This is a genomic window from Variovorax sp. OV700 (assembly GCF_900099805.1).
Lineage (GTDB): Bacteria > Pseudomonadota > Gammaproteobacteria > Burkholderiales > Burkholderiaceae_C > Variovorax.
This window is the reverse complement of sequence record NZ_FNDR01000008.1, coordinates 53,874-169,216: the sequence shown is the minus strand read 5'-3', so window position 1 is coordinate 169,216 and position 115,343 is coordinate 53,874. Positions and strand designations below refer to the sequence as shown.

The 115,343-nt window shown below is 66.1% G+C and carries 95 protein-coding genes (2 of these 95 cut by a window edge); 38 read left to right on the top strand and 57 right to left on the bottom strand.

Translation table 11 applies throughout. The features are described from left to right. A protein-coding gene (locus BLR24_RS19495) for an alpha/beta fold hydrolase (protein ID WP_093019875.1) crosses the window boundary here: on the top strand, positions 1-349 show its end. The gene continues 563 nt to the left of window position 1, outside the view; 349 of the gene's 912 nt are visible here — the last part of the coding sequence; its start codon lies off the left edge, out of view; it ends in the stop codon at positions 347-349. Positions 350-368: 19 nt separating this feature from the next. On the opposite strand, the gene BLR24_RS19490 is transcribed toward BLR24_RS19495, so the two are convergent. Beyond that, a complete protein-coding gene (locus BLR24_RS19490; protein WP_093019873.1) occupies positions 369-1,253 on the bottom strand; it encodes an LpxL/LpxP family acyltransferase in 885 nt (294 codons plus the stop codon). After that, entirely contained in the window at positions 1,250-2,146 is an 897-nt protein-coding gene (locus BLR24_RS19485) for a lysophospholipid acyltransferase family protein (RefSeq protein WP_093019871.1), read from the bottom strand. The genes BLR24_RS19490 and BLR24_RS19485 overlap by 4 nt, the downstream gene beginning before the upstream one ends. 220 nt (positions 2,147-2,366) lie before the next feature. Between BLR24_RS19485 and metK the strand changes: the two genes are divergently transcribed. Further along, complete coding sequence (gene metK, locus BLR24_RS19480; protein WP_093019869.1) at positions 2,367-3,548, top strand: methionine adenosyltransferase; 1,182 nt, start codon at positions 2,367-2,369, stop codon at positions 3,546-3,548. A gap of 73 nt (positions 3,549-3,621) precedes the next feature. Here metK and BLR24_RS19475 read toward each other — a convergent pair whose 3' ends face one another. The 3 genes from BLR24_RS19475 to BLR24_RS19465 are packed head-to-tail and all read right to left on the bottom strand — an operon-like array spanning position 3,622 to position 7,112. After that, positions 3,622-3,801: a hypothetical protein gene (locus BLR24_RS19475; RefSeq protein WP_093019867.1), complete on the bottom strand. Its 180-nt coding sequence runs from the start codon at positions 3,799-3,801 to the stop codon at positions 3,622-3,624. Further along, entirely contained in the window at positions 3,798-4,979 is a 1,182-nt protein-coding gene (locus tag BLR24_RS19470) for a PepSY-associated TM helix domain-containing protein (RefSeq protein ID WP_093019865.1), read from the bottom strand. The genes BLR24_RS19475 and BLR24_RS19470 overlap by 4 nt, the downstream gene beginning before the upstream one ends. A 30-nt stretch (positions 4,980-5,009) precedes the next feature. Then, positions 5,010-7,112: a TonB-dependent siderophore receptor gene (locus BLR24_RS19465; protein WP_093019863.1), complete on the bottom strand. Its 2,103-nt coding sequence runs from the start codon at positions 7,110-7,112 to the stop codon at positions 5,010-5,012. On the opposite strand from BLR24_RS19465, the gene BLR24_RS30765 reads away from it, so the two are divergent. The 4 genes from BLR24_RS30765 (at position 7,060) to BLR24_RS19450 (ending at position 11,893) form a co-directional block, all read left to right on the top strand. Then, positions 7,060-7,281: a hypothetical protein gene (locus BLR24_RS30765; RefSeq protein WP_175543305.1), complete on the top strand. Its 222-nt coding sequence runs from the start codon at positions 7,060-7,062 to the stop codon at positions 7,279-7,281. The two genes, BLR24_RS19465 and BLR24_RS30765, sit on opposite strands and share 53 nt — an antisense overlap. Before the next feature lie 5 nt (positions 7,282-7,286). Further along, on the top strand, positions 7,287-8,894 hold the full coding sequence (locus BLR24_RS19460; RefSeq protein ID WP_093019861.1) for a phospholipase D family protein: 1,608 nt from the start codon (positions 7,287-7,289) through the stop codon (positions 8,892-8,894). A 106-nt stretch (positions 8,895-9,000) separates the two neighbouring features. Further along, positions 9,001-11,109, top strand: coding sequence for a TonB-dependent siderophore receptor (locus tag BLR24_RS19455; protein ID WP_093019859.1), 2,109 nt, complete (start codon positions 9,001-9,003; stop codon positions 11,107-11,109). A gap of 37 nt (positions 11,110-11,146) precedes the next feature. Beyond that, positions 11,147-11,893 (top strand): DUF4198 domain-containing protein, encoded by a 747-nt coding sequence (locus BLR24_RS19450; RefSeq protein ID WP_093019857.1) that lies wholly within the window; start codon positions 11,147-11,149, stop codon positions 11,891-11,893. Between the two features lie 16 nt (positions 11,894-11,909). Here BLR24_RS19450 and BLR24_RS19445 read toward each other — a convergent pair whose 3' ends face one another. Both BLR24_RS19445 and BLR24_RS19440 read right to left on the bottom strand, forming a co-directional pair. Beyond that, the gene (locus BLR24_RS19445) at positions 11,910-13,568 is read right to left on the bottom strand and encodes a ShlB/FhaC/HecB family hemolysin secretion/activation protein (RefSeq protein WP_093019855.1); all 1,659 of its coding nucleotides are present in this window, start codon (positions 13,566-13,568) and stop codon (positions 11,910-11,912) included. Beyond that, positions 13,541-18,787 carry a GLUG motif-containing protein gene (locus BLR24_RS19440; RefSeq protein ID WP_093019853.1) on the bottom strand — a complete coding sequence of 1,749 codons (5,247 nt, stop codon included), beginning with the start codon at positions 18,785-18,787 and terminating at the stop codon, positions 13,541-13,543. The genes BLR24_RS19445 and BLR24_RS19440 overlap by 28 nt, the downstream gene beginning before the upstream one ends. A gap of 117 nt (positions 18,788-18,904) precedes the next feature. On the opposite strand from BLR24_RS19440, the gene BLR24_RS19435 reads away from it, so the two are divergent. From BLR24_RS19435 to groL, 6 genes are all read left to right on the top strand, one after another. Further along, entirely contained in the window at positions 18,905-19,513 is a 609-nt protein-coding gene (locus tag BLR24_RS19435) for a response regulator (RefSeq protein WP_093019851.1), read from the top strand. Positions 19,514-19,654: 141 nt separating this feature from the next. Beyond that, positions 19,655-21,361: an ATP-binding response regulator gene (locus tag BLR24_RS19430; protein WP_254787455.1), complete on the top strand. Its 1,707-nt coding sequence runs from the start codon at positions 19,655-19,657 to the stop codon at positions 21,359-21,361. A 631-nt stretch (positions 21,362-21,992) separates the two neighbouring features. After that, complete coding sequence (locus BLR24_RS19425; protein WP_093019847.1) at positions 21,993-22,697, top strand: glutathione S-transferase family protein; 705 nt, start codon at positions 21,993-21,995, stop codon at positions 22,695-22,697. Between the two features lie 157 nt (positions 22,698-22,854). After that, on the top strand, positions 22,855-23,418 hold the full coding sequence (locus BLR24_RS19420) for a TetR/AcrR family transcriptional regulator (protein WP_093020182.1): 564 nt from the start codon (positions 22,855-22,857) through the stop codon (positions 23,416-23,418). Positions 23,419-23,870: 452 nt separating this feature from the next. Next, positions 23,871-24,161: a co-chaperone GroES gene (locus tag BLR24_RS19415; protein ID WP_021005834.1), complete on the top strand. Its 291-nt coding sequence runs from the start codon at positions 23,871-23,873 to the stop codon at positions 24,159-24,161. A 30-nt stretch (positions 24,162-24,191) separates the two neighbouring features. Further along, positions 24,192-25,844 (top strand): chaperonin GroEL, encoded by a 1,653-nt coding sequence (groL, locus tag BLR24_RS19410; protein ID WP_055802291.1) that lies wholly within the window; start codon positions 24,192-24,194, stop codon positions 25,842-25,844. Positions 25,845-25,912: 68 nt separating this feature from the next. Here groL and xylB read toward each other — a convergent pair whose 3' ends face one another. The 13 genes from xylB to tal all read right to left on the bottom strand — a co-directional run bounded on the left by xylB (position 25,913) and on the right by tal (position 39,941). Next, positions 25,913-27,385 (bottom strand): xylulokinase, encoded by a 1,473-nt coding sequence (gene xylB / locus BLR24_RS19405; protein ID WP_093019845.1) that lies wholly within the window; start codon positions 27,383-27,385, stop codon positions 25,913-25,915. Between the two features lie 42 nt (positions 27,386-27,427). After that, positions 27,428-28,366 carry an AraC family transcriptional regulator gene (locus tag BLR24_RS19400; protein ID WP_093019843.1) on the bottom strand — a complete coding sequence of 313 codons (939 nt, stop codon included), beginning with the start codon at positions 28,364-28,366 and terminating at the stop codon, positions 27,428-27,430. Positions 28,367-28,378: 12 nt separating this feature from the next. After that, positions 28,379-29,347 (bottom strand): carbohydrate kinase family protein, encoded by a 969-nt coding sequence (locus BLR24_RS19395; RefSeq protein ID WP_093019841.1) that lies wholly within the window; start codon positions 29,345-29,347, stop codon positions 28,379-28,381. A 20-nt stretch (positions 29,348-29,367) separates the two neighbouring features. Next, positions 29,368-30,039: a transaldolase family protein gene (locus tag BLR24_RS19390; protein ID WP_093019839.1), complete on the bottom strand. Its 672-nt coding sequence runs from the start codon at positions 30,037-30,039 to the stop codon at positions 29,368-29,370. Between the two features lie 215 nt (positions 30,040-30,254). Then, positions 30,255-31,043 carry an L-iditol 2-dehydrogenase gene (locus tag BLR24_RS19385; protein ID WP_093019837.1) on the bottom strand — a complete coding sequence of 263 codons (789 nt, stop codon included), beginning with the start codon at positions 31,041-31,043 and terminating at the stop codon, positions 30,255-30,257. Next, positions 31,040-32,428 (bottom strand): D-arabinitol 4-dehydrogenase, encoded by a 1,389-nt coding sequence (dalD, locus tag BLR24_RS19380; protein ID WP_093019835.1) that lies wholly within the window; start codon positions 32,426-32,428, stop codon positions 31,040-31,042. The genes BLR24_RS19385 and dalD overlap by 4 nt, the downstream gene beginning before the upstream one ends. An 87-nt stretch (positions 32,429-32,515) precedes the next feature. Further along, positions 32,516-33,553, bottom strand: coding sequence for an ABC transporter ATP-binding protein (locus BLR24_RS19375; RefSeq protein WP_093019833.1), 1,038 nt, complete (start codon positions 33,551-33,553; stop codon positions 32,516-32,518). Positions 33,554-33,570: 17 nt separating this feature from the next. Further along, on the bottom strand, positions 33,571-34,395 hold the full coding sequence (locus BLR24_RS19370) for a carbohydrate ABC transporter permease (RefSeq protein ID WP_093019831.1): 825 nt from the start codon (positions 34,393-34,395) through the stop codon (positions 33,571-33,573). Between the two features lie 10 nt (positions 34,396-34,405). Next, positions 34,406-35,263: a carbohydrate ABC transporter permease gene (locus BLR24_RS19365; protein WP_093019829.1), complete on the bottom strand. Its 858-nt coding sequence runs from the start codon at positions 35,261-35,263 to the stop codon at positions 34,406-34,408. Between the two features lie 150 nt (positions 35,264-35,413). Beyond that, positions 35,414-36,724: an ABC transporter substrate-binding protein gene (locus BLR24_RS19360; RefSeq protein WP_093019827.1), complete on the bottom strand. Its 1,311-nt coding sequence runs from the start codon at positions 36,722-36,724 to the stop codon at positions 35,414-35,416. 237 nt (positions 36,725-36,961) lie between these two features. After that, positions 36,962-37,291 (bottom strand): DUF805 domain-containing protein, encoded by a 330-nt coding sequence (locus tag BLR24_RS19355; RefSeq protein ID WP_093019825.1) that lies wholly within the window; start codon positions 37,289-37,291, stop codon positions 36,962-36,964. Positions 37,292-37,416: 125 nt separating this feature from the next. Continuing rightward, positions 37,417-38,979, bottom strand: coding sequence for a glucose-6-phosphate isomerase (gene pgi, locus BLR24_RS19350; protein WP_093019823.1), 1,563 nt, complete (start codon positions 38,977-38,979; stop codon positions 37,417-37,419). Between the two features lie 2 nt (positions 38,980-38,981). Then, complete coding sequence (gene tal / locus BLR24_RS19345) at positions 38,982-39,941, bottom strand: transaldolase (RefSeq protein WP_093019821.1); 960 nt, start codon at positions 39,939-39,941, stop codon at positions 38,982-38,984. Between the two features lie 241 nt (positions 39,942-40,182). Between tal and BLR24_RS19340 the strand changes: the two genes are divergently transcribed. After that, on the top strand, positions 40,183-40,863 hold the full coding sequence (locus BLR24_RS19340) for a lipocalin family protein (RefSeq protein WP_093019819.1): 681 nt from the start codon (positions 40,183-40,185) through the stop codon (positions 40,861-40,863). Here BLR24_RS19340 and BLR24_RS19335 read toward each other — a convergent pair. The 4 genes from BLR24_RS19335 to BLR24_RS19320 are packed head-to-tail and all read right to left on the bottom strand — an operon-like array spanning position 40,850 to position 45,847. After that, the gene (locus tag BLR24_RS19335; protein WP_093019817.1) at positions 40,850-41,491 is read right to left on the bottom strand and encodes an HAD family hydrolase; all 642 of its coding nucleotides are present in this window, start codon (positions 41,489-41,491) and stop codon (positions 40,850-40,852) included. The genes BLR24_RS19340 and BLR24_RS19335 overlap by 14 nt on opposite strands. Positions 41,492-41,503: 12 nt before the next feature. Beyond that, positions 41,504-42,556: an ABC transporter ATP-binding protein gene (locus tag BLR24_RS19330; protein ID WP_093019815.1), complete on the bottom strand. Its 1,053-nt coding sequence runs from the start codon at positions 42,554-42,556 to the stop codon at positions 41,504-41,506. Positions 42,557-42,571: 15 nt separating this feature from the next. Next, on the bottom strand, positions 42,572-44,809 hold the full coding sequence (locus BLR24_RS19325) for an ABC transporter permease (protein WP_175543313.1): 2,238 nt from the start codon (positions 44,807-44,809) through the stop codon (positions 42,572-42,574). Between the two features lie 24 nt (positions 44,810-44,833). Then, a complete protein-coding gene (locus tag BLR24_RS19320; protein WP_093019811.1) occupies positions 44,834-45,847 on the bottom strand; it encodes an ABC transporter substrate-binding protein in 1,014 nt (337 codons plus the stop codon). Positions 45,848-45,989: 142 nt separating this feature from the next. On the opposite strand from BLR24_RS19320, the gene zwf reads away from it, so the two are divergent. Continuing rightward, positions 45,990-47,453, top strand: a complete 1,464-nt coding sequence (gene zwf / locus BLR24_RS19315) for a glucose-6-phosphate dehydrogenase (RefSeq protein WP_093019809.1) — start codon at positions 45,990-45,992, stop codon at positions 47,451-47,453. A 4-nt stretch (positions 47,454-47,457) separates the two neighbouring features. Here the strand turns inward: zwf and ygiD are convergent, their stop codons facing one another. The 8 genes from ygiD to BLR24_RS19275 form a co-directional block, all read right to left on the bottom strand. After that, positions 47,458-48,393: a 4,5-DOPA-extradiol-dioxygenase gene (ygiD, locus tag BLR24_RS19310; protein WP_368086196.1), complete on the bottom strand. Its 936-nt coding sequence runs from the start codon at positions 48,391-48,393 to the stop codon at positions 47,458-47,460. Positions 48,394-48,455: 62 nt separating this feature from the next. Further along, positions 48,456-49,487, bottom strand: a complete 1,032-nt coding sequence (locus tag BLR24_RS19305) for an ABC transporter ATP-binding protein (protein WP_093019807.1) — start codon at positions 49,485-49,487, stop codon at positions 48,456-48,458. Next, the gene (locus tag BLR24_RS19300) at positions 49,484-50,554 is read right to left on the bottom strand and encodes an ABC transporter ATP-binding protein (protein ID WP_093019805.1); all 1,071 of its coding nucleotides are present in this window, start codon (positions 50,552-50,554) and stop codon (positions 49,484-49,486) included. Before BLR24_RS19300 ends, BLR24_RS19305 begins: the two co-directional genes overlap by 4 nt. Before the next feature lie 21 nt (positions 50,555-50,575). After that, positions 50,576-51,487 carry an ABC transporter permease gene (locus BLR24_RS19295; protein WP_055802303.1) on the bottom strand — a complete coding sequence of 304 codons (912 nt, stop codon included), beginning with the start codon at positions 51,485-51,487 and terminating at the stop codon, positions 50,576-50,578. 82 nt (positions 51,488-51,569) lie between these two features. After that, on the bottom strand, positions 51,570-53,159 hold the full coding sequence (locus BLR24_RS19290) for an ABC transporter substrate-binding protein (protein WP_093019803.1): 1,590 nt from the start codon (positions 53,157-53,159) through the stop codon (positions 51,570-51,572). Positions 53,160-53,193: 34 nt separating this feature from the next. Beyond that, positions 53,194-54,462 (bottom strand): M20 aminoacylase family protein, encoded by a 1,269-nt coding sequence (locus BLR24_RS19285; protein WP_093019801.1) that lies wholly within the window; start codon positions 54,460-54,462, stop codon positions 53,194-53,196. Between the two features lies 1 nt (position 54,463). Beyond that, the gene (locus tag BLR24_RS19280; RefSeq protein ID WP_028259794.1) at positions 54,464-55,444 is read right to left on the bottom strand and encodes an ABC transporter permease; all 981 of its coding nucleotides are present in this window, start codon (positions 55,442-55,444) and stop codon (positions 54,464-54,466) included. A gap of 194 nt (positions 55,445-55,638) precedes the next feature. After that, entirely contained in the window at positions 55,639-56,883 is a 1,245-nt protein-coding gene (locus BLR24_RS19275) for a porin (RefSeq protein WP_093019799.1), read from the bottom strand. 282 nt (positions 56,884-57,165) lie between these two features. Here BLR24_RS19275 and coq7 point away from each other — a divergent pair, with 282 nt between their 5' ends. Further along, entirely contained in the window at positions 57,166-57,795 is a 630-nt protein-coding gene (coq7, locus tag BLR24_RS19270) for a 2-polyprenyl-3-methyl-6-methoxy-1,4-benzoquinone monooxygenase (protein ID WP_093019797.1), read from the top strand. Between the two features lie 14 nt (positions 57,796-57,809). Here the strand turns inward: coq7 and BLR24_RS19265 are convergent, their stop codons facing one another. Further along, a complete protein-coding gene (locus BLR24_RS19265) occupies positions 57,810-58,259 on the bottom strand; it encodes an OsmC family protein (protein WP_093019795.1) in 450 nt (149 codons plus the stop codon). A gap of 276 nt (positions 58,260-58,535) precedes the next feature. On the opposite strand from BLR24_RS19265, the gene ilvA reads away from it, so the two are divergent. Beyond that, on the top strand, positions 58,536-60,149 hold the full coding sequence (gene ilvA, locus BLR24_RS19260) for a threonine ammonia-lyase, biosynthetic (protein ID WP_093019793.1): 1,614 nt from the start codon (positions 58,536-58,538) through the stop codon (positions 60,147-60,149). Between the two features lie 27 nt (positions 60,150-60,176). On the opposite strand, the gene BLR24_RS19255 is transcribed toward ilvA, so the two are convergent. Continuing rightward, positions 60,177-60,803, bottom strand: coding sequence for a type II secretion system protein N (locus BLR24_RS19255; protein WP_093019791.1), 627 nt, complete (start codon positions 60,801-60,803; stop codon positions 60,177-60,179). 49 nt (positions 60,804-60,852) lie between these two features. Here BLR24_RS19255 and gspG point away from each other — a divergent pair, with 49 nt between their 5' ends. From gspG to BLR24_RS19185, 14 genes are all read left to right on the top strand, one after another. Beyond that, on the top strand, positions 60,853-61,293 hold the full coding sequence (gene gspG, locus BLR24_RS19250) for a type II secretion system major pseudopilin GspG (protein ID WP_093019789.1): 441 nt from the start codon (positions 60,853-60,855) through the stop codon (positions 61,291-61,293). Next, positions 61,268-61,732 (top strand): GspH/FimT family pseudopilin, encoded by a 465-nt coding sequence (locus BLR24_RS19245; protein ID WP_093019787.1) that lies wholly within the window; start codon positions 61,268-61,270, stop codon positions 61,730-61,732. The genes gspG and BLR24_RS19245 overlap by 26 nt, the downstream gene beginning before the upstream one ends. Continuing rightward, positions 61,729-62,106, top strand: a complete 378-nt coding sequence (gspI, locus tag BLR24_RS19240; RefSeq protein ID WP_093019785.1) for a type II secretion system minor pseudopilin GspI — start codon at positions 61,729-61,731, stop codon at positions 62,104-62,106. The genes BLR24_RS19245 and gspI overlap by 4 nt, the downstream gene beginning before the upstream one ends. Continuing rightward, positions 62,106-62,789: a PulJ/GspJ family protein gene (locus BLR24_RS19235; RefSeq protein ID WP_093019782.1), complete on the top strand. Its 684-nt coding sequence runs from the start codon at positions 62,106-62,108 to the stop codon at positions 62,787-62,789. Before gspI ends, BLR24_RS19235 begins: the two co-directional genes overlap by 1 nt. Further along, positions 62,786-63,799, top strand: a complete 1,014-nt coding sequence (gene gspK, locus BLR24_RS19230; RefSeq protein WP_093019780.1) for a type II secretion system minor pseudopilin GspK — start codon at positions 62,786-62,788, stop codon at positions 63,797-63,799. Before BLR24_RS19235 ends, gspK begins: the two co-directional genes overlap by 4 nt. 135 nt (positions 63,800-63,934) lie before the next feature. After that, positions 63,935-65,146 (top strand): type II secretion system protein GspL, encoded by a 1,212-nt coding sequence (gene gspL, locus BLR24_RS19225; protein ID WP_093019778.1) that lies wholly within the window; start codon positions 63,935-63,937, stop codon positions 65,144-65,146. Continuing rightward, positions 65,143-65,679, top strand: coding sequence for a type II secretion system protein GspM (gene gspM / locus BLR24_RS19220; RefSeq protein WP_093019776.1), 537 nt, complete (start codon positions 65,143-65,145; stop codon positions 65,677-65,679). Before gspL ends, gspM begins: the two co-directional genes overlap by 4 nt. Positions 65,680-65,690: 11 nt before the next feature. Next, the gene (gspN, locus tag BLR24_RS19215; protein WP_093020178.1) at positions 65,691-66,491 is read left to right on the top strand and encodes a type II secretion system protein N; all 801 of its coding nucleotides are present in this window, start codon (positions 65,691-65,693) and stop codon (positions 66,489-66,491) included. 2 nt (positions 66,492-66,493) lie between these two features. Continuing rightward, positions 66,494-68,824 carry a type II secretion system secretin GspD gene (gene gspD, locus BLR24_RS19210; RefSeq protein WP_093019774.1) on the top strand — a complete coding sequence of 777 codons (2,331 nt, stop codon included), beginning with the start codon at positions 66,494-66,496 and terminating at the stop codon, positions 68,822-68,824. Between the two features lie 7 nt (positions 68,825-68,831). Further along, positions 68,832-70,223 (top strand): GspE/PulE family protein, encoded by a 1,392-nt coding sequence (locus BLR24_RS19205; protein WP_093019772.1) that lies wholly within the window; start codon positions 68,832-68,834, stop codon positions 70,221-70,223. A 19-nt stretch (positions 70,224-70,242) separates the two neighbouring features. After that, the gene (gene gspF, locus BLR24_RS19200; RefSeq protein ID WP_093019769.1) at positions 70,243-71,484 is read left to right on the top strand and encodes a type II secretion system inner membrane protein GspF; all 1,242 of its coding nucleotides are present in this window, start codon (positions 70,243-70,245) and stop codon (positions 71,482-71,484) included. A gap of 27 nt (positions 71,485-71,511) precedes the next feature. Then, complete coding sequence (locus tag BLR24_RS19195; RefSeq protein ID WP_093019767.1) at positions 71,512-72,411, top strand: 5'-nucleotidase; 900 nt, start codon at positions 71,512-71,514, stop codon at positions 72,409-72,411. Between the two features lie 192 nt (positions 72,412-72,603). Then, the gene (locus BLR24_RS19190; RefSeq protein WP_093020176.1) at positions 72,604-72,798 is read left to right on the top strand and encodes a hypothetical protein; all 195 of its coding nucleotides are present in this window, start codon (positions 72,604-72,606) and stop codon (positions 72,796-72,798) included. Positions 72,799-72,824: 26 nt separating this feature from the next. Next, positions 72,825-75,011, top strand: coding sequence for a phosphocholine-specific phospholipase C (locus BLR24_RS19185; protein WP_093019765.1), 2,187 nt, complete (start codon positions 72,825-72,827; stop codon positions 75,009-75,011). A 5-nt stretch (positions 75,012-75,016) separates the two neighbouring features. Here the strand turns inward: BLR24_RS19185 and BLR24_RS19180 are convergent, their stop codons facing one another. Continuing rightward, entirely contained in the window at positions 75,017-76,273 is a 1,257-nt protein-coding gene (locus BLR24_RS19180; protein ID WP_175543307.1) for an MFS transporter, read from the bottom strand. Positions 76,274-76,723: 450 nt separating this feature from the next. Here BLR24_RS19180 and BLR24_RS19175 point away from each other — a divergent pair, with 450 nt between their 5' ends. Further along, positions 76,724-78,511: an ABC transporter ATP-binding protein/permease gene (locus tag BLR24_RS19175; protein WP_093019761.1), complete on the top strand. Its 1,788-nt coding sequence runs from the start codon at positions 76,724-76,726 to the stop codon at positions 78,509-78,511. Here the strand turns inward: BLR24_RS19175 and queC are convergent. From queC to BLR24_RS19160, 3 genes are all read right to left on the bottom strand, one after another. Continuing rightward, entirely contained in the window at positions 78,508-79,212 is a 705-nt protein-coding gene (gene queC, locus BLR24_RS19170) for a 7-cyano-7-deazaguanine synthase QueC (RefSeq protein ID WP_093019759.1), read from the bottom strand. The genes BLR24_RS19175 and queC overlap by 4 nt on opposite strands. A gap of 101 nt (positions 79,213-79,313) precedes the next feature. Then, positions 79,314-79,802: a cyanophycin metabolism-associated DUF1854 family protein gene (locus BLR24_RS19165; protein ID WP_175543306.1), complete on the bottom strand. Its 489-nt coding sequence runs from the start codon at positions 79,800-79,802 to the stop codon at positions 79,314-79,316. Beyond that, the gene (locus tag BLR24_RS19160; RefSeq protein WP_093019757.1) at positions 79,802-82,081 is read right to left on the bottom strand and encodes a cyanophycin metabolism-associated ABC transporter; all 2,280 of its coding nucleotides are present in this window, start codon (positions 82,079-82,081) and stop codon (positions 79,802-79,804) included. Before BLR24_RS19160 ends, BLR24_RS19165 begins: the two co-directional genes overlap by 1 nt. Before the next feature lie 139 nt (positions 82,082-82,220). On the opposite strand from BLR24_RS19160, the gene cphA (BLR24_RS19155) reads away from it, so the two are divergent. The 5 genes from cphA (BLR24_RS19155) to BLR24_RS19135 all read left to right on the top strand — a co-directional run bounded on the left by cphA (BLR24_RS19155) (position 82,221) and on the right by BLR24_RS19135 (position 88,653). Further along, the gene (cphA, locus tag BLR24_RS19155) at positions 82,221-84,464 is read left to right on the top strand and encodes a cyanophycin synthetase (protein WP_254787452.1); all 2,244 of its coding nucleotides are present in this window, start codon (positions 82,221-82,223) and stop codon (positions 84,462-84,464) included. A gap of 13 nt (positions 84,465-84,477) precedes the next feature. Beyond that, on the top strand, positions 84,478-87,045 hold the full coding sequence (gene cphA / locus BLR24_RS19150) for a cyanophycin synthetase (RefSeq protein ID WP_093019753.1): 2,568 nt from the start codon (positions 84,478-84,480) through the stop codon (positions 87,043-87,045). A gap of 170 nt (positions 87,046-87,215) precedes the next feature. Beyond that, entirely contained in the window at positions 87,216-87,617 is a 402-nt protein-coding gene (locus BLR24_RS19145; RefSeq protein ID WP_093019751.1) for a hypothetical protein, read from the top strand. An 83-nt stretch (positions 87,618-87,700) separates the two neighbouring features. After that, a complete protein-coding gene (locus BLR24_RS19140) occupies positions 87,701-88,222 on the top strand; it encodes a hypothetical protein (RefSeq protein WP_093019749.1) in 522 nt (173 codons plus the stop codon). A 176-nt stretch (positions 88,223-88,398) separates the two neighbouring features. Next, entirely contained in the window at positions 88,399-88,653 is a 255-nt protein-coding gene (locus tag BLR24_RS19135; RefSeq protein WP_093019747.1) for a hypothetical protein, read from the top strand. A gap of 33 nt (positions 88,654-88,686) precedes the next feature. Here the strand turns inward: BLR24_RS19135 and BLR24_RS19130 are convergent, their stop codons facing one another. From BLR24_RS19130 to BLR24_RS19085, 10 genes are all read right to left on the bottom strand, one after another. Beyond that, a complete protein-coding gene (locus BLR24_RS19130; RefSeq protein ID WP_093019745.1) occupies positions 88,687-89,604 on the bottom strand; it encodes a dihydrodipicolinate synthase family protein in 918 nt (305 codons plus the stop codon). 6 nt (positions 89,605-89,610) lie between these two features. Then, positions 89,611-91,362, bottom strand: coding sequence for an IlvD/Edd family dehydratase (locus BLR24_RS19125; RefSeq protein ID WP_093019743.1), 1,752 nt, complete (start codon positions 91,360-91,362; stop codon positions 89,611-89,613). 44 nt (positions 91,363-91,406) lie between these two features. Next, positions 91,407-92,435, bottom strand: a complete 1,029-nt coding sequence (gene yjfF, locus BLR24_RS19120) for a galactofuranose ABC transporter, permease protein YjfF (RefSeq protein ID WP_093019741.1) — start codon at positions 92,433-92,435, stop codon at positions 91,407-91,409. 61 nt (positions 92,436-92,496) lie between these two features. Next, entirely contained in the window at positions 92,497-93,531 is a 1,035-nt protein-coding gene (locus tag BLR24_RS19115) for an ABC transporter permease (RefSeq protein WP_093019739.1), read from the bottom strand. Between the two features lie 145 nt (positions 93,532-93,676). Then, entirely contained in the window at positions 93,677-95,197 is a 1,521-nt protein-coding gene (locus BLR24_RS19110; protein ID WP_093019737.1) for a sugar ABC transporter ATP-binding protein, read from the bottom strand. A gap of 4 nt (positions 95,198-95,201) precedes the next feature. Next, positions 95,202-96,428: a multiple monosaccharide ABC transporter permease gene (mmsB, locus tag BLR24_RS19105; protein ID WP_093019735.1), complete on the bottom strand. Its 1,227-nt coding sequence runs from the start codon at positions 96,426-96,428 to the stop codon at positions 95,202-95,204. Next, positions 96,415-97,971 (bottom strand): multiple monosaccharide ABC transporter ATP-binding protein, encoded by a 1,557-nt coding sequence (gene mmsA / locus BLR24_RS19100; protein WP_093019733.1) that lies wholly within the window; start codon positions 97,969-97,971, stop codon positions 96,415-96,417. Before mmsA ends, mmsB begins: the two co-directional genes overlap by 14 nt. 8 nt (positions 97,972-97,979) lie before the next feature. Further along, positions 97,980-99,050 carry a multiple monosaccharide ABC transporter substrate-binding protein gene (gene chvE, locus BLR24_RS19095; RefSeq protein WP_093019731.1) on the bottom strand — a complete coding sequence of 357 codons (1,071 nt, stop codon included), beginning with the start codon at positions 99,048-99,050 and terminating at the stop codon, positions 97,980-97,982. A gap of 30 nt (positions 99,051-99,080) precedes the next feature. Beyond that, on the bottom strand, positions 99,081-100,046 hold the full coding sequence (locus tag BLR24_RS19090; RefSeq protein ID WP_093019729.1) for an ABC transporter substrate-binding protein: 966 nt from the start codon (positions 100,044-100,046) through the stop codon (positions 99,081-99,083). Positions 100,047-100,100: 54 nt separating this feature from the next. Further along, on the bottom strand, positions 100,101-101,552 hold the full coding sequence (locus BLR24_RS19085; protein WP_093019727.1) for an aldehyde dehydrogenase family protein: 1,452 nt from the start codon (positions 101,550-101,552) through the stop codon (positions 100,101-100,103). A 152-nt stretch (positions 101,553-101,704) separates the two neighbouring features. Here BLR24_RS19085 and BLR24_RS19080 point away from each other — a divergent pair, with 152 nt between their 5' ends. Then, positions 101,705-102,664, top strand: a complete 960-nt coding sequence (locus BLR24_RS19080) for a LysR family transcriptional regulator (protein WP_055801935.1) — start codon at positions 101,705-101,707, stop codon at positions 102,662-102,664. Here BLR24_RS19080 and BLR24_RS19075 read toward each other — a convergent pair whose 3' ends face one another. After that, positions 102,665-103,441 carry an SDR family NAD(P)-dependent oxidoreductase gene (locus BLR24_RS19075; RefSeq protein WP_093019725.1) on the bottom strand — a complete coding sequence of 259 codons (777 nt, stop codon included), beginning with the start codon at positions 103,439-103,441 and terminating at the stop codon, positions 102,665-102,667. A 136-nt stretch (positions 103,442-103,577) separates the two neighbouring features. On the opposite strand from BLR24_RS19075, the gene BLR24_RS19070 reads away from it, so the two are divergent. Beyond that, positions 103,578-104,531, top strand: a complete 954-nt coding sequence (locus tag BLR24_RS19070) for an SMP-30/gluconolactonase/LRE family protein (protein WP_093019723.1) — start codon at positions 103,578-103,580, stop codon at positions 104,529-104,531. Here the strand turns inward: BLR24_RS19070 and BLR24_RS19065 are convergent. The 8 genes from BLR24_RS19065 to BLR24_RS19030 form a co-directional block, all read right to left on the bottom strand. Next, positions 104,528-105,622 (bottom strand): aldose epimerase family protein, encoded by a 1,095-nt coding sequence (locus BLR24_RS19065; RefSeq protein WP_093019721.1) that lies wholly within the window; start codon positions 105,620-105,622, stop codon positions 104,528-104,530. The genes BLR24_RS19070 and BLR24_RS19065 overlap by 4 nt on opposite strands. A gap of 22 nt (positions 105,623-105,644) precedes the next feature. Beyond that, positions 105,645-106,619 carry an alpha/beta hydrolase gene (locus tag BLR24_RS19060; protein ID WP_254787449.1) on the bottom strand — a complete coding sequence of 325 codons (975 nt, stop codon included), beginning with the start codon at positions 106,617-106,619 and terminating at the stop codon, positions 105,645-105,647. Beyond that, a complete protein-coding gene (locus BLR24_RS19055) occupies positions 106,616-109,864 on the bottom strand; it encodes a CapA family protein (RefSeq protein WP_093019719.1) in 3,249 nt (1,082 codons plus the stop codon). The genes BLR24_RS19060 and BLR24_RS19055 overlap by 4 nt, the downstream gene beginning before the upstream one ends. Positions 109,865-109,934: 70 nt before the next feature. Continuing rightward, positions 109,935-110,471 (bottom strand): GNAT family N-acetyltransferase, encoded by a 537-nt coding sequence (locus BLR24_RS19050; RefSeq protein ID WP_093019717.1) that lies wholly within the window; start codon positions 110,469-110,471, stop codon positions 109,935-109,937. 1 nt (position 110,472) lies between these two features. Further along, the gene (locus tag BLR24_RS19045) at positions 110,473-111,060 is read right to left on the bottom strand and encodes a helix-turn-helix domain-containing protein (protein ID WP_093019715.1); all 588 of its coding nucleotides are present in this window, start codon (positions 111,058-111,060) and stop codon (positions 110,473-110,475) included. 46 nt (positions 111,061-111,106) lie between these two features. Next, entirely contained in the window at positions 111,107-112,765 is a 1,659-nt protein-coding gene (locus BLR24_RS19040) for an alpha/beta fold hydrolase (protein ID WP_093019713.1), read from the bottom strand. Positions 112,766-112,804: 39 nt separating this feature from the next. Beyond that, positions 112,805-114,067 carry a putative Na+/H+ antiporter gene (locus BLR24_RS19035; protein ID WP_093019711.1) on the bottom strand — a complete coding sequence of 421 codons (1,263 nt, stop codon included), beginning with the start codon at positions 114,065-114,067 and terminating at the stop codon, positions 112,805-112,807. Between the two features lie 120 nt (positions 114,068-114,187). Beyond that, on the bottom strand, positions 114,188-115,343 hold the 3' portion of the coding sequence (locus BLR24_RS19030; RefSeq protein WP_093019709.1) for a lytic murein transglycosylase. It continues 176 nt past the right edge of the window; only the last 1,156 of its 1,332 coding nucleotides appear in the window; the start codon falls outside the window, past its right edge; the stop codon is at positions 114,188-114,190.

The following is a 115,343-nucleotide window of genomic DNA, read 5'->3' as shown; positions in this document are numbered from 1 at the left end:
TTTCGGCTGGCTCACGGAAAAGGTGAAGCAGCAGTACCGCGAAGTCTGGAGTGCGGGCCTCACGGGCGCCTGCAATCTCTATCGCGTCACGCCGATGAAGCCGCCGTTGCCGGGCCAGGGCATCGAGGGCATTCCAGTGCTGCCGCACGAACGGCTCACCGTGAACGTTCCCACTTTCGTCTTCTGGGCGCTGGACGATGCCGCGCTGCTGCCCGGCCTGCTCGAAGGCCTGGAAGAGTACGTGCCCCAGCTCGAGGTCAAGAAGGTGCCCAACGCCACCCACTGGATCGTGCACGAGCAGCCGCAGCTCGTCGCGCGCGAAATCGAAGGCTTCCTGCAGCGGAACTGAGGCGCCCTCCCCGGCCGCCTCAGTAGATGGGCGGCTCGCCTTCGGGACGCGTCTTGAAGCGGCGGTGCACCCAGTAGTACTGCGACGGCATGGTGTCGATGTAGCCCTGCAGCCGCTGGTTCATGAGCGCCGTGTCGGCTTCGACGTCGTCGGTCGGAAAGTTCTGCCAGGCCGGCAGCACTTCGATCTGGTAGCCCTCCGGCGTGAGCTTGGAGACCACCGGCACCACCTTGGCCTTGCCCAGCCGCGCAAAGCGCGACAGCGAGGGTACGGTCGCGGCCTGCACGCCATAGAACGGCACGAAGATGGTCTGGTCGCGGCCGAAGTCCATGTCCGGCAGCAGGTACAGGAGGCCGCCCTTGCGCAGGCCTCCGAGCACCGGCTTGATGCCATCGACGCGGTTCAGCGCCGCCACGTTGCCGAAGCGCGTGCGGCCTTCGCGAATCCACTCGTCGACCATCGGATCGCGCTGGGTCGTGTAAATGGTGGCCGAGGGCCGCGGGGTGTGCATGGTCAATGCCGTGGCCGCAGCATCGAGGCCGTAGAAATGCGGCGCGAACAGGATCATCGGCTCGTCGCCATTGGCGATCTCATCGATCTCCTGGGCCGCGCCCACCACCTTGAGCCGGCCGGCCACCACCTTTTCGGGCGCATGCCAGAGCCAGCTGCGGTCGAGCCACGACTGCGCCACATAGACAAAGGTCTCGCGCGCGATGCGGCGGCGTTCAGCTTCGGATTTGTGGGGAAAGCACACCGCAAGATTGGTGTCGACCACGCGGCGGCGCGGCACGGCGATGGTGTGGAGCACGCGCCCCAGCAGCGCGCCGAATCCGCGGATCAATGGCAGGGGCAACGGGGCGATCGTGCGCATGAAGCCGATGCCAAGGCGGGAACCGAAACTCATCGTGCCCGCTCCCCGCTCGGGGCGGCCACCACGGTTTCACCGCGCGGCTCCTTGTAGCGCGCGTAGTCCCACACATACTGTCCCGGAAGGCTGTGAATCAGGCGTCCGATGGCATCGTTCATGGCGGCAGCCGCGGCTTCGATGGGCGCGGCCGGATCGGTGAGCGGCGTGCCTACGATGGGCTCGAATCGAATCACGTAGCCCGCACCGTGCGGCAGTCTTTCGCACACGCTAAGGAAGCAGGCGGCGCCGGTCTGCTGGGCGAGGCGCGGCAGCAGCGTCATGGTGTAGGCCGGCCGGCCGAGGAAAGGGGCCCAGACGCCCTGCCCCAGCGGCGGCACCTGGTCGGGCAGGATGCCGGTGTAGCCGCCGCCCCGCAGCGTGCGGATGAGGCCGCGCACGCCGGTGTTGTTGGTTGGCAGGGTTTGCAGGCCGGGCCGGTCGCGCGAGCCCGCGGCAATCAGTTCGGCCATCCATTTTTTGCGCGCGGGACGGAACAGCGCCGTGATCGGGCCGTAGGTTTCGAGAAAGCGCTCGCCGATGGCCTGGCCGCACATCTCCCAGCTGCCCAGGTGCGGCGCCACCAGGATCACGCCCTTCTTCGCCTGCATGGCGGCCTCGAAGGCCTCGACGCCTTCCCATCGCACCACGCGGCGCAGCACGCTTTCGCCTTGCGGGCGCAGCCAGAGCCAGGGCAGCTCGGCGGCCATCTGGCCAGCCGCTGCGATGGCTGGGCGGTACTGCTCGGGGGTGACGCCCGCGCTCTCGGCATTGGACTTGAAGCGGCGGCGGTAGTCCGGTGCGCACCACCATACGATCCACCCAAGCAACGCGCCGAGCCGATGCATCAACGGCATCGGTACGCGGGCAAGCAGGCGGAACAAGGTGACCATGGGCTGACAGGGAGTGTGAATACCAGGACGCGCGCGCACGGGATTGGCGCGGCTCGAATAGAATGCAAATTGTCGCCGAGTTACGGAACAACTTGCAGGGCGACAAACACAAGCGCAAATGCGATTGTGCCCCGCCGATTCATCGGCATCTGCTAAAGCGTTCGCCAGGGCTCCGCAGAGTTGGCAACGCGCCAAGTCACTTCAAGGAGCTTTGAACAAAATGGCGAACGACTTCCTCTTCACTTCCGAATCCGTTTCCGAAGGCCACCCCGACAAGGTCGCCGACCAGATCTCGGACGCCATCCTGGACGCGATCTTCGAGCAGGACCCGCGCAGCCGCGTGGCCGCCGAGACGCTGACCAACACCGGCCTCGTGGTGCTCGCCGGCGAGATCACCACCAATGCGCACGTCGACTACATCCAGGTGGCGCGCGACACCATCAAGCGCATCGGCTACGACAACACCGAGTACGGCATCGACTACAAGGGCTGCGCCGTGATGGTCTGCTACGACAAGCAGTCCAACGACATCGCCCAGGGCGTGGACCACGCGAGCGACGACCATCTGAACACCGGCGCCGGCGACCAGGGCCTGATGTTCGGCTACGCCTGCGACGAAACGCCCGAGCTGATGCCCGCGCCCATCTACTACGCGCACCGACTCGTCGAGCGCCAGGCCCAGCTGCGCAAGGACGGCCGCCTGCCCTTCCTGCGGCCGGACGCCAAGAGCCAGGTGACGATGCGCTACGTCGACGGCAAGCCGCACAGCATCGACACCGTGGTGCTCTCCACCCAGCACAGCCCCGACCAGAGCGAGACGCCGACCAAGATGAAGGCCTCGTTCAACGAAGCCATCATCGAGGAGATCATCAAGCCCGTGCTGCCGAAGGAATGGCTCAAGGACACGCGCTACCTGATCAACCCGACCGGCCGCTTCGTCATCGGCGGTCCGCAGGGCGACTGCGGCCTCACGGGCCGCAAGATCATCGTCGACACCTACGGCGGCGCCTGCCCGCACGGCGGCGGCGCGTTCTCGGGCAAGGACCCGTCGAAGGTCGACCGCTCGGCCGCCTACGCCGCGCGCTATGTGGCCAAGAACATCGTGGCCGCCGGCCTGGCGCGCCAATGCCAGATCCAGGTCGCCTACGCCATCGGCGTGGCCCAGCCGATGAACATCACGGTCTACACCGAAGGCACCGGCGTGATCTCTGACAGCAAGATCGCCGAACTCGTGCGCGAGTTCTTCGACCTGCGTCCCAAGGGCATCATCCAGATGCTCGACCTGCTGCGCCCCATCTACCAGAAGACCGCGGCCTACGGCCACTTCGGCCGCGAAGAGCCCGAGTTCACCTGGGAAGCGACCACGCAAGCAGCCGCGCTGCGCGCCGCGGCGGGTCTGTAAAGCCCGGGGCTTCTTGCCCTTTCTGAAAAGCAAATGCCGGCCTCGCGCCGGCATTTGCACTTCTGGGCGTCCCTCAGGTCCTGCGCCAGCCGTACCAGGCGCACACGGCCACGGGCAGGCCCAATGCGAACCAGGCCAGCACGTCGCCCATCCCGCCGTTGCTGAACAATGCAGAAACCAGGCCGACGGCGGTCAGCACGCCCAGCGCGATCGGCCAGCCCCACATGCGCCGGAACGCGTGCCGGTGCTTCATGCCTGCACCTTCATGGCTGGGGCCGGGTCCGGCTGCTGGCCCTCATGCTGCGGCGCGCGCCCGGCGGCCGCCGGCGCCGGCACGGTGTTGCCGCGTTTGAGCCACAGGTAGAGCCCGCTCCCCAGCACGATGATGGTCGCGATGTCGAGCAGCGCCCAGATGATCTGCATCGGCATGCCGCCGTAGTCGCCGAAGTGCAGCGGCTGCGACACGAGCAGCCCCGTGAGGTACCAGGGCATCTTCGGCGAGGCGGTCACTTGCGCGGTCTTGGCATCGACCAGCACCGGTTGCAGCAGCTTCGAAGTGAAGGGCTCGTTGCCGCGCATGAAGAAGGTGACGTGGTGCGGGCTCGAGAACGAAGTGCCCGGGAACGCGATGAAGGACAGCTTCATGTCGGGCGCCTGCTGGAGGGCGACGTCCATCGAACGCTGCACCGATGCGCGCTGCGCCACGGGCACGGTCGGTTCGTTCTTGTAGGGGGCCAGCAGCGTGCTGAGCTGGTCGTACTGCCAATACTTGATGATCAGGTCGGCCCAGGTGTTGATCATGCCGGTGGAGCCGACCACGAACAGCCACACCAGTGTGACGATGCCCAGCAGGTTGTGCAGGTCGAGCCACTTGAGGCGCGGCCGCTTCTCGCGCCGGACGGTGCCGAAGTCGAGCTTGCGCATGAACGGCGCATAGAGCACCACGCCGGAGACGATGGCCACGAGCAGCAGCAAGCCCATGAAGCCCAGGAAGAGCTTGCCTGCGAGCCCCGCGAACAGGTCGATGTGCAGCTTGAACATCACATACATGAAGCCCTCGTCGAACTTCGGCTGCGCAAGGACGACACCCGTGCGCGCGTCGATGGCCACCGTCTTGAAATCTTCGGTGGGCTCGGGCGTGGGCGTGAGCGTGACGAGCCAGAGGCCATCGTCGTCCTCGGGCTGGGAGACGAACTGCACCACGCGGTCGGGATGCTTGGAGCGCGCCGTTTCGAGCACGCGGTCCAGGCTCACGCGCGGCGTGCTCGCGGGCATCTTGGGCGCCTCGACCTCGGTGCCCAGCAGATGCCCGATCTCGTGATGAAAGATCAGCGGCAAACCGGTGATGCACAGCAGCAGCATGAACACGGTGCACACGAGGCTGCTCCACTTGTGCACCCAGGCCCAGGTCTTGATCTTTCGGCTGTTCATGTCGTCTGTGCTCTCGTCGAAAGTGAATGATCAGAAGCGATAGGTCGCGCTGGCCACGACGTTGCGGCGCGCGCCGTACCAGCAGTCGCCACGCGAGAGACAGGTGCTCACGTACACCTTGTCCGTCACGTTGTTGATGTTGAGCGCATAGCGCCAGCGATCGGTCTCGTAGGCAAACACGAGGTCCGCCAGTGCGACGCCCGGCACGCGCGGGCCGACGCCGAATTGCAGGTCTTGGAACGAACTCATGAGGCGCACGCCCGCGCCGGCCGAGAAGCCGCTGACGCTGCCGATCGAGAAGCGGTATTTGGCCCAGACGCTCGCCTGGTGCTTGGGCAGGCCTTCGATCTTTTCGTCCGCGTCGATGTAGTTGTAGTGCGCCACCAGATCGAGGTTCGGACCGATCGAGCCCTTGGCTTCGAGCTCGACGCCCTGCGTCCTGGTCTTGCCAGCCTGTGCGTACACGTTCGGCGACGGCGAGGTGATCTGGTTCTTCTCGCGCAGGTCGTACACCGCGGCGCTGAACGCCAGTGCGCGGTCCTTCGGCTCGTACTTGATGCCGGCTTCCCACTGCTCGCCGCGCAGGGGCGTGAATATCCGTCCGTTGATCGGCGACTGCGGCGTGAACGATTCGCTGTAGCTCAGGTACGGCGACCAGCCCGAGGGCGATGCGTACATCAGGCCGAAGCGTTTGGTCGTTGCGCTGCTTTCCTCGGCCTCGCTGCCCGCCGCGCTCGACACGGCCTTGTCGTGGCGCAGGCCGGCTACGAAGATCCAGTTGTCCAGCTTGATCTGGTCCTGTAGGTAGAAGCCGTTCTGGCGCTGCCGGGTGCGCGGCAATGCGGTGCGCTCGGGCACATCGACGTGGCCATACACAGGCGCGTACACGTCGATGGTGTCGAACGTCGTTCCGCCCCAGACGTTCTCGCGCTGGCGCGCAAAGTCTGCCCCCGCGAGCAGCGTGTGCTTGAGCGCACCGGTCTGGAAATGCCCTTCGACGTGGTTGTCGAGCGTCTGCGTGCGGTTGCGCGTCAGGTAGCTGTCGTAGTAGCGGCCGAGCACGCGCTTGAAGATCGGATCGGTGGCATCCCAGCTTTCGGCGCCGCTGAACGCCGCGCCATAGTGGTAGCGGTTGTCGTTTTCGTTCTGCGCATAACGGAAGTTCTGCCGCAGGGTCCAGCTGTCGTTGAACTTGTGCTCGAACTGCCAGCCGAAGGTCTTGCGCTCGCTGTCGTAGTAATCGAAGCCCGGCTCACCGATGAAGCGACTGGTGGGCACGCGCCCGTTCGGGTTCGGCAGCAAGGTGCCCTCCCACGGCAGGAACTGCGAGCTGCTGCCGCTCTTGTCCTTCTGCCACAAGCCCTGCAAGGTGAGCGAGGTGGCTGCATTCGGCCGCCACGTCAGCGAAGGTGCGATGACGCTGCGGTCGTCGGGCACGTGGTCGACCTGCGTGTCCGACTTGCGCTGCAACGCGATCAGCCGATACGACAGGGTGCCGTCGGCGTTCAGCGGCCCGGTCAGGTCGGCCTGGATCTGCTTGCGGCCAAAGCTGCCGAACTGCACGCCCACTTCGCGCTGCGCCTCTTGCAGCGGCCGCTTGCTGACCATGTTGACCACGCCCGCGGCCGTGCCCGCGCCGAACAGCATGCCCGAGGGGCCGCGCAGCACTTCGAGCCGCTCCAGCGTGTAGGGCTCGGTACGCGTGGTGCTGGTGTAGTAGCCGTAGGCCTGGCGCAGTCCGTCGAGGTAGACGTCGGGCGTGGCGCCGCGCACGCGCACGGAATCGGTCCGCGAATCGAGGCCATAGGCATCGGAGCGCACACCGGCGGCGTAGTTGAGCGCGTCCTGCAGGTTGTAGGCGCCCTGATCGACCATCTGGTCGCGGGTGACGACGGTGACGGATTGGGGGGTTTCGGCCAGCGGCGTGTCGGTCTTGGTGGCGGTCGCGGCATTGCGGGCGCGGTAGCCGATCACGGGCGATGTCGCGGTTTCGGCTTCGGCGTTTGCATCGACCTTCACTTCGGGCAAAGCGCCGGGCGCCGTGGTCTGGGCCAGAACCTGGTGATGCAGGTAGATTGCCATGCAGCCTGCCAGCACCGATGCGGCCCTGCGCCGCGCCATGAAACCCTTCATTCCTTCTTCACTCCGAAACATTATTAAGAACGATTCGCATTCTAATAAATACAAAGTCTCATTTGTTTCGATTTCCCCGAATATGGAAGGGCCGTTCAAGCCTGAGCAGCCCGCCGTGGCTGCGGCGCAAAGCGGCTACGATCCGGCCGCACGTCTTGTGCGTCGGTAGGCCCCATGCTCAAGTTCATTGCTTCTTCGTTTCCCGCATCGCGTGGCCTGGCGCTGCGACTGGCGATTGCCGGAATTGCCCTGGTACTTGCAGGATGTGCCGGCCTGCCTCCGCGCGCGGCCGAGCCGCCAACGCTTTCGATTGCAGCCTCTCCCGTCACGACGCTGGGTCGCGCAGCGGGCGCCCTCGACGCCGGCGCGTCCCGCGACGGGCTCTCTAGCATCCGGCCGCTGATCGAAGCGTCGTTTGCGCTCGATGCGCGCTTCGAGCTGATGCGGCGGGCAGAGGCCTCGCTCGACGTCCAGACGTATCAGCTCGGCAACGACAAGACCGGGCGGTTGCTGCTGCGGGAACTGCGCAATGCCGCAAGGCGCGGGGTCCGGGTGCGCCTGCTGCTCGACGACTTCTATACCGCCGGCATGGACCGCCTGCTGCTCGGCCTGGCCGCGGAGCCCAATGCCGAGGTCCGGCTGTTCAACCCTTTCGTGAACGCCCGCGACCACTCGGCGACGCGGTGGCTCGAGTTCTTCGGCGATTTCCGCCGCCTCAACCATCGCATGCACAACAAGCTCTTCGTGGCTGATGGCGCCATGGCGATTGCCGGCGGCCGCAATCTGGCCGACGAGTACTTCCTGCGCAGCGAGGGCGCCAACTTCATCGATTTCGAATTGATCATGGCCGGGCCCGTGGTGCCGGAGGCGGCGCGCATCTTCGACACCTACTGGAACAGCGACGTCGTCTACCCGCTGCAACGGATTGCCGGCGCCAGCGGAACTCCGGAGGCGCTGAAGTCCGAATTCGAAGCCGCCACCTCGCCGGCCTACGCGCCGCCGCCCGCACCCGTCTCTGGCACCGACGTGATGGGCGACCCGCCGCTCGGCGCGCAGCTGGCCGACCTGGGCCGGGTCAAGTGGATGCGCGCCGACGCTCATGCCGCGGCGGACAGTCCCCACAAGGCCTTAGGCACCCTCGCCGCCCCTGGCGAATCGCTCGCGGCGCGCTTTCACGAAATGACCGCCAACGCGCGCTCCGACGTGGTGGTGATCTCGCCCTACTTCATTCCGGGCGAGGAAGGCATGGCGCGCATCCGGGAGGGCCGCGCGCGGGGCGTGCGCATCAGCGTGGTCACCAACTCGCTGGCCGACAGCGACGAGCCGCTGGTCAACATCAACTACAACCGGTACCGCGTCGACATGCTCAAGCTGGGGGTGAACCTGTACGAGGTCAGCACCGAGCAACTCAAGCGCAACCGCCAACTCCGCACCCTGCTCAAGAAAGCCCGCGGCCGGCTGCATGCCAAGCTGGCGCTGGTCGACCGCGAATGGGTGCTGCTCGGCTCCATGAATCTGGATCCCCGCTCGGCCCGGCTGAACACCGAATTCGGTGTTCGCGTGCGCAGCTTCGAGCTGGCCCAGGCGCTGCTGTATGCCTACCAGCTGGACGACATCGAGGGCGTCTACCGCGTGGTGCTCATGCCTGACGGCGAGAACGTGCAATGGATCGGGACCGGCGACGTGAACAACGAGGTGCTGGACAGTGAACCCGACTCCAGCCTGCTCACGCGGCTGCAACTGCTGCTGTTCTCCTGGTTCGTGCCGACAGACCAGTTGTAGCGTGCCGCGCCGCCAAGGGCGGCCCTTTGCGGCCATGGCGGCATCTACAATAGGGAATGAGATTTATTCTCAATAACTCTACCAGAACGCACCTTTAAAGTTTTCAATGGGATTTCGCACTCGGTCGTCACGCATCGCCTTCGCCTTGCTCCCTCTCGCTTCCATTTCCTCACTTTCAACGGCACAAGACACCGGCGGCGGACCGTCCGACCCTGCGAGCACATCGCTGCCCGAAGTGCATGTGGTCGCCGAGCCAGAATCCGGCGGCTACAACCCCACGAGCAGCAGCGGCGCCACGCGCACGAGCACGCCGCTGCGAGAGGTTCCGCAATCGGTACGCATCGTCTCCAGCCAGCTGATCGAAGACCTGGGTGCGACGCGCCTGGCCGACACCGTGGGCTTCGTGAGCGGGATCACGCGCCTCAATGACTTCGGCGGCACGTGGGACAACTTCGGTATTCGCGGGTTCAGCAGTACCGACATGGGATTTCTGGTCAACGGTTTCCCCGGATCGCGCGGCTACAACCCGCCGCGCGACACCGCCACTGTCGAGCGCTTCGAGTTCCTGAAGGGCCCGGCCTCGGCAATCTACGGCAGCAGCGAGCCGGGCGGCACCATCAACATCGTCACGAAAAAGCCGGAGTTCACGCGCCGCAACACGGCCGACTTCAGCATCGGCAGCCAGGGCCTGCGCCGCAGCACGCTGGACAGCACCGGCGCGCTGAGCCAGAGCGTGGCCTACCGCCTGAACCTGGCGGTGGAAGAAGGCGACAGCCGCAGCGACCTGCTGAGCAACCGGCGCACCCTGGTGGCGCCGGCGTTGACCTGGGTGATCGACGACAAGACGGTCCTCAACTACGAGTCCGAATTCCTGCGTTCGAAGACGCCTCTGGACCGTGGACTGATCAACGTGCGCGGGGTGCTCGGCACCCTGCCGCGCGACCGCGTGCTCAACGAGCCCGGCGACGGCAACATGACGCTGACCAGCAATACGCATCAACTCACCCTGGACCGCCAGTTGTCGGAGAACTGGCGCGTGCGCATGGGTGCGAGCTACAAGGAAAGCACCTTTTCCGGCAACTACACCGAAGCGACATCGCTGGCCGCCGACAACCGGACGCTGAACCGCCGCGCCACCTGGCGCCAGTTGCCGTCGCGCGACACCTCGTTCCAGGCGGAACTGGAAGGAAAGTTCACGACCGGCACCTTGGACCACACACTGCTGATCGGCGTGGAAGCGTCCAGGCTGTGGATGAACACCGAGATCCTTCGCTCGGGGAACTACCCGATCGATATCTACCAGCCGGTGTATGGAAAGCCCCAGCCGCCGCTCACGTCGCTCACCTCCAGTTCGGACGAGCATCAGCGCGCGAGCGCCGTTTTCGTGCAAGACCAGATCAGCCTTGCGCCGCAGTGGAAGCTGCTGGTGGGCGCCCGCTACGACCAATACAGGCAAAGCATCGAAGACCGCGTCGTAAACCGCAACAGCGCCCAGAAGCACGATGCCGTTTCGCCGCGCGCCGGCCTGACCTATCTGCCGAACGACTGGAGCTCCTGGTATGTCTCCGCCGGCAAGTCGTTTCGCGGCAACAGCGGCACCGACAAGAATGGCCGGGCATTCGATCCGCAGTACTCCACCGCGCTCGAAGCTGGCGTGAAGCTGCAGACGCCGGACCAGCGCCTGGGCGCCAACCTGGCCGTGTTCGACATCAAGAAGACGAACGTGCTGACGGCCAGCGACACGCCTGGCTTCTCCGTTGCGGCCGGCGAAGTCAAGAGCAGCGGCTTCGAGGCGGACGTCTACGGCCAGATCGACAAGAACTGGAGGGTGAGCGGAAATTTGGCGTACGTCGATGCCCGGGTCTCGAAGGACGCCACGCTGGCAGCCGGTACGCGCATCCAGAACATTCCGAGGACGAGCGCCGGCCTGTTCGCCATTCGCGAAGATGCGTTGGCCGATGGCAGCCGCTACGGGGTGGGCGCCGGGATCAACTACGTCGGCAACCGCTCGGGCAACACCGCAGACACCTATGCCCTGCCGGCCTACACCACGGTCAAGCTGGTGAGCTACTGGCAGATCAACAAGACCGCGCGCGTATCGGTCGACGTGCACAACCTCTTCAACAGGAATTTCTATACCGCCTCTTGGGGCAATTTGTATGTGATTCCAGGCGCGAAGCGCAGTGTGGTGGCCAGCCTGAAGCTGGATTTCTGATGCGCTTGCATTCGTATTTTTTCAACTGGACACCCCCATGAACAAACTGCACCACCGAATCACCGTCTTGGCCATGCTCGCGGTGGCCGTACTTTCCTCGGCAAGCGCGCAGGCGCACGGCATCTGGTTCGCCCAGCGCTCCGGCGAACTCGCATTGATCTACGGCGAAGGCGCCGACGATCTGGACATGGTCAAGCGGCAGCCGCTGATCACCGCGGTCACCGCCTACGATGCATCCGGGAACCCGGTGCCCACGGCCCTGGAGGTGAGCGGGCGCCTGCTGCTTGTGGACACGAAGGAGAAACCCGCCATCGTCGCGGCCGTGCTCGACAACGGCACCTGGAGCAAGACGCCGGAAGGCAAATGGCTCAAGAAGGGCAAGGACGAAGTTCCCGGCGCGCTCACCAGCGGCCACAACTTCAAATACGCGGTGCACCTGCGCGGTCCGCTCCGCGGTGCCTTGCCGCCGCTGCCCGGGCACACGCTGCAGATCGTCCCGGTCGATGCCACGCTGCCCGAAAAGCTCGGGCAAGACCTGCGCTTGCGCGTGCTCCACCACGGAAAGCCCGTTGCGGGCGCCCTGGTGCTGAACGATTTCGTCAATGACCCCGACGCCATGCCTCAGGAAAGCGGTGCCGACGGAACCGTGGTCATCAAGGTACGCAACCAGGGACTGAACGTGGTCACCGCGCTGCTGGCTACACCGCCTGAAGATCCCCTCAAGACCGACAAGGTGGAGCACCTGGCATCGCTTTCCTTCGTGCTCGCACACGCGCCGGAATAGGCGCGCGTCGTCAAAATCAGAAAGCCACTGTCGCCTGCGCCCACAGCCGTGCGCCGCGGCGGCCATCGCTGGCCCGGCCCTCGGTGGCCCAGGCCGAGGTGAGCGAGAACGCCAGCTTGTCGGTCGCCCAGCCCACGCCCAGACCGGCGCCTGCCAGCTGCACGCGGTTGCCCGTGCTGGCGGTTCGGTTCCATGCGCGATGGTTGAGCTGCACGCCGCCCGTGTCGTAGAAAGCTTGCAGTTGCCAGCCCGGTGCGGGCTGCCAGCGCAGCGCCGCGCTGGCCAGCCAGCCCGCGTCGCCGAGGGCCTCGCCTTGCGCATAGGCCCGCACCCCGTTATTGCCACCCAGGCTGAATTTCTCCGCCGAAGCGAGGTTCCGGTCGGCCAGCTGGCCGCTCAGGTTGAGTGCCAGCGACCAGTTGGGGCGCAAGGCCTGCACGCGTTGCAGCTGGTAGTTCAGCTTGCTGAAGTGCCCGACGCTTCGGGTGCTGGCCGCGTCTTGCGCCAGGCTGTCATTGTCCAGCCGCAGTTGGCCGGTGGTCAGGTTCAGGGCCAGGCTGTTGCCGGCACCGCCACCCAGCGCATCCTGCCAGTCGCCGTTCAGCCCCAGCACGACATTGCGCAGTTGGTGCACCGACGTGGTGGCCGTGCTGCCCACGTTGTCGCGCAGATTCTTGGCGTCCACCTGCAGCTGGGCGTACCAGTTGCTCTCCAGGCTGCGCAGCAAAGGGTGGCGAACATACAGGCTCACGGTCTCGGCCTTGCCGTCGGCGTCCAGTGCCGCAAAGTCCTTGCCCAGGCGGTAGTCCAGGTGCGACACGGCCACACCCACGCGCGTGCCGTCCGAGCCCAGCGGCAACTGGTAGCCCAGGCGTGCGTAGTGCATGCTGGTGTTGCTGACCTGCAGCCGCAAGCTCACCTGGTCGCCCCGGTCCAGCGGATTGTTCCAGTACAGGCTGGTGCCGACGCGGTACTGCCCGGTGTAGGTGCTGCCGAAGTTGTCGAGATCGGCAATGCCCTGGAAGGCCTGGGTCTTGTTCACCTCCACCAGCAGGTCCGAGGCTCCCACGGTCGTGCCCGGGCGCAGGGTGGATTGCACGCGGGTGCCTGGCAGATCCGACAGCGTGAGCAGGGTGCGGTCCAGGCTTTGGGCTTGCACCGGGGCGTTCAGGGGCAGGGCCTGCAAAGGCGCCAGAGCGGAGTCTTTGAGTCCAGCGCTATTGGTGACTGTGACCTTGCCCAGATTGCCCTCCAGCACCGCGATGTCGAGCACGCCGTCCTTGACCGCCTGGGCTGGCAGGTAGGCGCGCGCGACAAGGTAGCCGGCTTCGCGATAGTGCCGCGTCACGCGATCGGTCAATCGCGTCAACTCGGCAAAGGTCAGCTCGTTGCCAACCGCGTCGCTCAACAAGCTTTGCAGTGCGGCATTGCTGAAAGCGGTGTTGCCGCTGAAGCGGATGGCCGAGAGCCGGACCCGCGCGCCGCCCTCGGGCACGCTGCGCGCCGTCGGGCCGTCGATGTTCAGCGCCGGCGTGCTGCCACTCGGTGCCACCAAGGGCGCGCGGGGCTCCTGCAGGATCTGCCCGGCGTCCGGCGTGGCGGCAGAAGCCGTCGCGGCGCTCAGCGCCAGGGAAGCGCCCAGCAGGGTCAGCGGGATTCGAGGCGTGACATGCATGAAAGCTTGTTCTCGTTAAGGGTGAAGAAGTCGGTCGCGGGTTCGTCCAGGCGCAGCCCGCACTGTTCGATGCGCAGCCGCTCGGGCGGATTGACCGGCGGCTTCGGCAAGTCGGCCTGGCTGACCACTGCGCGCTGCTGCGCATCGCGTAGCGACGGGTCGGCGTTCGACGGTGCCGGGCTCAACGGTGCCAAGCTCGACGGTGCAGGGCTTGGCGGTGCGGGGCTTGGTGCGGGGCTCGACGGAGCGGGGTTGGCCGCCGCCGCGCTGATCACCAACGCACCGTCGACATAGCTCAGCGCGTAGTTGCCCGCGCTCAGCCCGCCGGCCGCGATGCTGTAGCTGCCGGCCGCGGTGGCGCCCTGAGCGCTGCCGCCATAGACCAGGCTGCCACCGAGCACGCTGCTGGTCTCGCCATTGACGAAGCCGCTGTAGCTGACGCCGTTGCCGCCGCTGTAGGCACTGCCGTCGGCAACGCGGCTATCGTTGTTGGCGGTGACCGTCAACGCGGCGGCGGTGATACTGGCCGTGGTGGTGGCGCTGCTGCTGGCCAGCACGTAGTTGCCCGCATCGCTGCCGCTGATGGCGAAGGTCTCGGTGACGGTCTTGCCGGTGCCGGCGTTCTTGTCGCTGAAGCTGCCGCTCTGGCTCAGCGCCACGATGTCGCCGCCGACCAGGCCGCTCAAACTGCCGCCGCTGACGGTGGCGCTGGTCGTGCCGTCATAGGTCTTGTCGGCCGCAGTCGCGCCGCTGACGGTCAGCGTGGCGGCGGTGATGTTTGCCGTGGTGGTGCCGCTGCTGCTGGCCAGCACGTAGTTGCCGGCATCGCTGCCGCTGATGGCGAAGGTCTCGGTGACGGTCTTTCCGGTGCCGGCGTTCTTGTCGCTGAAGCTGCCGCTCTGGCTCAGCGCCACGGTGTCGCCGCCAACCAGGCCGCTCAAACTTCCGCCGCTGACGGTGGCGCTGGTCGTGCCGTCATAGGTCTTGTCGGCCGCAGTCGCGCCGCTGACGGTCAGCGTGGCGGCGGTGATGCTGGCCGTACCCGCTGAAATCAGGTCGTAGCCCTGCTGGCTCGAATACAGGCCGCCGACGGTGATGGCGTAACTGCCCACATTCTTGCTGCTGGTGTCGTAGCTCGCGGTCCCCATGATGAGGCCGGTGTTGGCACCTGGATCGCTGAGGGTGTAGCTGTCGCTGAAGCTGGTCGTGCCGTCGTAGGTCTTGCTGACGTCGCCGGCCGTGACGGTCAGCGCGGTCAGGAAGCTGCGCAGCAAGGGCATGGTGTTGCCCTCGTAGATTCGCCACACCGCGCTGGTGCCGCCGGTGGTAGCGATATTCCAGCCGGCGGCGCTATAGGTGCTGGCGCTGGTGGCTTCGCTGCTGCTCAGGCCCCGTGTCAACGCATCGACCGACCCCGCTTGGCTGCCCACGCCAATGTTGCTCGCACCGAGCCAGAACGATGCCGTGATGCTGCCGGCGTTGTGGCCCACCAGGCGACCCACATCGCTGGCGCCGCTGATGACGCCGGTGGCGTAGGTGTTGAGGATGCTTCCGGCATTCCAGCCCATCAGGCCACCCGCATAGCCATTTGCCGCGCTGACGGCTCCTGTGGCGTAGGCATTGATGATGCTGCCGGCGCCGCTCCGGCCCACCAGCCCACCGGCATAGTTATTGGATGCGCTGACGTCGCCCGTGGCGTAGACATTGCCGATGCTGCTGCCGAAGTTGAAGCCCACCAGGCCGCCCACATCGTTCGTGCCCGCGGCGGTGCCGATGGCGTAAGAACTGCTGATGCTGCCGCTGTTGCGGCCTACCAGACCGCCCACCGCGGTGGCTCCGCTGACGGTCCCCGTGGCATGGGCATCTCCGATGCTGCCGTCGTTGAGGCCCACTAGGCCACCGATATTGTTGCCGGAGCCAGTGACGTTACCCACGGCGTAGGCATCGCTGATGCTGCCGAGGGAGTTGTAGCCCACCAGGCCGCCCACGACGCCAGCCGCGTTGGAACTGCTGACAGCGCCCGTGGCGTATGCATTGCTGATGCTGCCAAGGTCGAGAAGCCCCGTCAGTCCACCGACATTGTTGCCCGCGCTGGTGACGGCACCGGTGGCGTATGAATTGCTGATGCTGCCGCGGTTGTAGCCCACCAGGCCACCGACATCGTTGCCGGTGCCATTGACGGTGCCGGTGGCGTAGGCATTGCTGATGCTGCCGGCGCTGCCGGCGCTGTGGCCCACCAAGCCGCCAACATCGTTCCCGGCGCCATTGACGGCACCCGTGGCGTAGGCATCGCTGATGCTGCCGGCGTAGCCGAATCCCAGCAGGCCACCAACGCTGTCACCCGCGCCATTGACGGCGCCCGTGGCAAAGGCATTGCTGATGCTGCCGCCGAAGCCGAAGCCCACCAGGCCGCCCACACTGTTGGCCCCGCTGACGGTTCCCGTGGCGTAGGCATTGCTGATGTCGCCTTCGTTGTGGCCCACCAGACTGCCCACCTCGTCGGCGCCGATGACGCTGCCGCCCAGCAAGCCGACGCCTTGGATCACGCTGCTGCTGCTGGTCTGGCCGAACAGCCCGACCTTCGACGTCGTGCCGCGGTTGATCACCAGGTCGGTGATGGTGTGGCTTCGGCCGTCCAGGCTGCCACTGAACGCCACCGTGCCATTGCCCACCGGCGAGAAGCCGGCCGTGGTCCACATGCCGCTGGGGTTGGCGCCGGCGGTTTCGCTGGCGTCGACATTGGCGGCCAGGCTGTAGCTGGCGGAGAGGTTGTAGGCCATCAGCTGCAGCTGGTGGGCGTTGCGGATGCTGGTGGAGTACTCGCTGTACAGGAAGGGGCGGGTCGCGCCTTCGACCATCACCCACAGCGGGTTGCCGCTGCCGTCCTTGGCCACCCAGACGCCGGAGCCCGAAACCGTTTCGGTCCAGGTGCCCAGGTTGGCGTAGCTGCCGTGGCTGTAGGCGGTGCCGCTGGTGATGGCGCTGACGTTGGTGACCGTGCCGCTGTTCGTGCCCACCCCGGCGCCTTGGCCCGTGGTGGTGCTGTCCCAGTAGGCGTTGTTGATGCTGCCGTTGTTGTAGCCGACCAGCCCGCCGACGAATCCGCCGGTTGCCAGGACATTGCCGGTGGCATAGGCGCCGCTGATCGCGCCGCCGTCGTTCAAGCCCACCAGCCCGCCGACGTAGTTGCCGGCAGCCGCGGAAACACTGCCGGTGGCATAGGCGTTGCTGATGCTGCCGCTGCCCGCGTTCACGCCCACCAGCCCGCCGACCCAGCTGCTGGTTCCCGAAACGCTGCCGGCGGCATAGGCGTCGCTGATCGTGCCGTAATTCACGCTCACCAGCCCGCCGACGAAGTCGCCAGTCCCCGAAACGCTGCCGGCGGCATAGGCGTTGCGGATGCTGCCGCCGACGCCGTTGTAGCCTGCCAGGCCGCCGACGTAGTCGTCTCCTGAAACGCTGCCGGTGGCATAGGCGTTGCTGATCCTGCCGCTGCTGCCGTTGAAGCCCACCAGTGAACCGACGCGGTCGCCGCCCGACACACTGCCGCCGACCAGGCCCAGATCACGGAGGGTGCCGAAGTTTTGCGCGATCAGGCCCACACTGTTGGCGCTGCCGGCGCTGATGGTCAGGTTCGAGATCGTGTGGCCCAGGCCGGCAAAGCGGCCGCCGAAGACGAAGCTGTTCGAGCCCACCAGCGCGCTGGTGTAGGTGGTGCCGCCGGCATCCAGGTCCTGCGCCAGCGCGTAGTTGCCGCTCAGGCCGGTGTTGTCGATGGCGTCGATCTCAGCCATGCTGTGCAGCAGCGTGTAGGCCGTGCCGTTGATGCCCAGCGTGGCGCTGGCACCGCTCAGGGTGATGGGCGCCTTCACGTTGTAGTCGGTGCCGCTGGTGACCGTTCCCGTGCTGGCGTAGTTGCCGTGGTTCAGCACCAGCCCGGCGCTGGTGCCCGTGGCGGTGATCGCCGCATTGATGTTGATGTCGTTGTACGCATTCAGCGTCAGCGTGGTGTTGGCCCCCCAGCTCACCGCGGCGTTGACGTTGATGTCGCCGTTGTCGGTGCCCGTGCTGTTGTCGGTGGCCAGCGTGACGTTGGTCGTTGCCAGGTTGGCCGACAGCGTGTCGGCGCCGATGCCGCTCGTGGTGCCGGCCGCGCTGCCGGCGCTGACGGTGAAGTCGGTCGGGTCGACCAGCCAGGTGCCGGTCTTGCCCGTCTCCGACAGCGTGCTGACCTTCGCCCCGCCGGCCACCTGCACATGCGCGCCGCTGGTCTCCACGAAGCCGCCGTCGTGGGCGCCGCTGGCCGATGCATCCAGCGTGCCCGCCACCTTGACCGTGCCGCCGTTGAGGCCGCCCAGCAACAGGATGGTGCCGCCCGCAGCGTCGATGCCCTTGGCTTCGATGACGCCCTCGTTGTTGACCACGGTGTTCAGCAGCGCGTCCTTGGCGCTGGCCGTGAGGATGACCGTGCCGTTGTCGGCGCGGATCAGTCCCTTGTTCTCGGCCAGCGCGTTCAGGGTGCCTTCGTCGACCTGCACCGACAGCAGCCGGCTGCCGCTGAAGTCCAGCGTGACCTTGTCGCCCGCGGCCAGTGCCGCCGTGCCGTTGGCGGTGGTGATGGTGCCGCTGTTGCTGGCCTGCTTGCCCAAGAGGGCCACATAGCCGCCGGTCAGGCTGCCCTGGTTGACCACCGCGCCCTGGCTTCCATTCGCGCTGAAGCTGCGCTTGCCAGCCAGGAAGTCGGCATCGCTCAGGCTCAGCGTGGAGGCCACCAGACCGCCGACGTTGACGCTGGCCGTGCTGCCGAACAGCACGCCGTTGGGGTTGAGGATCCACACCTGGCCGTTGGCGCTCAGGCTGCCGTTGATGACCGAGGACTCCGGGCCAATGACCCGGTTCAGCGCAATGGCGCTGGCGCCGGGCTGCACGAAGTTGACGCGCTCGCCTGCGGCAATGCCGAAGCTGGCCCAGTTGATGGCGAGGTTCTGGCTGCCCTGCGTGATGGTGGTGGTGGCACCGCTCTGGCTGATGCTGCCGCTGCCCGCGCTCACGCTGCCGCCGCTGGGGCCAGCCCACGCGCCGCCAGCAAGCAGCGCCACGCAGAGTGCCACGACGGCAGCGCCGCGACCTGACGACTTGCCGCGTCCTTTGGCGGTCTCGGGGACTGGCACAAGGCGTGCGGCGGCATCGCTCCAGACGAGGCGGTAGGCGTGGTTCATGGAGAAATAGCCCCCTGTTTTGCGCAAAAAAAACGCATAGTGCCCAGCGCGCGGCGGCCGGCATATAGTCAATATTGACTGTGGAAACTTTTTGCAACTGATGTTTTAATTTGCGCGATGGCACCGTTGCAATTGCTGCTCATAGACGACCACGCACTTTTCCGCTCGGGTCTGCGTCTGGTTTTGCTCCAGGGCATGGCCGACGTCGAGGTACTGGAGGCAGCGTCCCTGGAGCAAGCCGTTCGCACGACGGACGAGCCCCCCGCACTGGTGCTGCTCGACATCCAGCTGCAGGGTGTCAACGGCCTGGAAGGGCTGGGGCTGCTTCGGCAACGCTGGCCGCAGGTGCCGGTGGTGATGCTCTCCTCCATCGCCACGCCAGACACCATCGCCCAGGCTCTGGCACGCGGCGCGGCGGCTTTCGTTTCCAAGGGCGATACCCCGGACCAGATCATTGCGGTGATTCGCCACACCCTGGCGCATCTGCAGCAACTGCCCCTCGCCAGCAGCGTCCCGATAAAGCCCGGCGTGCCGCGGCTGACCCCCCGCCAATGCGAGGTGCTGGACCTGCTGTGCCAGGGCCTGCCCAACAAACTCATTGCCCGGCGCCTGCAGGTGTCGGAATTCACCGTGCGCGGACACGTGCAAGCGGTGCTGGGCCTGCTGGGGGTCAACAGCCGCTCGCAGGCCACGTTTGCGGCACGCCAAAACGGGCTGATTGGTTAACAGGACTTACGCAGCGGGGCGCTGCGTAGGCAAATCCTCAACGTGAAACAACTCAGGCCCCGGTAGTTTCCGACGGCTGTCTCAATGAACTCGCCTCCCGCTCCTGCGCCTCTGTCTTCCAAGGCCGAATCCCAGATCCAGTTGCACCAGTTCATCACGCTGCAAAGCAACGTGCCTTTCATCGTCCTTGGCAGCCTGCTGGTGGCCACTGCACTGCTGTGGGTGATGCACGAGGTTCTTCCTTTGGTCGTGCTGCTGGTGTGGAGCGGGTTGCTGGCTGCACACGCGTTGGTGCGCCTGGCATGCTGGTGGTGGCTGCGGCACCAGACCGTGACGGAAACGGAGGTGAGCCGCCGGATTCATCTGCACACGGCCTTGTCGCTCGCGTCGGGGTTGCTGTGGGCTGGCGGTGCTCTGTGCTTGCTCCAATATGGCGAAGTGGAACACCGCTTGCTGGTCACCCTCATGCTGGCCGGCATGGTCTCGAGTTCCCTGATTTCGCAGACGATCCACCTGCCGACCTTCCATGGCTTTTTCCTGCCCTGCGCGGTGAGTGCCGTCGCGGGCAATCTGTTGCTTGGGGGTCGCTTGTACCAAGCCGTCGGCCTGACGATTTTTGCCTATTCGCTGCTGGCGGTGCGCTTTGCCCGGACGCTCAACGACAAGTTGACCGAATCGTTGCGAGCTCGCTTCCAGATTGCCGACTTGGCCGAACGCCTGCATGTCCAGAAAGAAGCGGCCGAGCAGGCAAACCTGGCCAAGTCTCGTTTCCTGGCCGCCGCCAGCCACGACTTGCGCCAACCCATCCACGCCCAAGGCCTGTTTCTGGACGTGCTGTCGCGTACCCCGCTGTCGATGTATCAAAGCGAGGTGCTGGTCAGCACCCGGTCGGCTTGGCGCGCCTCCAGCGACATGCTCAACACCCTGCTGGACTTTTCGCGCATCGAAGCCGGCGTGGTGCAGCCACAGATACAACCCTTTCTCCTGCAAGACCTGCTGTACCAGATCGAGAACGACTTCGCTCCGCTGGCCGATGCCAAGGGGCTGGTCTACCGCTCTCGGGAAACTCAACTGGCCGTGCAATCCGATGCCATCCTGGTCGGCATGGTGGTGCGCAACCTGGTCTCCAACGCCATCCGCTATACCCAGCGCGGCGGCCTGCTGGTGACCTGCCGAAAACGTGGGCACACCGTGAGCATCGAGGTGTGGGACACCGGTATCGGCATCGCACCAGCCGACCAGCAAGCCATCTTTCGCGAGTTTCACCAACTGGGCAACCCCGAACGCGACCGGCACAAAGGCCTGGGGCTCGGCCTGGCTATTGCCGACGGATTGGCGAAGTCATTGGGCCATGGGCTGACGCTGTCGTCCAAGCCTGAGCAGGGCAGCGTGTTCCGGCTGGAGCTACCCCTGTCGGTAGCACCGGTGCCACCCCCACTGCAAAAGGGGCCGCAGTTGCAACCCATGCGGGTACTGGTGATCGACGACGATGCCACTGTGCGCAGCGCCATGGTGCACCTGCTGCAAAGTTGGGGCTGCTCCTGCGACGACGCCGAATCTCTGGAGGAAGCCCTGCCGCTGGCCCTGCAAAATCCCCCTGCCTGCATCATCAGCGACTATCGACTGCGTGGGCCGCGCACCGGGGCTCACGCCATCACTGAATTGCGTCAGCAACTGCTTCGGCAGGGAGGCCGCCATACACCCGCCCTCATCATCACCGGAGACACTGCCCCGGAGCGCCTTCGCGAAGCCCTGGCCAGCGGTATTCCACTGCTGCACAAGCCGATCTCACCCGAGCAGCTGTACCGGGCGCTGGTGGAGTTGCAGACCGATGAACGATCACGTTGAACCGGGCTTTCAATCCGAATCCCGCCGTATGCGATGGCTCTTGCCCGACATCGGTCTCGCTCCGTAGCTGCGGAGCGTCAATGAACCTTTGCACCTAGAACCTCGGGGCCATCCCTTCAATTGCACCGCTGGCACCATCCGACCTTCGCGAAGCGCGCCGTTGAACCTTCGCAAATTTCGATTTCGCGCCGTTGGGTCCGCGCGTGTATGCCCCTCGTGATCGACGATCGACCTTAGCTTGCGACAGGCTGCTTTGGGCCCCAAAGCCGCCATCCAGATTCCTCTAAAGCAACCGTTCGCTCCAACCTCGCAAAAGCTCCGCGTCAATGCGAAGCATTTCCAAGCCGCCGCGGGTGCTCACGCCACCAAGAACCGGCGGGTCCCTCGTCGTAGCCCCTCACATGCTCACCGTCTTGCTGCCCGAGGTAAGGCGAGGGAACTGGTCGGAAACGTGAAATGGGTCTAGCTGTCGCATGTGCAAGCACACATGACGAAGAGCATTTTCTTCCGCATTCCAAGAAACATATTGTTACCTAACAGGTGTTAGGTAGGGTTGATCTTTTTACTCGCGCGCCATAGCATCCACCTACCTGCTGTTAGACAGGTATCTTTTTAACCACTAGGACTTCCAATGTTTGCCAACAAACTCTCGCTCTTCACATCGCCCTCCGCGTTCCCCAATCCGCAGCGTCTGCGCCTGTTCATGCACGAAAAAGGCATTGCCACCCATTTCAACGAGACCGTCTATGACATGACGCCGGTTGGAGAACAACGAGGCTGGCGCCACCTGAAGATGAACCCTTGGGGCGAGACGCCGACGCTGCTGCTGGCAGACGGCACTTCCATCTCTGAAGCGGCCGCAATCGTTCGATATCTAGACCAAGCCTATCCCGGCCGCAAGATCATGGGCAACGATGCACGGGAGCAGGGCCTGGACAACATGTGGGACAACCGGATCTGGGTGCACATCCTGTACCGCATCGTGACGGCCTTCCACGTACTGCACACCGGCCTCGGCTTCAAGCTGGAACTGACCAAGAACGAAGCGTGGGGTGAGCACTGCCGCAAGGAAGCGCTGGCGCATGCCGCGTTGGTCAATCAACATCTGTCCGATGGCCGCGAGTGGCTGCTGGGCGGTGAGGAGCCGACGTTCGCAGACATGACGCTGTGCACTGCGATCGCTTTTTCCAAGTTTCCCGTCAACGCGACCCCGCTGGATGAACGCTTCGAGTTCCTGGATGCGTACTGGAAGCGTTGGCAAGCCCGTCCCAGCTTCAAGGCGGCCTATGCCGATCGGCAAAGCGGCATCCCGGAGGTGGACATTGCCCCTCAGTAAGCGCCCATTTTGACGCGCCGGGCCGGTGCCGGGTCGACCACCATTGGTCGATCCGTGGGTAGTCCCAGGCCCAGGCGACCCACCTAACAAAAGTTAGACTTCTATTCACAGGGGTAGCGCTGAGCTATCGGTTTTCGAAGAACAAGACATGAATGCCATGAACACCAACGCCAGGGAATCAATCTTGTTAGCCGCGAAGGAGATCGCCCAGTCTCGTGGTTACGGGGGTCTGAATCTCCGCGAGATCGCGCAGCAAGTCGGGATCAAGGCGGGAAGTATTTATTACTACTTCCCTGGCAAAGCCGACCTCGCTGCGGCCGTGGCCAAAAAATACGTCGAAGACGGCGCCTCTGCCTTGGCGAAAATTTCCGAGGAGTGCCCCGTCCCGATCGACGCCCTGCGGCGGTTCCCAGAGATTTTTCGTCGTTCGCTCGAAGCGGAAAACCGCCTGTGCCTTGGCAGCTTTATGGGCGCGGAAACAGATGATTTGCCAGAGGAAGTTAAAGCGCAGATCACGCAGTTCGCGGAAGTCAACATCGCTTGGATCGCCAAGCTGGTAGTGAACTCGAATTTGTGCGAGCCTGATGCCGCCGACGCTCGTGCGCGGGCGATTTTCGCTGCGGTCATGGGCGCTCAGCTACTCGCTAGAAGTCGTTCAGACCTTCAGCTGTTCGACAGTTTGATGGAAGCCTACCGCGCGTCCGGCCTGCTGCCAGTCTGATCCAGGCCGCTGCACGGCCACGCCCGTGCGCTCAACATTCGCGACGTTCCTGAGCACTCCATCGTCGAGGTGCTGATGGGCTACGTGGCAGCGGCCGAGCGCGACAGGCATAGCGTACCCTTGTTCATCCTCCTTGAATCGAATCTGAGGGCGCTCCTGAGGCACCGCTTCTGGCCGGTTCCGGCTGTTGGTCGCATTCTGCACGTGCCGTGCCTGGCCGCAGCGCCGATCGGGCGACCCTTCGCACCGGCCGACGAAAGCTCAATGGCGCGTTGACGAAAGAACAGTGTCGTTCCGCATCTGGCCGGCCCCCCGGCCTTGAAAGTCTGCCGATTGCCCTTATGATTAGCACTCGCTGTAGATGAGTGCTAACAAGCCCTCGCCCAGTCGATGGGCCGCCGGCCTCAGGTCCGGCGCCCGACCACAACCCCGTTTCTTATCCAGGAGATGCAATGAAACTTCGTCCTTTGGCCGATCGCGTGATCGTCAAGCGTATTGACAGCGAAACCAAGACTGCCTCCGGCATCGTCATCCCCGACGCAGCCGCCGAAAAGCCCGATCAGGGTGAAGTCCTGGCCGTGGGCCCGGGCAAGCGCACCGACAAGGGCGACCTGACCGCACTGACCGTCAAGGTCGGCGATCGCGTCCTGTTCGGCAAGTACAGCGGCCAGACCGTCAAGGTCGACGGTGACGAATTGCTCGTCATGAAGGAAGACGACCTGTTCGCGGTCGTCGAGAAGTAATCCATCCATCCCCATTCGGAGTAATAAAACATGGCAGCAAAAGACGTAGTCTTCGGCGGTGAAGCCCGCGCGCGCATGGTCGAGGGTGTCAACATCCTGGCCAACGCAGTCAAAGTGACCCTGGGCCCCAAGGGCCGCAACGTGGTGCTCGAGCGTTCGTTCGGCGCCCCCACCGTCACCAAGGACGGTGTGTCGGTCGCAAAGGAAATCGAACTCAAGGACAAGCTCCAGAACATGGGCGCCCAGCTCGTGAAGGAAGTAGCTTCCAAGACTTCGGACAACGCCGGTGACGGCACCACCACCGCGACCGTGCTGGCACAAGCCATCGTTCGCGAAGGTTTCAAGCTGGTCGCGGCCGGCATGAACCCGATGGACCTGAAGCGCGGCATCGACAAGGCCGTGACGGCCCTGGTCGCCGAGCTGAAGAAGGCTTCCAAGCCCACCACCACGTCGAAGGAAATCGCTCAAGTCGGCTCGATCTCGGCCAACAGCGACGAAACCATCGGCAAGCTCATCGCTGACGCGATGGACAAGGTCGGCAAGGAAGGCGTGATCACTGTCGAAGACGGCAAGTCGCTGGACAGCGAACTCGACGTCGTCGAAGGCATGCAGTTCGACCGCGGCTACCTGTCGCCCTACTTCATCAACAACCCCGAAAAGCAATCGGCGTTGCTCGACAACCCCTTCGTGCTGCTGTTCGACAAGAAGATCAGCAACATCCGCGACCTGCTCCCCACGCTGGAACAAGTCGCCAAGGCTGGCCGTCCCCTGCTGATCATTGCCGAAGAAGTTGAAGGCGAAGCCCTGGCTACCTTGGTCGTGAACACGATCCGCGGCATCCTGAAGGTCGTGGCTGTCAAGGCTCCTGGCTTCGGCGACCGCCGCAAGGCCATGCTCGAAGACATCGCCATCCTGACGGGCGGCAAGGTCATCGCTGAAGAAGTGGGCCTGACGCTCGAAAAGGTGACGCTGGCCGACCTCGGCCAAGCCAAGCGCATCGAAGTGGGCAAGGAAAACACCATCATCATCGACGGTTCGGGCGCTGCGGCCGACATCGAAGCCCGCGTGAAGCAAGTGCGCGTGCAGATCGAAGAAGCCACGAGCGACTACGACCGTGAAAAGCTGCAAGAGCGCGTGGCCAAGCTGGCCGGCGGCGTTGCAGTGATCAAGGTCGGCGCTGCCACCGAAGTCGAAATGAAGGAAAAGAAGGCTCGCGTCGAAGACGCCCTGCACGCCACCCGCGCTGCAGTGGAAGAAGGCGTTGTGGCTGGCGGCGGCGTGGCTCTGCTGCGTGCCAAGCAAGCCGTGGGCGACTCGATCAAGGGCGAAAACGCCGACCAGGACGCCGGCATCAAGCTGGTGCTCAAGGCCATCGAAGCCCCCCTGCGCGAAATCGTGAACAACGCCGGCGGCGAAGCCTCGGTGGTCGTGAACGCTGTGCTCGCAGGCAAGGGCAACTACGGCTTCAACGCTGCCAACGACACGTACGGCGACATGCTCGAGCTGGGCATCCTGGACCCGACGAAGGTCACCCGCACCGCGCTGCAGAACGCAGCATCGGTCTCTTCGCTGCTGCTGACGACCGAAGCCATGGTCGCAGACGCACCGAAGGACGAAGCCGGTGCCGGCGGCGGCATGCCCGACATGGGTGGCATGGGCGGCATGGGCGGCATGGGCATGTGATGCCCGGCTGAGCACTGCTCACCAACAAGAAGGGCCGCGAAAGCGGCCCTTTTTTATTGCCCGTCGTATTACTGGAATTGGCTTTGCAGCGCGACGTACAGCTCCTGGAATCGCGCATGCCGCGAGCTGTGCAAATCCGCATCAACCGCCGACGGCACGAGCTGCTGCCTCACTGGCGGCAGCGTGCACACCTCGGCGACGGTGCCGCCATCGGCCAGCCAGGCAAGGCGCGCCGCGCCAAGCGCGCCGCCCGTCTCGCTGCCCGCGTACAGAGTGAGCGGCACCTGGAAGATGTCGGCCAGCAACTGACCCCACCACACGCTGCGTGCACCGCCACCGACCAGCGCGACTTCGCGCAGCGGCGTGTCGGCAGGCAGGCGCAGGGTGTCGAAGCCGTCGCGCAGCCCGAAGCTCACGCCTTCGACCACGGCATAGGCGATCTCCGCCGGTCCATGCGCATGCGTCAATCCGAACAGCACGCCCTGCGCATTCGGGTTGTTGTGCGGCGAGCGCTCGCCCGACAGGTACGGCAGGAACCACGGACAACGTTCGCGTCGTGCCAGCTCGACCGACGCGGCCGCTTCGAGCAGCGCGGCCTCGTCGACAAACCTGAATGTCCTGGCGGCCCAGCTCACCGCGCTTGCAGCCGAGAGCATCACCGACATCTGGTGCCAACGCTTCGGCAGCGCGTGACAGAACGCATGCATGGCCTGCGCCGGGTTCGGCAGAAAGCGGTCGGTCGAGACGAACACCACGCCTGAAGTGCCAAGCGAGACGAAGCCCTGCCCCGGCTCCACCAGCCCCATGCCGACGGCGCTCGCGGCGTTGTCGCCCGCGCCACCGGCAATGCGCACTGGAGAGCCGCTGCCGACGCCCCAGCGCGCCGCAAGGTCGGGCTTGAGCAGCGCCGACACCTCGCTGCCCTCGACCAGCCGCGGCATGTGGTCGCGCGTGAGCCCCGTGGCCGTAAGCAGCTCGTCGGACCAGTCGCGCGCACCGACGTCGAGCCACAGCGTGCCCGCGGCGTCGGACATCTCGCTGACGGCCTCGCCGCTGAGCATGAAGCGCAGCCAGTCTTTTGGAAGCAGCACGCGCGCCGTGCGATTGAAGATTTCAGGCTCGTGCTCGCGCACCCACAGCAGCTTGGGCGCGGTGAACCCCGGCATGGCCAGGTTGCCCGCGATCTCGCCCAGGCGCGGCACGGCGCGCATGAGCGCATCGCACTGCGCGCCGCTGCGCCCGTCGTTCCAGAGGATGGCGGGTCGCAGTACGTCGCCCGCCGCATCGAGCAGCGTGGCGCCGTGCATCTGGCCCGAGAGGCCGATGGCACGAACGGCAGAGAGCGCGTCCGCGTGCGCCTGCCGCAGCTCGGCCATGACCTTTTCGAGCGCCTGCCACCACTGGCTCGGCGATTGCTCCGACCAGAGCGGTTGCGGCCGATCGACCGTGAGCGGTGCGCGTGCCACGCCGACGATGCGGTGATCGCTCGCGAGCAGCAGTGCCTTGAGCTCGGACGTGCCGAGGTCCAGTCCCAGATACAAGATGGTGCTCCCTGATGGGCTTGAAAGCTCGTCGGCTCGACTTCAGCCGAAGCGCGTGTCGGCCTGGCGCCTGAATTCGCTCGGCGTCATGCCCTTGATTTCAAGGAAACGCCGGTTGAAGTTGGCGACGTTGTTGAAGCCGACCTGATAGCAGATGTCGGTCACGTAGTGGTCGGTCTGCATCAGCAGATGGCAGGCGCTGTTGATGCGCACGCGGTTGACGAAGTCGGTAAAGCTGTTGCCGGTGGAGCGCCGGAAGAAGCGGCTGAAGCGGCTCTCGCTCATGCCGAGTTCGGCTGCCACGTCGGACATCGAGATGGACTCCGCCAGATTGGCAGTGATGCGGTTGACGATGCCGTTGATCTGGTCGACCTGCGCATCGCCATCGGCGCCCTGCGCGCCCTGCATCTGCACGCTCGACAGCAGCCGGTAGTCGGTGCATTGCGCCAGGTCGGCCATGAACTCGAAGAACAGGCCGAGCCGGCGCATGCCGCGCGCGGCCTTGATGTTGTCCCAATGCGTTTGCGCCTGCTGCGACATGCCGAAGAACTCGATGCCGTGCCGCGCTCGTTCGAACAGCTGCATCACCTCGCGCAGTTCGGGAATCTCCTCTGCCGCGCGTTCGATGGGCTCATGGCGGAATTGGATCACCCGGTCGCGCCCCGCGGCGCCGCCTTCGGGCACGTCGAGAGAGATCCAGTTGTGCGGCAGCCGCGGCCCGCAGAGCACCAAATGCCCGGGCTGGAACGGCCCGATCCAGTCGCCGATGAAGGCCTTGCCCGAGGTCTCGGTGATCAGGTGCAGTTCGTAGTCTTCATGGAAGTGCCATCGCACCAGCGGGCTCGGAAAACCATGCGCAAGGCATCGCACCAGGCCGGTTTCGGGTGCCTCGTAGCCCAGCGATGGGGAGCGCGCGATGTCGCGCTCAAGTTCGGGTTGGCGCTGACGGGGGATCGAGCGCTTGCGTGTGATCGTGGTCATGGCAGCACGGGGTCAGGACTGGGATAGGGCTGGCCCATTGTCTTGCTGCGCCAGTGTCGCGCGAACCGCTTCGAGCGTGGGTGGATCGGCCCCTTCGCGGGTGCAGTTCAGGGCGGCGGCCGTGGCCGCGAAGCGCATCACCTGACGCCAGGCTTCATCAGCAAGCTGGCCGAGTTGCGCCGGATGCTCGACGCCCTGCGCCAGCAGCGCGACCGAAAGGCCCGCCGTGAAGGTGTCGCCCGCGCCGATGGTGTCGACCACCTCGACGCGCGGCGCCGCCACGGTGAGCGGGTCGTGCCCCGTGCGCCAGAGCGTGGCGCCCGCGCCGCCGCGCGTGACGATCACCGCATGCGCGCCGGCTCGCAGGCACTCCGCCGCCAGTGCATCGACCGGCTGGCCCGGTGCCAGCAGTTCGGCATCTTCGTCGCTGAGCTTGACGAGGTCGGCCATGGCAAACCAGTCCATGACGCGCACGCGGTACTCCGCCATGTCGGGAATCAGGCTGGGCCGCACGTTGGGGTCGAACACGATCACGCGCCGCCCGGCGTTGGCTGTGACGAGGTCGGCGATGCGCGAGGCCGCCGGCTCCTGCAGCAAGGAGATGGAACCGAAATGGAGAAAGCGGCAGTCCGCCGGCAACTGCGGCAGCGGTTCGGGCGCCCAGGTGGCGTCGGCGCTGCCGCGCGTATAGAACGCATAGCGGTTGGTCTGCGGCGTGCGTTCTACAAAAGCCAGAGTCGACGGCGCATCGCTGCGCAAGATGAAGCTGGTGTCCACGCCGTTGCGTTCGAGAAAACGCAACAGCCGTTCGCCGAACAGGTCGTTCGACAGCTGGGTGAGAAAGCCGGTGGGTTCGCCCAGGCGCGCGCAGGCCACGGCGGTGTTGAGCGGCGAGCCGCCCTCGTGGCCCAGGAACGCGAGCGTGCCGGCTTCGCTGGCGGTGAAATCGATCAGGGCTTCGCCCGTGAGTGCAATGCGCATGGTTCTCGGATTCTCTTCTTTCAGGGCAAGGCGTGCGCGTCGGCCAGGAAGCCGCGCTCGGCGTCAAGCGTGGCAGGATGATCGAGCAGTTCGGCAAAAAGGCGCGGGGGAATCGTAATGGCCCCCACGCCCAGCTCCAGCAACGAAAGATACGCCTCGCGCGAGCGAATACTTGCCACAAGGAGGCGCGTGCCGGACGAGGGCCGCTGAGAGATCAGGCCCTGCATCTGTGCGATCAGCGCCAGCCCGTCGATGCCGGCATCTTCGAGCCGTCCCAGATAAGGCGCAGCATATGCGGCACCAAGTTGCGCTGCAAAGTGCGCTTGCTCAGGCGCATAGACGGCCGTCCACGTCACCGGCACGCCTTGCGCAATGAGCCGTGCGCCGGCATCGAGGCCCTGGCGCGTAGCGGGAATCTTCACGACCAACTGGCCCGGCTCGAAGTGCGACAGCAAGGCGCGCGCGTCTTCGAGCATGCCGTCTACCTCGCTCGAATACACCTGTGCCTGCACCTGACGGGCGCCCATCTCGATGCAGCGTTTCAGCAAGCCGGGCAATTCGTTGCGGCCGATGCCGGCGCGCCGCAGCAGCGTGGGATTGGTCGTCACGCCGTGCACAACCGGATGCGGCAAGCAGGTCTGCAGTTCGGCGATGTCGGCGCTGTCGAGGTACAGATGAAAATCTTGATTCATGGGTTGCACTGTGCAAAGGATTCGGAGCGCGTTTGTTCAGGGCGCGTGCACAGGCCACCGGGTACTGCTCTTCGCAACGCTCCCGCTGGCGGGGTGCCTTGCGCAGCGAAATAAAGGAGGAGGCCGCAGGCCGGGGGACATTCGCGGAGAAAGATACCCCGTCGGCGGGAGCGCGCCCTGAACGATCAACGCAAGACAAGCAGAAGCCTTTCATCTCAGCTCATGACGTTACCGCCATCGACATTCAAGGTCTGCGCCGTGATGTAGCGCGCCTCGTCGCTGGCTAAAAACACCGCCGCACCTGCAACGTCCGCCGGCAAGCCCATGCGGCCAAGCGGCACCTCCAGGCCCACACGGCGCTTCTTCTCGCCGGGCGGCAGGCCTTCGGCCTTGGCGAACAGGCTGTCGACATGGTCCCACATCGGCGTATCCACCACACCCGGTGCAATGCCGTTGACGCGAATGCCATGCGGCGCCATGGCCAGTGCGGCGCTCTGGGTGTAGCTGATGACCGCGGCCTTGGTAGCGCAGTAGTGCGACACCAGCGCCTCGCCGCGCCTCCCCGCCTGCGACGCCATGTTGATGACCGAGGCGCCCTGCGTGCCGGCCTCGACCATGTGGCGCAGCACGCCCTGCATCACGAAGAACATGCCCTTCACGTTGACGGCAAAGAGCTTGTCGAAGGATGCCTCGTCGCTGTCGAGCAGCGGCGCAAGGTCGAACACCGCGGCATTGTTGAACAGCGTGTGGATGGGCCCGAAGGCGACCTGCGCCTCGGCCAGCATGTGCGCGATGGCCTGCGTGTCGGTCACGTCGGCCGCGATGTAGGCGAGCTTGTCGGGATGGCTTTGCTGCAGCGCCCGCACCGCCTCGGGTGCCGCCGTCGCGCGGTCGACCACGCTGCAGCGCGCGCCCTCGGCAATGCAGGCTTCAGCCACGGCCAGACCGATGCCGCCACCGGCGCCGGTCAGCAGCACGTGGCGGTTCTTCAGACGTTCACTCATATCGTTGCTCCTGGATTCACAAAATTTTTCACGCGTCCGCTCGCACCGCGCACGGCGTCGACCAGCCGTACATCGCCCGCGATAGGGCCCCACAGTCCGGCGTCCGAACACAGAGCAAGCACTGGATCGGCGGCATCGCAGATGGCGTGCGCCACTACCTCGTCCATGCCCTGGTCCTGGTAGGCATAGGGCAATGCCCCGCGATGCCAGAGTTGCAGGAAGGCAAGGAACAACGCGGGCAACATCGCGACGCTGTCGATCGGCTGCCCCGCGGCAATCCGCTCGCGCACCGTGGGCGCGATGAAGCCCGGGATCTTCGAGAAACCGTCGGCCGCCACGCGCTGATTGGTGTCGCGGATCGCGGGGTTACCGAAACGGTCGAGCACCACGTCGCGGTAGGCCGCAAGGTCGATCGGGCTTGGGCTGAGGCACGGGACCACGTCCTCGGTCACATAGTCGTGGGCCATCTTTCGGATCGCCGCGTGGTGCGTGCCCTCGTGGATGAAGTCCAACCCGATCAGCGTGCCGGCCCAGGCGATGCAGCTGTGCGTGGCGTTGAGGATGCGGATCTTGGCCTCCTCGTAAGGCTGCACCGACTCGACCAGTTCCACGCCCACGCGGCCCCAGTCGGGACGGCCCGCTACGAAGTTGTCTTCGATCACCCACTGGATGAAGCTCTCGCCGGTGATCGCGGCCGCATCGTCGCGCCCGGTGGCAGCCTTCACGCGCGCGCGCAGTTCGGGCGGCGGGCGCGGCGTGATTCGGTCCACCATCGCGTTGGGACAAGCGGTGTTCGTCTGCACCCATGCGAGCAGTTCGGCATCGCCGGCACGCTCGATGAACTCGAGCAAGCCGGCACGAAAACGGTCGCCGTTGTGGCGCAGGTTGTCGCAGTTGAGGAGCGTCACGGCACCGGCCTCGGCGGCCTTGCGCGCGCGCAGGATCGCGCAGACGGCACCGTAGATGGTCATGCCCTCGCCACCCGCTTCGCCGCGGCGCGCGCGCTCGATGTCGGCCGCAAGATCGCCGAACGACAGGTCCAGCTTGCCTTTGGTCTCGAGGTAGTAGCCCGCCTCGGTCACGGTGAAGGACACGATGCGCGTGGACGGCGCCGCGCCGCGCGCGATGACCGCGGCCAGCGAGGGCTCCCATGGCAGCACTTCGCGAATGGCTTCGATCTGTTCGTAGCGGTACTCGCCCGCAGGCGACACGGTTTCGAGCGTGTAGCGTCCGCCCTGCGCCTGAAGGGCTGCAACAACATCCGCCATGTCGGGCCGGATGTTCGCGCCGGAGAGCGACCAGCGGGTGTCGCCCGCGTCGATCAACCGCTGAAGGTAGACGGCCTGGTGGGCGCGGTGGAACGACCCGAGTCCAAGGTGAAGCACCGTGAACTCCGAAAGAACCGGTGGAGTGGGCGCAAGAGGCGCTGCTGCAGGGGTCACGGGAAATGTCCGGAAGAAGAAAAGGAAAAATCAGGCGGAGACCGCGCGGCCTTCGCGGTTGAACAGATGCAGCACTGAGGGATCGAGTTCGACCGCCACGTCGTCGCCCGCATTGAGCGGCGTGCGCTCGTTCTGGCGCGCGATCAGTGGCACGCCGCCCACGTCGACGTGGATCAGCGTGTCGGCGCCGAGCGCTTCGATCAGCTCGACACGCCCCGGCACTCCCGCGGCAGCAGCCTGCTTCGGATGCACGCGCAGGCCTTCGGGCCGCACACCCAGGAAACCGTCGTTCGGCAGGCGCCCACCAGTGGCAGCGGAAAAACTCGGGATCGCGCTCGCTGCCACCATGTTCATCGACGGCATGCCGATGAACTGCGCGACGAACTGGTTGGCCGGATGGTCATAGAGTTCGAGCGGCGTGCCGACCTGTTCGATGAGACCGTCCCTGAGCACCACCACGCGGTCGGCCAGCGTCATGGCCTCGACCTGGTCGTGCGTCACGTAGATGGTGGTGGCGCCGAGCGACCGATGCAATTTGTGGATCTCGACGCGCGTGTTGCCGCGCAGCGCCGCATCGAGGTTGGACAGCGGCTCGTCGAACAGAAACACCTTGGGCGCGCGCACGATCGCGCGGCCGATGGCCACGCGCTGGCGCTGTCCGCCCGACAGGTCCTTGGGCGTGCGGTCCAGGTACTGCGTGAGGTTGAGCGTCTTGGCCGCGTGGTCGACTTTGGTCTTGATCTCGTCCTTCGACACGCCCGCGAGTTTGAGCGCGAAGGACATGTTGTCGTACACGCTCATGTGCGGATAGAGCGCGTAGCTCTGGAACACCATCGCCAGGTCGCGCTTGCCCGAAGGCGCCCAGGTGATGTCCTTGCCATCGAGCAGCAGGTTGCCGCTGGTGATCGGCTCGAGTCCCGCAATGAGGCGCAGCAGCGTCGACTTGCCGCAGCCCGAAGGCCCGACGAAGACGATGAACTCGCCCTTCTGGATCTCGAGGTCGACGCCCTTGATGATGTTGACGTCGCCGAAGCTCTTCTTGATGTCTTTGAGTTGCAGGTAGGCCATGAGATGTCTCCCTTTCTTTACTTGACGGCGCCGAAGGTCAGGCCTTGCACCAGTTGCTTCTGGCTGAACCAGCCGAACACGACGATGGGCGCGATGGCCATCAATGAGGCGGCGGACAACTTGGCCCAGAACAGGCCTTCGGGGCTGGAGTACGAGGCAATGAGCGTGGCCAGCGTGCCGGCCTTGGCCGAGCTGAGGTTGAGCGCCCAGAAGGCCTCGTTCCAGCTCAGCACCAGGCACAGGAGGCCGGTCGATGCCAGGCCGCCGACCGACAGCGGCAGCACGACGTGGCGGAACTCGGTCCACAGGGTCGCACCGTCCATGCGTGCGGCCTCGAGGATCTCGTTCGGAATGTCCTTGTAGGCGCTGTAGAGCATCCACACCATGATCGGCAGGTTCGACAGCGTGAACACGACCGTGAGCGCAGTGAGCGAATCCAGAAGGCCCGCAGTCTGCGCGAGCACGTAGATCGGCACCAGCGCGCCGACGGCCGGCATCATCTTGGTGGAGAGCATCCACATCAGGATGTCGCGCGTCTTCTTCGTGCGAAAGAATGCCATCGAGTACGCGGCGGGTGCCGCGATCAAGAGACCGATGATGGTCGAGCCCAGGCTGGTGATGAGCGAATTGCGCGCATACAGCAGGTAGTCGCTTCGGCGCTGCACTTCGCTGAAGTTACCGAGCGTGGGCTCGAAGATGAAGAGCGGCGGCACGTGGATGGCCTGCAGCTCGGTCTTGAAGGCCGTGAGAAACAGCCAGCCGAGCGGGAAGAACAGCAGCAGTGCCGCGGCCCACGCGCCCGCGGTGCGCAGCAGTTGCGGAAGGAAATTGCTGGGTTGCATGGTCGTTCCTTCAATCAAGGTTCTTGCCGATGATGCGGATCAGGAACACGGCCACGATGTTGGCCAGCACCACCGCGAACAGCGCACCGGCCGAAGCCACGCCGACGTCGAAATTCATCAGCGACTGCTTGAAGATCAGGTAGGTCATGTTGGTGCTCTCGTTGCCCGGGCCGCCATTGGTGGTGATGGCGATCTCGGCGAACACGCTGAGCAGAAAGATCATCTCGATCATGATCACCACCGCCATCGGCCGGCCGAGGTGCGGAATGGTCAGGTAGAAGAAGCGCTGGAATGCGCTCGCGCCGTCCATGCGCGCAGCTTCCATCTGCTCGCGGTCGAGCGACTGCAGCGAGGTGATGAAGATCAGGCAGGCAAACGGCAGCCACTGCCAGGCCACCATGATGATCACGGAGAGCAGCGGCACGTCGGTGAGCCAGTCGATGGGCTGCGCGCCGAAGAAGCGCCACACGTCGGCCAGGATGCCGTAGATGGGGTTCATCATCATGTGCTTCCACAGCAGCGCATTGACTGCGGGCATGACGAAGAACGGCGAGATGAGCAGCACCCGCACGATGCCGCGGCCCGGAAAGGGCTCGTTCACAAGCAGTGCGAGAAGCACGCCGAACACCACCGTGATGACGATCACGCTGCCGATCAAAAGCAACGTGTTCCAGGTCGCGGGCCAGAAGTCCGGATCGGTGACGAAGTAGTGAAAGTTCTCGATGCCCGCGAACGTGCGCTCGCCGGGTTGCATGAGGTTGTAGTTCACGAACGAGAAGTACAACGTCATCGCAAGCGGCACGATCATCCACAGGAAGAGCGTGAGCACGGCGGGCGCCATCAGGGCCCGGGGCAGGAGTCGGTTCATGAGGAAATTCCTTCTCGTAGTCTCTGGCTCCTTCCCCCTCTGGGGGAAGGCAGGGATGGGGGCTCCCGGATCAAGCGCTGCGGTGATTGGTGCGCCGCTTGCCCCCACCCCAACCCTCCCCCGGGAGGGGAGGGAGTAAGAAAACCAGGCTTACTTGTAGTACCCGGCCTTCTTCATCTCGCGCTCTGCCGCCGTCTGCGAGGTCTTCAACGCCTGGTCGACCGTGACCTTGCCCGACAGCGCCGCGCTCATCTGCTGCCCCACCGCCACGCCGATGGCCTGGAACTCGGGAATGGCCGCGTACTGCACGCCGACATACGGCGACTTGGGCAGCGTGCTGTCGCTGAGGTTGGCGGTGTCGATGGCCTTCTTCTCTGCCGCGGCGAACTTGGCGAGCTTCTGGAACTCGGGGTTCGCGTAGGTCGACTTGCGCGTGCCGGTGGGCACCGTGGCCCAGCCGTGCTCCTTGGCGACCAGGTTGACGTACTCCTTGGAGGTTGCCCACTTCACGAAGGTCTGCGCGGCCGCGCCCTTGGTCGAGCTGGCGGGAATGGCCAGGTTCCAGGTCCACAGCCAGTTGGCGCCCTTGGGCGTGACAGCAACGGGTGCTTGCGCGAAGGCCACCTTGTCGGCCACCTTCGACTGCTTCGGGTCGCTAATGAACGAGGCGGCGATGGTGGCGTCCACCCACATGCCGCACTTGCCTTCGTTGAAGAGGGCCAGGTTCTCGTTGAAGCTGTTGGCCGAGGCGCCCGGCGGGCCGTAGGCCTTCATCAGGTCGACGTAGAAGTTGATCGCGTCTTTCCAGGGCTTGGTGTCGATCTGCGGCTTCCATTGCATGTCGAACCACTGGCCGCCGTTGGTGTTGACCAGCGTGGTCAGGAACGCCATGTTGTCGCCCCAGCCCGGCTTGCCCCGCAGGCACATGCCGTACACGCCGGCCTTCGGATCGTGGATCTTGCCGGCCAGCTCCTTCACCTGCGCCCAGGTGGGCTGCTCGGGCATCTGAAAGCCGACCTTGTCGGCCAGGTCCTTGCGGTACATGAGCATCGAGCTCTCGCCGTAGAACGGCGCGGCGTAGAGCTTGCCTTCATACGACAAGCCGGCGCGAATGGCGGGCAGCAGGTCGTCGGCGTCATAGGCGGCATCGGTGGCAATGGGCTGGAGCCAGCCCTTCTTCGACCAGATCGGCGCTTCGTACAGGCCGATGGTCATCACGTCGAACTGGCCGCCCTTGGTGGCGATGTCGGTCGTCACGCGCTGGCGCAGCGTGCCTTCTTCGAGCGTCACCCACTTGAGCTTGATGTCGGGGTTGGCTTTTTCGAAGAAGGGGGTAAGCTTCTGCATCTCGATCATGTGGCCGTTGTTGACGGTCGCAATCACGAGTTCAGTGGCGGCGTGGGACAGGAGCCCCGTACCGGCGAGTGCGAGGACGAGGCCCGCTTTCAGAAAACGCTTCATGTTGTCTCCTAGAGGTGAGCGACGCCCTCTTGTCGGGTCGCCGTGGCCTGAATTCTGGAGAAACGCGCTTGCGGCTTTGGTACTGCACCGGGCAGTGATAGTACTTTCATGCACTGATTGGCTAGGATATTCCCTAGTTAACGCAATACAGCATGTAAGAAGCCATGAAAAAGGGCCGCTTGCGCGGCCCTTGATGATTGCCCCCGCGCGCAGCAGGCGCTGCGCCAAGCTTGAGCTTCAGGTGGCAGGCACCCCGTGCGGGTTGCTCTCCGGCTGCGATGGCTGCACGTAGAAATAGATCAGCACCAGGTTGACGAGCGGAATGATCATCAGCAGCTGGAGCCAGCCGCTCTTGCCGATGTCGTGCAGGCGGCGCGCGCCCACGGCCAGCGCGGGCAGCAAGAAGCCCAGCGCCGCGATGACGTACACGTACTGGTGGATCAGGCTCGCCACGATGAGAACGATGAGCTCGGCCAGCACGAACCACCAGTACTCCGAACGCGACGCACGCCCATTGAAATCGGCGTATTTGCTGAAACAGGTCTTGACCGCTGTTTGAAAGTCCATTGATCGACTCCTCATGATTGTTCCCAGGGAAACTTCCCCGGGCTGATCATATCGGCGGGTCTTTCAACTGCAAATTCGGCCATTGGTTCTCAAACCAACGGCCTATTGCCTCGCACTTCAGAGACTCAGGCCCGGCTACCCAGCCGTTTCAGCAGGCCCGCCGTCGATGCGTCGAGCCCCGTGATGTCGCCGGAGGCCAGCCGCGGCTCGATGTCTTTCGCGAGCACCTTGCCCAGCTCCACGCCCCACTGGTCGAAGCTGTTGATGCCCCACAGCGCGCCGCTGGTGAACACGCGGTGCTCGTACAGCGCGAGAAAGGCGCCGAGGGATTCGGGCGTGAGCTTGTCGAACACGAAGAAAGTGCTCGGCCGGTTGCCCGGAAAATTCTTGTGGCCGCCGGCGTCGAGCTTGCCGACCATCAGCGCCTGCGCCTGCGCGAGTGCATTGGCCAGCAGCTTGGGGTGGTGGCCGTCCAGGTCGTGGGCCGCATCGCGCACCGCCACGAATTCGAGCGGAATCACGTCGGTGCCCTGGTGCAGCATCTGGAAGTAGGCGTGCTGTCCGTTGGTGCCGGGTTCGCCCCAGAGCACGGGCGAGGTGCCCAGGCTGGCGGGCAGCGGCGCACCGCTGGCATCGACCTGCTTGCCGTTGCTCTCCATCTCGAGCTGCTGCATATAAGCCGGCAGGCGCTTCAAGGCACTGTGGTACGGCGCGATGCCGCGGCTCGTGAAGCCGTGGAAATTGCGGTACCAGACGTCGAGCAGGCCGAGGCGCACCGGGAGGTTCTGCGCCAGCGGCGCGGTGCGAAAGTGCTCGTCCATGGCGTGCGCGCCCGCCAGCAACCGGCGAAAGCCTTCGGCGCCGATGGCCAGAGCAATCGGCAGGCCGATGGCCGACCAGAGCGAATAGCGGCCGCCCACCCAGTCCCAGAAGCCGAAGGTGGTGTCGATGCCGAATTGCTTCGCGGCCTCCACATTGGTGGTGAGCGCTGCGAAGTGGCCGGCAATGTCGGTGCCGCCCGACTGCTCGTACCAGCGCCGGGCCGAGAGCGCATTGGCCATGGTCTCGGCGGTGGTGAAGGTCTTGGACGCGATCAGGAACAGCGTGTGCTCGGGCGCCAGGTCACGCAGCACGCCGGCCAGCTCATGGCCGTCGACGTTCGAGACGAAATGAAAGCGCTTGCCCGGCGCCGCAAACTCGGCCAGCGCGAGCACCGCCATCTGCGGCCCGAGGTCGGAGCCGCCGATGCCGATGTTGACCACGTCGGTGATGGTGTGGTCGCTGCGCACCGTCTCGGCGTAGGCCAGCATTGCGTCGAGCGTGGCATGCACTTCGCGCAGTTCGGCCGCGGTGTTGCCCACTGCGGCGCCGGCCGGTGCGCGCAGCAGCGTGTGCAGCACGGCGCGGTCTTCGGTGTTGTTGATGTGCTCGCCGACAAACATGGCGTCGCGGTGCGCCTCCAGGCCGCACTCAGTCGCCAGCGCGAGCAGCAGTTCTTCGGTGCGCGCGTCGATCAGGTTCTTCGACAGGTCGGCAAAGACATGCGGAGCCTCCTGGCTGAAGCGCTCGAAGCGCCCCGCGTCATCAACGAACGCGTGGCGCACGTCGAATTGGCGGCCCGCGGTCTCGAAGTAACTCTGCAGTTGAGCCCAGGCGGGCGCGCGGTCGCAGCGAAGGGTCATGGCCATATTTACTTGCCGCTTTCCTGCATGAGTTTTTCGAGCTTCACGGCGTCGGCCGCGAAGGCGCGGATTCCCTCGGCCAGCTTCTCGGTGGCCATGGCGTCTTCATTGAGCGCAAAGCGGAAGCCCGCCTCGTCGTAGCTCAGCTTCTCCATGGTGGCGGCAGCGGCGGCTTTCTTCGCGTCGAGCGCGTGCTCGAGCGGCGCGTCGTTCGCGGCCAGTTCGGCCAGGAGCTCCGGGCTGATGGTCAGCAGGTCGCAGCCGGCCAGGGCCTGGATCTGTCCCACATTGCGGAAGCTCGCGCCCATCACCTCGGTCTTGATGCCGTGTTGCTTGTAGTAGTTGAAGATTTCGCGCACCGACTTGACGCCCGGATCGTTCACGCCCGCGCTGGTGGCCTCGTCCCATATGGCGCCGGCCGACTTCTTGTACCAGTCGTAGATGCGGCCCACGAAGGGCGAAATGAGCTGCACGCCGGCCTCGGCACAGGCAACCGCCTGCGCGAACGAGAACAGCAGCGTCAAATTGGTGCGGATGCCCTTCTGCTCGAGCGCACGTGCCGCCTGGATGCCTTCCCACGTCGAGGCCACCTTGATCAACAGACGCTTGCCCGTGTCGATGCCTTCGGCCTTGTAGAGCGCCACAATGCGCTCGCCGCGCGCAATGGTGGCGGCGGTGTCGAACGAGAGGCGGGCGTCGACCTCGGTCGACACGCGGCCCGGAATGATCGAAAGGATTTCGGCGCCGAAGCGCACCAGCAGGCGGTCGATGACCTCGTCCAGCGGCTTGCCCGCATGCTTCTTGACAGCTTCGTCGAGCAGCGGCCGGTATTCGGGCTTCTGCACTGCCTTCAGGATGAGCGACGGATTGGTGGTCGCGTCCTGCGGCTTGGAAATGGCGAGTTGCTTGAAGTCACCGGTGTCGGCGACCACGGTGGTCCATTGGCGGAGAGCATCGAGTTGATTCATGTCGAAGATTATCCTGTGCGGGTGATGACAAGTCCTGCACGCAATTGCGCTGGGGCCGATGTTTTCATGCGCACCGTAGCACGGGTTTTCACCGCGCTGCATCGGCCTGTAACCGGCCGTGTCGTGCGCCGGCCGCCCTGCCCTACAAATGCTGTGGTCCGCCGCTGACGACAGCGTTTCCGTCGGCCGGCTAGCCTGCGGCTTCCCGTCTTGATGCTTTCGACCACAGGAGTCCTCTTCCATGCCTTGCCGACGTCGCACCGCAGCGCCCAGCGCTGCTGCAAACCGCGCGCCTTTCGACGACCGCCGCACCAGCGCCGCCATCGGCACGCTGGCCACCGCCTTCGTTGTCGGCGGCGTGGCAACCTGGATCGCCTTGGGCGCGGGGCGCACCGCGCGTGCGCAGCTGGTCGGCCCCGCCGACGGGGCGCCGCTGATGCGCGCGCCACTGCAGGTGGTGGCGCCTGTCGATATCCAGCGCTATGCCGGCATCTGGCACGAACAGGCCCGCTTGCCAAACCGCTTCCAGAAGCAGTGCGCCGGCCCGGTCACCGCCGAGTACCTCCCCCAGCCCGACGGCATGGTGCAGGTGCTCAACCGCTGCGTGCGCCCCGATGGCAACTTCGACGAGGCAGTAGGCACGGCCCGCGTCGTGCCGGTCGCGGGCCAGCCCGGGGCAGGCCGGCTCGAAGTGCGCTTTGCGCCGTCATGGCTTGGCTGGCTGCCGATGGTGTGGGGCGACTACTGGATCCTGAAGCTCGACCGCGACTATCAGGTGGCGCTGGTCGGCACGCCCGACCGCGAATACCTGTGGGTTCTTTCGCGCGCGCCGCGCCTGGAAGACGACGCGCTGCAGGCCGAACTGGACTACGCCGCCAGCCTCGGGTTCGACACATCCAAGGTGGTGCTCACCGGCCGATAGACGAAACAGCTGGCAGATAGCGCGCCAGCTGCACCGCCAGTGCGGCGGGGTGGGTGCAATGGATGGCATGCCAGCCGAAGGCGCGCGCGGCCTCCACGTTGGCGGCCGAATCGTCGATGAACACCGTTTGCTGCGGATCGAGCGCATGGCGCACCGCCAGCAGTTCGTAGATTTCGCGATTCGGCTTGATGAACTTCACGTCGCCCGAGAAGACACCGCCATCGAAACGCCGCATGAACGCGTGCCGGCGCTCGAGGGCGCGTGCATACGGCGAAGGCATGTTCGAGAGGTAATAGAGGCGCAGCGCCTCGCCGGCATCGCGCCGCGCGAACAGGCCTTCGAGCAGGTCGACGGTGACGGGAATCGGCTCCAGGCGCTCGCCCAGGTTGCCAAGCATGTCGTCGAGCCGCGCAGCCGGAAGCGAGAGCCGCTGGGCCATGCGCGCAATGGCGTCTTCGAGCGAGCGCGTGCCGCAGTCGAAGCACATCCAGTCGTCATGGTGAAAAAGCGCCCGGCCCAGCGCCGCGGCGACAAGCTCAGTGGGGGCGTGTTCGGGAAGATGGGCCTGCACCAGCTGGGTGGGCTCCCATGCCAGCAGCACAGCGCCAAGATCGAAAACCACGTTCATGGCGCCATTGTTTCATGCGCCGGGCACCACGCTGACCCCGTGCGCCGCCAGCGACAGCGTGGCCTGCGCGCCCGCGGCAAGGGGGCGCGAAAGATCGGTCGACACCACGAAGACGGGCCCGAGCGACGTGTCGAAGCCGTATTCGTAGAAGCTGCCGAGGTAGGCCGCCTTGCGCAGCGTGGCGGCGAGCCCGCCGGCCGCGTCGGCGGCACCGATTTCCCAGGCTTCGGGTCGCACCGCCACTTTCACCGTGCCGGGTGCCACCGCATAGCGCGGCTGCAGGCGCAGCGGCCCGAGCACCACGCTGCCGTCGGCCTGTGCAATGGCCGGAAACACCATCGCCTCGCCCATGAAGCCGGCGACGAATTCGCTCTCGGGCCGGCCGTAGAGTTGCTCGGGCGTGCCGCGCTGGGCGATCACGCCGTGGTCCATGACGATGATCTGGTCGCTCACGGCCAGGGCCTCGCTCTGGTCGTGCGTCACATAGGCCACCGTGAGTTTCAGCCGCTGCTGGAGCGCGCGGATTTCCTCGCGCATTTCGCGCCGCAAGCGGGCGTCGAGGTTCGAGAGCGGCTCGTCGAACAGCAGCACCGCGGGCTCCAGCACCAGCGCGCGCGCCAGTGCCACACGTTGCTGCTGGCCGCCCGAAAGTTCGCTGGGCAGGCGCTCGTCGAAGCCGACCAGTCCCACGCCCTTGAGCGCATCGCGCGCTCGCGACGTGGCTTCGTCTTTTTTCACGCCGCTCATGCGCAGGCCGTAGCCCACGTTTTCGATCACATTCATGTGCGGGAACAGCGCGTAGCTCTGAAACATCATGCTCACGTTGCGCTCGGCCGGGCCCAGCGTTGTGACGTCGCGCCCACCCATCAGAATCGCGCCCGAGGTCGGCGATTCGAGCCCCGCGATCATGCGCAGCGTGGTCGTCTTGCCGCAGCCCGAAGGACCCAGGATGGTGGTGAGCGTGCCCACCGGCACCTCGAAGCTGATGCCCTTGACCGCCAGGGGCCCGTTCTTGTCGGTGCCGTAGCGCTTGGTGACGTTGCGGAATTCGATGCCGTTGCTCATGTGTTCTTTTCCCGATCAATGCACCACGGGCGCGGCCACCATCGGCACGCCCGCCTTGCGCCGCCCCAGCTTGCGCTCCCCGACCACCCACTGCACCAGCGCAATCGCCAGCGACATCAGGATCATGAGCACCGTGCAGTAGGCCAGCGCAATGCCGTAGTCGCCGTTGCCGACGCGGCCGATGATGTAGGTGGTGGCCAGTTCATTCTCGGCCGTGACCAGGAAGATCACCGCGCTCACCGTCGTCATGGCCCGCACGAAGCTGTAGACCAGCGCGGCCACCAGCGCGGGCTTCAGGAGCGGCAGCACCACCTTGAAAAGCGTCTGCGAGGTGGAAGCCCGCAGCATCAGCGAGGCTTCGTCGAGAGACCGGTCGAGCTGCTTGAAAGCCGCCGTGCCGGCCCGCACGCCCACCGGCAGGTTCCGGAACATGAAGCACAGCACGATGATGAGCCCAGTGCCCGTGAGTTCGAACGGCGGCACGTTGAAGGCCAGGATGTAGCTCACGCCCAGCACCGTGCCCGGAATGGCAAAAGCCAGCAGCGCACCGAACTCGAAAACGCCCTGCCCCTTGAACTCATTGCGCGCCAGCAGCCAGGCAATGAGCAACCCGAGCGCCGCGGTGATCGGTGCCGAGATGCCCGCGAGCTTGAGCGTGGTGATCAGCGAATTCCACGCCGTGCCGGCCCAGACCAGGCCGAACTGCCCCCACTCGAGAGAAAAGGCGTTCTTGAAGTGATTGAGCGTGAAGCTGTAGTCGCGCCCCCAGGTCTGCACGAAGCCGCCCGCGAAGGCGAACAGGTAGACCACGGCAGTGAACGCGATCCACGGCAATGCAATGCACTGGATGGTGCGGCGCACGCCGTCGGGCAGGGCCATTGCAATGCCTGCATCGCCCTTGCCGCTCACGGTGGTGTAGTTCTGCTTGCCGAGCACGCCACGCTGCAGCGCGAAAACGCCGAGCGCGAAGATCGTCAGCACCCACGCCAGCGAGGCCGCGCGGCCCTGGTCGTACTGCGCGCCGACAATGGCAAAGAAGATGTCGGTCGACAGCACCGAGAACTGGCCGCCCACCACCACAGGGTTGCCGAAGTCCGCAATGCTCTCGATGAAACCCACCAGAAAGGCATTGGCCAGCCCCGGCTTCAAGAGCGGCAGCGTGATGGTGAAGAAGGTGCGGCGCCGGTCGGCGCGCAGCATCTGCGCGGCCTCTTCCAGGCTGGGCGCAATGCCCTGCACCACGCCGCGCATGATCATGAAGGCGATGGGCGTGAAGGCGAAGAGCTGCGCCACCAGCACGCCCGGCATGCCGTAGAACCAGCGCGTCGGCTCGATGCCGAACGCGTTTTCGAGCAGCTGATTGACGATGCCCGCGCGGCCGAACAGCAAGATGAGCCCCAGGCCCACGACGAAGGGCGGCGTGATGATCGGCAGCAGCGCTAGCACCCGCAAGGCGCCCTGCCCGCGCTTGCTCCCGCGCTCGGCCATGAGGGCCATCAGCGTGCCCAAGAAGGTGGTGCCGGCGGCGGTCAGCAAGGCCAGCACCAGCGTGTTCCATGCCACTCCGCAGCGCACCCCGCCTGCAACGCAGCCCAGCCCCCAGATGCGTTCGGTGAACACGCGAGCGGCGAAGGCCGTGATCGACCATTGCCCCTCTTCATTGAAGAATGCACCGGCCAGCGCCTTGCTCACCGGGTAAGCGATGAACAGCGCCATCAGCACGCCGCAGCCGATGACCGCCGCAGCCACGAACAGGTCGCCCTTGAACAGCCCGAGCCGCGCAATGCCGAAGGCCGCCAGCAGCGTGAGCGCGGTGAGCGCCATGAAGCCACCCGCGCCGATGCCGAACTGATTGACGGCCAGCTCGCCGAACTGCGTGTTGAGTGCCGCGAAGCTCCATCCGCGCGCGCCGATGGCAAAGCCTGCAACGGCAAGGCCAATGGCGCCGATGGCTCCGCCCGCCAGCAGCCAGCGCCCCTGCGCGCGGCCGGCCGGCAGCCAGGCGCCGACGGCGCACATCGCCAGCCCCGCAAGGCCGATGAAGAGCCAGCTGCGGCCTTGCGTGGCCGCCTGCATCAGCCCGTTGGCACCCTCGGCCTGGCCGAACACCTGCGGAACGGCCTCGTACCAGCTCGAATCCTGGATCGCATACCAGGGCAGCAGGAGATAGGCCGCGAAGCCAAGCGCCACCCAGGCCCAGATCCAGCGCTGCGACCGCCGGGCCGAGGCCACAGCGGCCGGATTGACCGGCACGGCGCCGGCGACGACGGTGCCCACTTAGCGCGGCAGCGAGTTGACGTCTTTTTCCCAGCGCGCAATCAGGCGCCGACGCTCGGCGCTGGCGCCGTACTTGGCGTAGTCGTAATTGATGAACTTGATCTTCTTGAAGTCCGGGATGCGCGGATCGAGCTTGGCGGTCGAGTTGCTCGGCAGCTGGAACTGCTTGTTGGCGGCGCCGAGTTCCTGCGCGCTGGGCGTCAGCGCCCATTCATAGAACTTCTTTGCGGCCTCGAGGTTGCGGGCGCCCTTGATGATGCTCATGGAGCCGATCTCCGCGCCGGTGCCATCGCTGGGCGTGATGGTCTCGACCGGGAAACCCTGCATCTTCTCGCCCGGGCCGTCATGCACGAAGCTGATCGACACCGCCGTTTCGCCGCGCGCCACCGCCTTGATGGGGCCGGTGCCCGAGCGGGTGTACTGCCCCACGTTCTTGTGCAGCGCCTTCAGGTAGTCGAAGGCCTTGTCTTCACCCATGAGCTGCACCAGCGTGGCGATCATGGTGTAGGCAGTTCCGCTCGACGCAGGGTTGGCCACCTGGATATCACCCTTGTATTCGGGCTTGAGCAGGTCGGCCCACGTCTTGGGCACCGGCAGCTTCTTCTTGGCAAGCAGCTCGGGGTTGTAGCCGAAGCCCAGCGGCCCCGAGTAGATGCCCACGGTCTTGTAGCCCGACTGCTTGGCCTGCTGCTGGGCCCAGGGATGGAGCTGCGCCAGCGTGGGCGACTTGTATTCGAGCGTGAGGCCTTGTTCGGCCGCCTGCAGATGCGGATCGCCAGTGCCACCGAACCAGACATCGGTCTTGGGGTTGTCCTTCTCGGCGATGAGCTGGGCCAGCGCCTCGCCCGAGCCCTTGAGCGACATGTTGATGCGGGTGCCGGTGGTGCGCGCATACACGGTGGCAATCACGTTGCACCATTCGGCCTGGACCGAGCAGATGACATTCACGGTGCCCTGGGCCGATGCAGCGGCCGACAAACCCAGCAAGGCTGCTGCAGCAAATAGCTTCTTCATGTGAAAACCTCGCCTCCAAACAAAAATAGGCCTCTCGGCCGGGGTGGAGCGTAGCTTTCGTACAGGTTTCATGAATCGGTACAAGTACCATTCGGTTGAAACAGAGAGCCCCTCGGCACCAAGACAAAAGGAAATTCGACTCATGAGCTTCGATCTCGTTCTGTTCGGCGGTACTGGCGACCTTGCATGGCGCAAGCTGATGCCCGCGCTGTTCCAGGCCTTCAGGCACGGCAGCCTGCCGCCAGACGGACGCATCGTCGGCGTGGCGCGGGACGACCTCTCGGACGACCAGTACCGCGAACTGATCCAGTCGCGCTTCAATGCGGTCGAAGGCGCCAAGCGGCCGTCCGCCGAAGAGTTCGAGAAGTTCGCCTCGATGCTCTACTACCTGCGCATGGACCTGTCCAAGCCGGCCGACTACACGCGGCTTGCCGACCTGCTGAAGCAGCGCAACGCCGACACGGTGGTGATGTACGTGGCCACGGCGCCGGCGCTCTTCACCCAGGTGGTGGAGCAGATTGCCGCGGCGGGGCTCAACGGCCCATCGACGCGAGTGGTGCTCGAGAAGCCGCTGGGCCATGACCTGGCGTCCAACCGCGCCATCAATGCCGCGGTGTGCAAGGTGCTCGAGGAGAAGCAGGTCTTCCGCATCGACCACTACCTGGGCAAGCCTTCGGTGCAGAACCTGTTTGCCATGCGTTTCGGCAATGCGCTGTTCGAGCCGATCTGGCGCCGCGAGCACATCGCCAACATCCAGATCACCATTGCGGAAGACCTGGGCGTGGAGAAGCGAGGCGCCTTCTACGACCAGACCGGCGCGCTGCGCGACATGGTGCAGAACCATGCGCTGCAACTGGTCTGCGCCATCGGCATGGAGCCGCCGATCAACTCGCATGCCGATGCCATCCGCGACGAGAAGCTCAAGGTGCTGCGCGCGCTCAAGCCCTGGACGCCCGAAACACTGGGCTTGCATGCCATTCGCGGGCAGTACACGGCGGGCACTGCCTACGGCGAGCGCGTACCGGGCTACAGGGACGAACCCGGTGTCGACCCCGAGAGCCGGACCGAGACCTTCGTGGCGCTGCGCACCGAAATCGCCAACTGGCGGTGGGCCGGCGTGCCGCTCTACATTCGCACCGGCAAGCGGCTCGCGTCGCGCGATGCGCGCATCGAGGTCAACTTCAGGCCCACGCCGCACGCGATCTATCGCGCGCCTTCAGGGGCAGTCAACAAGCTGGTGATCAACCTCCAACCCAAGGACGGCCTGGAGCTTCACATGCTCGCTCAGGCGCAGGACAACCGCCAGCGCAACGGCCACAGCGCCGCGCAGCTGGCGCCGGTGCAGCTCGACCTGGACTTCGACAAGCGCTTTGGCGCCGAACGCGTGGGCGCCTACGAGCGGCTGCTGCTCGATGTGATCGACGGCCGGTTGAACCTGTTCGTGCGCAGCGACGAGCAGGAAGAAGCCTGGCGCTGGGTCGAGCCGCTGATCGACAGCTGGGCGTCTGACGGCGGACCGCGGCCGTACGCCGCAGGCACCTGGGGCCCTAGCGCATCGAGCGCGATGATTGCGCGCGACGGCTTCTCCTGGGGCGAGGAGCAGTAGGCCGTCAACCAAATTGCAGGCAGCGCATGCTCAGCGTGCCTGACTGAAAGCCCTCGTAGACGGTCTTCGGGCGTTCGCCCGCTCCGGCGGCACCCAGCGCATAGAGAAACGGAAAGTAGTGGTCCGGCATGGCGACCGCGGTGGCGGCGCCTTCGAGCTTTTCGTAGGCGATCAGTGCCCGGTCGTCCCGGCCCGCCAACGCAGCCTTCACTGCATCGTCGAACGATTGCGCCCACGGCCGGCTGGCCCTGAGCCCATCGGGCGTGCCGCGGTCTGTGGCGCGGAGGTTGTGCACCACGTTGCCGCTGCCCATCACGAGCACGCCCTTGTCGCGCAGCGCCGCAAGGTCACGGCCGACGGCATAGTGAAAAGTCGCCGGCTTGTCGTAGTCGATGCTGAGCTGGAAAACGGGAATGTCGGCCTTCGGGTAGAGGTGCTTGAGCACTGTCCAGGTTCCGTGGTCCAGGCCCCACTGTTCCGTGCCGATCACCGAGGTCTGCCGCACCGCGCCCAAGGCTTCGCGCGCCAGTGTTGGATGGCCGGGCGCCGGATACTCGACGTCGAAAAGCGCCTGCGGAAAGCCACCGAAATCGTGGATCGTCTTCGGCCGCTCCTGCATTCCAACGCCGGTGGCGCCACGGCTCAGCCAATGGGCTGAAACGCTCAGGATCGCCGAGGGCCGCGGAAGCTCCCTGCCCCATGCGGACAGCCGGCGCGTGAAGGCGTTGTCGGCCAGCGCGTTCATGGGCGAGCCGTGGCCGATGAAGATGGCCGGCATCCGCTGCGAAGGAGCACCGGCGGCGGCGTGCGGCAACGAACACAGCGAGGCCAGCGTTGCGGTCGCCCCGAGCGCGGAGCCCATGAGAAAGCCTCGGCGGCCGAGTTCCGGCCGAATCGTGTGGCTGCTGTCTGTGCCGTCCGCGCGTGGGGGCTTCTTCATCGTCATCATCACCGCACTCTGCACCGGTTTCCCGCGCGCCTCAGTGCGTTTGCGCACGCTTTTCAGCCGATGCGCCCTTCTTCCACCGCATGGCAGGCCACCTGCACGCCCTTGATGCTCAACAGCTTCGGCCGCTCGGCCGAGCAGCGTGCATTCGCATGCGGGCAGCGCGGATGAAATGCGCAACCGGTCGGCGGATTCAATGGATTCGGCACCTCGCCCTGCACCGGCGTGCGCGAGCGGCCGGTGTGCTTCATCTGCGGAATCGCGTCGAGCAGCATGCGCGTGTACGGATGCTGCGGCTCGGCGAAGAGCTTCTGCTTGTCGGCTACCTCGACCAGACGGCCGAGATACATCACGCCGACCTGGTCGGCCACGTGCCGCACCACCGCGAGGTTGTGCGAAATGAAGAGATAGGTCAGGCCCCGCTGGCGCTGCAGATCCTTCATGATGTTGAGCACCTGCGCCTGCACGCTGACGTCGAGCGCGGAGGTGGGCTCGTCGCACACCAGGAACTCGGGCTCCGTGGCGAGCGCGCGCGCGATCGAGATGCGCTGGCGCTGGCCGCCCGAGAACTGGTGCGGGTACTTGCTCATGTCCAGCGGCGAAAGGCCGACGGACTTGAGCAGCTCGCCCACACGCTCGCGCAGCTCGGCCTTGTCCTTGAGGATGCCGTGCTCGCGCAGCGGCTCGCCGATGATGTCCTCGACGATCCAGCGCGGGTTGAGGCTCGCGTAAGGGTCCTGGAAAATCATCTGGATGCGGCGGCGCAGCTTGCGGCCTTCGGGGGTCTTGAACGCGGCATGCGCGTCCTGGCCGTCGAACTGCAGCCCGCCGCGCGTCGGTGCATAGAGGCCGACCAAGAGGCGCGCCACCGTGCTCTTGCCGCAGCCCGATTCGCCCACCAGCGCCAGCGTCTTGCCGCGCTCGATGGAAAAGCTCACGCCATCCACCGCGTGCAGCAGCACGCGCGGCTTGCGTTCGAGCACGCGGTTGAGCCAGGGCGGCGAGACGTCGAAGGTGCGGGCCAGGTCGTGGGCGACCACGAGTGGCTCGCCCTCTGGGGTTTTACGGGGTTCGATCACGGCGCTCATCGGGTCACCTCGGCGAGCGGTGCGGCTGCATCGGGCGTAGCGCGTTCGCCGGCACGCTGCGCATCCTGGTGCCGCGCCGCGAGTTCGGCCTGGCCTCGGTGCGGATCGGCGGCGTCGTGCAGCCAGCAGGCGGCGCGCGTGGCGCCCGCGTGCATGAGTTCGGGCCGTTCGTCCAAACAGCGTGCAAAGGTGCGCGGGCAGCGCGGGTTGTAGGCACAGCCCTTCGGAATGGCATTGAGCCGCGGCATCGCACCGTCGATCTGGTTGAGCCGTTCGCGGTCGCTCGTCATGTCGGGAATCGACGCCATCAGGCCGGAGGTGTAGGGATGCGCCGGCTGGTGGATCACTTCGTGCACGGGGCCGATCTCGGCGATGCGGCCCGCGTACATCACGGCCACGCGGTCGCAGGTTTCGGCGATCACGCCCATGTCGTGCGTGATCAGCATCACCGCGGCCCCGCGCTCCTTGCAGATGCGCTTGAGCAGCTGGATGATCTGTGCCTGGATCGACACGTCGAGCGCGGTGGTCGGCTCGTCGGCCACGATGAGCTTGGGCTCGGCTGCGAGCGCCAGAGCAATCACCACGCGCTGGCGCATGCCGCCCGAAAACTGGTGCGGAAAATGGTCGATGCGCTGCTCGGCGGCCGGAATGCCGGTGTCCTGCAGCAGACTGATGGCGCGGCGCCGTGCCTCGGCGTCAGTCACCGGCAGATGGGCGCGGATGGTTTCCACCAGCTGCCGGCCGACGGTGTAGAGCGGGTTCAGCGAAGTCAGCGGGTCTTGAAAGATCGCGCCGATCTTGCGGCCACGGATGGGGCGCATTGCATCGAAACCCAAGTTGTCGATGCGCTGGCCTTCGAGAATGATTTCCCCACTGGCTACGCGGCCCGGCGGTTCGAGCAAGCCGATGATGGCCGCACCGGTGAGCGACTTGCCCGCACCCGACTCACCGACCACGCCCAAAATTTCGCCGGGTGCGATGTCGAATGAAATGCCGTCGAGCGCACGCAGCGTGCCGCGGCGGTGCGGAAACTCGACGACGAGATTTTTGACCTGGAGCAGCGTCATGGTGGCGTTGTCCTTTTTCTTTCAGCGCAGGCGCGGGTTCAGCGCATCGCGCAGCCAGTCGCCGAGCAGGTTCACGCTGAGCGCGATCAGCACCAGCATCAGGCCCGGGAACACGGTGATCCACCATTCGCCCGAGAACAGGTACTGGTTGCCGATGCTGATCAGCGTTCCCAGCGAAGGAGATGTCGGCGGCACGCCAACGCCGAGGAACGACAAGGTCGCCTCGGTGATGATGGCCGTTGCCACCTGGATGGTGGCGAGCACCATCACCGGCCCCATCACGTTGGGCAGCACGTGGCGCAGCATGATGCGCAGCGGCGCCACGCCGGTCACGCGCGCGGCCTGCACGTATTCCTTGTTGCGCTCCACCAGCGTGGAGCCGCGCACCGTGCGCGCGTACTGCACCCAGCCGGTCAGCGAGATGGAGATGATGAGCACGCCGAAGGCCAACGACTCATGCGCATTGGGGAACAACGCGCGGCCGACACCGGCGATGAGCAGCGCCACCAGAATGGGCGGGAACGACAGCATCACGTCGCACAGGCGCATGAGGAACGAGTCGAGCCAGCCGCCGAGAAAACCGGCGAGCAGGCCGAGCACCACGCCGACCGTGATCGACAGCATCACCGACACGATGCCGACGATCAGCGAGATGCGCGCGCCATAGATCACGGCCGAGAGAATGTCGCGGCCCTGGTCGTCGGTGCCGAGCAGGTATTTGGAGGAGCCTTCGGCGCTCCACGCGGGCGGCAGGCGCGCATCGCCCAGTTCGAGCGTTGCAAGGTCGAACGGATTGTGCGGCGAGACCCATCCTGCAAAGACCGCGCAGAACAGGCAAGCCAGCGCAATGAGCGCCGCCGCCATCGCGACGGGCGAGGTGCGAAAGCTGTAGCCGACATCGCTGTCGAGCCAGCGGGCAAGTGTTTTTTTCATCGTGAGAAAAAAGGATGGGCCCGCAAGAAGCGGGCCCAGGATCGAGCCACTCAGGCCGCCCATCGGCGGGCGGCCGACGGGATCACGGCTTGATGCTCATCCACTTGAAGGGCATGTAGTTGTCGGCCATCTGCGTCAGCGCCACCTTCTTGCTGACGCCCCAGGCGAGCGCCTGCTGATGCAGCGGCAGGTGGCCGACGTCCGCGGCGTGCAGTTCGAAGGCTTCCTTGATCATCGCGTCGCGCTTGGGCTTGTCGGTTTCCGACTGGATCTTCTTGGTCAGCTCGTCCACCTTGGGATTGCAGTAGGCCCCCAGGTTGAACTGGCCGGCACCGGTCTTGTCGTCAGGGCATGCCGTCAGCGCGGTCAGCGCGTTGTGCGAGTCGTAGGTGGTCGGGGTCCAGCCCAGCAGGTAGAAGCTGGTGTCGCGGCGCAGGATCTTGGGGAAGTAGGTGCCCTTGGTTTCCGCGGCGAGGTTGATCTTGACGCCGATCTTTGCGAGGTTGGAAGCCACGCTCTGGCAGATCTGGCCGTCGTTCACGTAGCGGTCGTTCGGGCAGTTCATCGTCACCTCGAAGCCACTCGGATAGCCGGCTTCGGCCAGCAGCTTCTTGGCAGCCTCGACGTCGTAGGGCAGGCGCTTGTCCTGCGCTTCGGTCCAGCCGTTGATGCCGGGGCCCACCATCAGGGCGGTGGGACGCGAGGCCCCGCGCATCACGGTGCGCTGGATGCCGACGATGTCGATGGCCTGGTAGAAGGCCTGGCGCACCCGCTTGTCCTTGAACGGGTTCTTGCCCTTGACGCTCGAGTACAACAGCTCGTCGCGCTTCTGGTCCATGCCCAGGAAGATGGTGCGCAGCTCGGGACCGGAAATGACGCGTGCATTGGGGCTGGCGTTGATGCGCGCCACGTCCTGCACCGGCACGGGTTCCATCACGTCGATTTCGCCGGACACGAGGGCCGCGACGCGGGTGGCCGGGTTGGCAATGGGCGTGAAGACGATCTCTTGCGCATTGCCTTCGATCTTGCCCCAGTAGGTGGGATTGCGGACGAACACCGTGCGCACGTTGGGCTGGCGCTCACGCACGCGGAACGGGCCCGTGCCGTTGGCCTTGAACGAGGCCGTGTTCTCGATGCCCTTGCGGCGGTCGACCGGGGTGACGGCCTTGTTCTCTTCGCACCACTTCTTGCTCATGATCATGAGCTGGGTGATGACGTCGGGAAGGATGGGGAACGGACCCTTGGTCTCGATCTCGATGGTGTGGGCGTCGACCTTGCGCACTTCCTTGATGTCGGTGGTGTTCGACTTCATGTCGGAGCCTTCGCCGGCGGCGCGGGCAAAGCTGAAGAGCACGTCGTCGGCGGTGAAAGGCGTGCCGTCGTGGAACTGGACGTTCTTGCGCAGTTCGAAGCGCCAGACGGTGGGCGAGGTCTGCTTCCAACTGGTGGCCAGCAGTGGCGCAACGCTCAGATCCTTGTTGCGGCCGACCAGCGTTTCATAGACGTTGGCGGTGGTGCTGAGCTGCAGCGATTCATTGAGCGAATGCGGGTCGAGCGACAGCGCATCTCCCTGGTTCGCGATGCGGATGGTCTGCGCACCGGCCAAGAGGCTGGTAGCGCCCAGCACGCACAAAACTGCGACCGCGGCCGCCTTCTTCTTCTGGAAACTCATTGGGAACACTCCTCGGGTTGGAATCGGAAATTCATCAAGGCGCCACGGTAGCGGCGTCTTTCCTTGGCTGCTCGCTGCGGGTAGCAGCCAGCGGCATGCCCTGCTCGATCAGCCCCGCATGCAATGCGGCGCCAAGCGGCAGGATCTCGTCATTGAAGTCGTAGCGGCTGTTGTGCAGGAAGGCGCCGTTCCTCGCGTCCTGGCCGATGCGCAGGTAGGCACCGGCCTTTTGCTGCAGCATGAATGAAAAATCTTCGGCGCCCATGCTGGGCTCCATGCTGCGGTCGACATTGGAAGCACCTACCAGCGACTCGGCCACATCGGCCGCGAACATCGCCTCGGGGGCGGTGTTGATAGTGGCCGGATAGATGCGCTCGTACTTGATGGTGGCGGTGGCGCCGAAGCCCGAGGCGATGGCCGTGCACAGCTCGGCGAGGCGCTGCTCGACCTGCGCCTGCACGCGGGCGCTGAAGGTGCGCACGGTGCCAACGAGCGTGGCCTCGCCCGGAATGACGCTCATCGCGCCCAGGTCGCCGGCCTGCACCGCGCAGATGCTGACGACGGCCGCGTCGATGGGCCGCACGCTGCGCGAGACGATGGTTTGCGCGGCCGTGATGATGTGCGCGGCCACCACGACCGGGTCGATAGTCTGGTAAGCATGGGCGCCATGCCCGCCCTTGCCCTTGATCTCGATGGTGACGCGGTCGGCCGCGGCCATCATGGCGCCGCGGTTGATGCCCACGGTGCCGGCCGGCATGCCGGGCCAGTTGTGCATCGCATAGACCGACTGCACCGGAAAGCGGTCGAACAATCCGTCTTCGATCATCACGCGCGCGCCGGCAAAACCTTCTTCGCCGGGCTGGAAGATCAGCACCGCGGTGCCGTCGAAGCTGCGCGTTTCGGCAAGGTAGCGCGCGGCACCGACCAGCATGGCGGTGTGGCCGTCGTGTCCGCAGCCGTGCATCAGGCCGTCGTTCGCGGAGCGCCAGCCGAAGTCGTTGTCTTCACGCATGGGGAGCGCATCCATGTCGGCGCGCAGGCCAATCATTCGCCTGCTGGCCGTGGACTTGCCGCGGATGACGCCCACCACGCCGGTCTTGCCGATGCCGTCGTGGATCTCGTCGACGCCGCAGGCACGCAGCGCCTCGCGCACGCGGCCGGCCGTGTAGATCTCTTCGAAACCGAGCTCGGGGTGGGCGTGCAGGTCACGGCGAAACGCCGTGATTTCCGGATAGAAGCTCGCGATGTGCGCAAACGCCCGTCCGGAGGCTTGCAATCGCGGTGCTGCGGTGGCAACCGTCATCTCAATGTCCTCCCGCCTTGCCGACTCGCAGCCTCGGGTCGACCACGAAATACAGCAGGTCGACCACGAGATTGATCACCACGAAGATCAAGGCAATGAGGCACAGGTACGCCGCCATCACCGGAACGTCGGCAAAGGTCACGGCCTGGATGAAGAGCAGCCCCATGCCGGGCCACTGGAACACCGACTCGGTGATGATGGCAAAGGCAATGAGGCCGCCGAGCTGCAGGCCAGTGATGGTCATCACCGGCACCAGCGTGTTCTTGAGCGCATGGCCGAAGTGAATGGCCCGGTTCGTGAGGCCGCGGGCGCGTGCAAACTTGATGTAGTCGGTGCGCAAGACTTCGAGCATCTCCGCACGCACCAGACGCATGATCAAGGTCAGCTGAAAGATCGCGAGCGTCACGGCCGGCAGGATGATGTGATGCCACCCGTCGGCCCGGAAAAGACCGCTGCTCCACCAGCCGAATTGCACCGTTTCTCCGCGCCCGAAACTCGGGAACCAGCCCAGCAGCACGGCAAATACGAGGATCAGCAGGATGCCGATCAAGAAGGTGGGAAGCGACACCCCGAGCAACGACACGGTCATGAACACCTGGCTAAGGAAAGTGCCGCGGCGCAGTGCGGTGTAGACGCCCATCGGGATGCCGATGAACAGGGCGAGCACGGCGGCCACGAGCGCGAGCTCGAGCGTGGCCGGAAAGCGCTCGCCGATGAGGCGCGAGACTTTCGCGCCCTGGCGCAGGCTCAGCCCGAATTCGCCTTGTGCGGCGTTGACGAGAAAGTGCCAGAACTGCACGAAGAAGGGCTGGTCGAGCCCCAATGCGGCGCGCAGATCGCGGATCTGCTCAGGCTTGGCGTCTTGGCCGAGCAGAAAGACGACGGGATCGCCTACATATTGAAAGAGAAGAAAGGCGATGAACGCGACCGCGATCATGACGATCACGGCTTGGATCAAGCGGCGCAGGACAAAGGCAATCATTCAACAAACAGAGTGAACCGGCATGCTAGCAGTGCAAGGTGCGTGCCCGCACGGGGGTTCCCCGGGGGTGCACGCCGATGGTGCGTATTACCTGAGCCGATGCACCAGCGACGCACCAAATAAAAAAGCCACTCGACTTTCGTCGAGTGGCTTTTTAGTCTTTCGATTCAAAGCTGGCTTAAGCCAGCCTCAAATTAGAAAGCGTGACGGATACCGAAGTCGTAGCCGGTCGAGCTCTTCGGGGTGAAGACGCTGTTGGCGATGAACGAAGGGCCGCCAACGGTGTAGGCTGCGCCGTTCTTGTTGCTGATGCGAGCGATCGTTGCGTACAGAGCCGTGCGCTTCGACAGGTTGTGCACGTAGCCCAGAGCCAGCTTGCTGGCCTTCGGGTCGGCAACTGCGGGTGCGAACAGCACTTCAGGAGCGTTGAAGTCGGTCTTGACACGCGAGTACGAAGCGCGGATCAGGCCAGCACCGACGGGCACGGTCACGCCCAGGAGGTAGCCGGTCAGGTCGACGTCAGCACGGCCGCCGAGGAACGGCTCGACTTCGTAGTCGATCTTGTTCTTGGCGCGCGACACTTCACCGAAGAGCTTCACGGGACCGAAGTCATACGAAGCGCCGAGGTTCAGCGTGTTGACCTTGGTCGTGGTGCCGACGTAGTACTGGTCGCCGATCGTGCTGCTGCCGTAGGAAGCTGCGACGTCCAGAGGACCGTTTGCGTAGCCGAAGCGGCCACCAATGTAACGGCCAGCGCGCGAGGTGTTCGCGGTGACAGGCGTAGCGGTGCCCGGATCGTACTTGGTCTTCTCGCTGAAAGCGTACTGCAGCTGGCCGTAGAAACCACCCAGGTTCGGCGGCAGGAAGTAGCCGATGCTGTTGCTGGAGCGCACGTAGTTGCTGTTGGCAACGTTGGTGAACGGAGCGGTCGAAGCAGCCGGGGTCAGGAAGTTGCCGAAGGCGGTGTTGGCCGTCGAAACCAGGTTCGTGCCCACGCCGTTGGTGCCGAACGGATCGAACACGGTGTCGTTCCAGAAGGTCGGGGTGTAGTCACGGCCGAGGCGGACTTCACCGAAACCACCCGACAGGCTCACGGTCGAACGACGAGCAAACGTCGCGATACCTTGCTGGCCGTCATCGTTGGAGATCGGGGCTTCGAGCCAGAAGCTGGCAGCCAGGCCACCGCCGAGGTCTTCCGTACCACGGAAGCCGATACGGCTGGAGTTGTAGCCCGAGTTCGCCAGTTCACGACGGCTGGTCTTGACCGAACCTTGGTTCAGGTAGAACGGGTTCAGGAGCGTGGCATTGTTCAGGTCACGCGAGGTGTTCGAGTAGCCGCTGATCGACGCGTCGACCACACCGAAGAGCGTGACGGACGACTGAGCCGAGGCAACACCGGCAACAGCCAGGGCAGCCAGAGCAACTAGAGATTTTTTCATTGCAAGTTTCTCCAAGGTTAAACATAGGGCTCCGGTGCGAAGGGCTCACTGTGACTGGCACTTTGTGCTCCCACCGGACCCCGGGCCAACCTCCTTTTGGGAAGTTGATGCTATTGCACCAGAGCCGCTGCGGCAGGGCAAAACAAATCGCCCGAAATGTCGGATGGTCCGTGCGTTTCGTTGCAGTCGTGCAACAAAGGGCTTGGGGGTCTTCACAAACCACAATGTGAAATGAAGCAAGTGTTTTCGCCTGGTCTTTTCACCATACGTTCAAATAGAGGCATGACTTCATCGCTCGATCCCGTCTTGTCCGCGGCGGATGCGGCATTGCGCACCCTTTTTGCCCGCCCGCATGCCACGCGCGCCATGCCTACCCCGCTTCAAGCACCCGGCGAGATGACCGACTCGGAGCGGCGTGAGGCCGGTGCGCTGATGCGGGTGAACCATGTGGGCGAGGTCTGTGCCCAGGCGCTTTACACCGCGCAGGCGGCGGTGGCGCGCGATCCCGTCCTCCGGAACCGCCTGCTCGAAGCCTCACATGAAGAGACAGACCACCTCGCCTGGACCCGCCAGCGGCTGGACGATCTCGGTGCGCGGCCCTCGGTCTTGAATCCGCTCTGGTATGCAGGCGCTTTCGGGCTGGGCCTGGTGGCTGGACGCCTGGGAGATCCGCTGAGCCTGGGCTTTGTCGCCGAAACCGAGCGCCAGGTGGAGGCTCACCTGGACAGCCATCTGGGCCGTCTGCCGCCTGCCGACAGCGCATCGAGGGCGGTGGTCGAACAGATGAAGGTCGATGAAGCACGGCATGCCGCGCAGGCTATCGACGCCGGTGCCGCGGAATTGCCGGCGCCGGCGAAGGCTCTGATGCGGTTCGCCTCCCGCGTGATGACTACGGTGGCGCACCGGATCTGAAGCCTTTCGGGGGTTCAGGTTTCGATCAGATCGAAGCTGGTGGTGATCTCGGCCGTCTTCGCGAGCATGATGCTGGCCGAGCAATAGGTTTCATGGCTCAGGGCGACGGCACGCTCGACGGCCGCCGCCGGAATGCCCTTGCCCGCCACGGTGAAGTGCATGTGGATCTTCGTGAAGACCTTGGGGTCCTTCTCGGCGCGTTCACTGGTCAGCTTGACGCTGCAGCGCTCCACGCGGTGGCGGCCACGCTTCAATATGAGGACCACGTCGTAGGCCGTGCAGCCACCGGTTCCGGCAAGCACTGTTTCCATGGGACGCGCGGCCAGGTTCTGTCCCCCGTTTTCCGGTTTTCCCGCGTCGGGCGCACCGTCCATCGTCAAGACATGGCCGCTGCCCGTTTCGGCCACAAAACCCATGGCCGAACGGGTGCCGGCGTCACCGGTCCAAGTTACTGTGCATTCCATTTTCGTCAGGTCCAATCAGGGTGTTCAGCAAAAAAAGTCGCTGAAATCAACTTGTGTGTGGGAAAAGTGTCACTTGCTTGTTGCAACGCAACAAACAGTCGATATACTTTATTTCATCGCGCACGAACATGTGCGCACCGGTTGTCTCCTCCACCCTTCCAATTGGTGGATTTAGCCCCGAGCTGCAAAGCTCGGGGCTTTTTTCTTGCCGGAACCGTTGAGAGCGCATGAAGGGTCGCAAGCTGGCCGATGGCTCTTATCATCGTCGGCTATCAAATGAACAATCCCCTGGAAAAATTCGTGCGCGACGCACCTGTTCCGGCGCTCACACCCGCCGACTACCTCAAGAAAATCCTGAACGCCCGCGTTTACGACGTGGCGGTCGAATCCGCGCTGGAGAAAGCCAACGCGCTCAGCGAGAGGCTCGGCAGCACCGTGTTGCTCAAGCGCGAAGACCAGCAACCGGTCTTCAGCTTCAAGCTGCGTGGCGCCTACAACAAGATGGCGCACCTCACGCCCGAGCAGCTCGCGAGTGGTGTCATCTGCGCATCGGCAGGCAATCACGCGCAAGGCGTGGCGCTGGGCGCTCGCAAGCTGGGTATGCGCGCCGTGGTGGTCATGCCAGTGACCACGCCTCGCCTCAAGATCGATGCGGTGCGTGGTTTCGGTGGCGAAGTGGTGCTGCATGGCGACAGCTATTCGGATGCTTATCTGCATGCGCTGGAACTGCAGGCGGAGCAGGGCCTGACCTTCGTGCATCCGTTCGACGATCCGGACGTGATCGCGGGCCAGGGCACCATCGCCATGGAAATCCTGCGCCAGCACCAGGGCCGGCTCGACGCGGTCTTCGTTGCAATCGGCGGCGGCGGGCTCATCTCGGGCGTGGCCAACTACATCAAGGCGGTGCGTCCGGAGATCAAGGTGATCGGCGTGCAGATGAACGACTCCGACGCGATGATGCAATCGGTGGCGGCTCGGCAGCGCGTGAGCCTGCCCGACGTCGGGCTGTTTTCAGACGGCACAGCCGTCAAGCTCGTGGGCGAAGAAACATTCCGCATTGCAAGCAACCTGGTCGACGAATACATCGCGGTCGATACCGATGCCGTCTGCGCGGCCATCAAGGACGTGTTCGTCGATACGCGCAGCATCGTCGAGCCGGCCGGCGCGCTCGCGGTGGCCGCCATCAAGCAGTACGTGGCCGGGCATGGTCGCCACGGCGAGACCTACGCAGCCATCCTGTGCGGGGCCAACATGAATTTCGATCGGCTGCGCTTCGTGGCCGAACGCGCGGAGGTCGGCGAGGAGCGCGAGGCGCTGTTCGCGGTGACCATTCCCGAAGAGCGCGGCAGCTTTCGCCGCTTCTGCGAACTGGTGGGCGAGATGCCGGCCATCGAATCGAAGGAAACCGACTCCACCGGCGGCGCGCCGCGCAACGTGACGGAGTTCAACTACCGCATCAGCGATGCGGCCAAGGCCCATGTGTTCGTGGGCTTGACCACGTCCACTCGCGGCGAATCGACCACCATCGCACAGACGTTCATTGCCCACGGTTTCGATGCGCTCGATCTCACGCACGACGAGCTAGCCAAGGAACATCTTCGGCATCTGGTGGGTGGGCGCACAGGTCTTGCCCATGACGAGCGGCTGCTGCGCTTCGTCTTTCCGGAGCGTCCGGGCGCGTTGCTCAAGTTTTTGAGCCTGATGCGGCCGAACTGGAACATCAGCCTCTTTCACTACCGCAACCAGGGCGCCGACTACGGCCGGATTCTGGTGGGGTTGCAGGTTCCTGCCAGCGATGCGGCGGCCTTCGACGCGTTCCTCGAAACGCTGGGCTACCCGTACGTCGAGGAAACGGCGAATCCTGCGTATCGCCTGTTCCTGCAGGCCTGACCGAGCGCCTGCCTGCGCAACTCGCCTCTACTGTGCGAGTTGGGCAGGGGGCTGCGGCGCAGGCGCCGGTGGAGGCATCTGCTGCGGCGGCGCAGCCGTATCGGAAGGCGGCGGCGCCACCACGGCGGGCACCGTGGCGGGAAACAGCCCGCTGGGCCGTGGCGAAGGCGTCATTCCCGCAGGCGCCGGGCTTCCGACGCTGATCGGCGCCCGCACTGGCAATTGCAGCGTGAACGCCGCCGGCCCCGCTGCGCTGGCGCCGAGCGTCGCCGTACGCACCCCCACCGACTGCAGCACATAGTTGTCGCCGACGCGCGAACCGACGCGGAACGGGCGCGGGGGCTTGCCGTCGATGGAGATCAGCGCCGCTCCCTGGTTGAACGGATCCGCCACCACGCCCGACAACGCAAAGCGGCTGGCGGCCTCCGGCATCGTGGGTGCCGCTTCCGATGCCGAAACCGCGCCGAGGAGGCGCGCCACCGCATCCGCGTCGGCCGAAACCGACGCCCGGGGCATCGTGGCCGCCGCGGCCACGGGCTGGGCCGGGCTCGCGAGCCGCAATCCCCAGAACACCGCCGCACCGGCGGCCAGCGCCCAGAGTCCCGTGGTTGCAACAGGGGCGTGCCAGCGCGCGGCGGAATAGGGACTTGTCATGGCCGCGGATTATCATGCAGCGCGCCTTCCGAACCATGTCATCCAAGCTATGAAAAAAATCCTTCGCGACGCCACCCGCACCGCCCAGCGCGGCTTCACGCTGATCGAATTGATGGTGGTTTTGGTCATCATCGGCGTGCTTGCCGCGCTGATCGTGCCGAACGTGATCGAGCGCGCGGACGACGCCCGCGTGACCGCCGCCAGGACCGACATCAACAACCTGATGCAGGCGCTCAAGCTCTATCGCCTGGACAACCAGCGCTACCCCACCGCCGAGCAAGGCCTGCAGGCGCTGCTCGTGCGGCCCACCGCCGGCCCGGCCGCGCCCAACTGGAAGCCGTACGTCGAAAAGCTGCCCAACGATCCGTGGGGTCATCCGTACCAATACATGAACCCGGGCATCAAGGGCGAAATCGACGTGCTATCGCTCGGCGCCGACGGCCAGGCCGGTGGCGAAGGCAAGAATGCCGACATCGGCAGCTGGCAGTAGGCGCACCGGCGGCTTCACGCTGCTCGAGCTGATCGTGGTGATCGCGATCATCGCGATGGCCACCGCCAGCGTGACCTTCGCGATGCGCGACAGCAGCGCGGCCCGGCTCGACCGCGAGGCCGACCGGCTGGCGGCGCTGCTCGAATCGGCGCGCGCCCAGTCGCGCGCAAGCGGCGTCGCAGTGCGATGGCGCCTGGTGGAAGGCGGCAGCTTCGTGTTCGAGGGCCTGCCGCCCGACGCCCTGCCCAACGGCTGGACCACCAGCGGCATCAGCGCCCAGGCCGCGCTGGCCAACGGCGCCCCGATTCCCGCCGTGCTGCTCGGGCCCGATCCGATCATTGCCGCGCAACAGATCGTCCTTTATTCCGAAGGGCCGCCCGCACGTTCGCTGCGTGTTGCCACCGATGGCTTGCGGCCGTTCGCCGTGAGCACGCCATGACAACGAACGCGCGCCGGTCGGCATGCGGCGGATTCACGCTGATCGAAGTGTTGATTGCGCTCGGCATCGTCGCGCTGGCGCTGGCGGCCGGGTCGCAGGCCACGATGTCGCTCACCCGCAATGCGCAGCGCCAGTCCGACCTGCTGCTGGCCGACCTGTGCGCAGAAAACGAACTCGCCAAGGCGCGGCTCGCGCGGCAAATGCCGGCCGTGGGCGATTCAGGCTCCATCTGCGTGCAGGCCGGCGTTTCTTTCAATGTCACCACCTCCACCATCGCCACGCTCAACCCGAACTTCCGGCGCGTCGACGTGCAGGTGCGCGATGAGGTCAACGCGCCGGTGCTGCGCATCTCGACCGTGGTGGGCCGCTTCTGATGCACCGCTTCGCGAGCCGGCGAACCCGCGGGGGTTTCACCCTGATCGAGCTGCTGGTGGCCATTGCCGTCATGGCGCTGCTGGCAATCATGAGCTGGCGCGGGCTGGACGCCATGTCGCGCGCCACCACGCAGAACCAGCAGCGCGCCGACGCCGTGCTGACACTGCAGACCACGCTGGCGCAATGGAGCGCGGACCTCGACGCCGTGACCGCGCTCGCGCAAACCCGACCCATCGACTGGAATGGTCGCGTGCTGCGGCTCACGCGCCGCAGCAGCGATGCGGCCGCACCCGCCATGCTGGTGGTGGCGTGGACGCTGCGCTCGGGAGTCGACGGCACCCGCTGGCGGCGCTGGCAGTCGCAGCCCTTCACCACGCGCGGCGAATGGCAGCAGGCCTGGAACATGGCCGCCTCTTGGGCGCAAGAAGGCGGCGGCGGAGAAACCGCCCTGATGCCGGTCGACGGCTGGCAGCTCTTCTATTTCCGCGAGAACACCTGGAGCCCGGCGGGCGAGCTGCCGAGCGGCACGTCCAACCCTGCGAACCCCGTCAACCCCACAGGCGCCATCGTGAACATGCCTGACGGCGTTCGCCTGGTGCTGAACCTGTCGCCCGGCGACGGGCTGGCGGGCGCCATTACACGCGACTGGGTCAAGCCGACGGTGGGAGCGCCGCGATCGTGACGGCACCTCTCCCTTTCTCTGCGAACCGCCCGCGTGCAAGCACCGGGCGCCAGTCCGGCGCTGCGCTGCTCGCGGCCATGCTGACCGTGATGCTGGTCGCCACTTTTTCCGCCGCCGCGCTGTGGCAGCAATGGCGCTCGTCCGAGGTCGAGGCCGCCGAGCGCGGACGCGTGCAGGCGGCGTGGGTGCTGGTCGGCGCGCTCGACTGGTCACGCCTGATCCTGCGCGAAGACGCCCTCACCGGCGGGCCCGACCACCTGGCCGAACCCTGGGCCGTGCCGCTCGCGGAAGCAAGGCTCGCCAGCTTTCTCTCGGCCGAGAAAAACGTGGCCAGCGACAACCTCGAAGGGCTGCCCGACGCCTTTCTGTCGGGCCGCATCGTCGATGCGCAATCCAAGCTCAACGTGCTGTCGCTGGTCGACGGCAACAAGCCGGTGCCCGCGAGCGTCGCCACCTTCACCAAGCTGTTCAACATCCTGGGCCTGCCAGCCTCGGAGCTCAGCGCGATGACCGCCTCGCTGGTGCGCGCGCTCGCCACCGGAACCGATGCTGCGGGCGGCGGCGATGCCGGCGCGGCGCCGCTGATGCCGCAGGAGGTTTCGCAGCTGGTGTGGCTCGGCCTTTCGCCCTCGACCGCGGCCGCCCTCGAGCCCTACGTGACGGTCCTTCCGGTGCGCACGCCGCTCAACATCAACACCGCGAGTGCCGAGGCCATCAGCGCCAGCCTGCCGTCGCTGAGCATCAGCGATGCGCGCCAGGTGGTGGAAAAACGCACCCGCTCGTTCTTCAAGCAGATCGCCGACGCCAACACCGCCCTTCCGAATGGCGGCACCCAGTTCAACGCCAACCAGCACAGCGTGAGCACCCAGTTCTTCGAGGTCTACGGCAAGCTGCGGCTCGACCGCACCTGGGTGGAAGAACGCTCGCTCCTGCAACGCGACGGCATTACTGTGAAGACGATCTGGCGCAATCGCGGGGCCGGCATGACCGCCCCTCCGGCTAAACCCTGAGTCGCGGCTTCTTCTACCAATTTATTGCACTCAAAAATCCTACGGCCCGCGTCGCATCTACGTCACACGCTACAAATAAAGTAGCACTCATCCAACAGACGCAACCCTACAATCACCCGCCCTTCCGAAATCGAAATGACACCGCTGCTGCTCATTGCCCCCCTCCCTCCGGCCGACACCGCCGGCGAGTACGACTGGGCCCAGGCAGGTGACGACGGCATCGCGTTGCGCGACCACGGCCGTGCGTTGCTCGCGCTGTTGCCGGCCAGCACGGAGGTCATGCTCGGCATTCCCGCGGCGGCGCTTTCCTGGCACCGGGTCACGCTGCCCAAGGGCAGCATGGGCAGCACCTCGAAACTGCGCGCCGTACTCGACGGCCTGCTCGAAGAGCAACTGCTCGACGAGCCCGAAGCCCTGCACTTCGCACTCGAACCCGAGGCCAAGGCCGGCGCGCCGGTCTGGGTGGCGGCCTGTAATCGCATCTGGCTACGCAGCCTCGTGCAGGGCCTCGAATCGACGGGGCGGCGCGTGGTGCGCATCGTTCCCGAATTCGCGCCGCAACCTGCCAACGGGCCACCGCTGATGCAGGTCACCGGCGAGGCCGAGGCGCCGCAGCTCACCGTGTGCGACGCCGATGGCGTGGTCTCGCTGCCGCTGGCCGGGGCCGGGCTGGCGCTTGCCGGCAGCCTGCCGCTCGACACCGCGGTCATCGCCGCCGAACCCGCCGTCGCCGAGGCCGCCGAGCATCTGCTCGAGCGCCGCCTGCCCATCGTGCAGGCACCGCAACGCTGGCTCCAGGCTGCGCGCTCGCCCTGGGAGCTCGCGCAGTTCGACCTCGCCGTCACGGGCCGCGCCCGCGCCGGCAAGAAATTCGCATCCGTCGTCCAGACGCTGCGCTATGCACCCGAGTGGCGCGCCGCGCGCTGGGGCGTCATCGCGCTGTTGCTCACGCAGCTGATCGGCCTCAACGCCTGGGCCTGGAAGGAGCGCAATGCACTCGAGGCCAAGCGGCAGGCCGTCAAGACCATGCTGACCCAGACCTTTCCCTCCGTGAAACTGGTGGTCGATGCGCCGGTGCAGATGGCGCGCGAAGTCGCGGCGCTTCAGCAGGCGGTGGGCGACGTCGCGGGCAGCGACTTCGAACCGATGATCGGCGCGCTCGCCACCAACCTCCCGCCTGGCCGCACGCCCAGCGCCATCGACTACAGCGCCGGGCAGCTGCGCCTGCGCGGCCTGGCCCTGCAGCCTTCGGAGCTCACGCGGCTTTCAGGCGCCATGGGGCCGCGCGGCTACAGCGTGCGCGCCGAAGGCGATCTGCTGCTGGTGCAGGCCGAGGTTTCGCGATGAACTTCGCCGAACCACTCCGGGCCCGCTGGGCTTCCCTCGATCTGCGCGAGCGGCGCATGGTCGCCATCGCGGCCGGTCTCGTCGTCCTCGCGCTGCTGTGGTGGATTGCGCTCGCCCCCGCACTGCGCACGCTGGCCGCGGCGCGGGCCGAACACGCACGGCTCGATGCCCAGCTGCAGCAGATGGCCACCTTGCAGAACCGCGCCAAGACGCTGCAGGCGCAACCCCGCCTCAATCGCGACGACGCGCTGCGCGGCCTCGAAACCTCGGTGCGCCAAAGCATGGGGAGCAATGCCCAGCTCATGACGGCCAGCGGCGACGGCGCTGCCACCGTCACGCTGCGCGCCGTGCCGGCCGATGCCCTGGCCCAATGGCTCGCGCAGGCGCGCGGCAATGCCCATGCCGTGCCGCGCGAAGCCCACTTGACCCGCGCGGCCACCGCTGCGCCACCGGCCGCGGGCAACAAGGACTCCGAACCCGCCAAGGTGCGCTGGGAGGGCACGCTGGTGATGGCGCTGCCCGCGGCCCGTTGAGCACGCCCACCATGGTGACGCGCCCTTCCCTTTCCGATCCGGCGCCCCGCCGCGGCTGGCGCTGGGCCCTGCTCGGCATCGCGGTTGGCGCGCTGCTCGCGCTCGTTCTGTTCGCACCGGCCCGGTGGCTGGCCGCGGCGCTGTCGAACTGGAGCCAGGGCCGCCTGCTGCTCGTCAACCCGCGCGGCACAGTCTGGAACGGCGCCGCGGCGGTGGTGCTCGCAAGCGGTGCCGGCGGCGCCGAGGCGGTGTCGCTGCCCGGATCGCTCAACTGGCGCATGCGGCCCACCTGGAGCGGCATGTTCGCGGTGCTCGACCTGCCCTGCTGCACGGCCCGGCCGCTCGAACTCAAGGCCAGCCCACGCGCGGACGGCATGCAGCTGCAATGGGGCGACGGCAGTTCGCGCTGGCCCGCCACCTTGCTGGCCGGCCTGGGCGCGCCCTGGAACACGCTCAAGCTCGAGGGCACGCTCGACCTTTCCACCAAGGCCCTGTCGATGCAGTGGGACGGCCCCGTGCTGCGCATTGCGGGCCAGGCGACGCTCGACGCCACCGACGTGTCGTCGAGCCTTTCGACCCTGAAGCCGATGGGCAGCTACCGCCTCACGCTCGAAGGCGGCAGCCGGCCGAGCCTGCTGCTGAGCACCCGCGAAGGCAGCCTGCAGCTGAACGGCAGCGGCAGCTGGAACGGCACCGCCTTTCGCTTCAACGGCGAAGCCAACGCCGCAGCCGGCCGCGAAGACGCACTTTCCAATTTGTTGAACATCATCGGGCGGCGCGAGAACGCGCGTTCGATCATCACCCTGGGTTGATCATGAAGAAGCCACTGACTTCGCACGGCAGCCGCCTCGGCATCGTTGCACTCGCAGCGCAGATGCTGATTGCCGCCACCTTCATGCAGGCCGTGCCGCCCGCGTTCGCACAAGCCGGCAGTCCCGATGCGCCGCGCCGGGGCGAGCCCATCACGCTCAACTTCGCCAACGCCGACATCGAGGCCGTGGCCCGCACCATGGCCGTGGTCACCGGCCGCGACGTGGTGGTCGATCCGCGCGTCAAGGGCACGATGAACCTCGTCACCGACCGCGCCATCGCCCCTGCCGCCGCGTTCAACCAGTTCGCCTCCGCACTGCGCCTGCAGGGCTTTGCGGTGGTGGAGGCCGAGGGGCTCTACAAGGTGGTGCCCGAAGCGGACGCCAAGCTCCAGACCCAGACCGTCAACACCGCCACGCCCAGCGCAGGCTCCGTGGGTGGCAACCAGATCGTCACACAGATCTTCAGGCTCAATTACGAGTCGCCCAACAGCCTGCTGCCGGTGCTGCGCCCGCTCATTCCGCCCAACAACACCATCAACGTGAACCCGGGCAACAACTCGCTCGTGATCACCGACTACGCGGACAACATGCGCCGGCTGGCGCGCATCATCGCGGCGCTCGACGTGCCCAATGCGTCGGACATCGAGGTGATCCCGCTCAAGCACTCGGTCGCCACCGACATGCTGCCGCTGATCACGCGGCTGGTGGACGGCAGCGGTTCGGGCGCAACTCCGGGCGCCGCCGCGCCGGGCGCGGCCGACGCGTCGTTCCGCACCACTTTGCTGGCCGATCCACGCAGCAACGCTCTCATCCTGCGCGCGGCCAATCCGGCGCGGGCCTCGCTGGTGCGCACGCTGGTCGAGAAACTCGACCGCGCCCCGGCCGAGAGCAGCAACGGCGCGGCGGGCAACATCTACGTGGTCTATCTGAAAAACGCCGACGCGGTGCGCCTCGCGGCCACGCTGCGCGCCGCCATGGCCGCGAACCAATTGCCCGGCATCCCGGGCACGCCGGGGGCCGCGGGCGGCGTCGGTCAGGCGCAGCAGCAACAGTCCAACATCCCGCAGACCATGCAGCAGGCCAGCCTCGGCGGACAGAGCGGCTCGGCCGCCGCCAACGCGCCGTTGAACAATGCCAACCAGCCCTCGACCGGTGGCCAGATCCAGGCCGATCCGTCGACCAATTCGCTCATCATCACGGCGCCCGAGCCGCAGTACCGGCAGATGCGCGCGGTGATCGACAAGCTCGACGGCCGGCGCGCCCAGGTCATGATCGAGGCACTGATCGTCGAGGTCAGCGCCAAGAAGGCCGCCAACTTCGGCGTCCAGTGGCAGAGCGCCCTCGGCAACAACGCGGTCATCGGCACCAACTCGAGCCTGGCCAGCGCCAACATCCTCGCGCTGACGCAGGCCCTGGCCACGCGCGACGTGGCCAACGTGCGGCCATCGACGGGCCTTAATCTCGGCATTGCCGGCAAGATCGGCGGGCAGTACATCCTGGGCGCCATCGCCAACTTCTTCAACAGCGACGGCGATGCCAACGTGCTCTCCACGCCCAACCTGCTGACGCTGGACAACGAAGAAGCCAAGATCGTCATCGGCCAGAACGTGCCCTTCGTCACTGGCCAGTACGCCAGCACCTCCGGATCGGTGGGCATCAACCCGTTCACCACGGTGGAGCGCAAGGACGTCGGCCTCACGCTGCGCGTGCGCCCGACCATCAACGAGAACGGCACCGTGAAGATGACCATCTTCCAGGAGACCTCGACGGTCGACCAGAACACGGTCAACAACCCCAACGGCCCGACCACCAACAAGCGTTCGATCGAGTCCAGCGTGCTGGTGGAAGACGGCGGCCTGGTGATGCTCGGCGGCCTGCTCTCGGACGACTACAACAACACGATCGAGAAGGTGCCCCTGGCCGGCGACATTCCGGTGTTCGGCAACCTGTTCAAGAACGAAGTGCGCTCGCGCACCAAGAGCAACCTGATGATGTTCCTGCGCCCAGCGGTCATGCGCGACGGCGCCTCGGCCGAAGCGTTTTCGTACGACCGCTACGACGAGATCCGCGGCATGCAGCAGCGCGCGCAGCCGAACACCGACAACATCATGCTGCGCGGTGTGGGCTCCGCCCCTGTGCTGCCGGAAGCACCGGCGCCGCGTTCGGCCGATCGCACGAGCAGCAGCAATAGCAACAGCAGCGAGCGCATCCAGGGCACGCAGCTCATTCCGCCGCCGCGCCCGCCGGCCGACCCGCGCGCCCTGCGCCCGAGCCCGCTGCGCGGCGCCTTGCCGCCCACGGCCGACCCGACCACCTCGCGCGAACTGCCCTGACCCGCCCATGCGCCATCCCTTGCCCTACGCGTTCGCACGCAGCCAGCAACTGCTGCTCGAGGAAGCCGACGACGGCCGCTACACCCTGTGGATGTCGAGCCATCCCTCGCGCAGCGCACTCGGCGAGGTCACGCGCAAGTACGGCGTGCAGACTTTCGAGGTGCTGGCCGACGGCCCGCTGGCGCAGCGCATCAGTGCCGCCTATGCACAGGGCGAATCGAGCGCAGCCGCGGTGGTGAGCGAAGTGCAGAGCGACGCCGACCTCTCGCGCATGATGCAGGAGCTGCCGGCCGTCGAAGACCTGCTGGAAAGCGCCGGCGATGCACCCATCATCCGCATGCTCAATGCGCTGCTCACGCAGGCCGCGCGCGACGGCGCGAGCGACATTCACATCGAGCCCTACGAGCGCACCTCGTCCGTGCGTTTTCGCATCGACGGCACGCTGCGCGAAGTGGTGCAGCCCAACCGGGCGCTGCATGCCGCGCTGATCTCGCGCCTGAAGATCATGGCCGACCTCGACATCTCCGAGAAGCGGCTGCCGCAGGACGGCCGCATCAGCCTTCGCATCGGCACGCGCGCGGTGGACGTGCGCGTTTCGACGCTTCCCAGCGCCCACGGCGAACGTGCGGTGCTGCGCCTTCTGGACAAGACCGAATCGAAGCTCACGCTCGAATCGGTCGGCATGCAGGGCGACACGCTCCAGCGCTTCGAGCGCCTCATTGCGCAGCCGCACGGCATCATCCTGGTGACCGGCCCCACCGGCTCGGGCAAGACCACCACGCTGTATGCCGCGCTGGCCCGGCTCGACGCGGGCCGCAGCAACATCATGACGGTGGAAGACCCCATCGAATACGAGCTGCCTGGCGTGGGCCAGACGCAGATCAATGCCAAGATCGAGCTCACCTTCGCGAAGGCCTTGCGCGCCATCCTGCGGCAAGACCCGGACGTGATCATGATCGGCGAAATCCGCGACTTTGAAACCGCGCAGATCGCCATCCAGGCCTCGCTCACCGGCCACCTCGTGCTGGCGACGCTGCACACCAACGACTCGGTCAGCGCCGTCACGCGACTGACCGACATGGGCGTGGAGCCCTTCCTGCTGAGCTCGTCGCTGCTGGGCGTGCTCGCGCAGCGCCTGGTGCGCAAGGTCTGCACCAGCTGCGGCGGCGCCGGCTGCGAGGCCTGCGGCCAGACCGGCTACCAGGGCCGCACCGGCATCTTCGAGCTGCTGGTGGCCAACGACGAAGTACAGGCGCTCATCCATGGCAAGGCCGCCGAGAGCAAGCTCTTCGAAGCCGGCGCGCGAGGCGGACTGCGTTCCATGCGCGAAGACGGCGAACGGCTGGTGCAGGCCGGCATCACCTCGCGTGCCGAGCTGTTGCGGGTCACTCGCGAATAGGCAATCCTTTCGCTTCGCCATGCCCGCCTATTCCTTCGAAGCCATCGATGCCAGCGGCCAGTCGCGCGAAGGCGTGCTCGAGGCCGACACCGCGCGCAGCGCGCGCAGCCTGCTGCGCGCACAGGCGCTCATTCCGCTGTCCGTCACGCCAGTCGGCAGCAGCCACGTCAACGGTACCGGCACCGGCAACGGCGGCCTGCGCCGGTGGCTCGGCGGCGGCGCCAGGATTTTCAGCTCGACCGGTCTCGCGGTGTGGACGCGCCAGCTCGCGGGCCTCGTATCCTCCGGCCTGCCGCTCGAACGCGCATTGACTGCGCTCACCGACGAGGCCGAGACCGAGCCGCAGCGCAACCTCGTCGCATCGCTGCGTGCCGAAGTCAATGCGGGCTCGCCGTTTGCACGCGCACTCGCGGCTCACCCCCGCGAGTTCTCGCCCATCTACACCGCGGTGATCGGCGCGGGCGAGCAAAGCGGCAACCTCGGCCTCGTGCTCGACCGGCTCGCCGACGACCTCGAAGAACGGCAGGCGCTGCAACAAAAGCTCGTCGGCGCCGCGCTCTACCCGGCCATCGTCACTCTCGTGGCGATCGTGATCGTGATCTTCCTCGTGAGCTATGTGGTGCCGCAGGTGGCGCAGGTGTTCGCGGGCACCAAGCGGTCGCTGCCCTTTCTCACCACGGTGATGCTGTCGCTGAGCGCCGCGGTGCGCAACTACGGGTGGTGGATGCTGGGCGGCGTGGTGTTTGCCGCCATTGCCGTGCGGCTCGCGCTGGCGCAAGAGGCTTTCCGGCTGAAGTTCGATGCGGCCTGGCTCAAGCTGCCGCTGGTCGGCAAGCTCGCGCGCGGCTACAACGCGGCGCGTTTTGCCAGCACGCTGGCCATGCTCGCCACGGCCGGCGTGCCGATCCTGCGCGCGCTGCAGGCGGCCTCCGAAACCCTGGGCAACCGCGCCATGCGCGCGGATGCGCTCGATGCACTGGTGCTGGTGCGCGAAGGCGCGCCGCTGGCTTCGGCGCTGGCGCAGAAAAAACGCTTCCCGGGACTGGTCTCGATGTTCGCGCGTCTGGGCGAGCAGACCGGCACGCTGCCGCTGATGCTGCAGCGCGCGGCCAACCAGCTGGGCGCCGAAGTGCAGCGCCGCGCGATGCACCTGGCGACCATTCTCGAACCCTTGCTGATCGTGGCCATGGGCGGCGTGGTGATGCTCATTGTGCTGGCGGTGATGCTGCCTATCATCCAGCTGAACCAGTTCGTCAAGTAACGCCGCCGCCAGGAAGCACCGCACCTCATGCCCGTCACGCTCGAAGACAAACTCGTGGTCGCGATCTCGTCGCGCGCGCTCTTCAACCTCGAAGAAGAAAACAGGATCTTCGAGGCCGGCGACAACGAGGGCTACATGAAGCTGCAGCTCGACCGCATCAACGTGCCGGCCGCGCCGGGCATCGCGTACTCGCTGATCCGCAAGCTGCTGCGCTTCAACGACGACGGCGTGCAGCGCGTCGAGGTGGTGATCCTCTCGCGCAACGACCCGGTCTCCGGCATGCGCATCTTCCGCTCCAGCGCGGCGGCCGACATCAAACTGCAGCGCGGCGTGTTCACACAAGGCCGCCCGCCCTTCGGCTACCTGCGCCCGCTGCGCGCGCACCTGTTCCTGTCGGTCAACGCAGAGGATGTGCGCGAGGCCCTGGTCGCGGGCTTTCCGGCCGCGCGTGTGCTGGTCGAATCGGTAAAAGCCAGCGATGCCTGGCCCAACGAAGTGCGCATTGCCTTCGACGGCGATGCGGTTCTGTTCTCTGATGAAGCCGAACGCGTGTTCCAGGCGCAAGGGCTCGACGCTTTCCAGGCCCACGAACTCAGCAAGGCCGACCTGCCCCTGCCCGAAGGCCCGTTCAAACCTTTGCTGACCGCGCTGCATCGCCTGCAGATGGCCGGCAATGCGCAGATGCGCATACGCACCGCGCTGGTTACTGCGCGCAGCGCGCCCGCGCACGAGCGCGCGATCCGCACACTCATGAAGTGGAACATCCGCGTGGACGAAGCCATGTTCCTCGGCGGCCTGCCCAAGGGCGAATTTCTGCGCGAATTCGAGCCCGATTTCTTCTTCGACGACCAGACGGGCCACGTCGACGCCGCGGCACGCCACGTGCCTGCCGGCCACGTTTCCAGCGGCATCAGCAACGAGCATTGAGCCTCGTCGAGGGCGGGCACCTTCGCAGTGCTTCCCTCCTGGCGCCTGCGGCGCCTTTGCCTTGTCATCGCTCGTTCACGGCGATGTAACGGGTTCTCCCTAGTCTTGTGCCTGTCCGGTGCGCGGTGCCTTCGTGGCGCCATTTTTTTGCGCATCCGCGTGCCGACACGCGACAACTCCAAGGAACCCACCATGCGACTTTCATCCCTGCCCGTGCGGCTCGTGCCCGCACTGGTCCTGGCCTCTGCCCTTTCCGCCTGCGGTGGCGGCGATGGTGGTGGTGGCTTTTCCGGTTTCCTGCCCGGTGCGGCGGCTCCGACCTCGACCACGCCCACCGCGCCGCCGCCGGACACCAGCGTCAAGCCCGAGATGCGCTGCGCGCCCTGAACACCACGAAACGTCAGAACAACACCATGACCTCACGCCGCAAATTCCTTGCAAGCACCGCCACCACCGGTGCCGCCGCGCTCGCCATCGCCGCCTTTCCGCCGAGCATCCGCCGCGCGCTCGCCATTCCGGCCAACAACAAGACCGGCACCATCCAGGACGTCGAGCACATCGTCATCCTGATGCAGGAAAACCGCTCGTTCGACCATTACTTCGGCACGCTCATGGGCGTGCGCGGCTTCGGCGACCGCTTCACCATTCCGCTGCCCAAGGGCCGCAGCGTCTGGCAGCAGGGCGATGCCACGGGCAACCCGGTTCTGCCCTACCACCTGGACAGCCGCAAGGGCAACGCACAGCGCGTGAGCGGTACGCCGCACTCGTGGAGCGACGGCCAGAATGCGTGGGACGGCGGACGCACCTACCAGTGGCCGCGCTACAAGACCAATGCGGCCATGGGCTACTACAAGGAGGCCGAGCTGCCCTTCCAGTTCGCGCTTGCCAACGCGTTCACCTTGTGCGACGGCTATCACTGCAGCATGCACACCGGCACCAATTCGAACCGCATGTTCCTCTGGACCGGCACCAACGGCCCCACCGGGGCGAACGTGGCGTCGGTCAACAACGAGTGGGACTCGATCGACAGCTCGGCCAAGGGCTTCGAGTGGAAGACCTACCCGGAGCGGCTGCAGGAAGCCAAGGTGAGCTGGATCGTCTACCAGAACATGCCCGAGAACTTCGGCGACAACCCGCTGGCCGGCTTCAAGCAATACCGGCTCGCCAACGAGGCTTCGGGCAAGCCCGTGAGCAACGACGTCGCCTCGCCGGCCTACGACCCGGCCAGCGACGATGCCGGCAATCCGCTCTACAAGGGCATTGCCAACACCATGCCCGACGGCGGATTTCTCGAGCAGTTCCGCCAGGACATCAAGAAGGGCAAGCTGCCGCAGGTGTCGTGGATCATCGCGCCGGCCACCTACTCCGAGCACCCCGGCCCGTCGAGCCCGGTGCAGGGAGCCTGGTACATCCAGGAGACGCTGGACGCGCTCACTGCCGTACCCGACGTATGGAGCAAGACCGTGCTCTTCATCGACTTCGACGAGAACGACGGCTACTTCGACCACTACCCGTCACCTGCGGCGCCATCGCTCAACGCCGACGGCACGGCCGCCGGCAAGACCACGCTGCCCGCATCGGACGTTGCCTTCGAGCGCTTCAACCATCCGAACCCGCCGGGCACCACCGACCAGCCCGCGCCCGACGGCCGCGTGTACGGCCCGGGCGTGCGCGTGCCGATGTACGTGGTGTCGCCCTGGAGCCGCGGCGGCTGGGTCAACTCGCAGGCCTTCGACCACACCTCGGTCATTCGCTTCATCGAATCGCGCTTCGGCGTGATGGAGCCCAACATCGGCGCCTTCCGCCGCGCGGTGTGCGGCGACCTCACGAGCGCCTTCAACTTTGCCAACCCCAACAGCGAGGCGCTGCCCACGCTGGCGGGCCGCAAGAGCAAGGCCGAGGCCGACCAGCTGCGCGCGTCCCAGGAAGCGCTGGCCCAGGTTGCGCTGCCGCTCGATCCGCAGCTGCCGCGGCAGGCGACGGGCACGCGACCCTCGCGCGCGCTGCCCTACGAGCTGCACACCAGCGCGCGCGCCGACAGCATCGGCGGCAAGGTGCAGCTGCTGTTCGCCAACACCGGCAAGGCGGCGGCCGTGTTCCACGTCTACGACAAGCTCAACCTCGACCGCTTGCCGCGCCGCTACATGGTGGAGCCCGGCAAGACGCTCGACGACACGTGGAACGCGGCGACCGACAACAGCGGTTTCTACGACCTCTGGGTGCTCGGTCCCAACGGCTTTCACCGCCACTTCAAAGGCGACCTCAACCGGCTGCGCGCGGGCGATGCTGCCACGCCAGAGGTGCGCGTGTGCTACGACATCGCCAACGGCAACGTGTACCTGGAGATGCTCAACGGCGGCAAGAGTGCCTGCAAGTTCACCGTGCGTGCCAAGGCCTACCGAAGCGACGGCCCGTGGACTGCGACCGTGCAGGGCGGCGCCAAGGCCGAGCTGCACTGGGACTTGGCATCGAGCGGCGCGTGGTACGACTTCGAAGTGGCCTGCGATGCCGACGCGGGCTATGCGCGCCGCTTTGCCGGCCGGGTGGAAACCGGCAGGCACACGGTGAGCGATCCGGCGATGGGCCTGGCCGATCTCTGACCGCGCTATGCCGCGGCGGTGCGAAGCTGAAGATGCCGAACCCTGAACAGCAGCATCGCCGCGATGCTCACGTTCAGCAGGTTCCATCCGATGCCGTTCAGGAACGCCGCGTGGTAGCTGCCGGTCAGGTCGAACACCTTGCCCGACGTCCAGCCGCCCAGCGCCATGCCGAAGAGCGTGAACATCAGCACCGTGCCCACGCGCGCGCCAGCCTCGGCGGGCGGAAAGTGTTCGCGCACGATGATCGCGTAAGACGGCACGATGCCGCCCTGGAACAGCCCGAACAGCGCCGAGATCACGTAGAGCGGAACGAGGCCGTCGAAGGGAAGGAACAGCAGCAGCGCCACGCATTGCAGCACGCCGCCCAGGAGCAGAGTTCGCAGTCCGCCGATGCGGTCGCAGATGGCGCCCGACACCAGCCGGCTCACCACGCCGAAAGCCAGCATCAGCGACAGCATCTGCGCGCCGCGCGCAGCCCCATAGCCCAGGTCGCTGCAATAAGCCACGATGTGCACCTGCGGCATCGACATGGCCACGCAGCAGGCGACGCCGGCCACGCACAACAGACCTTGCGCCGTGCCCATGCTGAGGCCGAATGGCCGCGTCATGTCGCGCTTGCGCACTGCGCCTACCCCCATGGCAGGCGCCGAACCAGCGGGCTCGACAGCGATGCCCGGCGGCCGGGCGCGCATGAAGAGCGCAAGCGCCGCCATCGCCAGGCCGCAGAACACACCCATGCCGATGTAGGTCTGCCGCCAGCCCACGGTCTCGATGAAATGCTGCGCGATGGGTGGCCAGATGGCACCGGCAACATAGTTGCCGCTTGCGCACACCGCCACCGCAATGCCACGCCGCTTCACGAACCAGAGCGAGGTGTCGGCCACCAGCGGCGCAAAGGCAGCCGCGCTGCCGAGCAGGCCGACCAGCACCGCCTGCGCCACGGTGAAGGCCACGATGCCGTCGGCCATGCCGCAGGCGACATACCCAAGGCCCAGGCTGACGGCACCGCCCAGCAGAGGCCACATCACGCCGAAGCGATCGGCCAGGCGCCCCATCAGCACACCGCCGATGCCGAAGCCCAGCATCAGCAGCGTGTACGGCAGCGATGCGTCGGCACGGGCAACGCCGAACTCGGCCTGCACGGCCGGCAGCATTACCGACACCACGTACATGCCGCTGCTGCCGACCGTCATGATCAGCAGGGTGAGGCCGAGCCGCAGCATCGCATAGCGCGAATCCGGCTGGTGGTCGGGGCGAGGCATTGCCTTCATTTTCTGGATGGCGCGCGGTATGCGCAGAGAGTGTCTCCGCGTCGAGGATAACTCCCGCACCAGAAACGCAACGCCCCACCGCGCCGCACCGGACGCGGAGGCCTGCCAGACGCGCAGAGCGTCAAAGCGACTGCAATGCGTGAACCGCCGAAGCCTTCGGCAGCGGGCCGCCGGGCTTGGGCTTTTCGTTGCAGCCGGCGGCCAGGAGGCCGAGGCAGAACAGAAGAACAAGGGTTGCGCTTCTCATGTCGCGCAGGCTACGCCTGGGTGGGCGCAGGTCAAGTCGGACGCGGCGCCGTTCTGGCAGGAGGTGGCGCGACAGCCAGAGCCTGCGATAGTGCACCGCAGCGGCCGTTTCAGCGCCGCTTAAGGTTGGCTCTCGCGGGCGGGCTACGATGCACGCGATGCGCCGTCCGGCGCGCTTCGCTCCACCTCATCGCCATGGCCACTGACTCCCGCATTGCCCAGACCTTCTCGACCCTGCGGCGCATCGCTGCGCTCGCCGCCCCCTACTTCCGCTCCGAAGAAAAATGGCGGGCGCGGACCATGCTGATAGGCATCGTTGCGCTCAATCTCGCCTACGTCTATGCACTGGTGCTTTTCAACCAGTGGTACGGGCGCTTCTACGACGCCTTGCAGAATAAGGACGCAGGCATCTTCTGGCGCGAGGTGGGCGTGTTCGGCTGGCTCGCGTTCGCCAACATCGCGATCCAGGTGCTCAAGTTCTATGTCACCCAACTGCTGGAACTGCGCTGGCGTGCCTGGATGACGCGCAGCTACCTGTCGCGCTGGATGGCCGACCGCACCTTCTACCACCTGGAACTGGCGCGCTACGCGCAGGACGACGGCCGCACGCCGGACAACCCTGACCAGCGCATCCAGGAGGACATGCAGATGTTCACCGACTCCACGATGACGCTGTCGATGGGACTGCTGAATGCCGTCGTCACGCTCGTGAGCTTCGTGGGCATTCTCTGGGGGCTGTCGGGCAACTTCGATTTCACGCTGGGTGGAACCACCTACCAGGTCGCGGGCGCGATGGTCTGGCTGGCGGTGGTGTATTGCGTGGTCGGCACGGTCATCACGCACTTCATCGGCCGCCCGCTGATCGGGCTCAACTTTCGCCAGCAGCGCTTCGAAGCCGATTTCCGGCACCACCTGGTGCGCGTGCGCGAGTACAGCGAGGCCATTGCGCTCGACCACGGCGAAAAGGTCGAGCGAGGCCAACTCGACCTGCGCTTTGGCGCAGTGCTGCGCAACTACCTGCAGCTCATCAAGCAGCAGAAGAACCTGGTGACCTTCACCGCCTTCTTCGGACAGGCCGCGGTGATCTTTCCGTTCATAGTGGCCGCTCCGCGCTTTTTCAGCGGCGCGATCCAGCTCGGTCAGCTGATGCAGATCTCGTCGGCCTTCGGCAAGGTGCAGGATTCACTCAGCTGGTTCGTCGACAACTACGACCGCGTGGCCGTCTGGCGCGCCACCACCGACCGGCTCACCAGCTTCGACGACGCGATGCGCGCCCATGCGGCCCGAGCCCAGCAACTCGATCGCGATGGCGCCGCGCCGGCGCTGCAGACCGGCGACCTCGCCGTGGCATTGCCTAACGGCACACCGCTTCTGGCGGGCGCGGCGCTGGCAGTGAAGCCCGGCGACAGCGTGCTGCTGCAAGGCCCTTCGGGCAGCGGCAAGTCGACCCTGTTCCGCACCTTTGCCGGCATCTGGCCGTTTGCGCGCGGCCACGTGAAGGTGCCGGAAGGCGCGGTGTTCATGCCGCAGCGGCCCTACGTGCCGGACGGCACCCTGCGCAATGCACTGGCCTACCCCAATCCGGCCGAGAACTACAGCGATACCGAGCTGCGCCAGGCCCTCGTCGACGCGCTGCTGCCCGACCTGGTGAACAGGCTCGACGACAGCGACGTCTGGAGCCAGAAGCTCTCGGGTGGCGAGCAGCAGCGCCTGTCCATTGCGCGCGTGCTGCTGAAAAAACCGTCATGGCTCTTTGCCGATGAGATCACCAGCGCACTCGATGCCGAGGCCGAGGGCGTGCTCTACAAGCGGCTCTCCGACCGGGTGAAGGCCGCGGGCGGTGCCATGGTGTCGATTGCGCACCGCGCGGCGGTGGGCGACTTCCACAATCAGCGCTGGACACTGGTGCCCCAGGCCGACGATGCACCGGCCGGCAGCGCGCGCTACCGGCTCGAAACCTCGGTCTCCCCAGCCGCTGCCTAGGCGCGGGACGCGTAGCGCTCCCAGCCCTTCTTGCGCAGGTCGCAGGCGGGGCACTCGCCGCAGCCATAGCCCCAGGCCTGGCGATGTTCGCGGTCGCCGAGATAGCAGGTGTGGGTTTCCTCGACGATGAGGTCGACCAGCGGCTCGCCGCCCAGGCGCTCGGCCATCTGCCAGGTCTCGGCCTTGTCGATCCACATCAGCGGCGTCTCGATGACCAGACGACGCTCCAGGCCCAGCGACAGTGCGAGCTGCATCGCCTTCATGGTGTCATCGCGGCAGTCGGGGTAGCCGGAAAAGTCGGTCTCGCAGACGCCGGTGACGATCACCTGCAGGCCGCGCCGGTAGGCCAGTGCGCCGGCCAGGGTCAGAAACAGCAGATTGCGTCCGGGCACGAAGGTGTTGGGCAGGCCGTCGGCCTGCATTTCAAAGGCCACCTCTTCCGTCAGCGAGGAGCCGCCGAGCTGGGCGAGTGCCGCCAGCGTGAGCACGTGGTCTTCGCCCAGGCGCGGCGCCCAGTCGGGAAAGCGCTCGCGCATTTTCGAGAGGATGGTGCCGCGCACGTCGAGTTCGACGCGGTGCCGCTGGCCATAGTCGAAACCCAGCGTCTCGACGCGCTGGTACTTCGAAAGCGCATCCGCGAGGCAGGTGGTCGAGTCCTGGCCACCGGAAAACAGGACGAGGGCGGTGGTGTGCAGGGGCATGTCGCTTCAACGGGGGGCCGTTGCCGGTTCAAAAACTGCAATTTTCGCAGCCTGCGCGGTACAGCGTCCGCCGTCGCCTGCTCGCCCAGCCCGGCAGTTTGCTAGAGAAAGCGTTCGAGCAGCTTGCGCGAGGCGCGGTCGAGCACCTTCACATCGGGAATGCGGAACTGCACGCCATGAGCGCTGGCGATCAGCAATGCGCCCCCCTCGAGCCGGCGGATATCCTCCTCGGCCTTGAGCACGAAGCTGGTGTCGCCGCGGTCGGTGCTCACCGTCCAGGTGCTGGGCACGCCGAAGCTCGAGACGGCGTGCAGCTTCAGCAGCGTGGGCGCGAAATCGCGCACCGCCAGTTCCTCCTCGATCAATGCGCGGGTCGGAGGCGGCAGCGCTTCGACGCGATCGATCCAGACCAACTCGCGGCCCTCGCTGCCGACCAGTGACACACCCTCGCCGGGCGCACTGAGCGGAAAGGCCCGCACGGGCGTGACGCCGACGTGGCGCTCGCCCTCCGCATCGGTCAGCACCAGGCGGCCAAAAGTGTCGCGTTCCAGACCGAAAACGGGAATATTGGTGTCGTCGATGTTGCTCATCACGCGTCTCCCGCTGGGTGGGCCGCATGGCTGACCAGCGGCAACTGGGCGCCGGCGCGTTCATCGATTGCACCTTCGCTCGCTTCTTCGTCGGCCTGGCGCAGCTGCGCCTGGTAGAGCCGCCAATAGGCGCCCTGCTTCGCCATCAAGGCGTCGTGCGGGCCCACCTCGACCACCTCGCCCCGGTCCATCACCACCAGCCGATCGGCCTTGCGCAGCGTCGACAGGCGGTGCGCAATGGCGATGGTGGTGCGGCCCTGTACGAGGTTGTCGAGCGCCTTCTGGATCTCCTTCTCGGTCTCGGTGTCCACGGCCGAAGTCGCTTCGTCGAGGATCAATATACGCGGGTCGATCAGGAGGGCGCGCGCGATGCTGATGCGCTGGCGCTCGCCGCCCGAAAGCCCCTGCCCGCGCTCGCCCACGAGCGAGTCGTAGCCGTGCGGCAAGCGCAGGATGAAGTCGTGCGCATGCGCGGCACGCGCGGCGGCCACCACCTCCTGGCGCGTGGCGTCGGGCTTGCCGTAGGCGATGTTCTGCGCAATGGTGCCGAAGAAGAGAAACGGCTCCTGCAGCACCAGCCCGACATGGCACCGGTAGTCGGCCACGGCAAAGCGGCGGATGTCGGTGCCGTCGACCTTGATGGCGCCGTCGGTCACGTCGTAGAAGCGGCAGATCAGGTTGACCAGCGTGCTCTTGCCCGAGCCGCTGTGGCCCACCAGGCCGATCATCTCGCCAGGTTCGATGGTCAGGTCGAGGTCGCGGATCACCGCGCGCGAGCCATAGCGAAAGCCCAGCCCGCTCATGTCGATGCGCCCCTGCACGCGCTCGATCTTCACCGGGTTGGCCGGCTCGGGCACGTTGCTCACGTGGTCGAGGATGTCGAAAATGCGCTTGGCGCCGGCCGCCGCTTTCTGCGTGACCGACACGATGCGGCTCATCGAATCGAGCCGCGTGTAGAAGCGGCCGATGTACGCGATGAAGGCCGTGAGCACACCCACGGTGATACTGCCGCGCGCCACCTGCCAGATGCCGAAGCCCCAGACCACCAGCAAACCGATTTCGGTCAGCAGCGACACGGTGGGCGTGAACAGCGACCAGGTGCGGTTGAGCTTGTCGTTCACCTGCAGGTTGTAGGCGTTGGCGACGCGGAAGCGCTCGGCCTCGCGGCGCTCCTGTGCAAAGGCCTTGACCACGCGGATGCCGGGGATGGTGTCGGCCAGCACGTTGGTGACCTCCGACCACACGCGGTCGATCTTCTCGAACCCGGTGCGCAGGCGGTCGCGCACCACGTGGATCATCCAGGCAATGAAGGGCAGCGGCACCAGGGTGACCACCGCCAGCAGCGGGTTGATGGACACCAGGATGACCGCGGTCATCACGATCATCAGCACGTCGTTCGCAAAATCGAGTGCGTGCAGCGACAGAAAGACGTTGATGCGGTCGGTTTCCGAACCGATGCGCGCCATCAGGTCGCCGGTGCGCTTGCCGCCGAAGTAATCGAGCGGCAGCGTCAGCAGGTGCTCGTAGGTGGTGGTGCGCAGGTCGGCGCCGATGCGCTCCGACACCAGCGCCAGCAGATAGGTGCGCGCCCAGCCCAAGCCCCAGCCCACCAGTGCCGCGCCGAGCAGCCCGCTCAGATAGAGGCCCACCCGCGCCGGATCGATCTTCTGCCCGTTCTGGAACGGAATCAGGATGTCGTCCATCAACGGGATGGTCAGGTAGGGCGGCACCAGCGTTGCGGCGGTGGAAATCAGCGTCAGCAGAAAGCCCGTGATCAGCTGCTTGCGATAAGGCTTGGCAAAGCGCCCCAGCCGCAGCAGCACCCAGGTCGACGGGGGTTTCTGCAGCTCGGCGTCGGCGCCGGCCAGTTCGTCGCCGTCGGGCTCCGCTGTCACCTCGGCGACAGTGCCGTTCTCGCGCTGTCCGAAGAGCTTGAGCAGGCGCAGCGCGGCCGGCTGGTTGGCCAGCGTGTAACGCCAGCGCGCCAAAAGCCCCCCGGCGCCCATCAATTCGAGCGTTCCGACGCCCGAATGGTCGCTCAACTGCAAACCGAGCGACGAATCTGATAGTGTCCACTCACACCACTGGCCGTCCGGTTGCAGCGCCAGCAGGCGCCGATCGGTGAGGGCCACGAGACCAAAGGTAAACAGAAGTTCATCGTCGAGGTCAACCGGTAATGTGACCAGAACGTTTTCCGCGACTGCGAGCCGGCTTTTCAGCGCGTCTGAGGCCGCCTCGGTTTCGCCCTCCCGGGCGCCGACTGGATCGTGATGTTGCATTGTGTTTCTTTGACTCTTGCCCGTCGCGGGCCGCATGGACCGCTTCATGGCGTCCTTAGTCGGGCGCCGATTCTGACCGATTGCCATGGGCGCGCTTGAAGGCGCCGTGGTGCTCGGCCAAAGCACATCGAACGTTTGCATGACCCGTTTCGACGACATCCGCCTGTTGCGCATCAATTATTTGCGCGGTCCCAACCTCTGGACGTACCGGCCCGTGCTGGAAGTCTGGCTCGATCTGGGCCAGCTGGAAGACTACCCGTCCAACAAGATCGACGGCTTCACCGACCGCATCACGGCCCTGCTGCCGGCGCTCATCGAGCATCACTGCGGCGTGGGCGAGCGCGGCGGCTTCATCCAGCGGCTGACCGAAGGCACCTGGTCGGGCCACGTGCTCGAGCACGTGGTGATCGAACTCTTGAACCTGGCCGGCATGCCGACCGGCTTCGGCCAGACCCGCAGTACCTCGGAGCACGGCGTCTACCGCATGGTGTTCCGCGCGCGCGACGAGCAGGTGGCCCGGGTGGCGCTGGCCGAAGGCCACCGCCTGCTGATGGCCGCCATCAACAACGACCCGTTCACTGCCCATGACGTGCAAAAAGCCGTCGATGCAGTCAAGGCCAAGGTCGAGGACTGCTACCTCGGCCCGAGCACCGCGGCCATCGTGTCCGCCGCCACCGACCGCGGCATTCCGCACATGCGACTGAACAGCGGCAACCTGGTGCAGCTGGGCTATGGCGCCAACCAGCAGCGCATCTGGACTGCCGAGACCGACTACACCAGCGCCATTGGCGAATCCATCGCCAGCGACAAGGAACTGACCAAGTCGCTGCTCGCGAGCTGCGGCGTGCCGGTGCCCGAGGGCCAGGTGGTGGCCAACGCCGAAGAAGCCTGGGAAGCCGCCGAGGACATCGGCCTGCCGGTAGCCGTGAAGCCGTCGGACGCCAACCACGGCCGCGGCGTGTCGCTCGAACTCACCACGCGCGAAGAAGTCATGGCCGCCTTTGCGGTCGCCGAGCCCGAGGGCAGCGACGTGATGGTCGAGCGCTTCATCCGCGGCCACGAACACCGCCTGCTGGTGGTGGGCGGCGAAGTGGTGGCCGCCGCGCGCGGCGAGATCATCACCGTCACGGGCGACGGCAAGAGCACCGTGGCCGAGCTGATCGAGAAGCAGCTCAACAGCGACCCGCGCCGCGGCGCCGAAGAGGAATACCCGCTCGACCTGATCGTGCTGGACACCGACGCCAAGCTGCAACTCGAACTCAAGCGCCAGGAGCTCGACGGCACTTCGGTGCCGGCCGCCGGCCGCGTGGTCACGATCCAGCGCAACGGCAACATGGCCAACGACTGCACCGACATGGTCCACCCCGAAGTCGCGCATGCCGCCGTGCTGGCCGCGCGGGTGGTGGGCCTCGACATCGCCGGCATCGACCTGGTGGCGCAGGACATCGGCAAGCCGCTCGGCCCGCAGCGCGGCGCCATCGTCGAAGTGAACGCCGGCCCTGGCCTCTTGATGCACCTGAAGCCGGCCGTCGGTTCGCCGCGCCCGGTGGGCCGCGCCATCTGCGACCACCTGTTTCCCAATGACGCGCCGGGCCGCATTCCGGTCGTCGGCGTGGCCGGCTCCAAGGACACCGCCGTGCTCGCGCGCCTGGTCGCCTGGCTCATCAACCTGGGCGGGCGCCACACGGGCCTGGCCTGCCGCGACGGCCTGTTCCTGGAGCGCCGCCGCGTCGACGCGCGCAACAGCGCCAACTGGGACGCCGGCCACCGCCTGCTCGTGAACCGCGCCGTGCAGGCGGTGGTGATCGAGAACGGCGCCGAGACCATCCTGCGCGACGGCCTCGCCTACGACCGCTGCGAAGTCGGCATCGTGACCGACCTCGAAGGCGCAGAAGCGCTGGCCGACTACGACATCACCGAGAGCGACCAGTTGGTGAAGGTGCTGCGCACTCAGGTCGACGTGGTGCTCGGCGAAGGCACGGCCGTGCTGAACGCGGGCGATCCGCGCGTGGCCGGCCTGGCGCCGCTGTGCGACGGCGCTGTCATTCTTTACGCCGCCGATCCGCAAGCCGCCGCGCTCACCGCGCACCAGGCCGCCGGCGGCAAGGCCGTGCTGGTGCGGCAAGACCGCGTGGTGCTGGCCAACGGCAGCAGCGAATCTTTCTTGCCGGGTCTCGGCCGCCTGACCATCTGGCGCGCCACCCACGCGGGCGTCAGCCTCGAGAGCCTCTTGGCGGCCGTGGCCGCGGCCTGGGCACTGGGCATTCCGCTGAACCTCATCGGCGCCGGCGTCGAAGCCTTCGAGGCCGACCTGCAGGCGGCGCTGGCCTCTCTGCAGCTTTCGCAGACGCAGCCGCTTTCGTCACAACCACAATTTGCCTGATGCGCGTCGCCCCATGAAAGTCACCCGTACCCGTGCCCTGCGCGGTCCCAATCTCTGGAGCCGCCACACCGCCATCGAAGCCGTGGTTGCCTGCGAAGGCAATGAGAACGCCATCAGCCGGCTGCCGGGCTTCGAAGCCCGCCTGCGTGCGCGGTTTCCCACCATCGGCGAACTGCATCCAATGGTGCTGGGTCAGCCGCTGGCATTGGCACACGTGCTCGAGAACGCCGCCGTGGCGCTGCAGTCGCAAGCCGGCTGCGCCGTCAACTTCGGCCACACCGCGCCCACGGTCGAAGAAGGCGTTTACCAGGTCGCCTTCCAGTACAGTGAAGAAGCCGTCGGACGCCGCGCTCTCGCACTGGCCGAAGAGTTGATCACGGCCGCGCTGGCCGACGCACCCTTCGACGCTACCGCCGCCATCACCGAGCTGCGCGACCTCGACGAATCCGAGCGCCTCGGCCCGAGCACCGGCTCCATCGCCGATGCCGCCTTGGCGCGGGGCATTCCTTACCGCCGTCTCACCAGCGGCAGCCTGGTGCAGTTTGGCTGGGGTTCCAAGCAGCGCCGCATCCAGGCGGCCGAAATCGACAGCACCAGCGGCGTGGCCGAATCGATCGCGCAGGACAAGGAGCTCACCAAGCAGTTGCTCAATGCCGCGGGCGTGCCCGTGCCGCTGGGCCGCCCCGTCTCCGATGCCGAAGACGGCTGGGCCGCGGCCATGGAAATCGGCCTGCCCGTGGTCGTGAAGCCGCAGGACGGCAACCAAGGCAAGGGCGTCACGGTCAACATCACGACGCGCGAGCAGCTCACGGCCGCCTACGACTCCGCCGCGGCATACGGCGAAGTGATGGTCGAGAAATTTCTGCCGGGCTTCGACTTCCGGCTGCTGGTGGTGGGTGACCGGCTCGTGGCCGCCGCGCGGCGCGACCCGCCGAACGTGATCGGCGACGGCAGTTCCACCGTGCGCCAGCTGGTAGACACCGTCAACCTCGACCCGCGCCGCGGCGAAGGGCATGCTACGTCGCTCACCAAGATCCGGCTCGACGACATCGCCGTCGGCCGGCTCGAAGCCCAGGGCCTCACGCCCGACAGCGTGCCCGAACGCGGCCAGCGCGTGGTGCTGCGCAACAACGCCAACCTGTCCACCGGCGGCACCGCCACCGACGTGACCGACACCGTGCACCCCGAAGTCGCCGCACGCGCGGTCGACGCGGCGCAGATGGTCGGGCTGCACATCTGCGGCGTCGACATGGTGTGCGAGAACGTGCTGCGTCCGCTCGAAGAACAACATGGCGGCGTGGTCGAAGTGAATGCCGCGCCGGGCCTGCGCATGCACATCTCGCCTTCGTTCGGCCGCGGCCGCGCGGTCGGCGAGGCCATCATGGACACGCTCTTCGCACCCGGCGACGATGGCCGCATTCCGGTGGTGGCCGTTACCGGCACCAACGGCAAGACCACCACGGCGCGCCTCATCAACCACCTGCTCGCATCGAGCGGCCTGCGCACCGGCATGACCAACACCGACGGCGTGTACGTCGACGGGCGCCAGACCGACAGCGGCGACTGCAGCGGCCCCAAGAGCGCGCGCAACGTGCTCATGCACCCCGACGTGGATGCGGCCGTGTTCGAAGTGGCGCGCGGTGGCGTGCTGCGCGAAGGCCTCGGCTTCGACCGCTGCGAGGTGGCCGTGGTCACCAACATCGGCAGCGGCGACCACCTGGGCCTGAACTACATCACCACGGTCGAAGATCTCGCGGTGCTCAAGCGCGTGGTGGTTCGCAACGTCGCGACCGACGGCTACGCGGTGCTCAACGCCGCCGATGTCAACGTGGCCGCCATGGCCGCGGGCTGTCCCGGCCACGTGATCTTCTTCACCGCCGATCGCCAGCATCCGGTGATGGCCACGCACCGCGCACAGGGCAAGCGCACCGTGTACGTCGACCAGGACACGCTGGTCGCGGCCGAAGGCTCGTGGCGCGAACGCATCCCGCTGCGCGACGTGCCAATCACGCGCAACGGCACCATCGGCTTCCAGGTCGACAACGTGATGGCCTCGGTGGCCGCGGCCTGGGCCGTGGGCCTCGACTGGGACACCATCCGCAGTGGCCTCGCGAGCTTCATGAACGACGCGGCCGGCGTGCCGGGACGCTTCAACGTGATGGACTACCGCGGCGCCACCGTGATCGCCGACTACGGCCACAACACCGACGCCATGCGCGCGCTGGTGTCCGCCGTGGACACCATGCCGGCCAACAAGCGCTCTGTGGTGATCAGCGGCGCAGGCGACCGGCGCGATTCCGACATCCGCGACCAGACCGCCATCCTGGGCCAGGCCTTCGACGACGTCATCCTGTACCAGGATGCAGCCCAGCGGGGCCGTGCCGACGGCGAGGTCATGGCGCTATTGCGCCAGGGCCTGCAAGGCGCGGCGCGCACGCGCTACATCGACGAGATCCGCGGCGAGTTCGTTGCCATCGACACCGCGCTCGCGCGGCTGAAGCCTGGCGACTTGTCGCTGATCCTGGTCGACCAGGTCGAAGAAGCGCTCGCGCACCTCGCGCAGCGCATCGCGGCGGGCTGACGCGCCACGGGCCGGCCACTGCCGGCCCCATGCCGGACACGTCCCACACGCATGGGCGAGTCTGGCCGGGTCTGCTGTCTGTGCAGTCCCACACCCTGCAAGGGGTGCACCGGACCACACTGCGGGTCCGGTCGCGCTTTCGGAGGGCGCGCCTCAATCAGGAGCACCCGATGACAACAACAGTTCGTTCCACCCTTTCTGCTGCCGCGCTTTTTGCAGCAGTTTTCAGCGCGTCGATTGCAGAGGCGCAGGCACCCGGCTCCGCCGAGCGCGCACAGCAGGAGCGCGCCACCTGCGATGGCGTGCAGCAGGACCGCGCCGCATGCCTTCGCGAAGCCGGCGCCGCGCGGCAGGAGGCCGCACGCAATGGCCTCACCAGCGTCGGCCCCGGCCGCGTCGATGCCAATGCCATGGCGCGTTGCCGCGAGCAGCCAGCGGCCGACCGCGCCGATTGCGAAGCGCGCCTGCAGGGCGGCGCACGCACCAGCACCGAAGGCAGCGTGATGGGTGGCGGGATCATCCGCGAAACCGTGACCCCGCTGCCGCCGCAACCCGTGATGCCCACGCGTTGAACGTCGGCCGCGCTGAATCCGGCGCGGCCTGCCTCGTCCAATATTTTTGTTCTCTTGTTTCAGGTCACTCCAAGGAGCTCACCATGAACAGCACCACCCGTTCGATGATTGCCGCCCTCATTGCCGTGGGCGGTATTGCCGCGGCCACGTCGGCCTCGGCCCAGCAGCCGCGCCGCGGCGATTCCACCTACCAGCAGGAGCTCTCGGTCTGCGGCCGCAACCAGCAAGACCGCGCGGCCTGCATTCGCGAGGCCGGCGCCGCACGCCAGGAAGCCGCACGCGGCGGGCTGACCAGCGCGCCCGACTACCGCCGCAATGCCCTTGCGCGCTGCACCCTGCAACCGCCGGCCGACCGCGCTGACTGCGAGGCCCGCGTACTCGGCGGCAGCGGCAACGCCAGCGGCAATGTCGATGGCAGCGTGATGGGCGGCGGCGTGATTCGCGAGTCCGTCACCACCGTGGTCATGCCCGCACCCGCCGTGATGCCGGCCCCGGCACCAGAACCTTCGCGGATGCCACCGCCGGCCGTGGCGCCGATGGCACCTATGGCTCCCGCGCCTATGGAGCCGATGCCTATGCCGGCGCCGATGACGCCTGTTCGCTGACGCACAAACAAAGCCGTCTGTCTTGTGCGGCGCCGCCGCCCTGTGATGAGGGCGGCGGCCCGCTCACATCACGCGCAAGCGCGCCGTGATGACCCCGCTTGTCACGAGACTGTCATAAAGCATGGCCGCGCGCTAGCTATAGTTCTAGCTCTCTGCCTACCGAGAAACTCTTTCCCATGAATGCCATCAAGGTCGCTCGCCGATTCATCGAAACGGACCCGTCCAACGAATCGGCCAAGATCCTGGCGCAGCTCGTGTTGGCGCTCGAATCCGAACGCAGCTTCGAGCTGGTCACGCTCTACAGCCTGGACTACAAGAGCTTCGAACTGGCCATGGACATCCTGAAGGAATGGCGGCTCGATCGCTATTACGCGAGCAAGTCGAAGCTGTTCGACCTGTCGCTGCAGGTCAGCGAACTCGAGAATAGCTGAGCGCCCTTCCCTTTCTTTTTCCTCTTCTCTTCCTCAACGCCCCCAGCGCAGCACCAGCGGGTCCAGCCGTTTGGCGGTTTCGATCAGGCCTGCGCGCGTGTCGAGGTGCATCGCCGGCAGCGGGTGACGCGGCGCCTCGCAAGCGATCACGCCGCCCTCCTTCATCAGCGCCTTGCAAGCCAGCAGCCCGGCCTGGCGGTTCTCGTAGTTGATGAGCGGCAACCATTGCTGGTACAGCGCGAAGGCTTTCTCGCGGTCGCCCGCGCGGTGCGCCTCGATGATGGGACGAATGCCATCGGGAAAGCCGCCGCCCGTCATCGAGCCGGTGGCGCCCGCATCCAGGTCCGGCATGAGCGTGATGGCTTCCTCGCCGTCCCATGGGCCTTCGATGGCATCGCCACCCAGGCGGATCAGTTCGCGGAGCTTGGAAGCCGCCCCCGCGGTCTCGATCTTGAAGTACGCCACGTGCTCGAGCTCGCGCGCCATGCGTGCCAGGAAAGCGGCCGATAGCACGGTGCCGCTCGCAGGCGCGTCCTGAATCATGATCGGGATGCCCACCGCATCCGAGAGACCGGCGTAGAACTCGAAGATCTGCGGCTCCGGCACGCGGAAGGTGGCGCCGTGATAGGGCGGCATCACCATCAGCATGGCGGCGCCCATGTCTTGCGCGCGCCGGCTGCGTTCAGCGCAGATGCGGGTGCTGTAGTGGGTGGTGGTGACGATCACCGGCACGCGGCCGGCCACGTGCTCGAGCACCGTGCGCGTGAGCACCTCGCGCTCTTCGTCGGAGAGCACGAACTGTTCCGAGAAGTTGGCGAGGATGCAGAGGCCGTCGGAGCCCGCATCGATCATGAAATCGACGCAGCGCTTCTGGCTTTCGAGATCGAGCGCGCCCTGTTCGGTGAAGGTGGTGGGCACCACCGGGAAGATGCCACGGTATCTGGGAGTCATGATGGATCAGTGTGAGTGACGGGGAACGGCGGAGCCTCTGCAGCCCACCAGAAAGTCGAAGTCGCAGCCTTCATCGGCCTGCAGCACATGGTTGACGTAGAGCTTCTGGTAGCCGCCGCCGCGCGTACTCATCGGCTGTGCATCGGTGCTGGTGAGCGCAGCCAGGCGCGCCGCCAGTTCTTCGTCGCTGATGTCCAGGTGCAGCCGGCCCGCATCGCAGTCGAGCTCGATCCAGTCGCCGTCGCGCACCGCGGCCAAAGGCCCGCCGTCCGCCGCTTCAGGAGCGACGTGCAGCACGACGGTGCCATAGGCCGTGCCGCTCATGCGCGCGTCCGAGATGCGCACCATGTCCTTCACGCCTTGGCGCAGCAACTTCGGTGGCAGCCCCATGTTGCCCACCTCGGCCATGCCGGGATAGCCCTTCGGGCCGCAGTTCTTCAGCACCATCACCGAACTCGCATCGACATCGAGCGATTCGTCGACGATGCGCTCCTTGTAGTGTTCGAGGTTCTCGAACACCACCGCGCGGCCCCGGTGCTTCAGCAACTCGGGCGACGCCGCGGAGGGCTTGAGCACCGCGCCGCGCGGCGAGAGATTGCCGCGCAGGATGCGAATGCCGCCATCGGCAATCAGCGGGTTGTCCAGGGGGCGGATCACCTCGTCGTTGAGGCTCGGCGCGTCGCGCACGTTGTCCCAGAGCGACTGGCCGTTGACGGTGAGCGCATCCGGGTGCGGCAAGAGACCGCTTTCACCCAGGCGGCGCAACACGGCTGGCAGGCCGCCCGCGTAGTAGAACTCCTCCATCAGGAATCGGCCTGAGGGCTGCAGATCGACGATGGTGGGCGTGTCGCTACCGATGCGCGTCCAGTCCTCGAGTTCGAGATCGACGCCGATGCGCCCCGCAATCGCCTTCAGGTGGATCACCGCATTGGTCGATCCGCCGATGGCGGCGTTGACGCGAATGGCGTTCTCGAAGGCCTCGCGCGTGAGGATCTTCGACAGCGTGAGCCCTTCCTTTGCCATCTCCACTGCGCGCATGCCCGACATCTGGGCGAGCACGTAGCGCCGCGCATCGACCGCCGGAATCGCGGCGTTGTGCGGCAGCGAAGTGCCCAGCGCCTCGGCCATGCAGGCCATGGTCGAAGCGGTACCCATGGTGTTGCAGGTGCCCGCCGAGCGCGACATGCCGCCTTCGGCCGAGAGGAACTGATGCAGGTTGATCTCGCCGGCCTTGAGCGACTCGTGAAGCTGCCACACGGCCGTGCCCGAGCCGATGTTCTTGCCTTCGAGCTTGCCGTTCAACATGGGTCCGCCCGTGACGACGATGGCCGGGATGTCGCAGCTCGCGGCACCCATCAGCAGTGCGGGTGTGGTCTTGTCGCAGCCCGTGAGCAGCACCACCGCATCGACCGGGTTGCCGCGAATGGCTTCTTCCACGTCCATGCTCGCGAGATTGCGCGTGAGCATGGCCGTGGGCCGCAGGTTCGATTCGCCGTTGGAGAACACCGGAAACTCGACCGGAAAACCGCCCGCTTCCGAGATGCCGCGCTTCACATGCTCGGCAATCTTGCGGAAGTGCGCATTGCAGGGCGTGAGCTCCGACCAGGTGTTGCAGATGCCGACGATCGGCCGACCATCGAACTCGTGGTCCGGTATGCCCTGGTTCTTCATCCAGCTGCGGTACATGAAGCCGTTCTTGTCGGCCGAACCGAACCATTCGGTCGAGCGAAGCTTCTTCTTGGGGTTTTGGTCCGGCATGCGGAAATTTCCTGAAGGCGAGAGAGAAATGAAAAGAAAGCGCGTCAGCGCCGTGGCGCACGCGAAGTGAAGAAGCGCTGCAGCAGGCAGAACACGAAGAGCAGCGCGCCCACGACGATGCGTGTCCACCACGAGCTCAGCGTGCCGTCGAAGGAAATCAGCGTCTGGATGATCCCGAGCATCAGCACGCCGAAGAGCGTGCCCGCCACATAGCCCACGCCGCCCGTGAGCAGCGTGCCGCCGATCACCACCGCCGCGATGGCATCGAGCTCCAGCCCGAGTGCATGCAGGCCGTAGCCCGAGAGCATGTAGAAGGTGAAGATCACGCCCGCCAGCGCCGAGCAGAAACCCGACAGCGTGTAGACGCCAACGAGCGTGGAGCGTACCGGCAGGCCCATCAGCATGGCCGAATGCTCGCTGCCGCCAATGGCATACACCGTGCGGCCGAAGGGTGTGCAATGCGCAATGAAGACCGCCGCCAGCAGCACCGCAATGGCAATCACAGCGCTGATCGACAGCGAAGCCTCTCCCCACACCGGAATGCGGATCTGCGAAACCTCGGAATAGAACGCGTTGGTGATGCTGATCGAATCGATGCTGATCAGGTAGCACAGTCCGCGCGCCAGGAACATGCCCGCCAGCGTGACGATGAAGGGCTGCAGCCTGAAGCGTTCGATAAGCAGGCCCATGAACGCGCCGAAGGCCGTGCCCATGGCCAGCACCAGCGGAATCACCACCACGGGGCTCCAGCCGTGCTTCTCGACCAACGAGGCCGACACCATCGTGGTGAGCGCGATCACCGAGCCCACCGAGAGATCGATGCCCCCCGAAAGGATGACGAAGGTCATGCCTACGGCAACGACGATCAGGAACGCGTTGTCGATCAGCAGGTTGAGGAACACCTGCGCCGAGAAGAAGCCGTCGTAGAACACCGAGCCCAGCGTCGCCATCAGCACGAACAGCGAGATGGTCGCCGCGAGCGGCAAGTACTTCGGATTGAGCCCCGTCTTGCCCCCTCTCCCGCTGGCGGGAGAGGGTTGGGGTGAGGGTGCAGTCTCGATCACCGCGCTCATTGGGTAACCTCCGTGCTGCGCACTGCGGTGCGAGCCCCCTTCGGAACGGCCGGGCGGGAGCTCATGAACTTGCTCCCTCGTGCGCAGGCCGCTGAACCAGCGTACGCACCTCTGCCCTGAACTCCGGCGACTGCAACAGCATCACCGCGAACACCACCACCGCCTTCACGACCAAGTTGATCTCCGGCGGTACGCCCAGCGAGTAGATGGCATAGGTCAGCGTCTGGATGATCAGCGCACCGATCACGCTGCCCATGAGGCTGAAGCGCCCACCCGTAAGCGCCGTGCCGCCCAGCGTCACAGCCAAAATCGCATCGAGTTCGAGCAGTTGTCCCGCGTTGTTGCCGTCTGCGCTCTTGACGTTGGAGCTGATCAACAGGCCCGCGATGCCCGCGCACACGCCGCAGAACGCATAGGCGCCGACGATGAGCCGCCGCGCCTGCACGCCCGCCACCCGCGCCGCCGTCGGGTTGATGCCCACCGCCTGGATGAACAGGCCGAGCGCCGTGCGCGTGATGGCCAGGTACAGCAGAACGAAGACCGCCGCCACGATGAACAGCGAGAACGGCAGTCCCAGCAGATAGCCGCTGCCCAGGAAGAAGAACGGCTTGTAGTAGATCGTGATGATCTGCCCGTCAGCGATGAGCTGCGCGATACCGCGGCCCGCCACCATGAGGATCAGCGTCGCGATGATCGGCTGCATGCCGACCTTGGCGACGAGCATTCCGTTCCAGAGGCCGCACAAAAGCGCAATGCCCAAGGCAGCCGCAATGGCCAGCCACATCGGAAAACGGCTCACGTCGCTCGCCACGGAGCCGCCGATCATCCAGGCAGCCAGTGCCGCCGCAATGGCGACCACCGCGCCCACCGAAATGTCGATGCCGCGCGTGGCAATGACGAGCGTCATGCCCAGCGACACCAGCACCAGCGGCGCCGCGCGATTCACGATGTCGATCAGGCTGCCGTAGAGATGGCCGTCGCGCCATTCGAGGTGCAGGAAGCTGGCGTTGAATACGGTGTTGACGGCGAGCAGGAGTAGCAGCGTCACGATGGGCCACGCAAGGCGATGACTCATGAAGGAGGAGAGGCGTTTCATGTGTTCTGCCTAGCTCCTTCCCCTTCCGGGGGAAGGTTGGGATGGGGGCAGACGGCGCTTGCGATGGGGCCGCGCTCAATGGAAGGCCGTCGTGCCCCCACCCCTGCCCTCCCCCGGAAGGGAAGGGAGAAAAACAAAGAGATCTTCATGCTGCGGCAATCATTTCGTAGACCTCGTCCTCGGTCGCGCCGCCCGGCAGCTCGCCCACCTTCTTGCGATCGCGCAGCACCACGATGCGATGCGCCACGCGCACCACCTCGCTGATCTCGGAAGAAATGAAGATCACCGCCATGCCCGCGCGCGCGAGCCGCAATATCTCTTCCATGATTTCCTGCTTGGCCGCCACGTCGATGCCGCGCGTGGGCTCGTCAAGGATCAAGAGGCGCGGCTCGGTCGCGAGCCAGCGCGCGATCATGGCCTTTTGCTGGTTGCCGCCCGAGAGCAGGCCGATGGGTGTTTCCACGCTCGCGGTCTTGATGCCCAGCGACTTGACGAAGCGTTCCGCCATCGCGGTCTGCTCTGCATGCGAAAGGAAGCGCCGTGTGCCGAGACGCGCCTGCAGTGCGAGCGCGATGTTTTCGCGCACGGACAGCTCGGCCACGATGCCGTCGGTCTTGCGTTCTTCGGGACACAGGGCAAGCCCTTCGCGGACTGCGTCTGCGGGGTTCGAAAAGCTGACCGTCCGGCCGTCGATCTTCAGCACACCGCGGTCGGGCGTTTCCAGGCCGAACAGCAGACGTGCAAGTTCGGTACGCCCCGCGCCGAGCAGGCCCGCAATGCCGACGACCTCGCCGGCGCGCACACGCAAGTCGGTTGCCTGCAGCTGCCCGGCCTGCCCCAAGCCCTCTGCCTGCAGCAACGCCTGCGCCGTTTCGTCGAGCTGAGGGAGCGCAGCAGGCCGCGCCGACTGAGCCGCGAGCTCCCGCCCCAGCATTGCAGCGATCAGCGCCTGCGGTCCAAGATCAGCGGCACGCCATTCGCCTACCCAGTTGCCGTTGCGCAGCACCGTGATGCGGTCCGACACTGCATACATCTGATTGAGAAAGTGCGTCACGAAGACGATGGCGAGCCCCTCGCCGCGCAGGCGCCGCAGCACCTCGAACAGCTTCTCCACCTCGTCGTCGTCCAGGCTGGAGGTCGGTTCGTCCAGGATCAGCACCTTCGATGACACGCCGAGCGCGCGCGCAATCGCCACCATCTGCTGCACCGCCACCGAATAGCTCGACAGCAGCCGGGTCACGTCGATGTCCAGGCCGATGCGCGCCAACAGCTCCTCGGCACGGCGGTTGACAGCCGCCCAGTCGATGCGAAAACCCTGCACGGCGCCGCAGCGCGGATAGCGACCCGCAAACACGTTCTCGGCCACCGAGAGGTTCGGGCACAGGTTGACCTCTTGGTAGACCGTGCTGATGCCGAGCTTCTGGGCTTCGAGCGGCGAGGCGGGATGAATGGCTTGTCCATCCAGCCATGTCTCGCCGCCGCTCGACGGCAGCACGCCCGTGAGCACCTTGATCAGCGTCGACTTGCCCGCGCCGTTCTGCCCCATGAGCGCGTGGATCTCGCCCGGATAGAGCCGCAGCTGCACGTCGCGCAGCACCGGAATGCCGCCGAACTGCTTGTGGATGCCCCGCAGTTCGAGCACGGGGCTGATGCTGCTCTGGCTCATGCGCTTACTTGTTCTTGTTGTAGACGTCGATGAACACCGCAGCCAGCAGCACCAGGCCCTTGATGACCTGCTGGTAGTCGATGCCGATGCCCAGGATCGACATGCCGTTGTTCATCACGCCCATGATGAAGGCACCGATCACCGCGCCCATCACCCGGCCCACACCGCCCGAGGCCGATGCGCCGCCGATGAAGCAGGCCGCGATCACATCGAGCTCGAAGCCGAGGCCCGCCTTGGGCGTGGCCGTGTTGAGCCGCGCTGCGAACACCAGCCCCGCGAGCGCGGCCAGCGCGCCCATATTCACGAAGGTCAGGAACGCCAGCCGCTGCGTCTTCACGCCCGACAGCCGCGCCGCTTTCTCGTTGCCGCCCAGCGCATAGATGCGTCGGCCGATGGTGGTGCGGTTGGTGACGAAGTCGTACACCACGATCAGCACCGCCATCACGATCAGCACGTTGGGCAGGCCCTTGTAGGTCGAGAGCAGGTAGCTGAAGAAAAGGATGATGCCCGCGAAGAACAGGTTCTTCACCAGGAAGAACGCATAGGGCTCCGTTTCCATGCCGTGCGCCGCGAGCTTGGCCCGGCCGCGCAGCTTGAAGAACACCAGCGCTGCCGCGGCCAGTGCGCCGACCACCAGCGAGGTGATGCGCAGCCCACCGGCATCGAGGCCGCCCAGCGGGTCGGGGATGAAGCCCGAGCTCAGCCGCTGGAACTCGACCGGAAACGGTCCCACCGACTGCCCCGCCAGCAGCGCCAGCGTGAGCCCCTTGAACACCAGCATGCCCGCGAGCGTGACGATGAACGACGGAATCTTTCGGAACGCGACGAACCAGCCCTGCGCCGCGCCGATGACCGCGCCGGCCGCAATGCTGATGATGGCCGTGGGCACGAAATGCCATTCGTACTCGACCATCAGCACCGCCGCCAGCGCGCCGATGAAGCCGCAAACCGAACCCACGGACAGGTCGATGTGGCCCGCCACGATCACCAGCAGCATGCCCAGCGCCATGATGACGACGTAGCTGTTCTGCAGCAGCAGGTTGGTGAGGTTCAGCGGACGCAGCAGCGTGCCGTCGGTCAGCACCTGGAACAGCACCATGATCGCGACCAGCGAGATCAGCATGCCGTATTCGCGCAGGTTGTTCTTCAGGAAGCCGGCGTGCAGCTTGGGGGTGGTCTCCGCAATGGGGACGGCGGCGTTCACCGCCGCGTTGACTTCAGGCTGCGACATGGACGGAACTCCCTGCGCTCACGATGGCGTGCATGATGCGTTCCTGCGAAGCCTCAGCCGCCGTAAATTCGGCCACGAAGCGGCCCTCGTTCATCACGTAGATACGGTCGCACATGCCGAGCAGTTCCGGCAGTTCGGAAGAAATCATGAGAATGCCTTTGCCCTCGCTCGCAAGCTGGTCGATGATGGTGTAGATCTCGTACTTGGCGCCCACGTCGATGCCGCGCGTGGGTTCGTCAAGAATCAATAGTTCGGGCTTGGTGAAGAGCCATTTGCTGAGCACCACCTTCTGCTGGTTGCCACCCGAGAGGTTGACCACCAGCTGTTCCACGCCCGAAGAGCGGATGTTGAGTGCCTTGCGGTAATCGACCGCCACCTTGAATTCGCGTGCGTCGTCGATCACCATGGCGTTGGAAACCGCCTCCAGGTTGGCCAGGCTCACGTTCTTGCGAATGTCTTCCTCGAGCACGAGTCCCAGGCCCTTGCGGTCTTCGGTGACATAGGCAATGCCATGGTCGATGGCCTTGCGCACCGTGTCCACGTCCACCGGCTGGCCGTGCATCAGCACCGTGCCGCTGATGCGCTGGCCGTAGGACTTGCCGAACACGCTCATCGCGAGTTCGGTGCGCCCCGCACCCATGAGGCCCGCGATGCCCACGATTTCGCCTTGGCGCACATGCAGATTCACGCCCTTGATCTGCTCGCGGTCGGCATGCAGCGCATGGTGCACCCGCCAGTCGCGCACCTCGAATACCGTCTCGCCGATCTTCGGATGGCGTTGCGGATAGCGGTGCGCCATGTCCCGGCCGACCATGCCGCGGATGATGCGGTCTTCGCTGATCGGCTGGCCGCGGCAGTCCATCGTCTCCACCGTGGCGCCATCGCGCAGCACGGTGATCGAGTCGGCCACCTTGGCAATTTCGTTGAGCTTGTGCGAGATCAGGATCGACGCGATGCCCTGCCGCTTCAATTCGAGCAGCAGCATCAGCAATGCATCGCTGTCGTTCTCGTTGAGGCTGGCGGTGGGCTCGTCCAGGATCAGCAGCTTGACTTCCTTTGCCAGCGCCTTGGCAATCTCGACCAGCTGCTGCTTGCCCACGCCCAGGTCGGTCACCAGCGTGGTGGGCGGCTCCTTGAGGCCCACCTTCGCCAGCAGGTCGCGGGTCTTCGCATAGGCGGCAAACCAGTCGATCACGCCGCCGCGTGCAATCTCGTTGCCGAGAAAGATGTTCTCGGCAATGGACAGCAGCGGCACCAGCGCCAACTCCTGGTGGATGATGATGATGCCGAGCTTCTCGCTGTCGGCGATGCTCCTGAAGCGGCGCAGCTCGCCCTCGAAGTGGATCTCCCCGGTGTACGAGTCGCACGGGTAGACGCCGCTCAGCACCTTCATGAGCGTCGACTTGCCCGCGCCGTTCTCGCCAACCACCGCATGGATCTCGCCTGCGCGCACCGCCAGGTTGACGTCACTCAGCGCTTTCACGCCGGGAAACGTCTTGGTGATGCCGCGCATCTCGAGGATGCATAAATCCGCTGCCGCCATCGCAATACTCACTTGACCTGGCTTTCCTTGTAGTAGCCGCTGTCGACCAGCACCTGCTTCCAGTTGCCGCCGTCCACGCTCACGGGCTTGAGCAGGTACGAAGGCACCACCTTGATGCCGTTGTTGTAGGTCTTGGTGTCGTTCACCTCGGGCGTCTTGCCCGACAGCATGGCGTCGGCCATGGCCACCGTGACCTTGGCCAGTTCACGCGTGTCCTTGAACACGGTCGAGGTCTGTTCCTTGCGCAGGATCGACTTGACCGACGGGATCTCCGCGTCCTGGCCCGACACCACCGGCATCGGCTGCGAAGCCGAGCCATAGCCCACGCCCTTGAGCGACGACAGGATGCCGATCGACAGGCCGTCGTATGGCGACAGCACCGCATCGACGCGGTCCTTGGTGTAGTAGGCCGACAGCAGGTTGTCCATGCGGGCCTGTGCCACCGCGCCGTCCCAGCGGAGCGTGCCGACCTTGTCCATGCCCATCTGCTTGCTGCGCACCACCAGCTTGCCGCTCTTGATGTACGGATCCAGCACCGACATGGCGCCGTTGTAGAAGAAGAAGGCGTTGTTGTCGTCGGGCGAGCCGCCGAACAGTTCGATGTTGAACGGGCCCTTGCCGTTCTTGAGGCCGAGGGCCGCCTCGATCGACTGTGCCTGCAGCACGCCGACCTGGAAGTTGTCGAAAGTCGCGTAGTAGTCGACGTTCTTCGAGCCCTTGATGAGGCGGTCGTACGCAATGACCTTCACGCCCTTGTCGGCCGCCTTCTGCAGCACGTCGGACAGCGTGGTGCCGTCGATGGCTGCGATGACCAGCACCTTAGAGCCCTTGGTGACCATGTTCTCGATCTGTGCGAGCTGGTTCGGGATGTCGTCGTCGGCGTACTGCAGGTCGGTCTTGTAGCCCTTCTCCTTGAAGTACTTGACCATGTTGGCGCCGTCGGCGATCCAGCGCGCCGACGACTTGGTGGGCATCGAGATGGCGATCAGGCCCTTGTCCTGCGCGTGCGCGAGCGGCGCGATGCCGACGATGACCAGTGCGATGCCTGCGAGCGAGGCCTTGAGGAAATTGCGTTTCATGGTGCGATCCGTTGTTTCAATGGAGAGAGCTCAATACTTTCGATTCGGGAATTCCTTGGCGGCGACTTCCATCGGGAAAATCGTCTCTTCGGTCACGATGCGCTTGGGCAGCGCCTTGCCGGCCTTGATGTCTTTCACGGCGCTCATCAGCTGAGGGCCGAGCAGCGGGCTGCATTCCACCGACACGTTGAGCTTGCCGGCGATCATGGCTTCGAAGGCACCCTTCACGGCGTCGATCGAGATGATGGTGATGTCCTTCGCGGGCTTGAGACCGGCCTCTTCGATGGCCTGGATGGCGCCGATGGCCATGTCGTCGTTGTGCGCGAACAGCACGTTGATCTTCTTGCCCTCAGCCTTCAGGAAGGCTTCCATCACTTCCTTGCCCTTGGCACGCGTGAAGTCGCCAGTCTGCGAGCGCACGATCTTGAACTTTGGATCGGCCTTGATGATTTCCTCGAAGCCCTTCTTGCGGTCGATGGCCGGTGCCGAGCCCACGGTGCCCTGCAGCTCGACGATGTTCACTTCGCCCTTCTGGTCCTTCATCTTCTCGACCAGCCAACGGCCCGCCTTGCGGCCTTCCTCGACGAAGTCGGAACCCATGAAGGTCACGTAGAGCGAGTCGTCCTTGGTGTTGACGGAACGGTCGGTCAGCACCACCGGAATCTTCGCGGCCTTGGCTTCGCGCAGCACGGTTTCCCAGCCCGACTCCACCACCGGCGAGAACGCGATCACGTCGACCTTCTGCGCAATGAACGAGCGGATGGCCTTGATCTGGTTCTCTTGTTTCTGCTGCGCGTCGGAGAACTTGAGCTCGATGCCCGCTTCCTTGGCCGATGCCTTGATCGACTCGGTGTTGGCGGTGCGCCATTCGCTCTCGGCCCCAACCTGGCTGAAGCCCAGCACGATCTTCTTCTGCGCCAGCGCCGTGGCGGGCAGGAGGCTGCCCAGCGAGGCGGCGGCGAGTGCGATGCTGAGGGTGCGGCGATTGAGTTTCATGGGAATGTCTCCTTCTTTCTCTGTTTGCTTGCTGTTGAAAACCGTCCGTGGTGGTCAGGCCAGCATGTAGCCGGTCTTGACCGTCGTGTAGAACTCCGCGGCGTGGCGCCCTTGTTCGCGCGGCCCGTAGCCCGACCCCTTGCGGCCGCCAAAGGGCACGTGGAAATCCACGCCCGCGGTCGGCAGATTGACCATCGTCATGCCGACTTCGGCATGCCGCCTGAAATGCATCGCGTGCTTGAGCGAGTTGGTGCAGATGCCCGCGCTGAGGCCCGAGGGCGTGTCGTTGCACAGCGCCAGCGCTTCGTCGTAGTCGGCGACGCGCAGCACGCAGGCCAGTGGGCCGAAGATTTCCTCGCGCGCGATGCGGTGCCCGGGCTTGGCCAGGAAGAGCGCCGGGCTCATGTAGTGGCCAGCAGTGGCGCGCTTGAGCGGCTCGCCGCCCCACACGTGCTCGGCGCCTTCTTCTCGCGCGATGCCGACCCATGCGAGGCTGCGCGCCAGCCGGTCTTCGTCGACCAGTGGCCCGATGTCGATTCCGCGTTCGAGCGCATGGCCGATCTTCAGCGCCTTGAGCCGTTCGCGAAGCCGAGACACGAACACATCGTGCACGGCGGCCTCGACGATGAGTCGGCTCGACGCCGTGCAGCGCTGCCCGTTGGAAAAGTAGGCGCCCTGCACCGCGCAATCGACAGCGTGGTCGATGTCGGCATCTGCCAGCACGACGAGCGCGTTCTTGCCGCCCATCTCGAGCTGCACCTTGGCGCGCCGCGCGGCGGCCGCCTGGAGAATGCGTTCGCCGTTGCGGGCCGAGCCGGTGAAGCTCACCGCATCGACCAGCGGGCTGTCGACCAGCGCCTGGCCGGCCTCGCGACCGCTGCCCATCACTAGGTTGAAAACGCCCGCGGGCAGCGCGGCGCGGCTGATGATTTCGGCCAGCGTCCAGCCGCAGGCCGGCACCAGTTCGGCCGGCTTGAACACCACGCTGTTGCCGTAGGCGAGAGCGGGTGCAATCTTGGTCGCCGGCACAGCGAGCGGCGAGTTCCACGGCGTGATGAGGCCGGCCACGCCGACCGGCTCGCGCGTGACGTCGACCTGCACACCAGCACGGAGCGACGCCATGTTCTCGCCCCCGCCGCGCATCGCCTCGCCCGCAAAAAACTTGAAGGTCTGCCCCGCGCGCGTGGCCTCGGCCACAGCCTCGGGCAGCGTCTTGCCGACTTCACGCGCCAGCAGCAGGCCCAGCTCGTCCTTGCGCGCCAAAAGCTCGGTGCCGATACGGTCCAGCACGTCGGCACGGCGCTGCGGCGTGCTGTGGCTCCAGTGCGGAAAGGCGTCGGCGGCGGCGCGGATTGCGGATTCAACCTGGCGGCGATCGGCACGTGCGTATTCGGCCACCACTTCGCTGGTGTCCGAAGGATTGGCGCTCACACCGGTGGTCGCGCTGGTTTCCCAGCGGCCGTTAATGTATTGCCGCACGTTCTGATGGATCTCGCCGTGAATCACCGCTGCGCCGACCTTTGTCTCTGGTTTTTCGGAAGTGCGGCGAGTCTAGGAACAGAATTGATATCGATCCAATCATTTTTTCGACAAAATGCATATCAATCGCCGGATTCTGGAAAACCCTCTGAGCCCAAAGCTCTAACAAATCACCAGACATGACCAACTACAACCACTGGTTCATCCGCGCCCGCCTCAAGACGCGGCAGCTGCTTTTGCTGGTGGCGCTGGCTGAGGAAGGCAACATCCACCGCGCGGCGCAGGTGCTCAACATGACCCAGCCCGCCGCCTCCAAGCTGCTGAAAGACCTGGAAGACGTGCTGGAGGTGCCATTGTTCGACCGGCTGCCGCGCGGCATGCGGCCCACCTGGTACGGCGAAACCATGATCCGCCATGCCCGCGTGGCGCTGGCCAGCCTGAACCAGGCGCACGACGAGCTCACCGCGCTCAAGGCCGGCCGCTTCGGCCAGGTGGGCGTGGGCGCCATCACCGCGCCCGGCCTCACGCTGATGCCGCCGGCGGTGGCCATGGTGAAGCGCGAGCAGCCCGACCTGCGCGTGTCGCTGGAGATCGAGACCAGCGCGGTGCTGATCGAGCGGCTCGAACAGGGCAAGCTCGACATCCTGGTGGCGCGGCTTTTCGCCGAGCACGACAAGTCGCAGCTTCGCTACGAAGCGCTGGCCGAGGAGCCGGTATGTGCGCTGGTGCGCCCCGGCCACCCGCTCCTGGGCGTGAGCGGCCTCACGCTGCGCGACGTAGTGGGCGCCGGCTGGATCGTGCCGCCCGCGGGCAGCGTGCTGCGCCACCGCTTCGAGCTGATGTTCCAGGAAGAAGGCCTGGTGCCGCCGAACAACATCATCGAAAGCTCGGCCCTGCTCTTCATCACGCGCATGCTGCAGCAGAGCGATATGGTGGCCGTGCTCGCCTCCGACGTGGCGCGCTACTACGCCGCGCACGGCATCGTGTCGCTGCTGCCGCTGGACATGCCCTGCCACATGGACGCCTTCGGCATCATCACCCGCACCGACCGGCTGCCGTCGCCGGCCGCCAAGGTGATGATGAAAGCGCTGAAGACCGCGAGCCTCAGCGTCTACGGACGCAAACTCGAGATGGACTGATCAGGTCCAGCCCGCGTCTACCGTGAACTCTTGCGCCGTGCACATCTTCGCGTCGTCCGACGCGAGGAACAGCACCATGCGCGCGATGTCTTCCGGCAGGAGCTTGTCGGGCAGGCACTGATTGCGCTTGAGCGATTGCTCGCCTTCGTCGTCGAGCCAGAGCTTCACCTGCCGGTCGGTCATCACCCAGCCCGGCGACACGGTGTTGATGCGGATGCGGTCCTTGCCCAGTTCCACGGCAAGGCCGCGCGTGAGGCCGTTGACCGACGACTTCGCGATGGCATAGCAGGGATAGCCCGAGCCCTTGGTCTGCCATCCCGTCGAGCCCAGGTTGACCACCGAGCCGAAGCCCAGGCGCCGCATGCCCGGCACCACCGACTGGATCGCGAACAGCGCGGGCCGCTCGTTGATGGCCATGCGGTTGTCGTAGTAGTCGGGCGTGACCGATTCGAGCGTGTGGCGATCGTCGCTCGCCACGTTGTTGACCAGCACTGCAAAGTCGCCAAGCTCGGCGGCCGCGTCGTCGATGGCCTTCTGCAGTGCGCCAATGTCGCGCACGTCGCAGGTGCGCCACCACGGCGCGGCATGGCCTTGTTCGACGATCTGCTCTGCGAGCGCGGCGCTGGCGCTTTCGGCAATGTCGACGAACGCCACGCGTGCGCCTTGCGCCGCAAACGCCGCCACAATGGCCGCGCCAATGCCGCTGCCGCCGCCGGTGACGAACACGGTGCGCCCCTTCAGGCTGGGATGAATCGAAAGCTGCGGGGAATCCTTCAAGATGTACGTCTCCAGAGAGCTGGCTGCGACATTGCAAAATCAATATCACTTGATGCCAAATAGTTTGGTTTCTATTATCAATATGCCTTGATACGATCCGCCGCGTCAAGGACCGAGACAACGAAGGCGCAAAACAATGATCCAGAACGGCAGCTCCGCATCTCCTCTTGCACCCCTGGGTGCCCCCACCGTCCTCGGCCAACCCGAGTGCCTGTGGCCCGCCGGCGCCACGCTTGGCGAGGGCACGTTGTGGTCTCAGCGCGAGCAGGCGCTCTACTGGATCGACATCCTTGGCTGCCGCCTGTACCGCCACGATCCTGCGGGCGGCGCGCAGCAGACATGGCAATTCGACGAGGAAATCACCGCACTCGCCGAGCGCGCCGATGCGCCGGGGCTGATCGTCACGATGCGCCGCGGCTTCGCCTTTTTCGACCCGGCCGTGGATGCGCCGCCGCGCTACCTGCACCAGCCGGAGCCCGACCGGCCCGGCAACCGCTTCAACGATGGCAAGTGCGACCGGCAGGGCCGCTTCTGGGGCGGCACCATGGACTTCGATTGCGTCGCGCCGACCGGCGCGCTCTATTGCTTTGACGCCGACGGCCGCTGCACGCGCCACGACGACGGCTTTGCGGTGACCAACGGACCGACCTGGTCGCTCGACGAACGCACGATGTATTTCAACGCCACCGTGGAAGGCTGCGTGTACGCCTACGACTTCGACAGCGCAGCCGGCACGGTGAGCAACAAGCGCGTGTGGCTTCGCTTTGCGAAAGGCGACGGCCTGCCCGACGGCATGACGACCGACGCGGCCGGCCGGCTGTGGATCGCGCGCTGGGGCGGCCATTGCGTGAGCTGCCACGACCCGGTGAGCGCCGCCGAACTGTGCCGCATCGAACTGCCCGCGAGCAACGTCACGGACTGCGCCTTTGGCGGCAACGACCTGTGCACGCTCTACATCACCACCGCGCGCAGCGGGCTCACGGATGAAGAGCTGAAGGCAGAGCCGCTGGCCGGCGCACTGTTCTCGGTGCGCGTCGCAAGCCCCGGCCTGCCGGCCGCTGAGTTCGGCGCAGCTGCGGCCAAAGCCTAGGCCAACAGGCCGAAGCGGTGCAGCGTGGTGCTGCTGAACGCTTCACCCGGCCGGAGCACCGTGGAAGGAAACTCCGGCTGGTTCGGCGAGTCGGGATAGTGCTGCGTTTCCAGGCACAGCCCGGCGCCTTGCTTGAAGCTCTCGCCTTCACGGCCGCGAAGGGTACCGTCGAGAAAGTTGCCCGAATAGAACTGCACCGCCGGTTCGGTCGTGTGCACTTCCATCACGCGCCCGGAGGGCTCGTGTTCGAGGCGTGCCGCCAGCGCCATGCCCGTCGGCTCACGGTCGAGCACCCAGTTGTGGTCGTAACCGCCCGCCACCCGCAATTGCTCGTGCGGATCGTCGATGCGCTCGCCGATTGGCTTGGCCACGCGAAAGTCGAATGGGGTTTCGGCCACCGGCGCCAAGCCGAGTGGAATAAGGGCCGAATCCACGGGGCAGAAACGGCTCGCGGGAATCGTGAGGCGGTGGTCGCGCACGGCGCCGGCGCCCGCCAGGTTGAAGTAGTCGTGATGGCTCAGGTTCAGCACCGTGGCGCGGTCGCTCACGGCGCGATAGTCGATGCGCCAGGCGTTCTCGATGGTGCTTAGCGCATAGCGCACGGTCACCTGCACCTCGCCGGGATAGCCCTCTTCGCCGTCGGCGCTGGTGTAGCGCAGGTCGATGGCGACCTCATCGCCTTGCGTGGGCACCGCATCGATCTGCCAGTAGCGCGTGCCGAAGCCCTGATGCCCGCCATGCAGCGAGTTGGCGCCGTTGTTGAGCGGGAGTTGATGCGCGACGCCGTCGAGCATGAAGCGCCCGCCCGCGATGCGATTGGCATAGCGGCCGACGATGGTGCCCAAGTGCGGATGCGGCGTCAGGTAATCCTCGAGCGTGCGCAGGCCCAGCACGATGTTGCCGCTCTGCCCGTGCCGGTCGGGCACCTGCAAGGCAGTGACGATGCCGCCCAGGTTGATGGCGCTGAGGCAGAGGCCCCGGCCGTTGTCGAGCGTGTATTCGGTGACGGCGCGCCCATCGGGCATGCGGCCGAACTCATGGGTGGTGATGCGGGGCGCGGCGTAGCTGTTGCTGCTGTTCGGCGATGGCATTGTTGTCTTGAGCTTTCCGTTGTTATTGATGCATGGCTTCGCGTGCGCAGAGCGATGCGGTCTTCAGGCCGATGCGGTCCGTGAGGTCGTGATTTTGTGGCGGCTCGGCCGCGTGGGTCTGGACTTCCACGCGATGGCCGGCCTTGGCGACCGCATCGGCAAAACGCTCCTGCAAATCGAAAGGCGTGTTCCGGTCGTCGCGGTTGCCGACGAGCACGATGCGCCGCAACGGATCGCGCGCAATGCCGTCGATGTGGTCGAGCGGATCGTAGAACCGCATGCTGCCGGTGGTGTCGCTGCGGCCGTCGCGCGATTGCCCCAGCCGGCGTGCACGCTCCAGAAGGCCGTAGGCGCCGGAGGTCAGCACCGCGCAGGCGATGCGCGTGCGGCCAAGCGTGAGCAGCGCCGCGCCCGCGGTCGCGCCGCCGCTGTGGCCGAGGATCACGATGCGCTGGATCCGGTGCCGCTGCATCAGCGCATCGAGCGCCGCATCCAACGCGTGGAACTCGGCCAGTTCGCGCCGCCTGCGATGGTCGCCCGACGACCCATAAGTGCCAGGCCGCGCCACGAAGACCCATGGCACGCCCGCACGATCGCGGCTGCGCTGGGCGTCGAGCATGCGCAGGGCCTCGGTGTTGCCGGGAATGCGTTCGGGCGCCTGGTTCATGACACCGTCGCGGTCGCCAGAAAACTGCACGATGGCCATGCGCGCGCCGTCGATGTCGCTGCTCGCGAAGTAGCGAATGCAGGCCGGCCCTTCGACAGGCTGCACCCAGAGGTAGCCGGCCCGGTCGGGGCAGTCGGCGCGCACGGCGGGCTGGTTCCATTGCAGCGTTGCGCCGTCGGCTGCAAGCGCGGGAGGCTGCGGCTGCGGCTCCGTCGCGCCGCGTTGCGCGCATGCGGTCTGCGCCAGCGCCAGCAGCGCGAGCGGAACGAGCCTCCAGCGCCCGGCCGGCATGCCTTCGATTCCGTTGGAGGTGACGTTCTCGCGCGTCATGCCGCTACACGATCAGGCCGCGCCGCGAAAGAAACATGCCTCGGCAGCGGAACCCGGTCCACCCGGCCGGCAGCGCCCACCAGGCCGATCTCGATCTGGAGTTGCGCATCGTGCAGCCGATCGGCAACGGGTGGCCGCAGGCCATGAAAGTCGCGATAGATGCGGCCGGGTTGCCAGCGGCTAGTGGGCCACATCCAGTCGCAGGGGTCGTGGTCCATCGCGACGCCCCAGGTCGGCATGGTGGCCGGCGCTGGCGGCACGGCGCGGATGTCGAGCCGCCAGTCCGTGCCGGTCGCCTCATCGATCTGCCAGAAGGTCTCGACATACAGCATGCCACGGCCCGCCAGGGCCGATGGCGTGGTCCGCACGCCAAGGAGCCGCAGCGGTCCCAATGACAGCGGCTGCGCGAGCGCCGCGTCGATCGGAACCATCGTTGCCAGCCATTCTTCGCGCGGCTGCATCACAGGCTGAATCGCATCGAGCTTGCGCACTGCCAATGGCAGGATGGGCAATGGCTTCGGCGCTCTGGCGGGCGGGTGCAGGTCGAGCGTGCACTGTCCGTGGGGTGCGCATGTGAAGTGGGAGCCGAGCGCGGCCGACTTCTGCTGAAAGCGGCCGGCCGCTGCCAGCCCGCGTTCGCCTTCGAGTTGCAGCGTCTGGCCGAAGTCCGTGGCGATCGGCGTGAACACCACGCGCCTCACGCCTTCGGCGCCCAGGTGCAACGAGAACACTCCGCTTTCCTCGCAGTCCTTGCTGCCGCGGCCGATGGCATCGAACAGGAGGTCGCCAGCATCATGAATGATGGGCCTGCCCTTGTGAATCTCCACGCCCTGCACCACATGCGCCGAAGCACCCAACACCGCGTCGGCCCCGGCGTCGATGATGGCGTGGCCCACGGCGATCTCTTCATCGCCGGGGCGAGGCTCCCGGTTCCTGCCCCAATGCACGGCCACCAGCACCACGTGGGCGTGGTCGCGTGCGGCGGCGATGCGGGGCGCAAGGCATGCCGTCCATTCGAAAGGCGATGACAGCGGCAAGTAGGCATTGCCTGCCTTGGCCTTGGCGGCGGCAAAGCGCCGCTGCGTGGCGTCGACGGCGAAGATCGCCACGTTCAGGTGCCCTGCGCGCCGCAGCACGGGCGTGAGCGCGGCATCCAGCGATGAACCGGAGCCAGCGTGCCCGATGCCCGCGGCGTCGAGCAGGGCCGCCTGCTCCGCGAGCGCTTCGGCGCCGTAGTCGCCGCTGTGGTTGTTGGCGGTGGCCACCACATCGATGCCGGCCTCGGCAAGCACGCGCAGCATTTCGGGCCGCGCGCGGTAGTAGTGAGGTCCGACTTCGCCTTTGGGCAAGCCCTGCTCACCGCGGCTGGCAACCACGCATTCGAGATTGGCGATGCGCAGGTCCGCCTCGGCCAGCACCGGTACGCCCCCGAGCACCGAAGGCACGCCGAGTTGCCGCGTCCGGTAGTGCTGCCTGCGGCCGAGGTTGACGTCGCCGCCCCATGCCACGACGGCCGCGGCTGCGTTTACATCCGCATGGGCGGCGTCCTCGCGAGCGTGGTCGCTCTCCCGCGATTGCAGGAACTTGAGGTAAGCCACGTAGCCTGACAGGTAGTGCTCCACGTCGTCGATGCGCACGCGAAAGCTGTGGTGCTTGATGAAGAACGAGCCGGCGACACGGTCCGGGTTGCGAAAGAACATCGCCAGCTCGGGCCAGAAGTAGCCGTTGGCCAGGTAGCGCGCGCGGTGCTCCAGCGCGCGGTCGAACTTGTCGCGGTCGAAGCCTTCGAGCAGCGGGCGCAGCGCGGAGTCGGCGGCAAGCCGCGCCACCATGTCGCGCGCGGCCATCATCAGTTCCAGCAGCGTCGGAAAAGTGGTGATGCGCTCGAGCACGAAGTCCAGGTAGTCGGCCACGTTCTGCAGGCCGAACCGGTAGTAGCGCGTCTCGGGCCGATGGCGAGTGAGCTCGTTCACGCAATAGCTCAACCAGTGGTCGTGCGCGCGCCAGTGCTCCGCGGCAATGAAATGGTCGAAGGCTTTCTCGACGATCGCGAGCCAGCGCGGATCGCGCGTGAGCCCGTAGAGGCGCATGAGGCCGAAGGCGGCTTCCCCGTCGTAGTAGATGACGCGGAATGCATCCTTCACATCGAGCGCCGGGTGATTGAGCACGTGGACGAAGCGCCCGTTCGCCGGGTCTTGCATGGCCTGGATGCCAAGCGCGAGCTGCTCCATCAGCGGCAGGTATTGCGTATCGCCCGTGAGTTCGGTGTATTTGACGAAGGCCAGCAGGCACACCGCGTTGCCGCCGAGCTTGATCTCATTGCCCACGTCCAGCAGGTAGGCCGCGCGGGTGCCTCCGGGGAGTTCGACCTGGCGTATGAGCCGTGTCGTCAGGAAGTCCAGCGAACGGTCGATGGCCGCCTTTTGCGTATCGCTGCGGGTCAGCTCCCAGGCTTCGAGCAGCGCATAGGTCGAGCTGGCGTGGCGCAAGGTGTTGTAGGTGGGAATCGCGCGGTCGAAGCAGGGGAACCAGCCGTAGTGGAACTCGCCCGTGGGCTTGACTTGCGCGGCGAGATAGTCGCTTGCGGTGTCGACGAGGCGGCGCACCTGGCCCGCGTTCCATTCGGGCAGCGTGCGATAGCCCGCGGCCTGCCCTCTGGCCGTCAGCGGCCAGGCGCCCTCGGCATCGGCATAGGCACCGCGCGTGATGAAGCACCACACCGGCGCCGCATCGTCGGACGGAAAATCGGTCTCGGCGCCGAAGCGCCTCTTGGCATGCAGGCGCAGATTGCCGGCGTTGGGCTCTGCGTGTTCCACGGTGCCGTGGTAGAAGATGGCGCTGCCGCTGATCTCCTGCGCGAGCAGCGCCACTTCGAACCTCGCATCGAACGACACGCCCTGGTTGAAGTAGTTGCGCTTGGTTCGCGCAAGGCGGGTCTTCAGCGCGCCCCAGGCCATGGCCTCGACCTGTTCGACCAGCTCCACGCGCACGCGGCCGGGCTGCATGCCGATGCGCTGGATGAGCGCGAGCGCCGCATGGCTTGCCTCGCGCCAGGCCTCCTCGGCGCTGCCCCCGCGCCCCACGACCACGCGTGCGCGGCTCGCCTGGTCGCCGAGGGCGATGAACATCACGCAGCCGGCCTCGGGCGTGGCGGCTTGGCACTGCAGCGTGCCGTCCGGTGCCGTCAGCACCTGCCTGGCGCGGTTCAACAACAGATCGAAGAGGGGCGTCGGTTCTTGGGTCATGCAGCCGCGAATGATGACAGGCTGCGCCGCGTCCGCAAATCCCGGGCTACCGCACCTTTGGCGCCATGCGCTAAGCCAGCGCGCGATAGAAGTAGGTGGTGTCGCACGGCTCGCCGCCCGGCAGCAACGCAAAGCCAGGGATCACGCCGAGGCGCGTCCAGCCGAGTCGGGCATACAGGCGCTCGGCCTCGGCACTGGACGTGTCGAGCACGAGCAAGGTCTTGGCGCGTTCGCGGCCAAGCTGCTCGGCGGCCTGCATCAGCAGCGCGCCGATACCCTGGCGCCTGGCGCGCCGGTGCACGAGCATCTTCGCCACTTCGGCGCGATGCGGCTGGTTCTCCGGCATTTCGAGCAGGAGCTGCACGGTTCCGACGATGCCTTGCGCGTCTTCGGCCACCAGAAGCACGCGGTCGCCGCGTGCCACGCCCTCGCCCACGCGTCGCCAGAACGCCGAAGCGCGCTCGGGGGTCAGTGGCAGCATGAAGCTGACCGATGCACCGCCCTCCACGCAATCGATGAGCACATCGGCCAGCTGCCGGATCTGCGCGTCGGCAACGCCGGAAAGAACGCGAATGCGCGGCGCAGTGGTTGCAAGGTCGAGCGTCATGTCATCTCCACGAAGAAAGCGAGGTTGCGATCACGACGGCATAGCGCGCAATCTGCTTGGTGGGGTTGTAGTAGCTCATGGGACGGTCGAGCTGCAGTGCCAGGCAGTCGCCTCCGTCGAGGCGGTGGCGGTCGTTGCCGACCGTGACTTCAATGGTTCCTTCGAGCACCCACACCTGCTGGTGAACCTGGGGTTCCCGCGCGCCGGTTTCGTAGGCGACACGCGCCTTGGGCGGAAACAGAACCTCCACGATTTGGATGGGCGATGCAGCGCCGCTGGGGGACACGTTCCGGCGCACGTAGCCGGAATGCGGATCGCGCCATTGCGGCTGGTCGGCCAGTCGAGACACCGGCCCGGCTTCGGGCTGTGGTGCCTCGAACAACGAGGCCAGCGGAACGCCGAGGCCTGTTGCAAGTTTCTCGAGCAGCACCGCCGTCGGGCTGCTTTCGCCACGCTCGATGAGCGAGATCATCGAGCGGCTGACGCCGCAATGCGCAGCCAGCGCATCGAGAGAAAGGCCGCGGTCGGCGCGCAGGTCTCGCACGCGCTGCGCGATGCGTTCATTCAGGCTCTGTGGCGTAGTTTCCATGATGTCGGATAAATGTCCAACATCATGGAAACAAAGTCAAGGCCAACTATTTGCCAGCTGGGTTGTCTCGGGGTTTCGACGAAGCCTCCCACGAGTCGGGCGTGGTCGCGACCAGCTCCTTGAGGTTGGACCACGGCTTTGCGCCCGATACCGTGGTACCGCCCGCGATGGCCACCTTGGCGAAGGCAACCATTCGCTCGCGCAGGTACTGCCGGTCGCTTTCCGGCCAGGTCTCGATCGAATGGGGCGCGCGGGCCACCACGATCTCGCGCGCGCCACGGATGCGGTCATAGGCGGCCACGGTGCCTTGCAATGTTTCCGCGCGATCCCAGAGGCCCTTGCCGAAGAACGCGGCCGGCCACTTGTGCATGCCCGCCAGGGGCGCCGAGTTCGGATAGAAAAGGATGTGATGGTCCGCCGCCATGCCGCCCAGAAACAGGTTGCGGTCGGCCAGGTCGGGCGACGCGGGCAGGTACCCCGCGCCGCTGGCAAACGAAGACAACAGGATGGCGCCCTTGATGTTCGAGAGCCCTTTGGGCGGCACGCATTCGGGCACCGGCATGTCGTAGCTGCACGAGCCCGAGAAATTCTTGGCCATGGCCCATGCGGTCGACATCGACCCGCGCGAATAGCCGCCGAGCAGAATGGGAATGCGCGTCGACGCCATGCCGCCCAGCAGCTTGCCGGCCGCCTCGCTGCCCGTGAGCACGCGTGCGTCGGGCGTGAGAAGCCGCAGGCCGTTTCCGGTGTCGAGCTGGGCCAGCACGCGGAAAACGTCCTCGCCCTGCTCCAGCGTGTTGGTGTCGCTGAATCCACCCGAGATGCCCTCGCCGCGCCGGTCGTAGGCCAGCACGTCGAAGCCCGCCTGATTGAGCGCATCGAGGTTCTCGCGCCACCAGCGCTGGCCCATGGTCTCCGTGGTGGCATTCGGAAACTTGACGTCCACCGCCTTGCCCGTGGCCGGGTCGATGCGGTAGGCCTTTTCGCCCGGATGCTGGATGGCGGTCAGCTGACCGCCGCCACCGGGCGCCATGACCACCAGCGCGCGCATCTTGCCGCCCTTGCCGTCCTCGACGCCGCGCCCTTCGATGTACCAGCCGCGCAGCTTGATCGGATCGGTCATCTTCAGGTCGATGCGCTCGAAGGTGTCGCGCGGCACGGTGAACTCGACCACGTAAGTGCTCGCATCGGCCCGCGCAATACCTTCTTCGTAAGGCGCTTTGGCGAAGAAGGCCGGGCGCCGGATCTGCCGCAGATCCACGGTGCCATCCGGATCGATTTTTCCTGAAGGATCGACCACGCCGGTCGAGCGGGTAGAGCGCGCCTTGTTCGGCGGCAGCCAGCGCTGCATCTGTGCGTCGATGCGCGCGAAACAGGCGGTGTCGGTCTTGCACGCGCGCCAGCGCTCCTTCAGGCGCGCATCGGTGAACTCGTCGACGTGGTAGTCGCCTCCGGCATACCCCGCGGGCGGGCGAAAAGCGTTGACGCCGAGCGGCACGCACACGGTCTCGCCGTTGGACTGCGGCAGCCGGTAGCCGGGCAGTTCCTGGTTGCGGTCGGTGCCCACCCAGGCGCGGCAATCGGTGGGCGGCGGCTCCGCCCTGGCGCTGCTGGAAACGGCGTTCCCGTGCGAGGAGCAGCCGCCGATGGCCAGGGCCACGAGCATCGCGCCTGCGGACAGGCCCGTGCGAGAGAACGCGTGCATGTTCCTGTCTCCTTTGGTTCCGCGCGCAGCGCGCGCCCGCTACAAAAGCATGAACGCCGCGCCGGCCACGAGCGTGGGTCCGAGCGCGCCCAGCAGCAGTCCGCCGGCGCCGATGCTCTCGTCGGCGAAGCCGCGCTTCAGCAGCGCGACGCCGGCGGGATTGGGCGCGTTGGCAATCACCGTCAAGCCGCCGCCAGCCACCGCGCCGGCCACGAGCATGTATTTCGATTCGTCCGAGATGGTGGCGATCAGCGAGCCGAGGTAGGTGAGCGCTGCGTTGTCGGTGATGGCCGTCAGGCCCAGCGCGCCAAAGAACAGGGCCAGCGGCTCCAGGCTGGAGACGACCGGCTCGAGCCACCAGCGCTGCATGCCGCCGAGCACCACCAGGCCGGCAAGAAAGAATCCGACGAGGAGCGCTTCCTTGATGATCAATGGACTCTGGTGGCGCTCATAGGCCTGGGTGAAGCCGAGGAACATCAGAAACAGGCCGAGGAATGCCACCGGATGATGGGCGAACAGCACGATGCCCGCGAGCAATGCCAGGTGCGTCAAGGCCACGGCCGCCGGCACAGGCACCTCGGACAGTTCGGGGTTCGCTGGCGACGGCGTAGCGGCCAGATGTTTGCGCAGCACGAAGGTGGCCACGGTGGCATTGACGACAACGGCCACGGCGGCCTTCCAGCCGAAGGTGGCGAGCATGAAGGCGCTGTCCCATTGCCAGGTCGAGGCCACCATCAGCACCGGCGGCGCGGCATACGACGTGAGGGTACCGCCGATCGATATGTTGACGAACAGCACGCCAAGGGCCAAGTACTTCACCGCTTCGGGCAGCTGCGGCCTGAAGATCTGGGGCGCGAGCATCAACGCCGCGATCGTCATGGCCGCGGGCTCCGTGACCAGCGAGCCCAGCAACGGAACAGCCGCAAGCCCGAGCCATGCCGCGGCAACGGGCGTCGGCAGGGGCAGCACTCGGGCGACGATGCTCACCCCCGACATGACCGTGCGCAGCACGGGCCGCGAGGCAGCCACCACCATCACGACGAAAACGAACAGCGGCTCGGTGTAGTTGCGCGACTCCGCATAGCCGAGCGCGCCGTTGCCGCCGATCACCAGGCCCATCGCCAGCACGAGCACGATGGCCCAGAACCCGAAGACGACTTCAACCTCGCCGAGCAGGTGGAACAGGCCGGCGTGGCGAGGATAGCGATGCGACAGCCGTTCGAACTGCTTGACGGCAAAGGTATGGACGAGGGCCACGGCAAAGATGGCTGCGGCAATGTACTGGATGGCGGGTTCTTGCATGGGATTGGCGTGACGAATCCGCGTGGCGGCCCGACCATCGCATGAACCTGCGGCACCGCATGGAAGACAAGCGGCTCCGCACCCGGCCCCAGTTTAAGGCCGGAACGCGCGGCTTGCCCGCTACGGCCGTTGCAGGCGCTGCAGCAGCTCTGCGCTCGGATACCCGTCCGCGGGCAAGCCGACGCTGCGCTGGTAGCGGCGCAGCCCGTCGCGCGTGGCGGGCCCCACCACACCGTCGGCCGCGCCGGTGGCAAAGCCGCGCTGGTTGAGGGCGGTTTGCAGCTCGACCATCTGGCTGCGCGAAAGCGCCGCCGAGTCTCTGGGCCATGGCGACTGCACGCCCGGCCCACCGCCCAGGCGTTGCGCAAGAAGGCTGACCGCGAGCGCGTAGTTGGTCGAGTTGTTGTAGCGCAGAACAGCGCGAAAGTTGGGCCCGACCAAAAAGGCCGGGCCGCGGGCGCCCGCGGGCAGCAGGATGCTTGCGTCGGCAAGCTCTGGCAGCGGCTGGTCGTCGATGGCGCGCAGCCCCTCGGCCGCCCATTGCGTGCTGGACTGGCGAACGGCCATGTCGGCGCGGCCGTAGTCGAAGCCCGCCGGTAGCCGCACCTCCGCACCCCAGGGCACGCCGGCCTGCCAACCGGAACGAGAGAGAAAGTTCGCCGTCGAAGCGACAACGTCGGCCATGCTGCCCCAGATGTCGCGCCGACCGTCACCGTCGGCATCCACCGCATAGGCGAGGAAGTTCGACGGCAGGAACTGGGTCTGGCCCATGGCACCGGCCCAGGAACCGATCATCCGGTCGCGCGCGATGTCGCCGCTGTCGAGAATCTTCAGCGCGGCAAGCAACTCGCGGCGAGCCCAGTCTTCGCGCCGCCCTTCGAAGCCGAGCGTTGCCAGCGCATCGATGACCGGGGTATTGCCGTAGTTGCTGCCGTAGTTGCTCTCCATGCCCCAGATGGCGACCACCACGGCAGGAGGTACGCCGTAGCGTGCGGCGGCCGCATCGGCTTCGGCGCGAACCTGCTGCAACTTGTCCTGACCGATGGCCACGCGCTGCGGCGTGACGGCGTTGTCGAGATAGTCCCAGGTGGTGCGCGTGAACTCAGGCTGGGCCCGGTCCAGTTCGATGACGCGCGGCAGGTATTGGACCTGGTCGAACGCGCTTCGCAGCGTCGCTTCGCCGATGCCTTGCGCACGCGCAGTGGCGCGGAAATCTGCAACCCATTTTGCGAATCGCGGTTCAATGGTCGCGTCGTCCGGGATCGCCCGCCCTGGC

What these genes read in the sequence shown, in the direction of transcription:
- BLR24_RS19490 (WP_093019873.1), bottom strand. Translation starts at nt 1,253, where the DNA reads ATGAGTTTCGGTTCCCGCCTTGGCATCGGCTTCATGCGCACGATCGCC.
- BLR24_RS19485 (WP_093019871.1), bottom strand. Translation starts at nt 2,146, where the DNA reads ATGGTCACCTTGTTCCGCCTGCTTGCCCGCGTACCGATGCCGTTGATG.
- metK (WP_093019869.1), top strand. Translation starts at nt 2,367, where the DNA reads ATGGCGAACGACTTCCTCTTCACTTCCGAATCCGTTTCCGAAGGCCAC.
- BLR24_RS19475 (WP_093019867.1), bottom strand. Translation starts at nt 3,801, where the DNA reads ATGAAGCACCGGCACGCGTTCCGGCGCATGTGGGGCTGGCCGATCGCG.
- BLR24_RS19470 (WP_093019865.1), bottom strand. Translation starts at nt 4,979, where the DNA reads ATGAACAGCCGAAAGATCAAGACCTGGGCCTGGGTGCACAAGTGGAGC.
- BLR24_RS30765 (WP_175543305.1), top strand. Translation starts at nt 7,060, where the DNA reads ATGCAGCCTGCCAGCACCGATGCGGCCCTGCGCCGCGCCATGAAACCC.
- BLR24_RS19465 (WP_093019863.1), bottom strand. Translation starts at nt 7,112, where the DNA reads ATGAAGGGTTTCATGGCGCGGCGCAGGGCCGCATCGGTGCTGGCAGGC.
- BLR24_RS19460 (WP_093019861.1), top strand. Translation starts at nt 7,287, where the DNA reads ATGCTCAAGTTCATTGCTTCTTCGTTTCCCGCATCGCGTGGCCTGGCG.
- BLR24_RS19455 (WP_093019859.1), top strand. Translation starts at nt 9,001, where the DNA reads ATGGGATTTCGCACTCGGTCGTCACGCATCGCCTTCGCCTTGCTCCCT.
- BLR24_RS19450 (WP_093019857.1), top strand. Translation starts at nt 11,147, where the DNA reads ATGAACAAACTGCACCACCGAATCACCGTCTTGGCCATGCTCGCGGTG.
- BLR24_RS19445 (WP_093019855.1), bottom strand. Translation starts at nt 13,568, where the DNA reads ATGCATGTCACGCCTCGAATCCCGCTGACCCTGCTGGGCGCTTCCCTG.
- BLR24_RS19440 (WP_093019853.1), bottom strand. Translation starts at nt 18,787, where the DNA reads ATGAACCACGCCTACCGCCTCGTCTGGAGCGATGCCGCCGCACGCCTT.
- BLR24_RS19435 (WP_093019851.1), top strand. Translation starts at nt 18,905, where the DNA reads ATGGCACCGTTGCAATTGCTGCTCATAGACGACCACGCACTTTTCCGC.
- BLR24_RS19425 (WP_093019847.1), top strand. Translation starts at nt 21,993, where the DNA reads ATGTTTGCCAACAAACTCTCGCTCTTCACATCGCCCTCCGCGTTCCCC.
- BLR24_RS19420 (WP_093020182.1), top strand. Translation starts at nt 22,855, where the DNA reads ATGAACACCAACGCCAGGGAATCAATCTTGTTAGCCGCGAAGGAGATC.
- BLR24_RS19415 (WP_021005834.1), top strand. Translation starts at nt 23,871, where the DNA reads ATGAAACTTCGTCCTTTGGCCGATCGCGTGATCGTCAAGCGTATTGAC.
- groL (WP_055802291.1), top strand. Translation starts at nt 24,192, where the DNA reads ATGGCAGCAAAAGACGTAGTCTTCGGCGGTGAAGCCCGCGCGCGCATG.
- BLR24_RS19400 (WP_093019843.1), bottom strand. Translation starts at nt 28,366, where the DNA reads ATGACCACGATCACACGCAAGCGCTCGATCCCCCGTCAGCGCCAACCC.
- BLR24_RS19395 (WP_093019841.1), bottom strand. Translation starts at nt 29,347, where the DNA reads ATGCGCATTGCACTCACGGGCGAAGCCCTGATCGATTTCACCGCCAGC.
- BLR24_RS19390 (WP_093019839.1), bottom strand. Translation starts at nt 30,039, where the DNA reads ATGAATCAAGATTTTCATCTGTACCTCGACAGCGCCGACATCGCCGAA.
- BLR24_RS19385 (WP_093019837.1), bottom strand. Translation starts at nt 31,043, where the DNA reads ATGAGTGAACGTCTGAAGAACCGCCACGTGCTGCTGACCGGCGCCGGT.
- BLR24_RS19375 (WP_093019833.1), bottom strand. Translation starts at nt 33,553, where the DNA reads ATGGCCTACCTGCAACTCAAAGACATCAAGAAGAGCTTCGGCGACGTC.
- BLR24_RS19370 (WP_093019831.1), bottom strand. Translation starts at nt 34,395, where the DNA reads ATGCAACCCAGCAATTTCCTTCCGCAACTGCTGCGCACCGCGGGCGCG.
- BLR24_RS19365 (WP_093019829.1), bottom strand. Translation starts at nt 35,263, where the DNA reads ATGAACCGACTCCTGCCCCGGGCCCTGATGGCGCCCGCCGTGCTCACG.
- BLR24_RS19360 (WP_093019827.1), bottom strand. Translation starts at nt 36,724, where the DNA reads ATGAAGCGTTTTCTGAAAGCGGGCCTCGTCCTCGCACTCGCCGGTACG.
- BLR24_RS19355 (WP_093019825.1), bottom strand. Translation starts at nt 37,291, where the DNA reads ATGGACTTTCAAACAGCGGTCAAGACCTGTTTCAGCAAATACGCCGAT.
- pgi (WP_093019823.1), bottom strand. Translation starts at nt 38,979, where the DNA reads ATGGCCATGACCCTTCGCTGCGACCGCGCGCCCGCCTGGGCTCAACTG.
- tal (WP_093019821.1), bottom strand. Translation starts at nt 39,941, where the DNA reads ATGAATCAACTCGATGCTCTCCGCCAATGGACCACCGTGGTCGCCGAC.
- BLR24_RS19340 (WP_093019819.1), top strand. Translation starts at nt 40,183, where the DNA reads ATGCCTTGCCGACGTCGCACCGCAGCGCCCAGCGCTGCTGCAAACCGC.
- BLR24_RS19335 (WP_093019817.1), bottom strand. Translation starts at nt 41,491, where the DNA reads ATGAACGTGGTTTTCGATCTTGGCGCTGTGCTGCTGGCATGGGAGCCC.
- BLR24_RS19330 (WP_093019815.1), bottom strand. Translation starts at nt 42,556, where the DNA reads ATGAGCAACGGCATCGAATTCCGCAACGTCACCAAGCGCTACGGCACC.
- BLR24_RS19320 (WP_093019811.1), bottom strand. Translation starts at nt 45,847, where the DNA reads ATGAAGAAGCTATTTGCTGCAGCAGCCTTGCTGGGTTTGTCGGCCGCT.
- zwf (WP_093019809.1), top strand. Translation starts at nt 45,990, where the DNA reads ATGAGCTTCGATCTCGTTCTGTTCGGCGGTACTGGCGACCTTGCATGG.
- ygiD (WP_368086196.1), bottom strand. Translation starts at nt 48,393, where the DNA reads ATGAAGAAGCCCCCACGCGCGGACGGCACAGACAGCAGCCACACGATT.
- BLR24_RS19305 (WP_093019807.1), bottom strand. Translation starts at nt 49,487, where the DNA reads ATGAGCGCCGTGATCGAACCCCGTAAAACCCCAGAGGGCGAGCCACTC.
- BLR24_RS19300 (WP_093019805.1), bottom strand. Translation starts at nt 50,554, where the DNA reads ATGACGCTGCTCCAGGTCAAAAATCTCGTCGTCGAGTTTCCGCACCGC.
- BLR24_RS19295 (WP_055802303.1), bottom strand. Translation starts at nt 51,487, where the DNA reads ATGAAAAAAACACTTGCCCGCTGGCTCGACAGCGATGTCGGCTACAGC.
- BLR24_RS19290 (WP_093019803.1), bottom strand. Translation starts at nt 53,159, where the DNA reads ATGAGTTTCCAGAAGAAGAAGGCGGCCGCGGTCGCAGTTTTGTGCGTG.
- BLR24_RS19285 (WP_093019801.1), bottom strand. Translation starts at nt 54,462, where the DNA reads ATGACGGTTGCCACCGCAGCACCGCGATTGCAAGCCTCCGGACGGGCG.
- BLR24_RS19280 (WP_028259794.1), bottom strand. Translation starts at nt 55,444, where the DNA reads ATGATTGCCTTTGTCCTGCGCCGCTTGATCCAAGCCGTGATCGTCATG.
- BLR24_RS19275 (WP_093019799.1), bottom strand. Translation starts at nt 56,883, where the DNA reads ATGAAAAAATCTCTAGTTGCTCTGGCTGCCCTGGCTGTTGCCGGTGTT.
- coq7 (WP_093019797.1), top strand. Translation starts at nt 57,166, where the DNA reads ATGACTTCATCGCTCGATCCCGTCTTGTCCGCGGCGGATGCGGCATTG.
- BLR24_RS19265 (WP_093019795.1), bottom strand. Translation starts at nt 58,259, where the DNA reads ATGGAATGCACAGTAACTTGGACCGGTGACGCCGGCACCCGTTCGGCC.
- ilvA (WP_093019793.1), top strand. Translation starts at nt 58,536, where the DNA reads ATGAACAATCCCCTGGAAAAATTCGTGCGCGACGCACCTGTTCCGGCG.
- BLR24_RS19255 (WP_093019791.1), bottom strand. Translation starts at nt 60,803, where the DNA reads ATGACAAGTCCCTATTCCGCCGCGCGCTGGCACGCCCCTGTTGCAACC.
- gspG (WP_093019789.1), top strand. Translation starts at nt 60,853, where the DNA reads ATGAAAAAAATCCTTCGCGACGCCACCCGCACCGCCCAGCGCGGCTTC.
- BLR24_RS19245 (WP_093019787.1), top strand. Translation starts at nt 61,268, where the DNA reads ATGCCGACATCGGCAGCTGGCAGTAGGCGCACCGGCGGCTTCACGCTG.
- gspI (WP_093019785.1), top strand. Translation starts at nt 61,729, where the DNA reads ATGACAACGAACGCGCGCCGGTCGGCATGCGGCGGATTCACGCTGATC.
- BLR24_RS19235 (WP_093019782.1), top strand. Translation starts at nt 62,106, where the DNA reads ATGCACCGCTTCGCGAGCCGGCGAACCCGCGGGGGTTTCACCCTGATC.
- gspL (WP_093019778.1), top strand. Translation starts at nt 63,935, where the DNA reads ATGACACCGCTGCTGCTCATTGCCCCCCTCCCTCCGGCCGACACCGCC.
- gspM (WP_093019776.1), top strand. Translation starts at nt 65,143, where the DNA reads ATGAACTTCGCCGAACCACTCCGGGCCCGCTGGGCTTCCCTCGATCTG.
- gspN (WP_093020178.1), top strand. Translation starts at nt 65,691, where the DNA reads ATGGTGACGCGCCCTTCCCTTTCCGATCCGGCGCCCCGCCGCGGCTGG.
- gspD (WP_093019774.1), top strand. Translation starts at nt 66,494, where the DNA reads ATGAAGAAGCCACTGACTTCGCACGGCAGCCGCCTCGGCATCGTTGCA.
- BLR24_RS19205 (WP_093019772.1), top strand. Translation starts at nt 68,832, where the DNA reads ATGCGCCATCCCTTGCCCTACGCGTTCGCACGCAGCCAGCAACTGCTG.
- gspF (WP_093019769.1), top strand. Translation starts at nt 70,243, where the DNA reads ATGCCCGCCTATTCCTTCGAAGCCATCGATGCCAGCGGCCAGTCGCGC.
- BLR24_RS19195 (WP_093019767.1), top strand. Translation starts at nt 71,512, where the DNA reads ATGCCCGTCACGCTCGAAGACAAACTCGTGGTCGCGATCTCGTCGCGC.
- BLR24_RS19190 (WP_093020176.1), top strand. Translation starts at nt 72,604, where the DNA reads ATGCGACTTTCATCCCTGCCCGTGCGGCTCGTGCCCGCACTGGTCCTG.
- BLR24_RS19185 (WP_093019765.1), top strand. Translation starts at nt 72,825, where the DNA reads ATGACCTCACGCCGCAAATTCCTTGCAAGCACCGCCACCACCGGTGCC.
- BLR24_RS19180 (WP_175543307.1), bottom strand. Translation starts at nt 76,273, where the DNA reads ATGCCTCGCCCCGACCACCAGCCGGATTCGCGCTATGCGATGCTGCGG.
- BLR24_RS19175 (WP_093019761.1), top strand. Translation starts at nt 76,724, where the DNA reads ATGGCCACTGACTCCCGCATTGCCCAGACCTTCTCGACCCTGCGGCGC.
- queC (WP_093019759.1), bottom strand. Translation starts at nt 79,212, where the DNA reads ATGCCCCTGCACACCACCGCCCTCGTCCTGTTTTCCGGTGGCCAGGAC.
- BLR24_RS19165 (WP_175543306.1), bottom strand. Translation starts at nt 79,802, where the DNA reads ATGAGCAACATCGACGACACCAATATTCCCGTTTTCGGTCTGGAACGC.
- BLR24_RS19160 (WP_093019757.1), bottom strand. Translation starts at nt 82,081, where the DNA reads ATGCAACATCACGATCCAGTCGGCGCCCGGGAGGGCGAAACCGAGGCG.
- cphA (WP_254787452.1), top strand. Translation starts at nt 82,221, where the DNA reads ATGACCCGTTTCGACGACATCCGCCTGTTGCGCATCAATTATTTGCGC.
- cphA (WP_093019753.1), top strand. Translation starts at nt 84,478, where the DNA reads ATGAAAGTCACCCGTACCCGTGCCCTGCGCGGTCCCAATCTCTGGAGC.
- BLR24_RS19145 (WP_093019751.1), top strand. Translation starts at nt 87,216, where the DNA reads ATGACAACAACAGTTCGTTCCACCCTTTCTGCTGCCGCGCTTTTTGCA.
- BLR24_RS19140 (WP_093019749.1), top strand. Translation starts at nt 87,701, where the DNA reads ATGAACAGCACCACCCGTTCGATGATTGCCGCCCTCATTGCCGTGGGC.
- BLR24_RS19135 (WP_093019747.1), top strand. Translation starts at nt 88,399, where the DNA reads ATGAATGCCATCAAGGTCGCTCGCCGATTCATCGAAACGGACCCGTCC.
- BLR24_RS19130 (WP_093019745.1), bottom strand. Translation starts at nt 89,604, where the DNA reads ATGACTCCCAGATACCGTGGCATCTTCCCGGTGGTGCCCACCACCTTC.
- BLR24_RS19125 (WP_093019743.1), bottom strand. Translation starts at nt 91,362, where the DNA reads ATGCCGGACCAAAACCCCAAGAAGAAGCTTCGCTCGACCGAATGGTTC.
- yjfF (WP_093019741.1), bottom strand. Translation starts at nt 92,435, where the DNA reads ATGAGCGCGGTGATCGAGACTGCACCCTCACCCCAACCCTCTCCCGCC.
- BLR24_RS19115 (WP_093019739.1), bottom strand. Translation starts at nt 93,531, where the DNA reads ATGAAACGCCTCTCCTCCTTCATGAGTCATCGCCTTGCGTGGCCCATC.
- BLR24_RS19110 (WP_093019737.1), bottom strand. Translation starts at nt 95,197, where the DNA reads ATGAGCCAGAGCAGCATCAGCCCCGTGCTCGAACTGCGGGGCATCCAC.
- mmsB (WP_093019735.1), bottom strand. Translation starts at nt 96,428, where the DNA reads ATGTCGCAGCCTGAAGTCAACGCGGCGGTGAACGCCGCCGTCCCCATT.
- mmsA (WP_093019733.1), bottom strand. Translation starts at nt 97,971, where the DNA reads ATGGCGGCAGCGGATTTATGCATCCTCGAGATGCGCGGCATCACCAAG.
- chvE (WP_093019731.1), bottom strand. Translation starts at nt 99,050, where the DNA reads ATGAAACGCAATTTCCTCAAGGCCTCGCTCGCAGGCATCGCACTGGTC.
- BLR24_RS19090 (WP_093019729.1), bottom strand. Translation starts at nt 100,046, where the DNA reads ATGAAACTCAATCGCCGCACCCTCAGCATCGCACTCGCCGCCGCCTCG.
- BLR24_RS19080 (WP_055801935.1), top strand. Translation starts at nt 101,705, where the DNA reads ATGACCAACTACAACCACTGGTTCATCCGCGCCCGCCTCAAGACGCGG.
- BLR24_RS19070 (WP_093019723.1), top strand. Translation starts at nt 103,578, where the DNA reads ATGATCCAGAACGGCAGCTCCGCATCTCCTCTTGCACCCCTGGGTGCC.
- BLR24_RS19065 (WP_093019721.1), bottom strand. Translation starts at nt 105,622, where the DNA reads ATGCCATCGCCGAACAGCAGCAACAGCTACGCCGCGCCCCGCATCACC.
- BLR24_RS19060 (WP_254787449.1), bottom strand. Translation starts at nt 106,619, where the DNA reads ATGACGCGCGAGAACGTCACCTCCAACGGAATCGAAGGCATGCCGGCC.
- BLR24_RS19055 (WP_093019719.1), bottom strand. Translation starts at nt 109,864, where the DNA reads ATGACCCAAGAACCGACGCCCCTCTTCGATCTGTTGTTGAACCGCGCC.
- BLR24_RS19050 (WP_093019717.1), bottom strand. Translation starts at nt 110,471, where the DNA reads ATGACGCTCGACCTTGCAACCACTGCGCCGCGCATTCGCGTTCTTTCC.
- BLR24_RS19045 (WP_093019715.1), bottom strand. Translation starts at nt 111,060, where the DNA reads ATGGAAACTACGCCACAGAGCCTGAATGAACGCATCGCGCAGCGCGTG.
- BLR24_RS19040 (WP_093019713.1), bottom strand. Translation starts at nt 112,765, where the DNA reads ATGCACGCGTTCTCTCGCACGGGCCTGTCCGCAGGCGCGATGCTCGTG.
- BLR24_RS19035 (WP_093019711.1), bottom strand. Translation starts at nt 114,067, where the DNA reads ATGCAAGAACCCGCCATCCAGTACATTGCCGCAGCCATCTTTGCCGTG.